Origin of the sequence: Streptomyces sp. NPDC098789 (assembly GCF_044759975.1) — a bacterium.
In the GTDB taxonomy this organism is placed as follows: domain Bacteria; phylum Actinomycetota; class Actinomycetes; order Streptomycetales; family Streptomycetaceae; genus Streptomyces.
Genome location: NZ_JBIWAJ010000007.1, coordinates 1 through 110,795, shown reverse-complemented (window position 1 = coordinate 110,795; position 110,795 = coordinate 1). Strand labels below are relative to the sequence as shown.

The window sequence follows — 110,795 nt, the reverse complement described above, 5'->3', positions numbered from 1 at the left end:
GTGCTCCACCGGCTCGTCCCCTTGCGGATTCTCGTTGCTGACCCAGGTGCCGCGCAGTCCGGAGAAGGACGAGCGGACGTGGATCGGAATGTTGTAACGGCGCGCGTACTCCACGCAGCGGTGCAGCAGCACCTTGGAGCCGGACGCGGCCAGCTCCAGCATGTCCTCGGAGGAGATCCAGTCGATCTTCTGGGCCTTCTTCACGACGCGGGGGTCCGCGGTGAAGACGCCGTCGACGTCGGTGTAGATCTCGCAGACCTCGGCGTCGAGCGCCGCGGCCAGGGCGACGGCGGTCGTGTCCGACCCGCCGCGACCGAGGGTGGTGATGTCCTTGCTGTCCGCGGAGACGCCCTGGAACCCGGCGACGATGGCGATGTTGCCCTCGTCCAGCGCGGTACGGATCCGGCCCGGCGTGACATCGATGATGCGCGCTTTGTTGTGGACCGAGTCGGTGATCACACCGGCCTGGCTGCCGGTGAACGACTGGGCCTCGTGGCCCAGGTTTTTGATCGCCATGGCCAGCAGGGCCATGGCGATCCGCTCTCCCGCGGTCAGCAGCATGTCGAATTCACGCCCGGCAGGCATCGGAGACACCTGCTCGGCGAGATCGATCAGCTCGTCCGTCGTGTCGCCCATCGCCGACACCACGACGACGACCTGGTGGCCGTCCTTCTTGGCGTCGACGATCCGCTTGGCGACCCGCTTGATGCCCTCGGCATCCGCTACGGAGGAGCCTCCGTACTTCTGCACGACTAGGCCCACGTGCGCTCCTCGATCAAGTCCGTCAGTTTGCGGGTGCAGTCTAACGAGCGGCCGCGATCCGACCGTCCCGTACCACATCATGAGACGAAAAGATCAAAGAATGGGTTCCCGCGCGAGACCGGTATCCGCCGGTCGCCGCCGGGTCCCCGCTACTGCTTGTGCAGGCCCAGCGGGCCCGCGATCTCCTGCGCCATCACCAGCCCGGCCTGCTCCGCGAGGTCCTCCTCGGCCAGGTCCTCGTCCGTGTCCAGGCCGTCCAGCTCCTGGAGGGGCTGGTCGAGGCGGACGTGGGCGACGAGCGACTGCAGGGCCCGCAGGGTGGCCGAGGCGGTCGATCCCCAGTTGGAGAAGTACGAGAACTGCCACCACCACAGCGCCTCGGTGGTGCGGCCCGCCCGGTAGTGCGCCAGGCCGTGCCGCAGGTCCGCGACCACGTCGGCCAGGTCGTCGGAGATCCGGTGCGCGACGGGCGCCTTGCGCGGCTCGTAGGGGTCGAAGACCTCGGAGTACACGTCGACGGGGTCCAGCATCAGCGCGAACCGCTCGCGCAGCTCGTCCACGCCCGGCTCGGGCCCGATGTCCGGCTCGTAGCGCTCGTCGGGCACGACGTCCTCGTACGCCCCCAGTCGGCCGCCCGCCAGCAGCAGCTGGGAGACCTCCAGGAGCAGGAACGGCACCGCGCTGTCCGGGTCCTCGCCCTTGGCCACCTCGGTGACGGCGACGATGAAGGACTCGATCTGGTCCGAGATCTGGACGGCGAAGTCGTCCGGGTCCTGGCCCAGGGCGTGCAGCGTTGCGTCAGACATCGAGAAGTCGCCTTCCTTCAAAGGCCCGCCCGAGCGTGACCTCGTCCGCGTACTCCAAGTCTCCCCCGACGGGGAGCCCGCTGGCCAGGCGGGTGACCTTGAGGCCCATGGGCTTGATCATCCGGGCGAGGTACGTCGCCGTCGCCTCGCCCTCCAGGTTCGGGTCGGTGGCGAGGATCAGCTCCGTCACCGAACCGTCCGCGAGTCGCGCCAGCAGCTCGCGGATGCTCAGGTCGTCCGGTCCGACGCCCTCGATCGGGCTGATGGCGCCGCCCAGGACGTGGTAGCGGCCCCGGAACTCACGCGTCCGCTCGATCGCGACGACGTCCTTGGACTCCTCGACCACGCAGATCACCGTCAGGTCCCGGCGCGGGTCGCGGCAGATGTTGCACCGCTGCTCCTGCGCCACGTTCCCGCACACCTCGCAGAAGCGGACCTTGTCCTTGACCTCCAGCAGCGCGTGCGCGAGGCGACGGACGTCGGTGGGCTCGGCCTGCAGGATGTGGAAGGCGATCCGCTGCGCGCTCTTGGGCCCGACGCCGGGCAGCCTGCCCAGTTCGTCGATCAGGTCCTGGACCACGCCTTCGTACAACGGACTGCCTTCTTTCGGTGTGCGCCGGGGGCTGCTGCCGCCGGAGGGTGGGGATTGCTTAGAACGGGAGGCCGGGGATGCTGCCGCCGCCCAGGCCCTGGGCCAGCGGACCCAGCTTCTGCTGCTGGAGCGCCTGCGCGTTCTCGTTGGCCGCCTGGACCGCGGCGACCACCAGGTCGGCCAGCGTCTCGGTGTCCTCTGGGTCCACGGCCTTCGGGTCGATCACCAGCGCGCGCAGTTCGCCGGAGCCGGTCACCGTGGCCTTGACCAGACCGCCGCCCGCCTGGCCGTCGACCTCGGTGCGGGTCAGCTCCTCCTGGGCCGCGGCGAGGTCCTGCTGCATCTTCTGGGCCTGCTGGAGCAGCTGCTGCATGTTGGGCTGGCCACCGCCGGGGATCACTGGTCACTCACTCCATACGTCGCGCTGTTACGGGTGAAACCGAGCCTACGTGCTCCCCGGGCACCGCGCCCTACGCCGTGAAGACCAACTCTTTCGAGTGAGGGTGGGGCGTGCACGTACCTGATCAAGGCCCCCTTGCGGGCGGAAATCCCGGGATTCGTCGCCCATCGCCCGCCGTTCGGAGGTAGGAAGGGCATGCGCACCATTGCGCACACGCGCACCACCACACGTCAGCGCAGGCAAAGGGAGTGCCGGGTGAGCCAGCCGGAGATGCAGCCCGAGGGGCCACCTCGGGATCCCCGGGAGGAGGGCGGCGGACCGATGGCCGCCGCGGGCGATCTGACCGGCCGGCCCTTCCCCCTCGGAGACTGGGGCGAGCCCGCCGAGCGGCTCGACGAGCTGTACCGACGCGTCGAGGACGATGCGCTGCGCACCGCCGCGTGGTACCTCGGCGACCGCGCCCTCAAGCGGCGCGGCGCCCGGATCCTGCGGGCCGGGGCCGCCGTCGGCGTGCTCGCCGGCGCCGCGATGCCGCTGCTGGAGCTGACCGGGTCAGCGCCGGGGCTGGCGACGTACGGCTACCTCTCGCTGCTCCTGGGCGCGGCCTGTCTGGCCTGTGACCGGTTCTTCGGGCTGACCTCGGGGTGGATGCGGGACGTGGCGACGGCGCAGGCGGTCCAGCGAAGACTCCAGACGCTCCAGTTCGACTGGGCGTCGGAGAACGTGCGCGAGGTGCTCGGGCCGACCGAGGGCACCGCCAGCGAGGCCGCGGACCGCTGCCTGTCCGTACTGCGGCGCTTCCAGGAGGACGTGACGGAGCTCGTGCGCTCCGAGACCGCGGACTGGATGGTGGAGTTCCGCTCGGGTCCGGCGCCGCTGGTCATGCAGTCCCTGGGCGTCTCCGGCGCCCGCGCGGAAGCGGGCACCGCGCCCGTACGCTTCCCGCTCCCCCCGGGCACCCGCCCGAACATGCCGCGCCAGCGACCGCCGGAGCAGCCCAGGTGAGGGCGGGCGGGGCCGGATCCGGCCCCGCCCGGTAGTCAGCTGAAGATGATCATCGACCCCTGGCCGAGGCTCCGCGTCGCCGCCGCGTGCAGCCCCAGCCACACGTGCCGCTCGCGGGCGAAGGGGCTGTCGTCGTAGGGAATCGGCCCGGCCGGTTCCTCCAGCGAGGTGGGACGTCCCGGCGGCGCGGGCGGCGCGGGCGGATTCCCCGGGTCGATCCCGATCGCGGGGCCCACGAACGCCAGCTCGCGGAGCAGGCCCTGCGCGGAGCCCAGCGGCCCGCCCCCGGCCAGCAGCTCCTCGTTCGCCAGCGGCACCGCGAAGTCCACCGGCACGTACGCCCCGGCGTGGTCGTAGTGCCACACCAGGTGCGACTGCTGGGCCGTGGACTCGAACATCTCCAGCAGCTGCTCGTAGTCGCCGCCCAGCTCGTCCACCGGGGTCACCGGCAGTCCGCAGAGCTGGAGCAGGTAGGCGCGCCGCAGGAAGTGCAGGGCGTCGTAGTCGAAGCCGGCCACCGGGGCCACGTCCCCCGACAGCCCCGGCATGTAGGCGAAGACGGGCACGGACGGCAGTCCGGCCTCGCCGAGCGCCTTGTCGTACGAGGCGATCTCTTCCGCGAAGGGGTTGTCGGGGCTGTGGCACAGCACGTCGACAAGGGGTACCAGCCAGAGGTCACAGGCCACGCGGGCTCCGTCCGGTCGTGTGTCCGCCGATCGGCCCAGCGTAGTGCGCCGGACACCCTCCGCGAAGGGGTCGGTAGAGGTTGCTCGCCGAGCGAGGACCTGCCTCGGCGCCCGTCGTCGACGTCGCGCCCGCCCCGCGACGCCTGGCACGCGCTCTCGCGCCTGTCGTCGATGACGCGACGTCGACGACAGGCGCCCTAGTTCCGACCCACCCGCCAGACCCAGGCGTCCCGCACCTTCACCGGCGGCGCCTCCAGCAGGTCCGTCAGCGTGCGCACCAGCTCCGCGGAGCGGTCCTGTTCCGGTACGACCACCGCGCCGGCCTTCCAGTACGACAGGTCGCGGCGGGCCTGCGCGCGCCACTCGGGGCCGATGGTGGGCGGCTCGGCGCCGTAGCGGACGTCCCGCAGCAGGTTCGACAGGTGGCGCGGGGGCGCGCCGTAGATCCCGGTCCGCTCCGGGCCCCAGGGCCCGTTGTAGTAGCCGCCGGCCAGCTTGAAGCCGAAGTCGGCCTCGACCTGCCAGTGCAGCGCGTCGGCCACGCCCGGGTCGGGCAGCGGCACCGCGACGAGCGCCTCGCCGTCCTTGACGTACTCCTTCCAGGCACCGGAGGTGATGAAGGCCGGCACCGGGGCCCGCTCCCGGACCGCCAGCGGCAGCGGCAGCACCGGCAGCAGGACGGCGGCCACCGCGAGCACGCCGAGCGTGCGGTGCTCGCGGGCGGGGGCGGTCGCGATCCGGTCCAGCGCGAGGGCCACCAGGATGCCGAGGACCGGGGCGCACACCATCGCCACGCGCCCCTCGATGACCGACTCGAAGAGCGGCAGCTGCGTGATCCAGCGCCACGGGCCGGGCAGCGTGAGGTCGGTGCGCGGGACGGGCACGATCGGCCCGAGCGAGAGGACCGCCGCCACGACACCGGTGATCGCGAGCGCGCGGACGAGCCTGCTCCGCCACATCCAGACGCAGACGAGCGCACCGAAGGCGAGCAGCGGCCAGCCGTAGAAGGCGTTCTGCTCGGTGGTGTTCAGGGAGAGCTTGCCCGCGGTCTGCGGGTCGCCGAAGAGCGAGCGGCCCGCGTACTCGATCAGGGCGCGCGGGCTGTTCCCGGCGTTGTCCCCGTGCAGCACCGAGTGGTAGCTCTGCGGACCGGAGAACTGCCAGTACAGCGGGAAGACCACCAGCGGCAGGCAGACGGCCAGCGCGATGACCACGCCGAGGCCCAGCGGGCGCCAGGCCGCGCGGACCCGCTCGCGGTCGACGACGAGGTAGGCGAGGGCGAAGACGACCAGGCCCAGCGCGGTGATGAGCAGCGGCTCCTCGCCGATGAAGATCTGGTACGCCGCGAAGAGGCCGAGCAGCACCCCGTCGCGCACCACCGCGCGCCCCCCGTCGGAGCCGTCGCACAGGCGCAGCGCCCGGTCGATGATCAGCGGGATCATGAACAGGACGACGAAGTTCGGGTGGCCGTTGGCGTGCGAGATCATCGGCGGCGCGAAGGCGGCCAGCGCGCCGCCCGCGGCGGCGGCCCAGCGGGTGCGCACCAGACGGCGGCGGATCAGCCAGTACCAGGTCCAGCCCGAGGCGGCCATGCCGAGCGTGAGCACGAGCACGAAGGTGACGGTCGCGCCGAAGACCAGGGTGACCGGGATCAGCGGGACGGTCAGCCCGAGCATCGTCGCGTTGGCCATCAGGTTCACGCCGTCCGGCATGCCCTGGGCGGTGGTGAAGAGCGGATTGCGCAGGTGGGTGATGTTGTCGGTGGTGACGCCGACGAACCATTCCCACTGGTTCTGGTCCTGGAGCGCGTCCCGCAGGTAGGCACCGTCGAGGTCGAGCCAGAGCCGGTGGAAGAGCAGGAAGGCGAGGGCGACGAAGAAGGCGGCGACGGCGAGGCCGCCCGCGTTCAACCGGAAGAACTCGCGGACCCGCAGGCCCAGGTGCCGCTCGCCCCGGTGGCGTTCCCCGACCGGGCGCTCCCCCGCGGGTCGCCGCACCGGCCGCTCCTCGGTGCGCCAGCCCTGCGCGCGGCACCAGCGCAGCACCTCGGCGTCGATGGCCGGGCCGTGCAGGGTCGAGGCGGCGAAGGCGGCGCGGGCCCGGGCGCCGTCGAAGAGGGCGAAGGCGAGGGTGTCGGCGCGGAAGCCGGGCGGGCCGGGGATGCCGAGGGCGCGGACCAGGGGGTTGCGGTGGCGGCCGGAGATCACCGCGGTGGTGTCCGGCGCGAGGTCCAGGCCGCTCTGGAGGTCGTCGAGCCCGTGCAGGCCGGTGGCCGCGTGGGCGGAGTCGGTGAGCAGGATCCGGCGGCCGGTGGTCGCGCGGACCGCCGCGCGCAGGCTGGGGACGGCCCGTATGCGGGGATCGTCGGGCCGAACGGGGCCGGGTTCGTCGCTGCGGTGGGTCGCGCCGTCCTCGGGTGAGTCCGGTGAGTCCGGTGCTTCCGGTGCGTCCGGTGCGTCCGGTGCGTCCGGTGCGTCCGGTGCGTCCGGTGCGTCCGGGGCGTCCGGGCCCACGACCAGTAGTTCCCAGGCGCCGCCGCCGGGCCAGGACGCGGCGCGTTCGTCGAGGTCCGCGCGCAGCCGGGCCAGGAGCGGGGCGGTGCGGGCCGCCGGGGCGCCGTGGGTCCGCAGGATCACGCTGAGGCGGACCGGTTGCGGCCAGGTGGCGCCCGTACGCGCGTCGAGGCGTTCACTCGGCGCGCTCACGCGCCCGCCGCCGTCAGTTCGGAGGCCCAGTCCAGGCCGTGCTGGTTGTAGGCCTGCACCAGGCGGCGGACCTCGTGCGCGTCGGCGCGGGTGACCGCCTCGACGAGTTCGTTGTGCCCGCTCCACAGCGCGGAGCGCAGTTTCGGCTCCCGCTGGAGGTGGGGGACGGCGAAGACCCAGCACTGCACGCGGATGCGGTGCAGGAAGTCCGCGATGTAGACGTTGCCCACCAGAGTGCTCAGCTCTCTCCAGAAGCGCAGGTCGTAGCCGATGAGCACCTCCAGCGAACCGCTCAGCGCGGCCCGCCGGGCCTCCTCCGCCCGTCGCCGCACCGACACCAGCATCTCCGCCGCGCCGGGCGCCGTACCGCGCTCGACCAGCCTGCGGAATATCCCGTCCACGATCAGGATGCGGGCCTCGACCATCCCGCGGAAGTCGTCCACGGAGAAGATCCGCACGCGGAAGCCGCGGTGCTGGACCGAGTCCAGCAGCCCCTGTGCCGCGAGGTCCACCAGCGCCTCGCGCACGGGCGTGGCCGACACCCCGTACTGCTCGGCGATCTGTTTGACCGTGAACTCGGTGCCCGGCGGCAGGCGTCCCGCGAGCACCTCGTCGCGCAGCGCGTCCGCGATCTGCTGGCGCAGCGTGTTGCGCGTGACAGCTCCGCTGCCTGGCATAAGGGTCCGTTTCTTTCGTAGAACTCCGGACACCTTAGGCCAGGCGGCGGGGCCGCGGCCGGGACGCTATGTGATCACTGTGTGTTCGTTGCACGGAGAGGAGGTGTCCTCTATGCGGAGAGGACGTGTCCCCTATGCGGATGTGGTGTGCCGGTCCGCGACCGTGAGGGCCTCGTCGAGGAGGGCCAGACCCTCCTTCGTCTCCGCTTCGGAAATGGTGCACGGCGGCACGACGTGCGTGCGGTTCATGTTCACGAAGGGCCACAGGCCGGACGCCTTGCAGGCCGCGGCGAACTCGGCCATCGGCGCGTTGTCGGCGCCCGCGGCGTTGTAGGGGACCAGCGGCTCGCGCGTCTCCTTGTCCCGTACGAGCTCCAGCGCCCAGAAGGTGCCCAGGCCGCGGACCTCGCCGACCGAGGGGTGGCGCTCGGCGATCTCGGCGAGCGCCGGGCCGATCACGTTCTCGCCGAGGTGGGCGGCGTGTTCGACGACGCCTTCCTGCGCCATCGCGTTCATGGTCGCGACGGCGGCGGCGCAGGCGAGCGGGTGGCCGGAGTACGTCAGTCCGCCCGGGTAGGGGCGCGTGGCGAAGGTGTCGGCGATCGCGCCGGAGATCGCGACGCCGCCGAGCGGTACGTAGCCGCTGTTGACGCCCTTGGCGAAGCAGAGCAGGTCGGGGGTGACGTCCCAGTGCTCGGCGGCGAACCACCGGCCGGTGCGGCCGAAGCCGGACATGACCTCGTCCAGGATGAAGACGATCCCGTAGCGGTCGCAGAGCTCGCGCACGCCCGCGAGGTAGCCGGGGGGCGGGGTCATGATCCCGGCGGTGCCCGGCACCGACTCCAGGATGATCGCGGCGATGGACTGCGGCCCCTCGAAGGCGATCGTGTCGGCGAGGTGGCGCAGCGCGCGCTCGCACTCCTGCTCCTGCGACTCGGCGTGGAAGGCCGAGCGGTAGAGGTAGGGGCCCCAGAAGTGCACGACCCCGGCCGAGGCGGTGTCGGAGGGCCAGCGGCGCGGGTCGCCGGTCAAGTTGATCGCGGCGGCGGTGGCGCCGTGGTAGGAGCGGTAGGCCGACATGACCTTCTGGCGGCCGGTGTGCAGCCGGGCCATCCGGACGGCGTTCTCGACGGCTTCGGCGCCGCCGTTGGTGAAGAAGATCTTGTCCAGGTCGCCGGGGGTGCGCTCGGCGATGAGGCGGGCGGCCTCGGAGCGGACGTCCACGGCGAAGCCGGGGGCCAGGGTGCACAGCCGGGCGGCCTGCTCCTGGATCGCGGCGACGACCTTGGGGTGCTGGTGGCCGATGTTGGTGTTCACCAGCTGGGAGGCGAAGTCGAGGTAGTGCTTGCCCTCGTAGTCCCAGAAGTACGACCCCTCGGCCCCGGCCACGGCGAGCGGGTCGATCAGGGCCTGGGCGGACCAGGAGTGGAAGACGTGGGCGCGGTCGGCGGCCTTGACGGCCGCACCGGCGCCCGGGTCGGCGGACACGGCGTGGGGAGCGGCGTGCGGGACATGAGGGGTCATGCGGTCAGGCTAGAAGTGCGCAGGTGGGAGGGGATATCGGCGGTCTGTATGGGGCTGGGGCGCGGACCTCGGCAACCTGTCCGGCGAGTGGCGCCTGATAGCGCGCCGAGGTGAGGGGTGCGGGGAGGGTGTGAAGAGGGTGAGGGAAGGGCCTGGCGGGGGCCCGACGAGGGCTGGGCGGGGGCCTGGAGGAGGGCTCGGCGAGGGCCTGGCGGGGGCGTGGGGGAGGCCCTGCGGGGGGCCGTCCGGTCGGCCGATCGGGAATGTGTCGAAGTCAATAAGCCTGTAAGTAAACCTTGTTGCCCAGGTCACAGGCGTCGCACACTGCGGCACATGGAGCCGTTGAACGTAGTTGCAGAACTGTGGGAGCGGATCGAGGCCCGCGACTGGGACGGAGTCGGCGAGCTGATCGCCCAGGACGCGGTCATCGAGTGGCCCGTCAGCGGGGAGCGGATCGTCGGGCGCGCGAACTTCATCGCCGTGAACAGCGACGGCGCCGCGGACGCGGACGCGGACGGGGACGCGCGCTCCGTGGAGGTGCTGCGGATCCTCGCCGACGGGGACTTCGTCGTCACCGAGGTCGAGATCCCGCAGGACCACGTCGTGTACCGGGCGGTGTCCCTGTGGACCGTGCGCGCCGGGGAGATCGTCGAGGCACGGGAGTACTGGACCAGCCCGGGCCAGGATCCCGCGCCGCGCTGGCGTGCGGGGTACGTGGAGCCCCTGGTGGCGGACTGAGCGGGGCGGGGCGGGGTCCTTGCCCGGGCGCGGGCCAGGTCCCGGTCCCGGCCGTGCCGTGCCGTGTCGTGTCGTGTCGTGTCGTGTCGTGTCGTGTCACCCACGTCATACCTGAGAGCTACGCGGAAACCCACCTCTCTGGCGGGACGCTGACGACAGGGCTCGGTTCATAACTTCGGTACCAGAGAGAACACCCCCCTCTGGACCGAAGGAAGACCGCCATGCCGCCCAGCGCGAACAGCCGCCCCGCTCGACTGCGCCGCACGCTGCTCGCCGGGCTGATAGCCGCCGCGGTCGTCTTCCCCGTGTCCGCCGCCACCACCCCCGACGTGCCCGCTCCGGCGGCCGCCCGCTTCGCCGAGGGCACGAGCGCCTCCGAGCGGTACGCCGCCAACCTCGCCGATCTCGGCGAGGCGGCCCGCATGGCGGCGGACGCGGGGCGCGTGGAGCGGGCGGCGAAGCTGCGGGCCATGGCGGCGGGCGGTACGGCCCGGTTCCTTTCCTTCGACGGGCACGGGACGGGGCGGGCCGTCGAGGTCCTGGGCGACCTGGCGACGGCGGACCGGATCGCGGTCCTCGTCCCCGGATCGGACACCACCCTCGACACCTATCAGAGGTTCCGTGCCGGAGCCCTCGCCCTCCAGCAGCGCCTCCAGGCCGAGCATCCGCGCTCCGCCGTGGTCGCCTGGCTCGGGTACGACACCCCCGGCACGGTCAGCACGACGGTCCTGACCACGGCCCGCGCCGATGACGGGGCACGGAAGCTGGCCCCCTTCCTGGCGGAGTTGCGGCGCCTGAGCGGCAGCGGCGCACGGCAGTCGCTGCTGTGCCACTCCTACGGTTCGGTCGTGTGCGCCCGGACCGAGACCGGGCCGCAGGTCACCGACATGGCGCTGTACGGCAGCCCGGGCACCGGCGCCGACACCGCCGGCGAGCTGCCCACCGCCGCCCGGGTGTGGGCGGGGCGCGGCGGCGACGACTGGATCGCGGACGTCCCGCACACGCGCATCGCCGGGATCGGCTTCGGCGTGGACCCCGTGGACCCGTCGTTCGGCGCCCGTTCCTTCGCCGCCGGCACCGGTGGACACAGCGACTACCTCCGCCGCGGCACGACCTCGCTCGACAGCCTGGCCCGGATCGTCCTGGGCACCACCGCTCCCACGGAGGCCTCTCATGCTTGAGCTTCGTGCCCGCCGGGCCGCCCTGGTCCGCCGGATCGACGCCGCCACCCCCGCCGACCGGGACCGGGCCGTGGACGCGCTGCGTGCCTTCGCGATCCTCGGGGTGGTCCTGGGCCACTGGCTGGTCACCTCGCTGCACCCCGCCGGGGGCGGCCTGCGCACCAGCAGCCCGCTGTCCGCCATGCCGTGGCTCGCGCCGATCTCGTGGGTGCTCCAGACGCTGGCCCTCTTCTTCCTCGTCGGGGGGCACGTGGGGGCGCTGAGCCATGCCGCGGCCCGGGCGGGCGGGGTCTCGTACGGACAGTGGGTCGGGCGACGGCTGGGGCGGCTGCTGCGTCCGGTCGCGGCGGTGCTCCTGGTGTGGACGGTCGTGGTGGGCGTGCTGCTGGGCACCGGTGTCGCGTCGGGCACGGTCCGCGGGTTGGTGACCCTGGTGCTGTCCCCGATGTGGTTCCTGCTGGTCTTCGCCGGTCTCACGGCGCTGACCCCGCTGGTCGCCCGGCTGAACCCGCTGTGGCCACTGGCCGTCGTCGCCTCGGTGGACCTGTGGCGGTTCGCCCTGGACGGGCCCGCCTGGATCGGCTGGGTCAATGTGCTGGCCGGGTGGCTCGTGCCCTACACCCTGGGCGCCGCATGGGCGCGGGGCGCCTTCGCCCGGCGCACCCCGGCGGTTCTGATGCTGGTCGGCGCGGGCGCGGCCGCGGTGGCCCTGGTGGTGTGGGGTGGGTACCCGGCGTCGATGGTGGGTGTTCCGGGGGCCGCGATCTCGAACCTGAGCCCTCCGACGCTGGCCGCGGTCGCCTTCGGCCTGGCCCAGTGCGCGCTGGCGCTGCTGGTCAGGGAGCGGCTGGCGCGGGCCATGCGGAGGCCGGCGGCCTGGGCCGCGGTGGCCCTGGTCAACCTGTCCGCGATGACGGTCTTCCTCTGGCACCAGAGCGCGATGATGTCCGTCACGGCCCTCGGCCTGCTCGGCGGGGTGGACCTGCCCGGTCTGCACACCGTCGCGGATTCCCCCTGGTGGATGGCCGCCCGGTTGGTGTGGCTGCCGGTCTTCGGGCTCGCCCTGCTCCTCCTGTGGGCCGTCTTCCGCACCGTCGAGCAGGGCGGCCGCAAGAAGCGCTCGTCGGGCGCCTCGCGCATCGTGCGCACCGGAGGCATCGCAACCGCTCCCGTGCGGGGCACCGCCCGTGCCTAGGGTGAGTGTCGTGACAGAGCAGATCGACTCCGTGGGCGAACGCCCTTCAAGGGTCCGCGCCATGCTGGTGACCCTGCCCGAGGAGTTGCTCAGCACGCGCCGGGATCCGTTGCCGAGATGGGGCCTCACCCGCTGGCTGGCCCGGCTGCCGCACGTGCTGATCGGCTACGTGGCCTACCTGCTCAGCTCGATCGTGGTCGCCCAGGTCAGCGGGGCCTACGGCATACACGACAAGACCGCTCCCCTGCTGGGTGCGCTGACCGGCGTCTCCATCCTGGTGACGATGTGGTGGCCGATGGTGGGCTGGTGGCTGGCGCTGGCCGCGGCGGTGGGCATCGCCGTCGCCATCCACCCGAACGTGCCGGTGGGGCAGCCCTGGCCGTGGATCCCCATCGGGGTGTTCGCCATGGCCCCGGTCGTGCTGCTGGTGGCGCTGCGCGTGCCGCCCCGGGTGACCGCGTCCGTCGTCGGCGCCACCCTCGCCCTCACCGTGACCGCCGAGGTGGGCTTCGGTCCGGCGCTGGCCGAGTCCACCATCGTCGAGTCGCTGCTGGTCCTCGGGTTCGCCGGGATCCTGGGGTCCCTGCTGCGCGCGCTGCGCCTGGCCCGCGGCCGCCTGGTGGAGCAGGAGACCCTCACCGAGGCGGAGCGCGCGCAGCGGACGCTGCTGGAGGAGCGCAGCCGGATCGCCCGCGAGCTGCACGACGTCGTCGCGCACCACATGTCGGTCATCTCCATCCAGGCACAGGTCGCCGTGCACCTCGCGGAGAATCCGTCCGAGGAGCTGAAGGACAACCTGGCGGGCATCCGCGGCCATGCGCTGGAGGCCCTCACCGAGCTCCGCCGGGTGCTGGGCGTGCTGCGCTCGGAGCATCCGGACGATCCGGCGAACCCGCACCACCCGCAGCCGACCCTGGTCGAACTTGACGCACTCGTCGCCAATGTTCGGGCCACCGGGATGGAGATCACCACGGAGATCGCGGGCCAGCGGCGGGCGCTGTCGCCCGGGCTCGAACTGACCGCCTACCGGTTGGTGCAGGAGGCCCTGAGCAACTGCCTGCGACATGCCCCCGGTTCCCGGGTGGAGGTCGGCCTGGCCTACGGGCCGCGCAGCCTGCACCTGTGCGTCGCCAACTCCGCGCCCACCCGGCCCGTCCCGCCCTCGCCGGGTGCGGGGCACGGATTGCTGGGCATGCGGGAGCGGGCGGGCATGCTCGGTGGTGAACTGGCCGCCGGACCACGGCCCGGTGGCGGGTACGAGGTGAGCGTGACGCTCCCGCTGGATCCCCCGCCGAACGCCTTCGCCAAGGAGAGCAGAGACCGATGACCACTCCGATCCGGGTCATGATCGCCGACGATCAGATGATGGTCAGGCAGGGCTTCAGCGTGCTGCTGGGCGCGCAGCCCGACATAGAGGTGGTCGGCCAGGCGGTCGACGGCGCCGATGCCGTCGCCCAGGCCGCCGCACTCGTGCCGGACGTGATCCTGATGGACATCCGGATGCCGGGCATGGGCGGGATCGAGGCCACGGCGGCGGTGACCGGGGCGCCGGGGTCCACCGTCAAGGTGCTCGTGCTGACCACCTTCGACCTGGACGAGTACGTGTACGAGGCGCTGCGGGCCGGGGCCTCCGGCTTCATGCTCAAGGACGCCTCGGCGGACCAGCTGGCCGAGGCGGTCCGGGTGGTCGCGGCCGGGGAAGCGCTGCTCTCGCCGAACATCACGAAGCGGCTGATCACGGAGTTCTCCCGGCTGGGGGCGCCGCGCGCCCCCACGAAGGAGCGGATCGCGGAGCTGACCGGGCGGGAGACGGAGGTCCTGTCGCTGATCGCCCAGGGCCTGTCCAACGGCGAGATCGCGGCGCACCTGATCGTGGCCGAGCAGACCGTGAAGACGCATGTGAGCCGGATCCTGGTGAAGCTGGGGTTGCGGGACCGGACCCAGGCCGCCGTCTTCGCGTACGAAACGGGTCTGGTCCGTCCGTCGGGTTACTGACGGCGCCGCGTAGTACTTGAGAGGGAGCTTTATAAGTCCCCATCAGCGGCGACGCGGACGAGGGGGGTGGCGACCTACGGTTGGTATGTGACCGAGACGACCACCGGGGCAGCCCCCCGGACCCCTGAGATCCGGCTGGCGTCGGGCTTCATACAGAGCCTGCGCCGGGACCTGTTCACCGATGCCCTCGCCTACCGGCCGCTCGCCCCGCTGCGGGTGGACGGCCCGCTGATCCGCCGGCTCCCCTCGCGGATCCGGCGGGAGGCCGCCTTCGCACCCCATCTCGTGGTGACGGTGATCGCGTTCTTCGTGCTGTTCAACGCCGGGCGCGACGTCTCCTACGAGTCGCCCCTGCGCACGTTGGTGATCGGGCTGCTGGCTGCCGCTCCGGTCGTGATGACGCTGGTGCGGCCGATCGGGGCGTTCTGGGCACAGATGGCGGTCACCGCGGTCCTGGCCGTGCTCCAGTCCGCCAGCGTGCTCTGGCCGTGGTCGCCGGGCTCCTTCTTCGCCCACATGACCGTGCTGACCGTCGTGGCGATCCGGACCGGCCCGCGGGTCGCGGCCTGGATGTGGACGGTGAGCACGGCGGCGGGGGTCGTGCTCAGCATCCTGCTCGGTCGGGGCCACAACATCGGCACCATGCCCATGGTCTTCCTCTCGGCCTTCGTCCTGCTGGCGGTCAGCGTCCGCCACATCCGTACGACGGCGGCGCAGGAGGTCACGGCGCAGCAGGAGGTCACGGCGGTCGAGCGGGACCGGCGGACCCTGCTGGAGGAGCGGACGACGATCGCCCGCGAGCTGCACGACGTGGTGGCGCACCACATGTCGGTGGTGGCGATCCAGGCCGAGGCCGCGCCGTACCGGGTGGAGAACCCGCCGCCGGAGCTGGAGGCGGCCTTCGCCACCATCCGGGAGAACGCGGTGGCGGCGCTCACCGAGCTGCGGCGGGTGCTGGGCGTGGTGCGGTCCGCGGACTACGAGGCGCCGGACGCCCCGCAGCCGACGCTGGCTTCGCTGGACGGCCTCCTGGGCAATGTGCGGGAGGCGGGGATGACCGTGGACAAGACGGTGACGGGCTCGGTCCGCGAGCTGCCCCAGGGGGTGGAGCTGTCGGCGTACCGGATCGTCCAGGAGGCGCTGAGCAACACCCTGCGGCACGCTCCGGGTGCGGCGGCCGGGGTCGAGGTGTCGTACGTCCTGGGCGGGCTGGGAGTGCGGATCGTCAATGGCCCGGCGATCGGGGACGTCAGGCCGTCGCCGGGCGCGGGGCACGGGATCACCGGGATGCGGGAGCGAGTGGCCATGTTGGAGGGGGAGATGACGGCCGGGCAGACACCGGGCGGCGGATACGAGGTGGCCGTGTTCATACCGGTGCGCAACCGGCCCACGGAGGAGTCGGCATGACGATCCGGGTGCTGATCGTCGACGATCAGATGATGGTCCGGGAGGGTTTCTCCGTCCTGCTCAACGCGATGCCGGGCATCGAGGTGGTGGGGGAGGCGGTCGATGGCCGTCAGGCCCTGGAGCAGGTGACCGCGCTGCGTCCGGACGTGGTGTTGATGGACATCCGGATGCCGGTGATGAACGGTCTGGAGGCGACGCGTCAGATCGTCGCGGCGGACGCCAGCGCGAAGGTGCTGGTACTGACGACCTTCGACCTCGACGAGTACGTGTACCAGGCGCTGCGGGCCGGGGCCTCGGGGTTCCTCCTCAAGGACGCGTCCGCCCGGCAACTGGCGGACGGGGTGCGGGTGGTCGCGGCCGGTGAGGCGCTGCTCGCACCCTCGGTGACCAAGCGGTTGATCGTGGAGTTCGCGAAGCTCGCGCAGACGCCCCGGGTGGCGGATCCGGGGATGGTGGAGGAACTGACGGAGCGGGAGACGGAGGTGCTGATCCTGATCGCCCAGGGTCTGTCCAATGCCGAGATAGCCGACCGCCTGGTGGTCGCGGAGTCCACGATCAAGACCCATGTCAGTCGGGTCCTGGTCAAGTTGGGGCTGCGGGACCGCACCCAGGCCGCCGTCTACGCCTACGAGACCCGCCTGGTCTCCCCCGCGTAGGGGGTGGCGCTGCCTAAGGTACGGGGGTGGACTTCGATCCGTGGGACGCCGCTTTCGTCGCCGACCCCTACCCCGCCTACCGGACGTTGCGCGAGCGGGGGCGGGCGGTGTGGTGCGAGGCCACCGGGCAGTGGCTGATCCCGCACTACGCCGACGTGAGTGCGCTGCTGCGGGACCGGCGGTTGGGGCGGACGTACCTGCACCGGTTCAGCCACGAGGAGTTCGGGCGCAGCGCGCCACCGCCGGAGCACGAACCGTTCCACGTCCTCAACGGCAACGGCCTGCTGGATCTGGAGGACCCCGCGCACGCACGGGTGCGGCGGCTCGTGGCGAAGGCGTTCACCCCGCGCACGGTGGAGCGGCTCGCGCCCGCCGTGGAGCGGCTCGCCCGGGAGCTGACCGCCCGGTTCGTCGCCGCGGGCGGCGGGGACCTGCTCAGCGCCGTCGCCGAGCCGCTGCCGGTGGCGGTGATCGCCGAGCTGCTCGGGATCCCGGAGGCGGACCGCGGGCCGCTGCGGCCGTGGTCGGCGGACATCTGCGGGATGTACGAGCTGAATCCGGGCCCCGAGAGCGCCGCGCGGGCGGTCCGGGCGAGCCTGGAGTTCAGCGCGTACCTGCGCGACCTGATCTCCGAGCGCCGCAAGGCCCCCGGCCCGGACCTGATCTCCGCGCTGATCTCCGCACACGACGACGAGGAGGGCGGTCGGCTCAGCGAACAGGAGATGATCTCCACCTGTGTCCTGCTGCTGAACGCCGGCCACGAGGCCACCGTCAACACCACCGCGAACGGCTGGTGGACCCTGTTGCGCCATCCGGCCGCCCTCGCACGGCTGCGCGACGACGTCGCCGCCACCCACGGCCCCGGCATCGGCGGCCGCGGAATCGGCGGCCCCGAAAGGTTGTCCACAGCTGTGGACGAACTCATGCGGTACGACACACCGCTCCAGATGTTCGAGCGCTGGGTGCTCGACGACATCCAGGTCGGCGACACCCTCATCCCGCGCGGCGCGGAGGTCGCGCTGCTCTTCGGCTCCGCCAACCGCGACCCGGCGCGCTTCGCGCACCCCGACGAGCTGGACCTCGGGCGGACCGACAATCCGCACCTGACCTTCGGGGCCGGGATCCACTACTGCCTGGGCGCAGCGCTCGCCCGGCGGGAACTCACCGCCTCCTTCAGGGCCCTGCTCGACCCCGCGGTCCCGCCGTTGCGGCTCGTGCGCGAGCCGCGATGGCGCGAGGGCTACGTGATCCGAGGGCTCCGGGAGCTACTCGTCGAGTGCTGACGGGCTCGCGGTCCCGCGCGGCGGCCTACGCCCCGAAGGGGCCCTCGTCCACGAACCTGCGCAGGTGGCGGGCGAACGAGCGCGCCTCGTCCTGCGGCCACGAACTCAGCGTGGCCCCGATCCGGTCGGCGAGGCGCCGGCGCATGATCTCCACCGTGCGCTCCCCCTCCTCCGTCAGGGCCAGGAGCACGGCCCGCCGGTCGGAGGGGTCCGGCTCGCGCCGCACCAGGCCGGCGGCTTCGAGCCGGGAGGCCCGCCGGCTGACGCCGGAGCGGTCCAGGCCCACGGCGACCGCCAGGTCGGCGGCGCTGCGCGGGCCGGTCCGGGCCAGGCCGCTGAGCACCGGGTAGGTGACCTCGTCGACGGCTTCGCCGAGGTTGTCCGTCAGGGCTTGGTACAGGCCGGCCCGGAGGGTGCGCTTGAGCAGCTCCCCCAGGGCGTCGGCGACCGCGTGACCCGTCGCGTCGTCCTGCGCGTCGTCTCGCGCGCCGTCCCGCGCGTCGTCCCGGGCGTCGCCTCTCGCGCTGTCCGTCGTGTTGCCCGTCTCGTGCTCCGGCTCGTTGTCCACACTCAAAGAATAGCGTGCGTTGCGCACGCAGTCCGTGTTATGTTCCTCTTCATAAGCGTGCGCAACGCACGCAACGCTCGTCTTCGGACCTGCCCCGTGGAGGACACCATGAGCAGCATCGACACCAGCGCCCCCCAGAACACCGACATCACCACGGCCCTCGCCGACCTCCTCTTCGCCCCGGAGCTCGACCTCCAGATCGCCGTCGACCGGCACTTCGCCCCCGACTACCGCCAGCGCACCGACGGCAGCTGGGCCGACCGCGCCGAATTCACCGCGCACATAGCCCACCTGCGCACGGTGCTCGTCGGGGGCAGCGTCGAGGTCCACGAGGAGCTGACCAACGGGACCCTGTACGCCGACCGCCACACCGTCCGCGCCACCAAGAAGGACGGCTCCACCGTCCACATGGAGGTCTACCTCTTCGGGGAGTTCGCCGCCGACGGCCGCTTCCGCCGCATCGAGGAGACCACCCTGATGCTGAGCGGCAGCGAGGCCGACCGGGACCTCGGCAGCGCCCGCTGAGCCCCGCCCGCCCCCGCGGGGCCGGGCCCGGGCCCGGCGCCGCCGTCAGGCGAGCACGTCGCGGCGGCGCAGTGCGGCCAGGCCCGCCACCGCCAGCAGGGCCGCCACCGCGGTCAGGGTGAGCACCGGTATCCACTCGAAGGCCCCGGCCCCGGCCCCGGGCAGCCGGGGCAGGTGCGCGAAGGGCGAGAGTTCCAGGGCCGCCCGCGGGAGGTTCAGCGCCGGACCGACCCAGCCGAGGGCCAGCACCGCCCCGGCCACCGCCCAGGCGGCCACCGCGAACCGCGGGAGCGCGCCGTACAGCAGCACCGCCAGCGCTCCGAGCACCCAGACCGCCGGCAGCTGCGCGAGGCAGGCCCCCACCGCGGCGCCCACGTCCTGACCGTGCCCGAGGCCGAGCCCGAGCCCGCCCAAGGCCAGGACCAGCACCGATCCGCCGAAGGCGATCACCAGGTGGCCGCCCGCCCAGGCGAGCCTGCCGACAGCGCCCGCGAGGAGCGGTTCGGCGCGCTGGGCGCTCTCCTCGCCGCCGAGCCGCAGCACCGACGACACGATGTACAGCGCGGCCACCATCGCCAGCAGCGCGGCCATCGCCGCGAGGAAGGAGTCGGCCATCGCACCCTGACCGCCCATCCGCTCGATGATCTCGCGGGTCCGCTCGTTGTCCCCGACCAGTTGGGCCACGCCGTCCGTCATCGCGCCGAAGCTCGCACCGGCCACGAGGAAGGCGGCGCCCCACCCCAGCACGCTCCCCCGCTGGAGCCGCCACGCCAACGCCCAGACCCCGCCGAGCCGTCCGCGCGCGTGCCCCGGCCGGGCCGCGAGGAAGCTCATCCCCAGGTCCCGGCGCCCGGCCAACACGTACGCGAGGACCATCAGCACCGCGCAGGCCGGGGCGAACAGGCCCAGGACCCACCAGCGTTCGCCGGCGAAGGGCCGCACGTTCTCCAACCAGCCCAGTGGCGAGGCCCAGGTCAGCGCCGACCCCCCGGCGACCCGACCCGCGTCGCCGGCCGCGCGCAGCAGGAAGGCCGCGCCGAGCAGCGCGCCCGTGAGCCCCTTGGCCGACCGCGCGCTCTCGGTGAGCTGCGCGGCGATCGCCGCGAGCGCCGCGAAGAGCGACCCGGTCGCGCCGAGCCCGACCCCCAGCGCCAGCGCCCCGCCCGCGCCCCGGCTCGACAGCCCGGCCGTCACCAGCACCGCGACGAGCGCATTGGCGACGAGGGCGGCCAGCAGCGCGGCGGTCAGCGGCGCCCGGCGCCCCACCATGGCGGCGCAGAGCATTTCCTGACGGCCGCTCTCCTCCTCCTCGCGGGTGTGCCGGACCACGATGACCAGGCTCATCACGGCCGCGCACAGCCCGGCGAAGACCCCGCCCTTCCAGGCGCTGAGCGCGCCGATCGAATCACCGAAGACCGGCCCGTACAGGGCGCGCAGGGACCCGTTGGCGTTCGCGGTGACGAGCAGCCCGGCCCGCTCGGCGGCCGTCGCGTACGTCGCTTCCAGCGAGGCGGGCATGCTGAGGACCAGCAGCGAGACGACCCCGATCCACACCGGCATCAGCACGCGGTCGCGGCGCAGGGCCAGGCTCAGCAGGCTGCCGGTGCCGGCGAGTTGATTCCTCATCGCACGCCTCCGACCACCGCGCCGACGCCCGCAGAGCCCCCAGCACCCGCAGCACCCCCGGCGCCCGCTTCCGCGTAGTGGCGCAGGAAGAGCTCCTCCAGCGTCGGCGGCGAGGCGGTCAGCGAGCGGACCCCCGATGCGGCGAGGGCGCGCACCACCGCGTCCAGCTCGTCCGTATCGACCTGGAGCCGGACCTTGAGGCCCTGCCCCGGCCCACGCCCCTGCCCCGCCCCCTCAACCTCGTACCCCGCAGCCTCGTGCACCCCGACCTCGTACCCCTCGACCTCGCGCACCCCGACCTCGTGCCCCGCGGCCTCGTGCCCCCCGACCTCGCGCACCTCGACCTCGTGCACCCCGGGCAGCTGCGCGAGTCCGCTCGGGGCGGTGGTCAGTTCGGCGGTGATCGAGGTGCGGGTGAGGTGGCGCAGCTCGGCGAGGGTGCCGCTCTCCACCGCGCGCCCCTTGCGGATGATGCTGACCCGGTCGCAGAGGGTCTCGACCTCGCTGAGGACGTGTGAGCTGAGCAGCACCGTCCGCCCGGCGGCGCGCGCATCGGTGACGCAGTCCTGGAAGACCTCCTCCATCAGCGGGTCGAGGCCGGAGGTGGGCTCGTCGAGGATCAACAGGTCGACGTCGGCGGCGAAGGCGGCGACGAGCGCGACCTTCTGCCGGTTGCCCTTGGAGTACGTACGCCCCTTCTTGGTCGGGTCGAGCTCGAACCGGTCGAGCAGCTCGGCCCGACGACCCTCGTCGAGGCCGCCGCGCAGTCGCCCGTACAGGTCTATGACCTCGCCGCCGGAGAGGTTGCGCCACAGGGTCACGTCGCCGGGCACATAGGCGACGCGGCGGTGGAGGGCGACCGCGTCGGCCCAGGGATCGCCCCCGAGGAGCTCGGCCGTGCCCGAGTCCGCGCGCAGCAGACCCAGCAGGACCCGGATGGCGGTGGACTTCCCGGCGCCGTTGGGCCCGAGGAAGCCGTGTACCTCACCGGTCTCGACCGCGAGGTCGAGACCGTCCAGTGCGCGGGTGCGGCCGAACGACTTGTGGAGCCCGGCGACGCTGATGGCCTTCGTCATGTTCCGAAGGTACGCTACTTTCATAAATTTGTGAAGATTGGAAATCGCGTAAAGTCGGGAGCGTGGCGGACATGGGAACGACGACGGACACGGGCGCGCGCGACGAGGAAGCGGTCTCCCGCTTCGTGGAGCGCTTCGCCTCCCAGCTGACCGAGGCGGGCATGCAGCGCATGGCCTCGCGGGTCTTCGCCGCGCTGCTGGCCAGCGACGGCGGCGCGATGACCTCGGCCGAGCTGAGCCTGGCCCTGCAGATCAGCCCGGCGGCGGTATCGGGCGCGGTCGGCTACCTCACCCAGGTCAACATGGTCAGCCGGGAGCGCGAGCCGGGCTCCCGGCGCGACCGCTACGTCCTGCACAACGAGCTCTGGTACGAGACCTTCACCCGCCGCGACCAGGTCCTGACCCTCTGGGAGCGGACCCTGCGCGAGGGCGCGGCCGGCCTGGGTACGGACACCCCCGCCGGGACCCGCATCGCCGAGACGGCGGCCTTCTTCGAGTTCCTCCAGGGCGAGATGCTGGCCATGATGGACCGGTGGCGCGTGCACCGGTCCACCCTGGACCTGTAGACGCTCCCAGACCCCCACCGATCCACCCGGAGGACGGCGCGCCATGGCCTCGATGCCGCAGAAGATCACCACGTTCCTGATGTTCGAGGGCCGGGCGGAGGAGGCCCTGACCTTCTACACCTCGCTGTTCGAGGACTCCGAGGTCGTCGACATCCGCCGCTACGGCGCCGAGGGCCCGGGCGCGGAGGGCACGGTGCTGCGCGCCACCTTCGCGCTCGCCGGGCAGCGCTTCACCTGCATCGACAGCCACGTGGAGCACGCCTTCGGCTTCACCCCGGCGGTGTCGCTCTTCGTCGAGTGCGACGACGGGGCCGAGCTGGAGCGCCTCTACGGGGCCCTGGCCGAGGAGGGCACGGAGCTGATGCCCCTGGGCTCGTACGGGTTCAGTGCCCGCTTCGGCTGGGTGAACGACCGCTTCGGCGTCTCCTGGCAGCTGAACCTCCAGGAGGCGTAGCCGGGCGGAGCCGCCCGCGCCCCAGCCGCCGCGCCCCCGGCGCCCACACCAGGCAGCGCGCCCCCGGCCCCGGGTCCCCCGCGCACCACAGCACCCCGTCCGCCGCCACCGCCGACCCCGGTGGCCAGGGCCGCGCCGGGACGACGCGGTGGCCGAGCGGGCCCAGCGCCACCACCACCCGTCCCTCCCCGAGGAGCAGCACCGGGGGCCGCAGCCGGCGCCGGCGCACGGTGATCCGGTACGGCCTCCAGTGGGCCGGGGCCGGCAGTGCGCTCCCGGCCCCCCGGGCGACGTACAACTCGCGCACCCCGAGCACCACCGGGCTCAGCAGTACCGCCAGCAGCAGCGCCCCCGCAGCCCGCGGCCGCACGAGCGCGCACCCGGCCACCGCGGGCCACCAGAACACCGGCAGCAGGCACAGCAGCAGCGCGTCCCGGCGCCACTCGTCCACGGCCTCGCGCAGCGCCGCCTCGTCCGGCGCCGGGCCGTCACCCACCGTCACCCGCTCCCCCTCCGGCCCGGCCGCCCTCACCGGGGCAGCGTGAGCCCCCACGCCGCCGGTCGCAGGGTCCACGTGCGGCGCCGCACCGGGCCGGTGTCGGCGTGGTCGGCGCGGTAGCGGAAGTCCGCCCCCGACACCGTGACGGACAGTCCCCGCCCGATCACCGCGGGCCCGGCGTCCACCATCCGGACAACGACTTCGACCAATCCGTCGCGCGCGGCCACGGCAACGTCCGCGACTGCCTGGTCCACATCGCTGACCAGCACTCCGTCCGCCTCAACCCGCAGCCGCAGCCGCTGGACGGGGGCGGCACCGCGCCCCACGGGCGGCCGCACCAGGGTCCGCACCAGCGACCGGCACGCGCTCCACACGGACGGCGCTCCGGGCCGCCCGGGCGCCCGCGGCGCGGCCGCCCGCGCCACCGCGAGCCCCGCCACGGCACCCGAAGCGGAAGCGGAACCAGGCGGTCCTGCGCGCCCCGCCGCACCGACGGACGCAGCGCCCGCCCCGGCGATCCGCAGACCCCCCAGCACCACCCCGTCGCTGTCGTCAACCAGCAGGTCACGGGTGCGCACGACCCCGTCGAGCACGGCCCGCGCCCCGGCCACCGCACCCACCGGCACGCCCAGGGAGCGCGCCAGCGACAGCGACGGGGCGGCGCCCACGGGCACCAGCGCGAGCGACGCGTCGGCCAGCTCGCGGCGCCGGTGCAACAGCCCCACGGCGCGCACCAGCGCCTGGTCGTCACCCACGATCACGGGCTGCCGATGACCTCGGCGGGCAAGGGCCCGCGCGAACTCCTCAAGACTCTCGGGGAGGCAGATCTTCGCTGCCGCCCCGGCCGACAAGACATCCTTCGCGATCCGTACGGACTCGCCGTCGAGGCGGCGGGCGACCGGGTCGACGAGCACGAGCAGGCCGCCTACCGGCGCGCCCGCATGGCTCATGGTGGGCTCTGGAGCCGACACCTCGGTCCTTCCTCGGGTAGCATCTTTGTGCAAGAGGCCCTTGCGCTATTGCGCCAGGGCCTTCGTCTATTCCGGGGTACCGGTCCGACGGCTCAGCCTGCGGTGTACATCGTCGTACGCCCCCTGACCTTGGACATGCCCCATCCGGAAGAGGTGTACGCCTGTGCCCGCTCTTGTGCTGCTCGGAGCTCAGTGGGGTGACGAGGGCAAGGGAAAGGCCACCGACCTGCTCGGTGGATCCGTTGACTATGTAGTGCGTTACCAGGGTGGCAACAACGCCGGCCACACGGTCGTCGTGGGCGACCAGAAGTATGCACTGCACCTTCTCCCTTCCGGCATCCTCTCGCCCGGATGCACCCCGGTCATCGGCAACGGTGTCGTCGTCGACCCGGCCGTCCTGCTCTCCGAGCTGCGCGGCCTGAACGAGCGCGGCATCGACACCTCCAAGCTGCTCCTCAGCGGCAACGCGCACCTCATCACGCCGTACAACGTCACCCTCGACAAGGTCGGCGAGCGCTTCCTCGGCAAGCGGAAGATCGGCACGACCGGCCGTGGCATCGGCCCGACGTACGCGGACAAGATCAACCGCGTCGGCATCCGCGTCCAGGACCTCTACGACGAGTCGATCCTCACCCAGAAGGTCGAAGCGGCGCTCGAGGGCAAGAACCAGCTCCTGGCGAAGCTGTACAACCGTCGCGCGATCGACGCCGCCCAGATCGTCGAGGAGATGCTCGGGTACGCGGAGCTGATCAAGCCCTACGTCGCCGACACCACCCTCATCATCAACAACGCGCTCGACGAGGACAAGGTCGTGCTCTTCGAGGGCGGCCAGGGCACGCTGCTCGACGTCGACCACGGCACGTACCCCTTCGTCACCTCCTCGAACCCGACCGCGGGCGGCGCCTGCACGGGTGCGGGTGTCGGCCCGACGAAGATCTCGCGCGTCATCGGCATCCTGAAGGCGTACACGACCCGCGTCGGCGCCGGCCCGTTCCCGACCGAGCTGTTCGACGCGGACGGCGAGGCCCTGCGCCGCATCGGCGGCGAGCGCGGTGTCACCACCGGCCGTGACCGCCGCTGCGGCTGGTTCGACGCCCCGATCGCCCGCTACGCGACCCGCGTGAACGGTCTGACGGACTTCTTCCTCACGAAGCTCGACGTCCTGACCGGCTGGGAAGAGATCCCGGTCTGCGTGGCGTACGAGATCGACGGCAAGCGCGTCGAGGAGCTGCCCTACTCGCAGAGCGACTTCCACCACGCGAAGCCGATCTACGAAAACTTCCCGGGCTGGTCCGAGGACATCACCAAGGCCAAGACCTTCGACGAGCTGCCGAAGAACGCCAAGGCGTACGTCAAGGCCCTGGAGGAGATGTCGGGCGCCCCGATCTCCGCGATCGGCGTCGGCCCCGGCCGCACCGAGACGATCGAGATCAACTCGTTCCTGTAGCCGGACCGGTGGCCCGACCCGGCCGCCACCCTGTACGACGCCCGAGGGGCGGACCGCTGCGTGCGGTCCGCCCCTCGGCGCGTGGGGGCACCATCGTCGCTCGGCGGTCAGAGACCGATGATCCGGACCCGGTCGCCGCAGAGCTTCGTCATGTCGTCGACGTCCGAGGTCAGCAGGATCACGGGGCCGGGCTGTCGCAGCGCCATCTCGGCGACCGTCGCGTCGATCGCGTACTTGTGGCCGTGCAGACCGGTCGCCTTAAGCAGCAGCGTGGCGGCCTTGGCGGACGCCTCGGTGACGGGCTCGACCCTCGTACGCGACAGCGCCCAATTGAGTTTCGCCTCGTTCAGGCGGTCATGGCCGACCTCGACGATCGTGTTGGCACAGACGACCATCTGTGCACCCAACGAGTGGTACAGGGCGAATCGCGCCCACATCCTGCGGTCTTGGGTGATCCACGCCGACAGGCCCTGGGAGTCGAGAACGACCGTCCCGACGGACTCGGTCATGCTGCCTGCGCCGACACCTGAGTCTCGGGCTGGTCGAACAGCTCCGCTCTCGCGGCAGCCAGCTCTTCCTCCGTGAAGGCCCCGTGCTCCTCCTGGTAGCTCCTCAGATCATCGCCGAGCAGGTGGTGCCGGATCTGCCGGGCTACGGCCTCGGCCACATACCCGGAGATGTTGTCCGTGAGCCCCTTGAGGGCGTCCACCTGCTCGGTCGGCAGCGTGACGGTGATGCGCGTGGTTCCCGACATGGTTCGAGCATACGACGGTATGCACCCCATGGGGAGGGGGATGCCCAGGGATCACCCAAGCGGGCGATCATCAGAACAAGCGGCCTACCGCGCCGCCGGGCCGTCCAGCCGGTTGCGGTCGATGGTGAGGGTCTCGCCGCCCCAGGTCTCCTGGACGTTGCCCGCGAACTGGTGGATGCGGGCGTCCTTCGGCCACAGGTCGGCGGTCAGCGGGCCCTGGTCGGCCGTCGAGTCCTGCTTGTCCCAGCGCGCGTACCAGAGGGCCTCCGGGAGCGGGGAGCGGCCCGCGCGGGCCGCTTCGGCCAGGTCGCGGACGCCGGAGCCGAGGCTGGAGTAGAAGCCGGCGCGGTAGCCCGAGGCGTGCAGCTCCCGCGTCCAGCCGACCACCGCGTCGACGACGGCCCGGCCGCATTCCGCGGGGGCGTCCTTCACGGCGTACGACTCGATGTCCAGGTAGACCGGGCTGTCCTTGCCGATGCCGAGCGCGGTGAGCGCCCGTACGGCCTCCTGGGCCTGGGCCCGGCCCTGGTCGGCGGCGCGGGCCGGGGCGAAGCGCTCGGTCTTGTGCGGGTAGTCGTTGCAGGGCGCCTGCATGCCGACGTGCGCGGGGATCAGCCGCCAGCCCATGGCCCGGACCCGACGGACCCACTCGGCGGTCAGTTCCGGCTGCGCGCAGTGCCGTTGGCCGCCGCTGACGTAGATGCCGACGGCCCGGTAGGGGGACGTCCCGTACCAGGCCTTCATGGCCTTCAAGGGGGGCGCGGCGCAGGCGTCGAAGCCGAGGCCGTGGACGACCTCGGTCGGCGGCGGGGCGGCCGCGGGGGTGGTCATGCCCAGCAGGGCGAGGGAGGCGGCGCTCAGGCCGAGGTTCCGCAGAAGGGTGCGCACCGACCGGGACCCTGCCGCCCCGGTGCCGCCAAGTGGGGGACCGTCACGGCGTGTCGGCGCACGCTCACCCCTTCCGGGGACGGGGGCGCGCGCCTTGACGCGTGCACCGGGACAGCGGACCCCGGACCACAGACCGCGTTAGACCGCGTTAGACCGCGTTCTAGAACTCGTTGAAGCCGCGCGCCGCGTCGTAGACGTCCGTCTCGACGACGACCACGAACCAGCTCGTCACGACGTAGTGGACCATCACGTGCTCCTCCCACACCCCGCGCGTCACGGTGTCGTTCCGGTAGGCGAGGTGGGTGCCCTCGCCTTCGGGGTCGTCCAGGAGCCTGTCGACGATCCGCGTGAACACCTCCCGGTCCGTGGCCGGCATGTAGTGGTCGACGAACCGCGCGACCTGCTCGGTGAGTTGCAGACGTCTCTTCATCGCCGCCGAGCGTAGGCAAGGATCGGCGATCCCGTCCGGAATTTTCCGGCGGCCGCCGGGTGGCCTACGGGGTGAGGACCCCGTCGAGCATGCGGCGGGCGAGGGCCGTGAGTTCCGCGGGGTCGGGTGCGGGTCGGGTGCGGGCCGGCGCGCCGGCGAGGCGGTCGAAGAGCACGCCGTCGGTCCAGGCGACCAGCAGTTCGCCGGCCTCCTCGGGCCGGGCGGCGCCCAGCGCCGCGACGACGGCTGCCGCCCGGGCGCGGGCGGCCAGGCCCGTCCGGTGCAGGGCGGCGGCGAGTTCGGGCGTGCGCGCGGCTTCGAGGCTGAGCTCGTAGCGGGCGAGTTGGCGCGCCCGGCCCGCGGTCAGCCAGTGGTGCAGCAGCGTGCCGAGCGAGGCCGCGGCCTCGTCCCGCGAGGGCGGGCGGGGCCGCTCGGCGCCGTGGGCGGCGGCGAGTTCGTCCCCGGCGTCGAGGTCCGCCGGCTCGACGCCGGGGACGACCAGGTCGTCGAGGTCCACCAAGTCCCGCTCCTCGATGCGCGCGTAGCAGGCGCCGATCAACGCCGTGCGCGTGCGGAAGTAGTACGACGTGCTGCCCGCGGGCAGGCCCGCCGCGGTGTCGATCGCGCGGTGGGTGAGCCCCCGCAGGCCCGCCGCGGCCACGGTGGCGATCGCGGCGTCCGCGATGAGGGTGCGGCGGTCGGGGGCGGGGCCGTCGGGGGTCGCCCGGTCGGGGGTGGGGATGGACATGGGCCCACTCTACAGCTGTAGAGTGACGGCTCTACAGCTGTAGAGGGCGCTTGGACGAGGGGATGGGTGTTCCATGTCGCAACGTCACGCGGTGGTGGTCGGGGCCGGGATAGGCGGCCTCACCGCCGCCGTCGCACTGCACCGCCGGGGCTGGCACGTCACCGTCTGCGAACGCGCCCCCGAACCCCCCGTCACGGGCGCGGGCATCGGCCTCGCCCCCAACGCCCTGCGCGCGCTCGACGCCATCGGCGTCGACGCCGCCCGCGCCGCCGGCGGCCACGTGCCGGCGACGATGGGGGCGCGCCGCTCCGACGGGCGGTGGCTCACCCGGACCGCCACCGCCGACCTGGCGGCCCGCTACGGCGTGGCCCCCCTCGCCGTTCCGCGCACGGCCCTCACCACCGCCCTGGCCGGCGCCCTGCCGCCGCGGGCCCTGCGCTTCGGGGCCGCCGTGATCGCAGTGACCGCCGTGGACGGGGACGCCGTGGACGGGGGCGCGGCGGACAGGGACGCGGGCCGGGCGATCGTCCGTACGGCGGGTGGCCCAGCCCCTTCCCCGGACCTTTCGGCGGACCTGGTCGTCGCCGCCGACGGCATCCACAGCCCGCTGCGCCGCGCGCACTTCCCCGCCCACCCCGGGCTGCACTACCTCGGCGAAACCGCCTGGCGGACCATCGTGGACGCCCCCGAGCTGCGGGTGGCGGCCATGAGCGAGACCTGGGGGCGGGGCGAACGGTTCGGCCTGACCCCGCTCTCCGACGGCCGGCTCTACCTCTACGCCACCGCGCCGGCCCCGGCCGGCACCCGGTCGGCGGACCCCCGCGCCGAACTCCGCCGGCGCTTCGGCGCGTGGCACGACCCGATTCCGGCCCTGCTGGACCACATCGACCGCCTCGAACCCGCCGACGTCCTCCAGAACGACCTCTACGACCTGGCCGCCCCGCTCCCGCGCCTGCACCACGGCCGGATCGCCTGGCTCGGCGACGCCGCCCACGCCATGGCCCCCAACCTCGGCCAGGGCGGCTGCCAGGCCATCGAGGACGCGGTGGTCCTCGCCCACCTGCTGCCCGCGGGGGACGCGCCCAGGGGGAGGGGGGCCGACCCCGTCCCGGCCGCGCTCGCCGCGTACACCGCCGCCCGGCTGGCGCGCACCGACGCCGTGCGCGTGCGGGCCCGCCGGGTCGGCCGGCTGGGCGCCCTGCGCAACCCGCTCGCGGCGGCCGCCCGCGACCTCGCGGTCCGCGCCGCCCCCGCCCGCCTGGCGCTGCGCGGCATGGACGACCTCTTCGACGGCTTCCACCTGCCCGGCGGGACGGCCTGATCCCGGGCAGGCGGCGCGGTCACCAGGCCAGTTGGGCGATCTCCTCCGAGACCACCGCGCAGGCGTCCGCGGCCGGGTCGGTGAGGGGGAAGTGACCGACGCCGTCCAGGATCGTCAGACCGACCGTCTCCCCCGCGTGCGCGGCGGCCGCCACGTACGCCTCCGACACCTCGTGCGGGACCACGATGTCGTCGCGGCCCTGGACGACGGCCGTGGCGATGCCGGTCGGCAGGAGGGCGGCCGGATCGGCGTACGGGAGGCGGGCCGCGAAGTGCTCGGGGCCGCCCAACAGCTGGGCCGAGGCGCCGCCGCAGACGCCGCGCGCCTCGGCCTCGGTGAAGTCCGCGATGGGGGCCAGCGCCACCACGCCGCGCAGCATCGGCGGCGCGGGCAGCCGCCAGGGGGAACCGGCCGGCAGGACGTGCCGGGCGGCGGCCCACAGGGCGAGGTGGCCGCCCGCCGAGTGGCCAGTGATCACCATGCGGCGCGGGTCGATCCCCGGCAGGGCGCTCGCCACCAGTGCGGGCAGGGCGTCCAGCGCGGCCGCCACGTCATCGAAGGTTTCCGGCCAACGACCCGCGACCGGGCCGTCGCCGCTGCCCGGGGAGGCGCTCTGGTGCGGCAGGGAACTGCCGCGGCGGTACTCGACGTTGGCCACCGCGAAACCCCGGCGGGCCAGGAAGTCCGCGAAGGGGGTGATGTGGTGGCGGTCGTACGGGGCGCGCCAGGCGCCGCCGTGCAGGACGACGACGAGCGGCGCGGGGCCGGGGCCCGGGGTGCGCGGGGCGTAGAAGTCGATGACCTGGTCGGGGTGTTCGCCGTACGCTGCGGTGGCGTCCGGAGCGACCGGCGGGTGGGAGAAGGCCGACTCGGCCTCGGCAGCGTCACGTTCCACTGCGGGGTCCGTCATCAGCTCAACCTCCGGTAACGCGTGGGACAGCGGGGACAGCAGAGCCGGCGGGTACATGTGTTCCGGGCAGAGCGGGACCGTATCAGGCCGGAACCTGCTGTTCCGTGCCACCCCGGGCGTACGGGGGCGCACGCGCGGGGGCGGGCGCGGCCTCAGCCCCGCCCGCCCCCTTGCCGTGACGTTTCGCCCCGACATCACCCGTATACGCGACCCGTGTGACCCGGTACGTCCGTCGGTACGTCCGTCAGCACGTCCCTCAGGACGTCCCTCAGGACGTCCCTCAGGACGTCCCTCCGTACGTCCCTCCGTACGTCCCTCCGTACGTCCCTCAGGACGTCGTCAGCACATCCCCCAGCGTCCGGGCCGCCAGCTCCGCGTCCGCGAAACCGACGTACAACGGGGTGAAGCCGAACCGCAGGACGTCGGGCGCCCTGAAGTCGCCCACGACGCCGCGCGCGATCAGCTCGGCCATGACGGCGGAGGCGTTCCCGGTGCGCAGCGACACCTGGCTGCCGCGCTCCGCGTGCGCGGCCGGCGTGACCGACTCGACGGTGCCCGCGGGCACGTACGCGGCCACGCACTCCAGGAAGAAGTCCGTCAGGGCCAGGGACTTGGCGCGCACGGCCTCGACCGTCACGCCCTCCCAGGCGTCCAGGGCCGTTTCGAGGGCCAGCATCGACAGGATGTCCGGGGTGCCGACCCGGCCGCGGACGGCGCCCTCGGCCGGGCTGAAGCCGGGGGTCATCGCGAAGGGGTCCGCGTGACCGTTCCAGCCGGGCAGCGGCGAATCGAAGTCCCGCTGGTGGCGGGCGGCGATGTACAGGTACGCGGGGGAACCCGGGCCGCCGTTCAGGTACTTGTACGTGCAGCCGACGGCGAGGTCGACCGCGTTCTCGTCGAGCTCCACCGGCAGGGAGCCCGCGCTGTGGCACAGGTCCCAGACGGTGACCGCGCCCGCGGCGCGGGCCGCCGCGGTGAGGGCCGGGAGGTCGTGCAGGCGGCCGGTGCGGTAGTCGACGTGGTTGAGCAGGACCACGGCGGTGGACGGGCCGAACGACTCCGCCGCCCGGTCGGGGTCGACGGGTACGACCCGCAGACCGGTCATCCGGGCCGCGGAGGCCGCGATGTAGCCGTCGGTCGGGAAGGTGGCCGCGTCGACCAGCAGGTCGGTGCGGCCCTCGCCCGCGAGGCGGGCGGCGCCGACCAGCGCCTTGAAGAGGTTGACGCTGGTGGAGTCGCCCACGACGGTCTGGCCGGGGGCCGCGCCGATCAGCGGGGCGATGCGGTCGCCGATGCGCTCGGGGGCGGTCCACCAGGTGCCCTCGCTCCAGGAGCGGATGAGCTCCTGGCCCCACTGCCGGGTCACGACGTCCGCCGTCGTGGCGGCGACGCCCGCCGGGAGGGCGCCGAGGCTGTTGCCGTCCAGGTAGACGAGGTCCTCGGGGAGCGCGAAGCGCTCGCGGAGCTTGGCCAGCTCGTCCTCGGCGTCCAGTCGGGCCGCGCGGGCCCGCAGGGCGGCCGCGGCCGCGGCCGCGTTCGTCGGGGTCTCAGACATGGCTGCGGGCCGTCCAGAGTTCCGGGAAGACGTTCTTCGTGGCGCGCTTCTCCAGCCAGGTCACCCCGGCCGAGCCGCCCGTGCCCGTCTTCGCGCCCATCGCGCGGCGGGTCGCGACCAGGTGGTCGTTGCGCCAGCGCCAGACCAGCTCCGCGACGTCGGTGAGGACCTCGCCGAGGCGGTGCAGGTCGCCGTGGGCGTCCGGGTCGGCGTACAGCTCGGTCCAGACGGCCTCGACGAGCGGGGAGGGCTCGTAGCGCTGGGTCAGGTCGCGGGACAGGACCGAGGCGGGGATCCGCAGGCCGCGGCGGGAGAGCAGGCGCAGCACCTCGTCGTAGAGGCTGGGTTCGGCCAGCGCCTTCTCCAGCTCCGCGTGGACGCGCGGCGCGCCGCGGTGCGGGACCAGCATCGACGCGGACTTCTCGCCGAGGAGGAACTCCATGCGGCGGTACATCGCGGACTGGAAGCCGGAGCCCTCGCCGAGGGCGGCGCGGTAGGAGTTGAACTGGCCCGGGGTCAGCTGGGCGAGGGGGCGCCAGGAGGCGTTGAGGGCCTCCAGCTCACGGAGGGAACGTTTCAGCGCGTCCATCGCCACGGGGATCTCGTCCTCGCGCAGGGCGCGGGCCGCGGTCTCCCACTCGTGGACGATGACCGTGAACCACAGCTCCATGACCTGGGTGGTGACCAGGAAGACCATCTCGCCCGGGTCGTCGGAGCGCAGGTGCTGGAGGTGGGTGAGGACGTCCGCCTGGACGTAGTCCTCGTAGGGGGTCGTGCCGGCGAAGTCGAGGTTCGGGGTTTCCGAACCGCCCACTCCGGAGGCATCAAGGGATTCCGACATCGCTGTCTCCTCGATATGAACTTCCGGGTAGCGGTCCGCCCCTTCCTGCTGGGTGAGTGGAGCTCCGGTCCCCTGTTCGCATCATAGGCCCGGGCCCCACGGGGCCCGCCAGTGGAGAGTGACCACCTTCACACCCTCCCCGGCGGGCCCAGGAGCGCCAGGAGCGCCGGGAGCCTCAGTTCAGGGTGTCGGCCGCGGTCGCCGAGGAGTCGCGCAGGAAGGTCGCGCAGCGCTCGTACTCCGCGTCCTCGCCGATGGCCTGCGCGGCGCGCGCGAGGGCGTGCAGGGCGCGCAGGAAGCCGCGGTTCGGCTCGTGCTCCCACGGCACCGGGCCGTGGCCCTTCCAGCCGGCGCGGCGCAGCGAGTCCAGACCGCGGTGGTAGCCGGTACGGGCGTAGGCGTACGACTCCACGGCGCGGCCGGCCTCGAACGCGTCGTCCGCCAGGCGCGCCCAGGCGAGCGAGGAGGTCGGGTACTTCGCGGCCACCTCGGCCGGTTCGGTGCCCGCGGCGAGCGCCTCGCGCGGCTCGGGGTCGTCGGGCAGGTGGGTCGGGGCAGGGCCGCCGAGCAGGTTCTCGTGAATCGACATGCCCCCAGTCTGCGGTACTCCCGGGCCCGTGGTGGGGGGCCCACCACACCGGGCGCCAGGTGTGTGCCCGGCACACCTCCCCGCATCCGGGTCCCTCACCGGACGGTGGGACACGAAGGTCGTCAGTCGACTTAACGGGGGAAGACAATGACCACGAGCACCATCCACAGGAGTCACCTGGCCACACGTCCGCGCAGCGGCCGCACCGGGCTGGGACGCGCCGACGGCGGCGGGCACCGCGCCCACGAGGCCGCCGAGGACCTGTGCGGGGCGGTGTTCGGATCGCTGCGGCGCCGGGACCAGCGGGAGAAGGGCCTCCAGTACGTACGGGGCCTGCTCGCGACGCCCGGCCGCAAGTCGATCCGCAACATCGCGCAGCAGATCGGCGGGCCCGCCGCCGAGCAGAGCCTGCACCACTTCATCGCCGGCTCCACCTGGGACTGGCAGCCGATCCGCACCGCCCTGTCCCAGTACCTGGAGCAGTCCTCGCCGCTGACGGCCTGGGTGGCCCAGCCGATGGCGATCCCCAAGGGCGGCGAGCACTCGGTGGGCGTGGGGCGCCAGTACGACCCGCACCGCGGGCAGATGTTCCGCGGGCAGCAGGCCTTCGGGATCTGGTTCACCTCGGCCGATGTCGTCACTCCCGTGGGGTGGCGGCTGTACCTGCCGGACGAGGAGGGCGCGGGCGGCGGGGCCGCCGAGTTCGAGGGCGGCGAGCGCTCCGGGGAGTCGTACGAGGAGTGCGCGGTCACCGGGGTCCTGGACGCGGTGCGCGAGGTCGGGGTGCCGGCGCGGCCGGTGCTGCTCGACATCCAGAACATCGGCACCCGCTCCACGATGAACCGGTTCGCCGACGCGCGGCTGCCGGTGCTCGCCCGGATCAGCCCGGCCGCCCGGCTGCTCGTGACCGACCCGGCGCTGCCCGGGCACGGCGCGGGGACCCTGGCCGCCCGGGACATCCTGCAGAACGTACGGGCGCTGCGCACGGTGGTCGAGTGGGCCGACCCGCTGTACCCGGGGCAGCGGCGCACCTCGCTGGTGGCCGCGGTGCGCGTGATGATGCCGGACCCCTCCCCGGCGCGGCGGCGCCACCTGACCCTGCTCGGCGAGTGGACCGACGCGCGCAGCCTGCCCTCGCAGCTGTGGGTGACGGACCTGGCCCGACCGGTGCCGGTGACCCCGGCCGTGCTGCTGCGGATGACGAAGCAGGCGCGGCGGGTGTCGGCGAGCTCGGCGCACAGCGTGCAGGAGGTCGGGCTGCGGGACTTCGCGGGGCGTTCGCTCCAGGGCTGGCACCGGCACGTGACGATGGCGTCGGTGGCGCACGCGGCGCGCTGCCTGTCGGAAACCGGGATGCCGGTCGGTCGTGAGCTTGTCTAGGGTCGCCCGGTAGTCGGCCGACGGCCGGGGGCGGACCCACCGGTCCGCCCCCAGCCGACGGCCCGAGAATTCGTACGGGAATCGAGCCGTACGGGAATGACGGGGGTTCGTCGTGCACAGTGCTGTGGTCACCGCGGAGGGCGACCGGATCCGGTGGGTCGAGCTGGCCGGCGAGGAGCCGGCCAGGGTGTACCTGCACGGGCTGGGTTCCACCTCGCCCGCGTACTTCGCGGCGAGCGCGACGCACCCCCGCCTCGCCGGGCGGCGCTCCCTGCTGCTGGACATGCTGGGGCACGGACACAGCGACCGCCCCGAGGAGTTCTCGTACACGCTGGAGGCGCACGCCGACGCCGTGGCGGCCGCCCTGGTCGACGCCGGGGTCGGCGGGGGCGAGGTGATCGCCCACAGCATGGGCGGGGCCGTCGCGATCGTGCTGGCCCACCGCCATCCGGAGCTGGTCTCCCGGCTCGTGCTCGTCGACGCCAACCTCGACCCGGTCCGGCCGCCCGCGCCGGGCGCCGCGGCGGCGGCCGGGAGCAGCGGGCTCGCCACCTACACGGAGGAGGAGTTCCTCGCGGGCGGGTGGGCCGAGGTCCGTGACCGGGTCGGCGCGCACTGGTGGTCGACGATGCGGATGGCGGGGCGGACCGCCCTGCACCGCAGCGCCGTCCACCTCGCCGCGGGGACCGTGCCCTCCATGCGGGAGCTGCTGCTGGAGCTGCGGATCCCGCGCGCCTTCCTCCACCCGGCCGAGGACGGCGCGCTGGAGGGAGCCGCGGAGTTGGAGGCGGCCGGGGTGTCCGTCGTGGCGGTCGAGGACTGCGGGCACAACATCATGCTGGACAATCCGGACGACTTCGCTGCGGCGGTGCGGGCGGCCCTGGACACGGCGCTCTACGTGCTCGACGGGCGGCGGATCGGGAGTCTGGAGGACTTCTGGCGCGAGGTCGGCGAGGCGGTGAACGGGCCCGAGGGGTACTTCGGGCGCAATCTCGACTCCTTCAACGACTGCCTGCGCGGGGACTACGGGACGCCCGACGACCGCGACTTCCACTTCGATTGGTACGACCACGAGCTGTCCCGGGAGCGGCTCGGGCACGCCGAGACCGCCCGCCAGTTGGAGCTGCGGCTGACGCGCTGCCACCCCACCAACCGCGAGCGGGTCGCCGAGGAGTTGGCGGCCGCGCGGCGCGGGGAGGGGCCGACGGTCTTCGACTGGCTGACGGAGATCGTGGAGGGCCGGGCACCGGGGGCGCTGCGGCTGCGCTGAGGGACGCCCCCGGGGGGCTACGTGGGCGGCCGGGTGCGGACGAGGACCTCGCGCGTGCGGCGCAGTCGCAGCGCCATCTGGATCTCCAGGGCCTGGGCCGGCTTCTGCCAGCCCTCGCCCAGGAGTTCCGCGATCCGCTCCAAGCGGCGCGAGACCGTGTTGGCGTGGACGTGCAGCGCCTCGGCGGAGTGCGTGGGGCTGCCGCCCGATTCGAAGTAGGCCTCCAGGGTGCGGGTCAGCTCGGTGAAGCGGGCCGCGTCGTACTCCAGCACCGGGCCGAGGGCCTGCGCGATGAAGGCGTCCACGTCGTGGTCCGCCGACAACAGCAGCCCGAGGAAGCCGAGTTCGCTCAGGGAGGCGGTGCCGCCGGCCCCGTCGAGCGCGGTCAGCGCGTCCAGGCAGCGCGCGGCCTCCTCGTACACCCCGGCGACCGCGGCGGCGCCCTTGGCCGGGCCGGCCGCGCCCGTGGAGACCGGGTGCCCGAGCAGCGGGGTGACCTCCATCGAGACCTGCCGGGCCGCCGCGGAGGCGTCGGCGCCGGGGAGCAGCAGCACGATGCAGCCGCGGCGGACGCCCTTGAGGCCGCCGACCCGGTACGCGTACGAACTCGCCCAGGCGACCGCACGGCCCAGCTCGCCGCCCTCCGGCCGGACCACGACCACCACGTGCGGCACGTCGAGGTCGATGCCCAGGCGTCGGGTGCGCTCGCGCAGGTGCAGGTCGGAGGAGTGGTTCGGGCGGTCCAGCAGTTCCTGGAGCAGCTCGTCGCGGACGGGTCCCTCGGCCGCGGCCGTGCCCCGCTGGATCAGCATGTGGGAGGCCACCGACAGGGCGGCCAGCTCCAGCAGCCGTACGTCCTCCTCGGTGAGGGGCTCGGCCGCGTGCAGCACCAGCACGCCGAGGTCCTCGGCCCCGGCCGTGACGGGCGCGACCCACACCTCGCCCGTGTCGCGCGCCGCGAAGTCGGCATCGGCGAAGTCGGCATCGGCGAAGTCGGCATCGTCGTCCACCGGGTCGGCGGTGCGGTCGGCGTCGGCGGCGTGCGCGAGCCGGACCGGGCGGCGGGCCGTGTGCGCGTGCAGGGCGCCGCGGGTCACGGCGGCCTCGTCGAGGTCGACCGGTCCGGGCCCCGGGGTCAGCGGGCGGCCGCCGGGGTCGCGGACCTGGAGCACGCCGTCCAGCGCGTCCGCGGTGGTCCGGGCGAGGGTGGCCAGGCCCGCCCCGTCCAGGACGAGGCGGGCGAGCCGGGCGTGGCAGTCCCACAGGTAACGGACCCGGGTCAAGGTGGTGTCGGTGACGGAGCCGAACCGCTCCAGCTCGCTGACCTCGTCGCGGGCCCGCTCCAACAGCCGCGCCTTCTCGACCGCGACGGCCGCCAGGTCGGCCAGCGACAGCAACGTGCCGACCTCGGCGGGGCCGAAGGAGCGCACGCGGCGGTCCGCTCCGTAGAGCACGCCGAGGATGCCCTCGCGGTGGCGCATCGGTACGGCGACGACGGCCCGCACGCCCTCGGCGCGCACCACGGCGTCCACGTCGGGGGCGTGCGCGAGGGTGGCGTCGTTCGGGTAGTCCGCGCTCCAGACGGGGGCGCGGCGCTCCCGCACGAGCGCCCCGAGCCCGTCGGCGGCGCCGATCCCGAGCCCGGACTCGTAGCCGGCCGTGCCGCCGTCGGACAGGTGGGGGTACGAGGTCCCGTCGGGCCGGGTGAAGGTGATGCAGACCACGTCGAGCCCGAGCAGCCGCCGGGCCCGCCGTGCGATGACGCGCAGCAGGCTGTCGAGGTCGTAGGACGAGGTCAGGTCGTGCGCGGTGTCGGCGAGCGCGACCAGCGCCTCGCCGCCCTCCGGCGCGGCGCCGGGATCCCGGGGCCGCGGGAGCGGCGCCGGGGACGTGCGGGCGCGGATCTCGCGGGCCAGCAGGACGGCCCTGGCCAGGCCGGGGTCCGCCGTGGGCAGGAGCGCGTCGAAGGCGGCCTCCGGCGCGCCCGCGGCCAGTAGCTCCAGGACGGCGAGTGCCGGCGACGAGCCCCCGGCAACGTTCCCGGCGGTGTCCGCCGTTCGTTCCATGGGCCCCGTTCCCCCGCTCCCGACGTACCGGTACGAAACTGCCATCCGAACCTAGGTTCCACCGTGATCGTGGTCAAGTGAGCTTGCGCTGGTCAGAGCGGGTGCACGGGCGGGACGACGGCCGCGCCCCGGGAGGTGAGCGGAAGGTGGAGGGGGGCCGGGCCGGACCCGCGGCACGGCCACGGCGCGGCCACAGCGCGGCCACAGCGGGCTCGCGGCGGCCTCGGGGCGGGACCGGGACGGGGCTCGCGGCGGGACCGGTACGGGGCTCACAGCGGCCTCGGGACGGGGCTCGCAGCGGGCTCAGGACGGGCTCAACGTGTCGCCCCGCAGGGCCGGCAGGGACTGGAGCGCCCGCAGGGTCAGGGCCGCCGAGGTCCCCCAGCCGATCAGACCGGGCAGGTCCTCCGCGCGGTCGCCGAGCGCCGTCCACATCAGCCGGTGCGGGCGGGCGCCCGCCGCGGCCAGGGCCCGCCAGCGCATTCCGCCGAGCTCCCGGTCGTAGCGCGCGTACAGCAGCCGCGCCGTCGGCACGGCCAGCGGTCCCAACTCGCCGACGCACAGCGACGCGAACGCCGGGAGCGCGGCCAGGTCGAGGCCGCGCTCCCTGGCCTGCTCCAGTCCGCCCAACCAGGCTCCCAGGACCCCCTCGTAAGTCCTGGGACCGGTCATCGGACCGAAGCAGACCCCGGTGCCCTCCCCCAACAGCCGCGCACCGGCGGCCGGTCCCTCCCCCGAGGCGGACAGCACCACGATCAAGTTGGGCCGGTCCACGGCCTCCACCAGCGCACGAGCCGCCTCGTACGAGGTCCCGTCCCCCAGCGGTGGCGCCGCCACCAGCCCGCCCAACGGCCCCAGCGCGTCGCACACCGCACCGATGGCCGCGGGACGCCGCTGCGTCCCGTACAGGAGGTTGTGCACCCCCAACCGGTTCGCGAACTCCCGCATCCCCACCGGACCGACGCCCGGCACGCCCTCCAGCCACGGCGTGACCCCCTCGGCCACGAGGCGGCGCACGGCATCCGCGGCGCCGGGCTCTTCCACAAACGCAGCACCCATATCCAGCGAGTGTGCTGGTCCGGAGCCCGGTGCACACCGCCGCTCCCGGCTGTGTGTCAACTCACCCCACCGGGCGCGCCCACCGGTGCCGCTCCCGCCAGTCGGGCCATCCGCGCCATCCGGGAACCCAGTCGGCGCACGGCGTCCAGCACCGGGTCCGGGCCGGGCCCGGCGAACCGCCCCGGCGGTCCGGCCGGGCCGATCCAGCACATGCCCAGCCCCTCCGCGAAGGCCGCGAGCTCGTCCAGCCGCTCGCGCGCGTCCGCCCCCGGCGCCACGAACCCGGCGGCCGGCTTCCCCAGCCAGTCACCGCGCCCGAGCGCCTGCGGCAGCGTCGTGCCGAAGAGGATGCCGTCGGCCTCGGCCAGCAGCTCCCACTGCGCGTCGCCCAGTTCCGCGGCCGCGACGAGATGGCTGCGCGCACCGGCGTCCGCGGCGCCGTCGCGCGCCACGACCGCCTGTGCACACACCCGCCCCGCCCGCCCCGCGTGGACGACCACGACCAGCGGGGGCCGGGCTACCCCCATCCCGTGTCACCCGCGAACGGGTGGCCCGGGGACGCGGCCTGGCAGGCGCGGGAGGTGGTGTGGTGGTTCATGAGGTGACACTTTCTAGGAGAAACATACCGGGAGGAATGGCGATCGCTCCCCTGGGACGAGAAAAAAGGACCGCATCGCAGGAAACGCCCAAGAGGGACCGAGTCCAGGCGAAAGCACCTGGTCAGGCGGCTACCGGCACGAGTGGGAGCGGACCGGGCAGCAGGGCCCGGCGCAGCGCGCGGGTGGTGTCGGCCGGACAGGGCCCGAGGTCCGAACCGAGCACTTCTGCGAGGGTTCGGTATGTTTCGAGCGATTTTGCCGACGTCACGGCCCGCAATTCCGTCCGCAGCTCCCGGTGCCGGCCCAGCGCGAGCTCGGCCTCCACCCACTGCTTCAGCGCCGAGAGCCGGGTCGCCTCCAGGTCCGCGACCCGCGCGGCGAGCCGCGGACCGGCCTCGATCCCCCCGAAGGCCGGGCCCCGCCACAGCCGCAGCGCACCGCGCAGCCGCCGGGCCGCGGTGGCGAACTCCCCCCGCGCCATGGCCCGGTAGCCCGCTCCCGCTTCCCGGGCGAAGACGCCCTGGTCGCTGCGGCCGCTGTCCGTGTCCAGGAGAAACCCGCCGGGCAGCGAGACCAGTACGGCCTCGGGGGTACGCCGCCCGGCGGAGTCGGCGGCGCCCGCGAGGAGTTCACGTATCTGGCGGATCGCGGTCAGCAGCATCGCGCGGGCGCGCTCGCCGTCGGGTCCGTGCGCCGACAGCTCCGCCGCCAGGACCGTGGTGGGCACCATCTGGTCGGCGTAGGCGGCGAGTACGGCGAAGACCTGACGGGCGGGCTGGTTCGTGGGGACCACGGGCACGCCGTTCTCCAGGGCGCGAAGCCCGCCGAGCACCTCGATGTCCATGAATCCCTCCCCAGGGCGCGCCGCGTGGAGGCCCGTTTACATACCGGGCCCTGGAGAAAAATAATACCCGGAAGTTTTTTTCATGGGAACGGTTCCACATCACGAATCACGTGACCCGGGGCACAAAAAAACCGGCCCTCCCCGCACTGGGCGGGAAGGGCCGGCAGGAGCGCGCCGACGGCGCCGGGCGGTCGCCTCAGGCGACGTCCTCCTCGGCGTCGTCGGGGAACTGCCGCAAACCGTCGCAGTCGCACAGGTGCGCCCCCTGCGCGCCGTGCAGCGCACGACCGCCGCGGCCGGGAGCCGTGTCGAGCCGGATCGCCACGGCCGAGACGACCAGGCTCGGCATCACGCTCGTGTAGAGGGCGGACACCTCATCGTCCAGCGTCAGGCCGAGCGTCTGCGACATCACGTTCAGCCCGGCGAACGAGCCGACGATCAGCCGGGACGGCTGCCCCGGATCCACGTGCGAGAGCAATTCACCGCGGGCCTTGGCCTCCGTCATCAGCTCGGTGTGCAGGTCGATCCACCCCTGGTAGGGCGCCGCCCGGTCCAGCGAGCGGCCGTTCTGCTCCAGCGTGAGCCGCGCGCTCCCGCGCATCAGCACGTCGTGCTGCAGGCGGTGCGAGAAGATCATTCCGACATCGACGAACTGCTGCGCTTTGAATTCCTGCGGGGTGAAGGCGGGCTCGACACTGACCTGGGCGTCGATGACCGCCTGTGCCAGGTCTTCCTTCGAGTCGAAATGGAAGTACAGGGCTCCCTTGGTGACCCTGGCGATCTTGACGATGTCCGTCAGTTTCGCCGCGTCGTAGCCCCGGTCCTCGAAGACCAGCGCGGCAGCCTCCAGGATCGCCTGGCGCGTCCGCACGGCGCGGTCCTGCTTCACCTGGGGTCGTTCAGTCCTCATCAGTCGTTCTGTCCCTCTCCATGCCCCCCGTCCGATCGGCATTACATGCCCCCGGGTACGTACCTATGAGTACAGCTTCACACCATCGTGAAGCCTCCGTCCACAGGCATCGTGACGCCTGTGACGAACGAGGCACGAGGGCTGCACAGCCACGCGGCCGCTTCCGCTATCTCCGCGGGCTCGGCCGTCCTCGGCTGCGGGGTCGCCGCGTGCAGCTGCTCCTCGACGCCAGGAACGGCGGCGAACCACTGCTCGACCACCTCGGTCCGGGTGGTGCCGGGGGCCACCGCGTTGACCCGGATGCCCTGGGCGGCGTACTCCGCGGCGGCCGCCTTGGTCAGGCCGATCACCGCGTGCTTGGCGGCGACGTAGGGGGCGGCCACCGGGGTCGCCAGCAGGCCGCCGACGCTGCTGTTGTTGACGATCGTGCCGCCACCGGTCAGCAGCATGGCCGCGATCTCGTCCCGCAGGCAGTTCCAGGTGCCCCGGACGTTCACGTCCATGATCTGGTCGTAGAGGTCGTCGCCCATCTCGTGCAGCGGCGAACGCCCCATGCCCCAGCCCGCGTTGTTGAAGGCGCAATCCAGCCGCCCGAAGCGGTCCACCGCGACGGCCACCGCCGCGGCCGTGTCCCCCGCACGGGTCACGTCGGTCACGGCGTACTCGACCTCCGCGCCCTCGGCGCGCAGCTCCCGCGCCAGCTCCTGGAGCCGGACCTCGCGGCGCGCGGCCAGCACCAGCCGGGCCCCCTCCCGCGCGAACACCCGGGCCGCGGCGGCTCCGATGCCGCTGCTCGCCCCCGTGATCAGCGCGACCTTGCCGTCGAGCAAGCGCTCTCCCGCCATGACAGTCCCCATTTCAGATGTCGTCGTCTCTTCGGTGCCCGCGGCACCCGTCCGCCCAGGTCCGCGTGGTTCCCGCGGCCCGGTCCGGAAGCTTCATGCGGCCCAGGACAGGCCCGCCGCCGCCTCGCCGTCGAGGGTACGCAGGAGCTCCTCGTCGATCTCGTCGAGGGAGCCGACGACGTGCCGCACCCCCACCTCGCGCATCAGGCTCGCCTGGAAGCCGTGGCGGAAACGACTGGGGTGACCGATGAAGGGCACCCGCAGCGCGCGGGCCGCCTCCGAGACCCGTGCGACGTCGTCGATGAAGACCGCCTCGTCGTAGGCGACGCCGAAGGTGTCGACGGCTATCTCCTGGATGCCCGGCCGGAAATCGTTGGTGCAGACGTAGCCCGGCTCGTCGAAGAGGTGCCCGTAGCGGCCGAGGTGGGTGTCGAAGTGCGCCTTGTCCAGGCCCCCGTAACAGACCGTGCGCAGACCCAGGGCGCGCAACCGGTGGAGCAGCTGTTCGGCGCCGGGGAGCACCGCGAGGGGGTGCTCGGCGAGGTAGGCGGCGCGCTCCTCGAAGTACGCCTCCAGGACCTGCTCGGGGGTCCAGTCGAGGCCGGCCGCGGCGCCGAGCGCGCGGGCCGCGACCGTGCGGGACTGCGAGAAGACCGCGCGCTCCACGTCCGCGTCGTAGGTGCCGCCGCGGCTGGTCACGAACTGGTGGATGACCGGGCTGAAGGTGTCGTTGAGCAGGACCCCGTCGATGTTGACGGCGGCGAGCCTCAAGTGCCCCAGCGGGCGGGTGGCGTGGCGGGCGGGCATCGGTGTCTCCCATCGGCGGGGGCCGCTTGGGGTGGCAGGTCGTGCGGGTGCGGGGCGCTGCGGGTGGCGGCGGGACCGCTGCCGAACAGTTGCAGCCACCGGCCCACCGGGGGACCCCCAGAAAAATACTCCCAAGTACGCAGGCGCTGCAGAATAAAAGATACCCGATCTATGTCTAGATCTGGCTGGTAGGCCGAAAATCGACGCAGGGTGACGGAATGAGTCGCTCCTAGTCATTGACCTGCGGAAACCTTGCTCGCGTTGGCCGATTCCGCTACCCCTTCCCATGTGGAGTGTGTCACTTCTGATCCCCAAACTGAGTGATCATCGGGTAATCCTCTGTCTGTCAACCAAACCCGGAAGTACGTACCCGGCGACGGCAACCCGGTGCGACTTCCGGCCATGATCCAAAGGGGCATCATGATCACGACCTTGGAACCGACGACCGACCTCACCCCGCGCTCGCCCGCGCTCCCGGTGGACTGCGTCTGCCCGGACGGCTCCGGAACCGCGTTGACCAGCACGGTTCCGCGTGAACTCGTGCACCGCGCGGCCGTCGCCGAGGTGTTCCTCACCGGCATGTGCCGCCCGGGCCCCGACCGCTTCCACGTGCGCGCCCAACTCCCGCGCGGGCACAGCTTCTTCAGCCCGATCGCCGGTACGCACTACGACCCGATGATGATCTGCGAAACCATTCGCCAGGTCGGTTCCTACGTCGCCCACGAGGCGTACGGCGTACCGCTGGGCCACCAGTTCCTGCTCTGGGGCCTCGACTACTCGACGATGCCCGAGAACCTCGTGATCGGGGACGCCCCGGCCGACCTCGACCTGGAGGTCACCTGCTCCGACATCCGGATGCGCGGCACGCAGCTCCAGGCCCTGCGGTACGAGGTGACCATGCTCCTGAACGGAGTGGTGATCGCCACCGGCGACGTCGGGTACACCGTGACCTCCCCCGCCGTCTACCGGCGGCTGCGCGCCGCGCAGTTGGACCGCCGTCCGATGCCCTCGTTGCCCTCGGCGCCCCTCCAGCCCGCACAGGTGGGCCGGATCTCGCCCTTCGACGTGGTCCTCGCGGCCACCGCGCAGACCACCACGGCCGTCACCTGGCAGCTGCGGTACGACACCCGGCACCCGGTGCTCTTCGACCACCCCGGGGACCACCTGCCGGGCATGGTCCTGTTGGAGGCCGCCCGCCAGGCCGCGGTGGCCCTGACGCCCGCACCCGCCGTCATGCCCGTCTCGGTCGTCAGCACCTACCAGCGGTACGCGGAGTTCGGCATACCGCTGTGGGTCACCGCGGAGCGCACCGGCCCCACCACGGTCCGGGTCACCGGGACGCAGGAGGACGAGCAGGTCTTCCTCGCCCTCGTGGGTACCGGCCAGGTACAGCCAATGCCGTTCGGGATGACGCCCTGATCACTGCGGCCACGGGGGACGCAGCACGGGGCACCGGAACACGGAGCACCAGAGCACGACACACGGATACGCCGAAGGGCCCTGCCCCACCGCTGACGAAGCGATGGAACAGGGCCCTTTCGTGCTGTGGCGACTACTTCAGCTTGGTGCCGGTGGAGCGCAGGTTCGCGCACGCCTCGGTGACGCGCACGGCCATGCCCGCCTCGGCGGCCTTGCCCCAGGTGCGGGGGTCGTACTTGGACTTGGTGCCGACCTCGCCGTCGACCTTCAGGACCGCGTCGTAGTTGCGGAACATGTGCTCCACGACCGGACGCGTGAAGGCGTACTGGGTGTCGGTGTCGAGGTTCATCTTCACGACGCCGTTCTCCAGCGCGGTGGCGATCTCCTCGGCGGTGGAGCCGGAGCCGCCGTGGAAGACGAAGTCGAACGGCGAAGCCTTGCCGTACTTCTCGCCGACACCGGCCTGCAGGTCCTTGAGCAGCTCGGGACGCAGGACGACGTTGCCCGGCTTGTAGACGCCGTGGACGTTGCCGAAGGAAGCGGCCAGCAGGTAGCGGCCCTTCTCGCCCAGGCCCAGGGCCTCGGCGGTGCGCAGCGCGTCGTCGACGGTCGTGTACAGCTCGTCGTTGATCTCGTGGCTGACGCCGTCCTCCTCGCCGCCGGTCGGGGTGATCTCGACCTCAAGGATGATCTTGGCGGCCGCGGCCTTGGCCAGCAGCTCCTGGCCGATGGCCAGGTTGTCGGCGAGGGTCTCGGCGGAACCGTCCCACATGTGCGACTGGAACAGCGGGTTCAAGCCACGGGCCACGCGCTCGGCGGACACCTCGAGCAGCGGACGGACGTAGCCGTCCAGCTTGTCCTTCGGGCAGTGGTCCGTGTGCAGGGCGACGGTGATGTCGTACTTCGCGGCCACGATGTGGGCGAACTCGGCCAGCGCGACGGCGCCGGTCACCATGTCCTTGTTGTACTGGCCACCCAGGAACTCCGCACCACCGGTGGAGATCTGGATGATGCCGTCGCTCTCGGCCTCCGCGAAGCCGCGCAGTGCAGCGTGCAGGGTCTGGGTCGAGGTCACGTTGATCGCCGGGTAGGCAAACTTGCCTGCCTTCGCCCGGTCGAGCATCTCGTTGTAGACCTCGGGGGTTGCGATGGGCATCTGTCCGCTCCTTGGATGTGCGGGGAGTGTGCTTATTGCGGGCCCTGACCTGGGGGCGACGTTGCCGTCGGGGCTATCTTTCCAGACTCCGCACGACACTCCACCTCGGTGGCGGACCCGCCCGGGCCCAGCCGGGCGGAGTGTTTCACGTGAAACACCCCACCCGGTGCGAAAGTCGCAGGTCAGGACCGCCTCGGGGAAATTTGGGGACCTAAGTCACCAGTTCCCGACGCACCCGTTCGCGTCAGGAGAGGCCGAGGTCCCCGAGCTGGTAACCGGTGAGGTAGGGCACTCCGGCGGCGGCGATGGCGTCGGCGGCGCCGCGGTCGACGATCGTGGCGACGGCCACGACCTCGCCACCGGCCTCACGGACGGCCTCGACGGCGGTCAGCGGGGAACCACCGGTGGTCGAGGTGTCCTCGACCACCAGGCAGCGACGGCCCTTGACCTCGGTGCCCTCGATGCGGCGCTGCATGCCGTGGGCCTTCTGCACCTTGCGCACGACGAAGGCGTCCAGACGCTGACCGCGCGCGGCGGAGGCGTGCAGCATCGAAGTCGCGACCGGGTCGGCGCCCAGGGTCAGACCGCCGACGCAGTCGAAGTCCAGGTCGGCGGTGAGGTCGAGCATGACCTGGCCGACCAGCGGGGCGGCCTCGCCGTCCAGGGTGATCCGGCGCAGGTCGATGTAGTAGTCGGCCTCCCGCCCGGAGGAAAGCGTCACCTTGCCGTGCACAACGGCCTTGTCCTTGATCTGCTGGAGCAGCTCACCACGTACGTCACTCATGCCCATGAGCTTAGAGGCCGTCGTGCGCGTCGGACGCCCGGAGACGGCGCCAGGTCCACGTCGTGGACAGCTCCAGCGGGTCGATGGGCGTGACCAGCTGCGGCAGGGTGTTCAGGCCGTTGGGCGGTCCGGACTGCGGCTCGACGCAGACGAACTCCTCGGGCTGGTCGTAGACCACCAGCCATTCGGCCCTGCTGGTCAGGCGCAGCTCCAGGGCGCCGGGCCAGGTCAGCGTGACGTCGACGCCGTACGGCATGCCGAAGCAGTCGTCCCAGGGGCCGGGCAGCGGCTCGATCCGCCGGCCGGTCGGGAGGTAGTCCGCACCGCGCTCCTCCTGCCAGACCGGCTCGAAGGACAGCTGTACGTCCTCCCCCACCCCGAGGTTGCGGCGGAACCAGGGGTGCCAGCCGACCTGGGCCGGGAAGGAGTCGTCGTACGTCTCCACGCCCATGGCCAGGGTGAGCGCTTCCGGTGCGAGGGCGAAGGTCTGGGTCACCCGGCCCCGGAAGGGCCACGGGTCGGCGAGGTCGTAGGTGAAGGAGGCCTCGGCCGTCCGCTCGGCCGTCGCGGTTCCGGCGGGGGTCCAGGCGGCGTGCCGGCCGAAGCCGTGGATGGCGTGCGGCGGGTGGTCCAGCGGCATCTGGTGGAGCACGCCGGCGTCCCGGAAGCGCCCCTCGCCCAGCCGTCCGCACCACGGGACCATCGGGAAGGACCCGAAGTCGTCCCCCTGGCGCAGCAGCTCCAGTCCGTCGACGCGCAGACTGCTGATCCGGCAGCCGTTCTTCTGGTCGACGGTCAGTTCGGCGCCACCGGCGCTCAGTCGCGTACTCATGCCCCGACCCTAGGGCACCCCCCACGGCTCAGCGTCGGCGCCGCAGGGCACGTCCGACGACGACCGCCGAGGCGAGGGCGATCGCCGCGGCGGGGGCCAGCCAGCGCAGGTTCAGGGCCTGGGCCCCGGAGTCCGGCGCGGGGACCGGGGCGTAACGGCCGCGCGGGGGTGCGTGGTCGACCTCTTCGGCGCTGCGGCCGATCATCGTGCGGCGGGCGTGGGCGGCTTCGGCGGGCGGGCGCGGGGTGTCCCCGAGATCGCCGAACTCCCCGAACCGGCCGAAGTCGTGGTCGAGGAAGGGGTCCAGCGACGGCGGCGGCACCTCGGTGTCGAACACCGTGGCGGACACCTCGATGACCTCGGGTCCGTCGGGTCCGTCGGGCCCCTCGGGCTCCTCCGGCTCCTCCGTGTCCCGCGGCTCCCGCTGCTCGTCCAGGTCGTCCGCGGTAGCCGCGGGCGCCGCGTCCGCCGCGTCCGCATCCACGTCCGTGGCGGGCGGAGCCGTGGCGGCGGTCGTCAGGTTGACGCAGGTGCGGTCCAGCAGCCGGTGCACCGCGGTGGCGGTGGCCTCCGGGGCGAATCCCGCGGCCCGGCCGTCGGCGCTGCCCGCGGCGGTGAAGACCAGCCGGGTACCGCCGTCCTCGGGCACGAGCCGCAAGGAGAGGGTGGTCTTCACGGAGCCCGGGCCCCGGACCTCCGTGCCCCGGCCCTCGGCCTCGAAGGTGTCCTCGTCCCGTTCGGTGACGGCCCACGCACCCCGGTAGGTCACGGTGTGCCCGCCGACCCGCAGCTTCAGCCGACCGGCCAGCGGCCCGGAGGCGTCGTCGGCGTCCTGTTGGAAGCCGGGTACGCACCGGGCCAGGCGGGCGGGGTCCCGCAGCACCGCTCGGAGGTCGGCTACCGGTACCGGAACGAACACCTGATGCTCCATGCCGCCGAGCCTACCGAGGGCGCGGCCCCACCGTGCGCTTTCCGACCCCCGGGCCGCACGGGACGACTGTGATGACAGGCCCTAGTGCTGTGGCCGGAAAGGTTTGCCGGGTCGCGGTGTCCGGTGCGGTGCATCGCAAGACGGAGGGCCACGGCTCGTACTGGACGTACCGTCGTGGTCCGACAACGCAGGGGGCACCTCCCAGCGGTAGCTGGGGGAGAGGTGCCGTGCCGGGCGCCGCGACACGGTGAACCTTTCCGGTCACAGCACTAGAAGGAGTAGCGCGGGTGGGGGAGGGTCGAGGGGGGCAGCCCGCGCATGCGGACGCGTTCGGTGTCGCGGGCCGCGTCCTGGAGCGCGCGGGTGGACAGGGAGCGCAGCACCGGGGCGTCGCCGTCGACCCGCAGTTCGGGGACCGCTTCCCGGGCGGACAGGACGAAGCCCCAGTCCTGGGGCGGGGCGACGGAGCCGCCCTGCGCCCGGTCGGGGCCCGCCGCGAATCCCGTGAGCCGCCCGCCCGCGCTGTACGGGGCGGTCCGCAGTCCGGCGGCGCGCAAGGTGGCCTCCACGGTCCAGTAGGTCCGCGGCCGGGAGGCCAAGGGGCCCGCGGACACCGCGAGCCGGCCGCCCGGCCCCAGCGCTCGCGCGGCCAGCCCGTAGAACTCCTGGGAGTACAGCTTGGTGCTGGGCGTGATCCCGGGGTCGGGCAGGTCGGACACGATGACGTCGTAGCGTCCGGACGCCCCGGGTCCGCGCAGCCAGTGGAAGGCGTCCGAGGTCACCACGGCGACCCGCGGGTCGGCGTACACGTGCCCGTTGAGCTGCGACAGCATCGGGTCGGTGCGGGCGAGCCGGACCACGCCGGGGTCGAGCTCGACGACGGTGACGGAGGCGACGTCCGGGTAGCGCGCCACCTCGCGCGCGGCCAGTCCGTCGCCGCCGCCCAGGACGAGCACGCGGGCGTGCGGGCCCGCCATCGCGGGGTGCACGAGGGCCTCGTGGTAGCGGTACTCGTCGTAGCCGCTGACCCGCAGCCGCCCGTCGAGGTACAGGTCGAGGGAGCGCGGCGAGCCGGTGGGCGGGCCGGTGACGACCAGTTCCTGGACGCCGGTCTGGAGGGCGACCCGCACCTCGTCGCCGTAGACCGCGCGCCGGGCCATGCGTTCGAAGTCGCCGGCCAGCACGGTCGCCGCCGCCAGGACGAGCAGCACGCCGATGTTGGCGGCGAGCAGCAGCCAGCGCCCGCGCCGGCTCAGGTCGCGGCGGAACAGCCACAGGACGAGCGCCCCGCCCGCGACCGCGTTGACGGTGCCGGTGAGCATCGCCCCGGTGAGCTGGCCGAGCAGCGGCAGGAGCAGGAAGGGGAAGGCCAGGCCCCCGACGAGCGCGCCGACGTAGTCCGCGGCGAAGAGGTCGGCGACGGCGCCGCCCGCGTCCTGCCGCCGGATCCGCTGGATGAGGGTCATCAACAGCGGGATCTCGGCCCCCATGAGGATGCCGATGGCGAGCGAGAAGCCGACGAGCGCCGGTCTGGACTCGCCGAACCAGGCGAAGCTCGCGTACAGCGCCATGGCGGACAGGCCCCCGACCAGGGCGAGCAGCGCCTCGACGGCGCCGAAGCCGAGGGCGGGGCGTTCGCGCAGGCGCTTGGCCAGCAGGGAGCCGACGCCCATGGCGAAGACCATGACGGAGAGCACCACGGACGCCTGGGTGACGGAGTCACCGATCAGGTACGAGCCGAGGGCGAGCAATTCCAGCTCGTACACGAGCCCGCAGGCGGCGCAGACGAACACGGTGGCCAGGACGAGGAGCCGGCCGGTCCGGGGCCGTACGGGGAGGGCGGCCGGGGTGGTGGCCCTGCCCCTGGGCTCCGCTGCCGGGAGCACTCCGCCGGGGGCGGAACGGTCGATCATGAAGCGAACCGTACGTCACTGCTCGGCTGCACCCCGTCACCCACATGGGTGCAAGTGACGCACTGCCCGGGCCACTTGGCGTAACCGGGGAGCGACCCCCGAGCGACCCCGCACGCCGGGACGCGGCGCCGCCCGACCCCGGGCACGGCGGACCCGGGGCCGCGGGCCCGGTGCGGAAACGGTGCGGAGACCGGCGCCGAAACCGGGGCCGAAACCGGGGCGGAACCGGCGCGGAACCGGGGCCGAAACCAGTGCGGAACCTGCGCGGAAACCGGTGCGGAACCGGTGCGACGCGCGTACGACCCCGCCCTACTGCGCCGCGGCCGCCATCCGTACGCCCACCCGGGTCCGGGTCGCGACCAGCTGCCCCTCCTGCGGGTAGGCGTGCCAGGTGCGCCACCTCACCTGCCCCTCGCAGCGCTGCGCGAGCAGCGCGGTGAAGGCGTACGGGCTGCCGGGAAAGGTTCCGGCGAGCCCGTTCGGGTGATCCGCGACCAGGGCGAGCAGCTCCTGTGCCCGTCCCGCGAAGGAACCCTCGGAGAGGATCTCGACGCGCGCGGCGAACTCGTACTCCCAGTCCCCCACCCGCTTGGCCACGCCGAGCGGCAGCGGGGTGCTGCTGCCGGGCATGCAGGCGACCGTCTCCGAGCAGAGCACTTCGCCCTCTTCCAACAAGACCTGGTGGGAGGCGCCGAGCAGGCGCAGCTCCACCTTCGCGCCCTGCAGCTCGAGGTTCAGTACGGCGAGGGCGGGCAGCCGCTCCCGACCCAGGGCCCAGGCGAGGTCGGCGGCACGCGTGTCGGTATAGGTGGTCTGGAGGGTCGTGAGCATGAGTCGGCTCCGCAAACGCGCGAGGGGAGATGGGCCGGGACCCGCCAGCGGTGATCAACGGGTGGGGGGGCACCGGCTCTGGTCCACAGGAAGTCCAGCGAGGTCCGAGGACTGGTCTACTCAACCGAGGGAATCATGAAAGGCACGGCACTCACAGCGTTTTTACCCAACTTGACGGGGTTTACATCCCCCCGGGGGCTCCACAGTTCAGGTGTTCAACCACGGGTCCCGCGCGGCGGTCCCACAAGCCGCCCAACCAGGCGTTCCACGGAAATGCGCCCGGCGAAACCCACCCCCGCCGGGCACCTTCCCACCGCATATTCCGCACGCCTACTCCGCGCCGCGCCCCCGGTCAGCTGCTGCCGCACCCGCCGCCGCCCCCGCAGGACGACGAGGACGAGCCGCAGGAGCTGCTCGAACACGAGGACGAAGAGGATGAGCACGACGAGCCGCCGTGCGACGACGAACCGCTGTCGCCCGCCCACCAGCTGCCGGAGCCGGAGTCGGAAGAGGAACCGGAGGACCGCGAGGACTTCCGCGATCCGCCCCGGGACCCGCCGTACGCCAGCCACAAGAAGAACCCCACCAGCGCGGCTGCGATCACTGCGAAAAAGGCCAGGAACATGATCCTCGCCCCCCTCCTGTACGCCTCGGTCCCCCGAGGGGCGGGATCCCCGCGTCCCGCGTGTCAGGGGGATTCCCGCGGCCCGTTCCGGCCAAAGCACACTTGAGCAACTCCAGAGGTTGACCAAGGATGACGCCCATGAGCGCACCCGTGGGCGGCAGCCGCCCCTTCCTGAACCGCCGTCTCGCCTCCTTCGGAACGACGATCTTCGCGGAGATGTCCGCGCTGGCCACGAGCACGGGATCGATCAACCTGGGCCAGGGGTTCCCCGACACCGACGGGCCCGCCGAGATCGCCGAGGCGGCGTCCCGCGCGGTGCTCTCCGGCCGCGGCAACCAGTACCCGCCCGGCCCCGGCGTCCCCGAACTGCGCGCCGCCGTCGCCCGCCACCAGCAGCGCTTCTACGGCCTGTCCTACGACCCCGACACCGAGGTCCTGGTCACGGCGGGCGCCACCGAGGCCATCGCGGCCGCCCTCCTCGCCCTCCTCGAACCGGGTGACGAGGTCATCGCCCTCGAACCCTTCTACGACTCCTACGCCGCCTGCATCGCCATGGCGGGCGCCACCCGCGTCCCGGTCACCCTGCGCCCGCACGCCGGCGCCTTCGCCCTCGACCTCGACGAGCTGCGCGCCGCCGTCACCCCGCGCACCCGGCTGCTGCTCCTGAACACCCCGCACAACCCGACGGGCACCGTGCTCACCCCGGCCGAGCTGGCCGGGATCGCCGCCCTCGCCGTCGAGCGGGACCTCCTCGTCGTCACCGACGAGGTGTACGAGCACCTGGTCTTCGAGGGCGCGCACACCCCGCTCGCCGCGCTGCCCGGCATGCGCGAGCGCACGGTGACGATCTCCTCCGCGGGCAAGACCTTCTCCTTCACCGGCTGGAAGGTCGGCTGGGTGACGGCCCCGCCGGAGCTGGTCACGGCGGTCCGCTCGGCCAAGCAGTTCCTGACCTACGTCTCCTCGGGCCCGTTCCAGTACGCGATCGCCGAGGCCCTGGACCTGCCGGACTCCTACTACGAGGGCTTCCGCGCCGACATGGCCCGCAAGCGCGACATCCTCTCCGCGGGCCTGACGGCGGCCGGCTTCGAGGTCTACGCCCCGGCCGGCACCTACTTCATCACCACCGACATCGCCGCCTTCGGGGAGCGCGACGGCCTGGACTTCTGCCGCCGCCTGCCCGCCCTGTGCGGGGTCGTGGCCATCCCCAACCAGGTCTTCTACGACGACAAGGCCGCGGGCGCCACCCAGGTCCGCTTCGCCTTCTGCAAGAGGGACTCCGTCCTCCAGGAGGCCGCCACCCGCCTGGGCCGGCTCTCCCGGCTCTGAGGGACCGGGCGGCCCCGGTCGGCCGGCGGCTCGTAGGGTCTCCCCTGACGGCCTTCCACCCGCGGACGGACGCACGCGCTCGCACGCAGGAACCGGAAGGCCGCAGACATGACCACGGGCACGAGCACGGTGAAGGTCCCGACGCGTCCGCGAACGGCGGCCCTCTCGGCCGGGACCACCGCGCTGGCGGTGTTCGCCGCGGTCCGCGTCGTCGGGGTGCTCGTGATCGCCCTCGGCGCCTGGGCGACGGACCGCGATCCGCTCACCGTCCTCGGCACCTCCTTCGACTCCGGCTGGTACGTCGCGATCACCGAGCACGGGTACGGGCGCAGCCTCGCCTGGCCGCACAGCGGGGCCGTACAGAGCGATCTGGCCTTCTTCCCGCTCTACCCCTCACTGATGCGGCTCACGACCCTCCTGCTGCCCGTGGGGGCCGCCGGGGCGGGTCTCCTGGTCGCCTGGGGGGCGGCCGCGACGGCGGCCGTCGGGATCTACCGGGTCGGCGAGCGGGTCGCCGGGGCCCGGACCGGGGTGCTGCTGGTGGCGCTGTGGGGGGTGCAGCCGCACGCCGTGGTGTTCACCGCCGGGTACACGGAGGCGCTGCTGGCCGCGCTGGCCGCCTGGTCGCTGTACGCGCTGCTGCGCGAGCGGTGGCTGTGGGCGGCGGGCCTCGCGATCCTGGCCGGCCTGACCCGGCCGACCGGCATCGCGGTGGCCGCGGCGGTGTCGGTGAGCGCCCTGTGCGCGCTGCTGGCGCGCGGGGGGCACCGGCGGCCCGAGGTGTGGGCGGCCGGGCTGCTGGCCCCGGCGGGCTGGGCCGCGTACCTGCTCGCCGTGGGAGCGCAGCGCGACGACCTCCTGCACGGCTACTTCGCCGTGCAGGACTCCTGGGGCTCGCGCTTCGACTTCGGGGCCGGGGCGGTGCGCACGGCCTCGCAGGTGCTGATGGGCCAGAGCGGGCCCAATGCCGTGATGACGCTCGTCGTGCTGGCCGTGGCGACGGGCCTGGCGGTGCTGCTCCTGCTGGACCGGGCGCCGCTGCCGCTGCTCGTGTACACGGCCGTGCTGCTGGTGATAACCCTCGGCGGCGCGGGCTTCTTCGATTCGAAGCCGCGGTTCCTGCTGCCGGCCTTCCCGCTGCTGCTGCCGCTGGCGGCCGCCATGGCGAGAGCCCGGCCGCGGACGGCGGTCGTGGTGACCGGGGTCCTGGCCGGGCTCTCGTGCGGCTACGGGGCGTACCTGATGCTCGTGTCCCACGTGCCGCTGTAGCGGCGCGGGGTCGGGGCACCGGGTGGGCGGGCCCGCCGACTCAGTTCTTCGAGTCGTCGCCCTCGGTGTCGTCCTTCTCGTCCGCCGAGTCGACGTCCTTCTCCAGGCCGAACTGCTCCAGGAGCCACTTGTCGAACTCGATGGACGCGCGGACCCAGCTGACCGTGGAGGACACGAAGTGCTCCAGGGAGACGCCGGTGCCGATCAGCATCTGCGCCTCGCCGATCAGGCGGACCGAGCCGTCGTCGTGGGTGTGGCTGTAGACCTTCGGCCACAGGGTGCGGCGGTTCCAGTCGTCGATCGCTTCGAGGAGCTGGTGCTTGTCCTCGATGGCGTGCGGGCGGTCGTAGAACGTCCGCACCGAGAAGACCTGCTGCTCGTCCTCGCCACGGAACATGAAGTACGTGCGGAAGTCCTCCCACGGCGCCGCGAGGTCACCCTCGTCGTCGACGACGTACTTCAGCTCCATCTGCTCCAGGAGCTGCTTGACCAGGTCCTGGTCGGGGACGACGGGGCCCGCCGGTCCTGTGGCCTGCGGTTCGGGCTGGCCCCCGAAATTCGGAATCGAGGCCGGGTCGATGCTCACCGTGTACTTCCCTTCGTGCGGATTGCTTCATCCTCCCCCATCGCGCCCACCCCGTGTCCACCCCCGGACACCCGATCCGCTCCGGGCGGACACGCATAAGAGCTGGTTAAGCGCCTGTATGGCCGGACTGGTCCGGTCGCACGGGGCGACCGGACCGGCTTGATCAGAGCGCTTTGCCGACCAGCAGGCCGTCGCCCGCCACGTCCACGCGGACGGTGTCGCCGTCCTTGACCTCGCCCGCGAGGATCTCCTTGGCGAGCCGGTCGCCGATCGAGGTCTGGATCAGCCGGCGCAGCGGGCGGGCCCCGTAGGCCGGATCGTTGCCCTGGTCCGCGAGCCAGGCCAGCGCCCCGGGCGTCACGTCCAAGGTCAGGCGCCGCTCGGCGAGACGGGCCGCCAGCCGGGCGATCTGGAGCTCGGCGATGTGCGCGAGCTCGTCCCGGTCCAGCGCGGAGAACACCACGAGGTCGTCGAGGCGGTTGATGAACTCCGGCTTGAAGCTCGCCCGCACCACCTCCAGGACCTGCGCCTTCTTCACCTCCGCCGAGGTCAGCGGGTCCATCAGGTACTGACTGCCGAGATTCGAGGTCAACACCAGGATGGTGTTGCGGAAGTCGACCGTCCGCCCCTGCCCGTCGGTCAGCCGCCCGTCGTCCAGGACCTGCAGGAGCACGTCGAAGACCTCCGGATGCGCCTTCTCCACCTCGTCCAGCAACACCACGCTGTACGGGCGCCGGCGCACCGCCTCGGTCAGCTGACCGCCCTCCTCGTACCCCACGTACCCGGGCGGCGCACCCACCAGCCTGGCCACGCTGTGCTTCTCCCCGTACTCCGACATGTCGATGCGGATCATGGCCCGCTCGTCATCGAAGAGGAAGTCGGCCAGGGCCTTGGCCAGCTCGGTCTTGCCGACGCCGGTCGGCCCCAGGAAGAGGAACGAGCCCGTCGGCCGGTCCGGGTCCGCGACCCCCGCCCGCGTGCGTCGCACCGCGTCCGAGACCGCCGCCACCGCCTCCTTCTGCCCGATCAGCCGCCGCCCCAGCTCCTCCTCCATCCGCAGCAGCTTCCGCGTCTCGCCCTCCAGCAGCCGCCCGGCCGGAATCCCCGTCCACGCACCCACCACGTCCGCGATGTCGTCCGGACCGACCTCGTCCTTGACCATCGTGTCCAGGGAGACCTCCGCCTCCGCCTCGGTGGCCTCGGCGAGCTCCCGCTCCAGCGCCGGGATCTCCCCGTAGAGCAGCTGCGAGGCCGCGTCGAAGTCGCCGTCGCGCTGAGCGCGCTCGGCCTGGCCGCGCAGGTCGTCGAGGCGCTCCTTCAGCTCGCCGACCCGGTTCAGGGACCGCTTCTCCTTCTCCCACCGCGCGGTCAGCCCGCGCAGTTCCTCGTCCTTGTCCGCGAGGTCCTTGCGCAGCCGCTCCAGGCGCTCGACGGAGGCCGGGTCGGACTCGTTCTTCAGCGCCAGCTCCTCCATCCGCAAGCGGTCCACGGAGCGCTGGAGCTCGTCGATCTCGACCGGCGAGGAGTCGATCTCCATCCGCAGCCGCGACGCCGCCTCGTCCACCAGGTCGATCGCCTTGTCCGGCAGGAACCGCGAGGTGATGTACCGGTCCGAGAGCGTGGCCGCCGCCACCAGCGCGCTGTCGTTGATGACCACCTTGTGGTGCGCCTCGTAGCGGCCCTTGAGCCCGCGCAGGATCGCGATGGTGTCCTCGACGCTCGGCTCGGCGACCAGCACCTGCTGGAAGCGCCGCTCCAGCGCCGGGTCCTTCTCGATCCGCTCGCGGTACTCGTCCAGCGTGGTCGCGCCGACCATCCGCAGCTCGCCGCGGGCCAGCATCGGCTTGAGCATGTTGCCCGCGTCCATCGCCGAGTCCCCGCCGGCGCCGGCGCCGACCACGGTGTGCAGCTCGTCGATGAAGGTGATGATCTGCCCGTCGCTGGACTTGATCTCCGCCAGGACCGTCTTGAGCCGTTCCTCGAACTCGCCGCGGTACTTCGCCCCGGCCACCATGGCGCCGAGGTCCAGTGAGACGAGCCGCTTGCCCTTCAAGGACTCGGGGACGTCGCCCTTGACGATCCGCTGGGCCAGGCCCTCGACCACGGCCGTCTTGCCCACGCCCGGCTCGCCGATCAGCACCGGATTGTTCTTCGTGCGGCGCGAGAGCACCTGCACCACCCGGCGGATCTCCTGGTCCCGGCCGATCACCGGGTCGAGCTTGCCCTCACGGGCCGCCGCCGTGAAGTCGGTGCCGAACTTCTCCAGGGCCTTGTACTGGCCCTCGGGGTCGGGGGAGGTCACCCGGCGCCCTCCTCGTGAGGTCTCGAAAGCGGACAGCAGCTTCTTCGCGGTGGCGCCCTGTGCGGTGAGGACCTCGCCCGCCGGACCGCCCTTGGCGGCGATGGCGATGAGGAGGTGCTCGGTGGAGAGGTACTCGTCGCCCAGGCGCCCGGCCTCGCGGGCGGCCTCGGCGAGTACGGCGAGCAGGTCGCGGCTGGGCTGCGGCGGCGCGACCGTGGACCCGGTGACGCTGGGCAGCGCGGCGAGCAGGCGCTCGGCGCCCGCCCGTACGACGGCCTGGTCGGCTTCGGTGGCCGCGAGCAGGTCGGTGACGTTCTCGTTGTCCGCGCCCGTGAGCAGGGCCAGCAGCAGGTGCGCGGGGGTCAGGTCGGCGTGGCCGCCCTGCACCGCCCTGCTGGTGGCGGCGTTCAGGGCGGCCCGGCTCTTGTTGGTCAGCTCGGCGTCCACGTACGGCTCCTCTCCGTTCCTTCTCGTGTTGCTTCTCTGCTAGGGGAAGCGTGCACAAAGTTGAGTCTATTCCACTCAAGAAGAAGCTCGTACGCTTCGGCGCATGTCCCATGACGTACTCAACCCGACGGCCGACTACCTCGCCTTCTGGCAGGAACGGCACGTCTGCACGCTGACCACCCCGCGCCCCGACGGAAGTCCGCACGTCGTGCCCGTGGGCGTGACGTACGACCCGGAGGCCGGGGTGGCGCGGGTGATCAGCAACAAGCACAGCAAGAAGATCCGCAACGTCCTGGCGGCGGGGCCGGAGGGCGTCCGGGCCGCGGTGTGCCAGATGGCGGGGCGCCGCTGGGCGACGCTGGAGGGGCGCGCCAGGATCCTCGACGACGAGGCGTCGGTGGCCGAGGCGGTGGAGCGCTACGCGCAGCGGTACGGACGCGTCCCGTCGCCCAATCCGGACCGGGTCGTCCTGGTGATCACGCTGGAGCGCGCGATGGGCCGCGCCTGAGGGGCGGAGCAGGGGTGTGCCCCTCGGGCGGGCGCGGGCGCCACTGATTTATTCGGGCCAATTCCGGAACGTTTCCGGTTCAAGCACTGGACGCGAGCAGCACAGCGGCGCCATCGTGTTCAGGTTCACGATGGCGCCGCTGTGTGGGGGAAGCGCCTGAGCGATCTGCGACGACGGGGGAATCGCTTCAGGCACTGCGGGGGGTGGCGGTAGTGACATCGGGTTCGAAGAGCTGGTGATCGCGCTGATCAAGGTTGACGAAGACCATTCCGTACCGCACCTCGCAGCGGACGGGCTGCGGCGCGCCGCGCGGGCGGCGCAGGCAGCGGTAGGCGCGGACGTCCTCGTCCTCCTCGCGCACGACAACGATCGGCTGGCCGAAGAGGGTGACCATCAACGAATCGCCAGTGTGGGGGATGGCCGTGACGAGATCGATGAACTGCCATCCGGACCGGTACGCAGATGCCATTTCGCGACGGAAGTCGCGGTCGTCGGGGGTCATGAGGACACCGCCTCGGGGTGAGAGGTCCAACCGGTGTCACCTTCGGATCCGGAACCTTGCGGTGAGTCGGTCCAGCCCGTGTCGTCCTTCAGAGCCACCGGTGCGTTGGTCCAGCCGGTGTCGAACGATGTTCCTGCCGGCGCCATGGTCCAGCCTGTGTCATAGCTGGCCCTAGCGCTCCCCGCGTCTGTGTCGACGGCGCTGAGTGCACCAAAAACCGCAACGGCGGAGAAAACAACGGCAAGCGCCGAGCGAAGCATTCTTTTGTACATGGTCGGCTTCGTCCTCACTTGATGGAATCCTCTCCCCCGCGTGTCCGACGATGGCTCATTCAGGCACGTCACTGCCACAGGGACGATGCATCATGTTCTTGCATGTTCAGGACCCTGGGGGGTGGAGATTTGCCCAGAAGCGGCACAAACGAGACACATCCCCACCCCGTCACGTCTCTGTGCGACGAGGGAGCACGGCTCTACGCGGCAGCGCTCAGCACGGGCCGTATCGCAAGGGGAGAAGTTGAAAATGCTCCCTGCCTGCTTGAATTCGCTCTTCTGCAGCCCGATCCGGACGACGCGAACCAGCTGCGTCCGGTTCCCCCATCCGTCGCATTGGCCCAACGTCTCCACCCGATTGAACGTGAGATCCAGGACCGCCGACGCAGCGCTGTAGATCTCACCGACGCTTTCGAGCCGTTCCTTACCATCAGTGCCCAGAGTCCCGCCAACACTCACGCCATCACCGTGCTGGAGGGATTCGAGCGGATCAACGCGGCGCTGAACCTGGCGACGGCCGAATGTCACACCGAAGTGCTGACCGTCCAGCCCGGCGGCGCCCGGCCCTCGCTGGCCCTGACCCAGGCACTGGAGCGCGACGCCCCGCTGATCGACCGCGGGGTCAGCATACGGACGCTCTACCAACACACCGCGCGGCACAGCCAGGGCACGCTGGCCTACGTGGACCGGATCTCCGCGGGCAAGGTGGAGATCCGTACGCTCGAAGAACTGATAGAGCGCCTGATCATCTTCGACCGCACCGTGGCCTTCATCCCCGCCAGCGACGACCGGCGGGTGGCGCTGGAGCTGCGGCACCCGGGTCTGGTCGAGTACCTCATCAAGGTCTTCGAGCAGCTCTGGCGGCGCGCTGTGCCCCTGCGCCAGGAAGTGACGTACCGGCACACCCCCGAGGGGATCTCCGGCGTCCAGCGCTCCATCGCGCAGCTCCTCGTCGAGGGGTACGTCGACGAGGCCATCGCCCGGCGGCTCGGCATGAACGTACGGACCGCCCGCGCGCACATCGCGAAGCTGGCCACCGTCCTGGGCAGCGGGAGCCGCGCGCAGCTCGGCTTCCTCATCGCGCAGTCGGGGATCCTCGACGGACCGGGCGCCCTGCCGGGCGGCGGCGGGCTCACCGCCGAACACGACCCGGACCCGGACCTCGACCCCGACCACCTGGTCTGACCGGACCGGCCGGTCCGGCCGACCTGACGGACCGGCCGACCTGACGGAAAACGCGTGCGGGCCCCGCCCCCTGGTGGGGGGCGGGGCCCGCGACGGTCCCTGCGTGCGCGGATCAGTCCAGCGGCCGCTTGGGCCGCCAGACGACCAGGGCGCTGCCCGGCTGCGGCGGCTGGTACGGGACCAGGTCGCGCCGGTACGAGGCGTGCACCTGGGCCTCGCGCTGGCGCAGCACCGCCGCCGCACCGTCCACAGCTGTGGACAGCTCGGCGACGCGCTGCTGGAGCGCGGCGACCTGGTTCTCCAGCTCGATGATCCGCTTGATGCCCGCCAGGTTGATGCCCTCGTCCTGGGACAGCGCCTGCACCGTGCGGAGCAGCTCGATGTCCCGGGCCGAATAGCGGCGCCCGCGCCCGGCCGTCCGGTCCGGGGAGACCAGGCCGAGGCGGTCGTACTGGCGGAGGGTCTGCGGATGCAGGCCCGAGAGCTGGGCGGCCACCGAGATGACGTAGACCGGGGTCTCGTCGGTCAGCTGATAGGGATTGCGTCGGCGGCCGTCCATGTCATGCTCCCTTCGCGGACTCGAACAGGATGGAGCGCGGGTCCTCCGAGGCCGTGGCGTCGCGGAACGACTCCAGTGCCTCGCGGGCCTTGTCCGACAGCTCTGTCGGGACGGTCACTTCGACCGTCACCAGCAGATCGCCGCGGGTGCCGTCCTTGCGGACCGCGCCCTTGCCACGGGCGCGCATCGTGCGCCCGTTGGGGGTGCCCGGCGGCAGCTTCAGCGTCACCGCGGGGCCGTTCAGCGTCGGCACCTTGATGTCGGCGCCCAGGGTCGCCTCGGCGAAGGTGACGGGGACGGTGACCGTGAGGTTGTCGTCCCTGCGCCCGAACACCGGGTGGCTGTCCACGTGCACGACGACGTACAGGTCGCCGCCGGGACCACCGCGCTCGCCCGGAGCGCCCTTGCCGCGCAGCCGGATCCGCTGGCCGTCGGAGACGCCCGCCGGGATCCGGACCTGCATGGTGCGTGAGGAACGGGCCCGGCCGCTGCCCTTGCAGACGTCGCAGGGGGTCTCGGCGATCAGGCCGCGGCCCTTGCAGTCCGCGCAGGGGTCGGTCAGCGAGAAGCCGCCGCCGCTGCCGCGCGAGACCTGCCCGGTGCCGACGCAGGTCGGACACACGCGGGGCGTGCCGTTCTTGTCGCCGGTGCCCGAACACGCCTTGCAGGGAGCCTGCGAGGACATCCGCAGCGGCACCGTGGCCCCGTCCACCGCCTCCGTGAAGGAGAGGGTGACCTCGGACTCGATGTCCTGGCCGCGGCGCGGCTGGGTGCGGGTGCCCGCACCGGGGCCCGCGCCACCGCGGTTGAACAGGCCGCCGAACACGTCGCCCAGACCGCCGCCGAAGCCCCCGGCGCCCGCTCCGCCGCCGCCCTGGGCGCCTCCGAAGAGGTCGCCCAGGTCGAAGTTGGAGAAGCCGCCGCCACCGCCGGGACCGGGGCGGAAGCCACCGTTCCCGAACAGCGCGCGGGCCTCGTCGTACTCCTTGCGCTTCTTGCTGTCACCGAGGACGTCGTGCGCCTCGGAGATCTCCTTGAAGCGCTCCTCGGCCGCGGAGTCACCCTTGTTGGCGTCCGGGTGGAACTCGCGGGCGAGCTTCCGGTACGCCTTCTTGATCTCGGCCTCGGTGGCGTCCTTCGGGACACCGAGGACCTTGTAGTAGTCCTTCTCGACGAAGTCCTTAGTGCTCATCCTCGGTGGCCCTCCTCTCGTGACGTGCTGACATCAGACCTTCAGCCCTTGTCGGGCCCGTCCGTGTCCGTGCCCTGCTCGGCCGCGTCCTCGGACTTGGCCGGAGCGGCCGCGCCCGGCTGGGGCTCGGCCACCGCGACGCGCGCGGGACGGATCGTACGCTCGCCGATCCGGTACCCCGGCTGCAGGATCGCCACGCAGGTCGTCTCGGTGACGTCCGGCGCGTACGAGTGCATCAGGGCCTCGTGGATCGTCGGGTCGAAGGGCTCGCCCTCCTTGCCGAACTGCTGCAGGCCCATCTTGGCGGCGGCCGTCTCCAGCGATTCGGCCACCGACTTGAAGCCACCGAGCAGTTCGCCATGCTCCCGCGCCCGACCGATGTCGTCCAGCGTCGGGAGCAGTTCGGTCAGGAGGGACGCGACCGCGATCTCCTTGACCGCGATCCGGTCCCGCTCGACCCGGCGGCGGTAGTTCTGGTACTCGGCCTGGAGCCGCTGGAGGTCCGCGGTGCGCTCGCCGAGCGCGGTGCGGGCCTGGTCCAGCTGGGCCAGGAGGGCGGTTTCCTTGCCGAGCGAGTCGGCTGCTCCTGCGTCCCCGGCCGGGGCCGCCTTCTCCTCCTTGGAGGAGTCGGCGGCCTTCGGCTCGGCTGCGGCGTCGTCCGCCCTGTCGCCGGTGGGGACTTCGGGCTTCTCGTCGAAGCCCGGGGTCTCCTCCGACATCAGGCAGCGCCACCCTTCGGCTTCTCGTCGTCGACGATCTCGGCGTCGACGACGTCGTCGTCGGCCTTGGCCTGACCCGCGTCACCGGTCGGCGCGCCACCGGCGGCCTGGGCGCCCTGGGCGTCGGCGTAGATCGCCTGGCCGAGCTTCTGGCTGACGGCGCCCAGCTTCTCGGTCGCGGTGCGGATCTCGGCGGAGTCCTCGCCCTTGAGCTTTTCCTTCAGCTCGGCGATGGAGGCCTCGACCTCGGCCTTGACGTCGGCCGGGACCTTGTCCTCGTTGTCCTTGACGAACTTCTCCGTCTGGTAGACGAGCTGCTCGCCCTGGTTGCGGGACTCGGCCGCCTCCTTGCGGCGGGAGTCCTCGTCCGCGTACTGCTCCGCCTCCTGGCGCATGCGGTCGACCTCGTCCTTGGCGAGCGAGGAGCCGCCGGTGACGGTCATCTTCTGCTCCTTGCCCGTGCCGAGGTCCTTGGCCGTCACGTGCATGATGCCGTTCGCGTCGATGTCGAAGGCGACCTCGACCTGCGGGACGCCGCGCGGGGCCGGGGGCAGACCGGTCAGCTCGAACATGCCGAGCTTCTTGTTGTACGCCGCGATCTCGCGCTCGCCCTGGTAGACCTGGATCTGCACGGACGGCTGGTTGTCCTCGGCCGTCGTGAAGATCTCGGACCGCTTGGTCGGGATCGTGGTGTTGCGCTCGATGAGCTTGGTCATGATGCCGCCCTTGGTTTCGATACCGAGGGACAGCGGGGTGACGTCGAGGAGCAGGACGTCCTTGACCTCACCCTTGAGGACACCGGCCTGGAGGGTCGCGCCGAGGGCGACGACCTCGTCCGGGTTGACGCCCTTGTTGGCGTCCTGACCGCCGGTGAGCTCCTTGACGAGCTCGGCGACGGCCGGCATGCGGGTGGAGCCGCCGACGAGGACGACGTGGTCGATCTCGGACAGGTTGATGCCCGCGTCCTTGATGACGTTGTGGAACGGCGCCTTGCAACGGTCCAGCAGGTCCGCGGTCAGCTGCTGGAACTGGGCGCGCGTGAGCTTCTCGTCCAGGTGCAGCGGGCCCTCGGCGGAGGCCGTGATGTAGGGCAGGTTGATCGAGGTCTCCGTGGAGGAGGACAGCTCGATCTTCGCCTTCTCGGCGGCCTCGCGCAGACGCTGGAGCGCCATCTTGTCCTTGGCGAGGTCGACGCCGTGGCCGTTCTGGAACTGCTTCACGAGGTACTCGACGACGCGCTGGTCCCAGTCGTCACCACCGAGGTGGTTGTCACCGTTGGTGGCCTTGACCTCGACGACGCCGTCACCGATCTCCAGGAGCGACACGTCGAAGGTGCCGCCACCGAGGTCGAAGACGAGAATGGTCTGGTCGTCCTTGTCGAGACCGTAGGCCAGGGCGGCGGCGGTCGGCTCGTTGACGATGCGCAGGACGTTCAGACCCGCGATCTCACCGGCCTCCTTCGTCGCCTGACGCTCGGAGTCGTTGAAGTAGGCCGGGACGGTGATGACCGCGTCCGTGACCTTCTCACCCAGGTACGCCTCGGCGTCGCGCTTCAGCTTCTGCAGGATGAATGCGCTCATCTGCTGCGGGTTGAAGTCCTTGCCGTCCAGGTTGATCTTCCAGTCGGTGCCCATGTGGCGCTTGACCGACCGGATGGTCCTGTCGACGTTGGTGACCGCCTGGCGCTTGGCCACCTCGCCGACGAGGACCTCGCCGTTCTTGGCGAAGGCGACGACGGACGGCGTGGTCCTGGCGCCCTCGGCGTTGGTGATGACGGTGGGCTCGCCGCCTTCCAGAACGCTGACGACCGAGTTGGTGGTGCCCAGGTCGATGCCGACCGCACGTGCCATTTTGATTCCTCCAGCAACACTGACTTGAGTGGAACAGACTCAAGGATGCACCACCCGCCCCGCATCGTCAACAGACCTGAGTCGCCCCCACTCAACTTTTAGGCGGCCCTTACGCTCAGCGGGGGGGGCAGTGGGGGATCCCGGACCACATCCAGCCCCGCCGCGCCACATCCAGCTCCCCCGCGCCACATCCAGCCCCGCCGGCGTTTGAGGCGCGGGGTCCGGGGCGGAGCCCCGTGGGGTGCGGGGCGCAGGCCCGCGTGGGCGAAGCGGGCCCCGCCGCGCCACATCCAGCCCCGCCGGCGATTGAGGCGCGGGGTCCGGGGCGGAGCCCCGTGGGGGTGCGGGGCGCAGGCCTTCGGCGGCGGCAGGGCCGAGCGGGGGACCCGACGGGGACCCCCCGCGCGCCCCCACCCCCCGCCGGGAGCCGTACGGCACGGTGCCCCCATGCCGCTGCTGCCACGCCTCCCCCTCCCCGCCGCCCCACCGGCGAAACGGGTCGTCGACCTCCTCGGCGCGCTGCTCCTGCTGGCCCTGCTGGCCCTCCCCCTGGGCGCGGTGGCCGCACTGCTGTACGCCGCCACCCCGCGCGCGGGCGCCTTCGTACGGGAGACCCGCGCCGGCCTCGGCGGCCGGACCTTCCGCACCTGGCGCTTCCGCACGGACGGCCCCCGGCTCGGGGCCGCCCTGGACCGCTGGGCCCTGGACGGGCTCCCGCAGCTGCTGAACGTGGTCCGCGGCGAGATGTCCCTGGTCGGCCCCCGCCCCCTCGCCCACGCGGAGCACCCCGAGCGGCTGCTCGTACGGCCCGGCATGACCGGCCTGTGGCAGGTGAGCGCGCGCTCGGACCTGCCCTGGGAGGAGATGGACCTGCTGGACCGGCACTACGTGGAGAACCACTGGCTCGGGATGGACCTGGCGATCCTGGCACAGACCCCCCGCGCGGTGGTCCGCACGGCCGGCCCGAGGCCCCCGGCGGTCCCCCCGCCCGCACCCGCCGCCGCACCCACCACCGCGCCCGCCACCGACCCCCGGACGGAGCACGCGCCGCAAAGGGTGGCCTGAGCGACACAGATCACCGCACGCTCGGCTACATTGCGGCTCGGGGAATGGGTAATCTCAAGGCTTGACTGACTAAGTTACTGCTTAGTAAGTGCCCGAGTGCCCGCCCTGGCCCGCCCGAGGAGCCTTCCCATGCAACTCGCCGCGATCATCGTGTCGCTGGTCCTGACCGTGGTCGGCGTCGCGCTGCTCGCCCGAGCCGTGGCGCAGATCTACCGGTTCGTCAAGCTCGGCCAACCCCTACCGGCAGGCAGCCGCACGGACCGGCCGAAGGACCGCACGATCACCCTGATCAAGGAGTTCCTCGGCCACAGCCGGATGAACCGCTGGGGCATCGTCGGCTTCGCGCACTGGTTCGTCGCGATCGGCTTCCTGACCCTGCCCCCGACGCTCGCGCAGGCCTACGGCCAGCTCTTCCAGGCGGACTGGACGCTGCCGATCATCGGCGAGTTCCTGCCGTTCGAGCTGTACATCGAGTTCATCGGCGTGATGACGATCCTCGGCATCCTCGTGCTGATGGCCATCCGACTGCTCAGCCTGCCCTCCCGGGCCGGCCGCAAGTCGCGCTTCACGGGCTCGAAGGCCTGGCAGGCGTACTTCGTCGAGTACATCATCCTCACCATCGGCCTCGCGATCCTGACCCTGCGCGGGCTCGAAGGCGCGATCCACCAGGTCGACCACTACGAGCCGGCGTACTTCCTCTCGTACCCCCTGGTGCTGGCCTTCAAGGGCCTCTCGGTCGGCACGCTGCAGACGCTCATCTACCTCACCGCGATGATCAAGATCGGCACCTCGCTGATCTGGATGATCGTCGTCTCCCTCAACACCAACATGGGTGTCGCCTGGCACCGCTTCCTCGGCTTCCCGAACATCTGGTTCAAGCGGAACGCCGACGGCTCCACGGCGCTCGGCGCCCTCCAGCCGATGACGAGCGGCGGCAAGGAGATCGACTTCGAGGAGCCGGGCGAGGACGACGTCTTCGGCGTCTCCCAGGTCGAGCAGTTCTCCTGGAAGGGCATCCTCGACTTCTCCACCTGCACCGAGTGCGGCCGCTGCCAGTCGCAGTGCCCGGCCTGGAACACGGGCAAGCCCCTGTCCCCCAAGCTCCTGATCATGTCCCTGCGCGACCACGCGCACGCCAAGGCGCCGTACCTGCTCGCGGGCGGCGGCAAGGACATGGAGGGCAACGAGAAGGCGACCCCGGAGCAGCTGAAGGACGTACCGGCGGCCGCCCTGGCCGAGGCCGAGCGCCCGCTCATCGGCACCGCCGAGGAGAACGGCGTCATCGACCCGGACGTGCTGTGGTCCTGCACCAGCTGCGGCGCGTGCGTGGAGCAGTGCCCGGTCGACATCGAGCACATCGACCACATCGTGGACATGCGCCGCTACCAGGTGATGATCGAGAGCGCCTTCCCGAGCGAGGCCGGGACGATGCTCAAGAACCTGGAGAAGAAGGGCAACCCCTGGGGGCTGGCCAAGAAGCAGCGCGTCGAGTGGACGAAGGAGGTGGACTTCGACGTCCCGATCATCGGCAAGGACGCGGAGGACCTCTCCGAGTACGACTACCTCTACTGGGTCGGCTGCGCCGGCGCCCTGGAGGACCGGGCCAAGAAGACCACGAAGGCCTTCGCGGAGCTGCTGAACATGGCGGGCGTCAAGTTCGCGATCATGGGCGGCGACGAGAAGTGCACGGGTGACTCCCCGCGCCGTCTGGGCAACGAGCCGCTGTTCCAGCAGCTCGCCCAGGAGAACGTGGCCATGCTCAACATGGCCTTCGGCGAGGACGACGACGACCCGGCGACGAAGAAGCCGAAGTCGGCGAAGCGCATCGTCTCCACCTGCCCGCACTGCTTCAACACCATCGCGAACGAGTACCCGCAGCTGGGCGGCGAGTACGAGGTCATCCACCACACGCAGCTGCTCCAGCACCTGATCGACGAGGGCCGCCTCACCCCGGTCACCCCGGTCGACGGCCTGATCACCTACCACGACCCCTGCTACCTGGGCCGCCACAACAAGGTCTACACGCCGCCGCGCGAGATCATGTCGGCCGTGCCGGGCCTGCGCCAGCAGGAGATGCACCGCCACAAGGAGCGGGGCTTCTGCTGCGGCGCCGGTGGCGCGCGGATGTGGATGGAGGAGCGGATCGGCAAGCGCATCAACAACGAGCGCGTCGACGAGGCCCTGTCCCTCAACCCCGACATCGTCTCGACCGCGTGCCCGTTCTGCCTGGTCATGCTGACCGACTCGGTCAACGGCAAGAAGAACGACGGCCAGGCGAAGGAGTCGGTGCAGGTCGTCGACGTGGCACAGCTGCTGCTGGAGTCCGTACGGATCCCCGCGGCGCCGGAGCCCGAGCCGGCGCCGGAGGCCGAGCCCGCGAGCTGACGCGCGGACGCACACGCACACGCACACGGCGGCGGCCGGTACCCCTCGCGAGGGGTACCGGCCGCCGCCGTACGTGCGCTCGCCCGGGCGGGCTCAGCGCTGCCGGTCGGCGCGGCCCCGGCGGAACATCGCGAAGCCGAGGCCCGCGGCGCCGATGGCGGCCATGCCACCGCCCGCGGCGACCAGGGCCGGGCCGCCCGCGTCGGCCCGCGAGGTGACGCCCTCGGCGCCCGCCTTCACGCCGCCCTTGGGCACGACCCGGTCGGACGTGGCCGGGTGCTTCTCCTGCTTCTCCTGCTTCTGCGGCTTCTGCGACTTCTGCTCCGCCGTGTACTTCTCGATGAGCTTGCCGCCGAAGTCGTAGACCCAGCTGCTGCCACCGTTCTTGCCGTCGATGACGACGAACTTCACGCGGTGGCCGTCCCGGACCAGCTTGTAGGTCCAGCCGTCCTTGACCTCGCTGGGGTTCTTGAGGTCGATGGAGCCGAGGAAGACGCCGTGCGGCGTGAACAGCTCGACGCGCTTGCCGTGCGGACCGTCGATCAGCTTCGCGATCCGCCCGTCGGGCATCGTGACCCGGACGGAGGTCTCCTTGCGGACCTCCTTCTGCTCGTCCTTCTTCTCGTCCTTCTTCTCGTCCTTCTTCTTGCCCTGGTCCTTGTCCTGATCCTTGCCCTGGTCCTTGTCCTTGCCCTCGATCCAGGAGGTCACGGTGCCGTTCGGCTGGAGGACGACGTGCATGCCGTTGTGCTGGCCGTGGGCGGGCTTGCCGTCCTTGCTGACCAGCGTGGCCAGCTTGGTGGACCCGGCGAAGACGTCCGCCTCGAAGTGCTGGTCGCCGATCTTGTAGACCTTGGCGACCGAGCCGTCGGCGAGCTTGACCGTGGTCACGAACGCGCGCAGCCCGACCTTGTCGGTGTTCTTGTCCGGGGTCGGCGTGACGGGCTTGTCGGGGGTCGGCGTGACCGGCTTGTCAGGAGTCGGCGTGACCGGCTTGTCCGGGGTCGGGTCGGTGACCGGCTGCTCGACGCCGGGCAGGACCTCCGCGTCCGGGGCGGCCGGGGAGTCGGCGAAGGCCGCGCCCACCGGCAGGGCCAGGACGGCGACCGCCCCGGCGGTGACAGCGGCGGCGCGGAGGGTGTTGCGACGGGGGCTTCGGCGGGTGCTGCGCATGGGTCGGCTCTTCCTCGTGGACTTCGGGCGTCGGGCTACATCCGAAGCTACGGGGGACATATGTGCGTATTAGGTAGGCAATGTAACGAGCGCCCACAGAGTGCGACGCAGCCGTGTAAACCGGTCCTGGGGACAGCCCCCCGGGGTTCCCCTAGGGGATGTCACAGGTCAGCCGCAAAGGCCCCCGGTTCCGGCCGGCCGCACACCGCCGGTCGCCGGACCAGGTACGTTCGGTCACGTGGCAGGATTCAGGATGGGACGCGGCCGGGACAACAACCGCGCTCCCCAACAACCCCCGCAGCAACAACAACAGCCGTACGGGCAGCAGCAACAGCCGCCGTACGGTCGGCAGCCGCATCCCCCGGCAGGACCGCCGCCACAGCAGCAGTGGCCGCAGCCGTCGCCCGGGGGCCACGGCGAGCCGGAGTACTTCGACCCCCGCTCGGGCGCCCCGGGCGGGCCTCCGTACGCGGGCGGCCAGGGCGGTCAGGGGCACGACGGCTACGGCGGTCAGGGCTACGGCGGCCAAGGCGGTCAGGGCGGTCAGGGCGGGGGCTCGTACGCGGACAACCCCGGGTACACGCAGGCCTTCGCCATCGGCGAGGACCCGTACAACCAGGGCGGGACCTACCACGCGGGCGCGGCCCAGGCCCCCCTCGGGCCGACCGGTCCGCGACTGGGGTGGAAGGACCTGCTGCGGGGCATCGTCATGCGGCCCGGCCCGACCTTCCTCCAGATGCGGGACTACCCCGTCTGGGGTCCGGCGCTGATCGTGACCTTCCTCTACGGCCTGCTCGCGGTCTTCGGCTTCGACAAGGCCCGCAAGGACGTCATCAACGCGACGCTGGCCAACGCCGTCCCGATCGTCCTCACCTCGGCCGTGGCCTTCGTCATCTGCGGCCTGATCCTGGGCGCGGTCACGCACACCCTGGCCCGCCAGCTCGGCGGCGACGGCGCGTGGCAGCCGACGATCGGCCTGTCGATGCTGGTCATGTCCGTCACGGACGCCCCGCGCCTGCTGTTCGCCCTGTTCCTGGGCGGCGACAACATCCTCGTGCAGGTGCTCGGCTGGGCCACCTGGGTGATCGCCGGAGCCCTCTTCACCTCGATGATCAGCAAGTCGCACGACCTGCCGTGGCCCAAGGCCCTCGGCGCGTCCGCGATCCAGCTGATCGCCCTGCTCTCGATCATCAAGCTGGGCACCATCTAGGCGGCCCGGCACCCGCGACAACCCAGGAGGGGCCCGTACGCAGTGCGTACGGGCCCCTCCTGTCTGGGCGGCGCCTAGGCGTCGAGGACCTGGCCCTCGCGCTTCACGACGGGCGGTTCGACCGACCAGGGGAAGTTGATCCACTCGTCGGTCTTCTTCCACACGTACTCGCACTTCACGAGCGAGTGCGACTTCTCGTAGATGACCGCGGAGCGGACCTCGGCGACGTGGTCGAGGCAGAAGTCGTGCACCAGCTTGAGCGTCTTGCCGGTGTCGGCGACGTCGTCGGTGATCAGCACCTTCTTGTTCGTGAAGTCGATCGCCTCGGGCACGGGCGCCAGCATGACGGGCATTTCCAGCGTGGTGCCGACGCCGGTGTAGAACTCGACGTTCACGAGGTGGATGTTCTTGCAGTCCAGCGCGTACGCCAGCCCGCCCGCCACGAAGACGCCGCCGCGCGCGATGCTCAGGATGACGTCCGGCTCGTAACCGTCGTCGGCGATGGTCTGCGCCAGCTCGCGGACGGCGCGGCCGAACCGCTCGTAGTCGAGGTTCTCGCGTACTTCGCTCATGCCTGGTGCCTCACCTGGGTGCGGTGGAAGTTCTGGAAGGACCGCGACGCCGTCGGTCCGCGCTGCCCCTGGTAGCGCGAGCCGTAGCGCTCGCTGCCGTACGGGAACTCGGCGGGCGAGCTGAGCCGGAACAGGCACAGCTGCCCGATCTTCATGCCGGGCCAGAGCTTGATGGGCAGGGTGGCGAGGTTCGACAGCTCCAGCGTGACGTGCCCGGAGAACCCGGGGTCGATGAAGCCGGCGGTCGAATGCGTCACCAGCCCCAGGCGGCCCAGGCTGGACTTCCCCTCCAGTCGGGAGGCGATGTCATCGGGGAGCGAGATGACCTCGTACGTCGAGGCGAGCACGAACTCGCCCGGGTGGAGGATGAACGCCTCGTCGCCGTCGGGCTCGACCATCCGGGTCAGGTCCGACTGCTCGGTGGCGGGGTCGATGTGCGCGTAGCGGTGGTTCTCGAACACCCGGAAGAACCGGTCGAGCCGCACGTCGATGCTGGAGGGCTGCACCATCGAATCCTCGAACGGGTCGATGCGAACCCGTCCGCTGTCGATCTCGGCACGGATGTCTTTGTCGGAGAGAAGCACGTCCCGAGGATACGCAGAGCGCGCGGGCCACCCCCAATCGAGTGCGCCCGCGCGCGTCCGTCCGCTCCTACCGCTCCCGCTACCGCTTCGGCGAACCGACGGGCACCGCGTGCCGCAGTCGCGCGCACCGCGGACACCGGATGAGCCGTCCCGGACCGATCCGCCCGGCCCCGAGATGCTGCATCGGGAACGTAGCGGTGCTGAATACATGCCCTTCGGCACAACGGACGACGGTGTGCTCCATCGAGTCCCTTTCCCCAACGAGCCGTGCTGCGACGAATCGCCACATTAGGGGATGAACAAGACCCACTCCAGTCGCCGCTCCGCACCCCTAAGGTACGCCCCAACTCCCGCCCCCACAGCCGCCGGTACCCCCGACGCGCCCCACCCCCACCGGGCTGAATTCACCGACAAGGGATCATGGGGTACAGTGTGCAACGATGCGGAACCCAGTAATCGGCCCGCTGTGCGGATGTAGTTTAATGGTAGAACATGAGCTTCCCAAGCTTATAGCGCGGGTTCGATTCCCGTCATCCGCTCTTGAGAGAAGGCCCAGGTCAACGACCTGGGCCTTCTTCGTTGTCTAGACCTTTCAGGCCCTTCCGCGCCCTCCGCGTGCCCTAACTCGCAGAAACGCCCTGCCCGGAGGGCCTTTCGCGCACCACGTGCACCGCTCGGACGCGAAGTCGCCTCGGATCGCGAGACACATTTCATGTGACCCACGCCACACGGTCGCCTAGATTCGCCTGTTCGCAACCCTGAAGGCAGCCCTCAACCACACCGCCCGCACGGCGAAGTTGGCGACGGCGCAACGCTCCCTCCGCCCCTCCGACTGCCACCGAAGGCACTCCCCGTCGAAGCGTCGGCGGGCTCGCCCCGATTCGACAGATGATCACGAGTGGTGACAAGCAAGTGACGCGTTGTCAGTGGCGAGTGCTTTCATGGATCCGGTGCGCAGGGAGGCGCATCGCGACTGGTGGGGGGATACAGCTGTGCCCTGGATCAATGACTACTTCCGAGCAGACGGCACCCGGGTCAAAGGCCACGTCCGGCTACCTGCCGGGGCACGGCGGGAGACCGCGACGCTCGGCCTGATCGTCGCCGGAGTGATCGTCTTCGGGAACGGAACAACATCCGCGGGGGCCGGAACAGGCTCGGGTCAGGAGTTACCCAGGCCGCAGTCGACGGTGGTCTACCCGATCAAGTGGCCGGCCTGGGAGAACCAGCAGGCGCCGCTACCGCAGCCGCAGCCGCAGCCGCAGCCCACGGTCTCGTATCCGATTGTCTTCCCCAGCGCAGGGAGCGGCCGGTGACTCGCCGTCCCGCTCGACGTCGGCCAAACCGAGGCAGTCGGCCACGTAGGCAGAAGCGTTCCGACTTCCATTTCTTCTTAGTGCTCGGCCTGGTCGGTGTTTGGGCATCCGGGTTCCTCTTGGCGGTGCAGGCCTGGTTGGCCGATCACCTCTGGGTCCTCGCACTCCCGGTCGCAGCTCTAGCGAGCGCGATTGCCGTGGGGATGTACCTGCAGAAGGAGCGTGCCCGTCGGGAGGCCACTCGAGCCCAGGGGCTCCGGTATGTAGTGGAACACCTGGACGGCCTTCAATACACCCAGTTTGAATACGCCGTGCGAGACCTGCTGCGCCGGGACGGGTGTCAGGACGCGCAGCAGGTTGGCAGGGGTGGCGACAAGGGGGCCGACGTGAAGGCCACCGACCCTCAAGGCAGGCGCTGGGTCATCCAGTGCAAGCACCGGAAGGACGGCTGGTCCGGATCCGCGGTTGGTGCACCCGACCTCTACGTCCTGAACGGCACCGGCCGCCAGGTGCACAACGGTGACGTGCTGGTCATGCTCACCAACGGCCGCTTCTCCCGGCCCGCCCTCGACTTCGCCAAGTCCCAGCGCCTCCACCTCGTCGACCGCCACCTCCTCGCCCAATGGGCCAGCGGCTCCCGCCCACTGTGGGAACTCCTTCGCGCCGTCCCACCACCCCGGAGACCGAGTTCGCTCTCGTGATGCGCCTGAACCACCTCACAGGAGGCTCCGGCCCGTGCCCGAGGTAGGCCAGACAGCTCCCTGCAACACCGCATCAGCCAGTCCGGCACCGCAGGGTGCGCAGCGCGTCGTCACGGGCGTTCGAACGTGCCTTGGTGAACGGAACCGGCGGCCCAGACGCTGGCGTGTCCTGAGTGACCCCGAGAGAGGACCACGACCTTGACCGTGCCGACCGTAACCGCGGCCCCGTCGACGCTTCCGTTACCGCCGGCAACCGCAACCCGGCCCGGCTACCGCGACCGCGTTCGTGCCCGCTATACCGCAGCCGCCGAAGAACGCATCGACAGAGGACGGAACGCTGCCGCCGAACTTGGGTGCAGCAATTCCGTGCCGTGGGATGACATTCGGGCGGTCTACATCCGGCCACTCCGTTCGCCCTGGAAGTCATTTACGACCGTGATCGGCAGCATCGTGAGTGGGGCGATCGTGGCAGCGGTCGTTATCGGATACGTGGGGATCGTGCTGGTGGCTGCCCTGCTGTACTTCGGCAAGGAGAATCGGGCCGAGGCCGCGAAGACCACCCCCACAGCGCAGGAGGCTGCAGCGGTTGCGGCCACGGACGATGGATTCACGCGCGAGGAGAAGAAGCAGCTCGAGTTCTTCGGCGTTGGTGTTGTGTGTGCGGTCGTCGTGGCTGCGAGCCTGCGCGGCTCCAGAGACCGCTGGGACATGATGTCGAAGGGGTACGTCAGAGAAGGCGAAGAGGTCGTGACGGAAGCACTCGAAGTGTTGCCTGCACTTGCCGCCGTCGTGGGAGCTCCGGCCGGGAGGCAGCGGTCCGAGGCCCTTGCCTCCGCCCACGAAAAGACCTCCGCACTCATGACGGCTGTGACGGACAGCTCCAAGTCGGCGGCCGGAATCCCCGGGTACGCAGGGGACCGGAGCCGTCTCAAGGAGCATGGTCAGAAGGTCCGGACGGCGTTCGCGGACAAGCTTGACGGCCTGGTCGAGGACCGGGAGGCTACGGCACGTGCCCTCGGTGCGATGGCGTTGAGCGTGGCCGTGCGGCAGGCCCAGTCTGCGTACGGAGCATTGCTGGACGCAGAAGCACTGCCAGCAGAGCCGGGACCGGAGGTGCCGGACCTCCGCGGGGTACGGAAGGTCTTCGTCGGCGCCGGCCTTGCTGCACTCGGGGTGTTTATGACCGGGACCCTGGGTGGAGCGGATCTCATGGCCGCCATCCCCCTCGCCCTCGCAGTCTTCGGACTCGGCTCATTCCTCGGAGCTCTGTTTACCGGAAAGCTCCACGCGATCGGCCGGGCATACGCGGCCTTCAGGCAGCACGGCAGCGGAGCCCCATAGCCACGATCCCGTCCTTTGGCACTCAGCCCTCTTCAGAACCGCTCGGCGAACGCAGCCCGGCAGGCCGAGAAACCCACATGCCCGCCCGGTCGCCGGGCGGGCATCCGAAGGCCATGGAGCAACCGTCGCCCTCCCTGCGCGTCGTAAGAAGCGGACGGCGGCGGAAGGGATGGAAATCCACACTGCCCGCCTACGGGAGCAACCCCATTCACGCCCAGGCTTCGACGCCAGGCTTGCAGGCGGACGGTGGGGGTCAGGTGGCCTTCCGGGACGCGATCAGCTGGTTGGTCAGTTCCACCGTGCCGAGATACCACCAGAAGATCCAGTCGAGGAACGCCTCGTCGTACTCGCCTCGCTGGTCGGCACGTCGGTGACGCAGGTCGAAACGGTTGGCGATCTCGAAGAGAGCACCTTCATCCTTGCCGAGCTGGTCCTTGATCAAGGCTCGGCGCTCTTCGAGGATGCGAGCAAGGTTAAAGATCGCTGATCGCTTGCTGTCTGGCGACGCGTCTCGGCTCCGGTAGAGAGCGATAGCGTGTCGAACCCCGGAGAGGATCTCGGACGGGCTGCCATTGAGGACCCGGTGAACCATCTCGCCTCTGGCGTCATCGGTGATGGCTACCAGGCGCCCGAGATCTTCGCCCTCGGCAGCCAGCTCGTACTCGATGCCAGCCTCCCGCAGCAGCTCGTTGACCTTCGCGCGGTAGAGGAGGCGAGCCGGACCGTTGTGGAACTCGGAGTAGTGCCAGCCGCAGCTGCCGTACGAGTGGAAGTGGCGCCTACGAGGCCGGCTGAGAAGGTCGTGGAAGACCTCGACCAAGCCGTAGAAGGTGTCCTCGTCCCAGGACTCTGGGGCCAGGGGCCACAGGTCAGGAATGCCGAGCAGTCGCTCGATCAGAACGGAAGCATCGGGCAGCTCGTTCGGTGCGTCAACGCACTCCGCGCCGAACCGCTCGACCAGATAGCCGTTGTCGGCGAAGTCGTGAACTATTCGGGCGAAATCACGACGGCTGTCACGGGCAGTACTCCCGTCGATGGACGGTCCCCGGCCCAGCCGCTGGGGCCAGTACGGCCTCGGCGCAGTGGCGGGCCGGATCTCCGAAGCTCGGCGGATGAGCTCGGAGAACCAGTCCTGCTGGGTCACGACGGCGGATTGGCCACCCCACCTGGAGGCTGTGGCGCCCCAGGGGTCATCGATGACATTGGGGACCTCTTCGAAGTCCGCCACGGCTGTCGACCCCACCAAGGCCTCGGTCATGAGCCATGCCGCACGGTCCACCCACGAGGTACCCGTCGTTCGCAGGATGCGCTCCCCCTCGGCCACGAACACTGATGGGGGCCAGGTCAGTTCGTAGTTGCTCAGGTCCAGACTCACGACAACATCTTCGCCTACGGAAGCCGGTGACAATCCCTCCAGCTTGAAGCCCAGGCCCGCACGACACTGCTTGAGTCGCGGCCTGTGGCGCCCTCACGGTCTGCTCCCGGCCCCTGGCTCGCTCAGCAGCATGCAGCCGCCTACCCCCGTACCTGGCTGGTACGGGGGCAGCGGATTAGCAGCGGCGCAACGGCAATCAGGCGGGGCGGACGGACCGCAGCTGGGGTGCCTCCTTCTGGCGGGCCGCACGGACGCGTGCGTCGATGCCGTCCGCGACCTCGACCTGGCGTTCGTCATCGGAGTGCTGGTAGATCATCGCGGCCTTCTCCGAGGACTGGCCGGCGCGGACCATCGTGTCCTTGAGGGTCGCGCCGGACTGCGTGGAGAGGGTGTGGCCCGTGTGGCGCAGGTCGTAGAAGCGGAAATCCCTCGGCAGGCCGACCTTCGCGCGGGCCCTGGCCCACTTGCGGCCGAAGGACGTGCGCCGGAACGGTGCTCCCTTCTCCCCCACGAACAGCAGGCCGTCGGGCGCCTTCTCCGCGAACCAGTCCAGGTGCCGCTTGACCTCCATGTAGAGGAAGGCCGGCAGGTGGATCGTCCGGACACCCGCCGCGGACTTGGTGTCGCCCTCGACGCGGCGGCCTGTGTTCAGCTCCGGGGCCGCCTCCGTGATCCGTACGGCGAGGGGATCCAGGGTGACCGAGGTCCTGCGCAGGGCCGCCTGCTCCTCCGGGCGCATCGGGCCGTAGGCGCAGAAGTAGACCATCAGCCGCCAGCGCGGGCCCATCGCCTCTGCGAGGGCGTCGACCTGGGCAACGGTCGCGGTCGCGCGCTCCTTGGCCTGCTCGCTTCCCGCACCCCTGATGCGGCACGGGTTGCGGCGGATCAGCTCGTCGTCGGTCGCCGTCTCCATGATGGCCTTCAGAAGCCGGTAGGACTTGGCGACGGTCGTGTTGCCAGTGGCGACCAGGCGCTCGGCGCGCCAGGTCCGGACGACCGGCGGGGTGATCTCTTCCAGGTCGAGGTCACCGAAACCGGGGAGGACGTGCAGTCGCAGGAGGCGGCGGTACAACTCGTCAGTGGTGGCGGCGAGGCCCCGCTCGTCGACCCACCTCAGCGCGTACTCCTCGAAGTTGACCTTGCCCACGTCGGGGTCGGTCCAGTGGTTGCGCTGGATGTCCGCCTTGGTGAGGGTGAGCCAGTCCTGCGCGTCCGTCTTCGTCGCAAAGGTCTCCGGGGCCGTGCGGCGGCTGCCGTCGGGGGCCCAGTAGCGCGCCTGCCAACGGCCGGACGGGAGCTGGCGGGTGGTGCCGAATTCGCGCCGCCGCTGCGGCTTGCGGGCCACCATCAGGCCGCCTTCCCGAAGCGGGAACGCGCTTCGCGGAGGGTGGGGACGGTGTTAGCGACGATGTACGCGGCCAAGACGCTCTCGGCGATGCGGACGTGCTTGCCCACCTTCACGTAGCGGATGCGCCGCTCGGAGATCAGCCGGCGGATGAAGCGCACGCCGGTACCAAGGCGTTCCGCGACCTCATCGACGGAAAGGAGACGATCCCCAGAATTCACCGCCTTCCCAGCGGAGGCCTCACCGGAGATTCCATTTCCAATCTTCGCGCTTGCCCCATCAGGGATGGAGGTTTTCTGAGCAGGGGTTATCGGCGATCGGCGCAAGTGTGTCCTCTCGTGTAATGGACATGGGTGTGGCAGGGACGGGACGGCTGGCGTACCGGGAACACCAATGGTCTGGAGAATCCCCGGTTTGGGAAACCGGGGATCGTCGCCTATATTGCGCCCAGCCCGCCCGCCTGGAGGTGTGCCGACGGGCCCCCGAGGAGCATCTGAGGAGGCGTTTCGAGGGCTGCCGCGATGGCGACGAGATCATCGACATCGCAGCGGCGGACGGTGCGCTCGATGCGGGAGAGCGCGGTGAAGGTCATGGGTCGGCCGAGGGCGCGGACGCGGGCGGCGAGCTGGCGCTGGGAGTAGCCGCGGGCGACGCGGGTGCGCTGGATGGCGCGGGCGGCAGACCGGCCCGCTGGGCCGATTTCAAGAGATCGCGGTGGCATTGGTGTGTTGTAGCTTCCGCTGCGACCCGATGGGAACCCTTTTCCCGTCTGCCGTGAGCGATGCACGGGCCATCAGCGGTGATTTCGGCGACCGGGATTCTGGGCCTACCGTAATGGGGCCGAAAAGCTTTTAGGAGTCTTAGAGCAAACTCTGGACTTCTGGGCCTGGGGTGTGGCTTTGTTTTCCACGCACCCCGGCCACGCCGGATTTCCCTGCCCAGTTTCCGAGAGGTGACCGCTGACGCGGCACCAGCGAAGGAGCCGCCCCCTTGATGCCCCATACCCCCGACCCCGCCACGGCCCCGCCGAAGGCGGTATGGCCGACGGTGGCCGTCCCCGGTCAGCCCGGCGCCCACCGGGCCGCCCCGGAGGCCGAAGCACCCGAGCCGAAGACCCCACCTGCTCCTCCCAGTTCCGGTCCCACCGGTCCCCGTACGCAGGGCGATCAGGTGCTGGCCGACCTGGCGGCGCAAATCGAGCGGTACGTGGTGCTGCCCAGCGCGGAGGCGCTCACGGCGGTGACGCTGTGGGTGGCGGCCACGCACCTGCAGACGGTCTGGCAGCACGCGCCGCGCCTGGCGGTGGTCGGTCCGGCGAAGCGGTGCGGGAAGTCCCGCCTCCTCGACGTGATCACCGAAACGGTCCACGACCCGCTGATCACCGTGAACGCTTCGGCGGCGGCGATCTTCCGGTCGATCGGTGAGGCGGATCCGCCGACCCTGCTGGTGGACGAGGTCGACACGATCTTCGGCTCGGCGAAGGTCGCGGAGAAGAACGAGGAGCTTCGGGGCCTGCTCAACGCGGGTTTCCAGAAGAGCCGTTACACGCTGCGCGTCGCCGGGCCGAACCACGAGGTGGTCCGCTTCCACACCTTCGCGATGGCCGCGCTCGCTGGCATCGGCGATCTGCCCGACACGATCATGGACCGGTCCGTGGTCATGCGGATGCGCCGGCGCCGGAACGGCGAGAAGGTCTCGGAGTTCCGAGCCTTCCGCGACACCCCCGCCCTGCACGCCGTACGCGACCAGCTCGCCGCGTGGCTACGCCCGCGCGCCAAGGAAGCGATCGGGCTGATGCCCGTCTCCATACCGGTGGAGGACCGGGCCGCGGACACCTGGGAGCCGCTGGTCATCGTCGCCGACCTCGCCGGAGGCGACTGGCCCGAGCGGGCCCGCACCGCGTGCCGGGCGATGACCGCACACGAGGCCGCACTCGACCAAGACAACTCGCTGCACACCCGGATCCTGGTCGACATCCGGCGCGTCTTTGCCGCCTGCGACAACGCGGCGGCCCTGCCCACCAGGACGATCCTCGCCATGCTCAACCGCGACGAGGAAGCACCGTGGGCCGGCCTCGGCACCCAGGGCGTGTGCCCGCGTCGCCTGCAGCTTCTGCTGAAGCCCTACGACCTCAACTCCTCCACGCGCCGCTTCCCCGACGGGACCCAGGCCAAGGGCTTCACCCGCGCCCAGTTCATGGACGCCTGGGACCGGTATTGCCCGCCCGAAGCCCCACCCGAGCCGTCCAGGGCCTGACCCGCCCCGACCCGTCCCACCCGTCCCACGGGCTGGCCGATCCGCACGTACGACGCCGCACGCACCGGCCGCAGTACGGCCCCGAGGCCCCAACCGCGCCCTGGGCCCTGCCCCCCACCGACCCGTACCACTCGTATCAGCGCAGGTCAGAGCTGGGACGAGTCGTAAGGGCGGGACGGGTCTACCCGTACCTGCGCCCGCGCACAGGCCTTCGCCCCCGCCGGGACTCCCGCTGCCTCACCCGACCCTCCTGCACCCGTCCCACCCGTACCGGACGAGGTCAGCGCAGGGACACCTCTGGAGAGCCGGGACGAGTCCGACCCGTACCACTCGGCTACCCGTACCTGCCCTGACCAGGCACGGGACGAGTGGGACGAGTCCCGGCCCACCACGGCCACCCCCACCCATCGCCGCCGCACCACCCTGGGAGCACCACGCTTGACCTCGCCCGCCTTCTCCTTCTCCCCCGCCTCCTCCCCGGCTCGGCCCAGCCTGGCCGTGGCGATCCGTACCGGGGTCGCACTCATGGCGCTCGGCGCGTTCGCCCTGTCATACGACGCCCTACGTCAGATGGCCGCCGCCAGCCATGTCCACCCAGCCCTCACGTACGTCTTCCCGCTCCTCGTCGACGGCTTCATCGCCCTGGGAATCGGCGCACTCCTCGTCCTGCACGCCGGACCTCTCCGTGCTCGCCTGTACGTGGCCTCGCTGGTCGCACTCGCCACCGCCACGAGCATCTGGGCCAACGTGCTCCACGCCATCCGCCTCAACCAGCAGGCCCGCCACACCGGACTCCCGCTGGACGACATCACCGTGGGCGCCATCTCCGCCATCGCTCCACTCGCACTGGCAGGCGCCGTCCACTTCTATCTCCTCGTCCAGCGCCAACCCGCCACCCGCCACAACACCGCAGTCTCCGAAGCCGCCACGCGCCACAAGCCTCAGGCCGTGCCCGAACCTCACCGGGAGCCGGTGGCCGAGGCTACTGCGCCAAATCCCGTCGAAGCCGGCCAAGACATGGCCGAGCCCACGCGGAAACAAGAGGCGGAAATCGACACCCCGCCCAACGGCATGGCCCGCAAGCCCAGCGTCACCTTGGAGCAGGCCGTCGAGATAGGCCGCACCGCGCAGCGCGGACGCGGCGGCCACGCCTCCCGCCGGCACATCGAGGACGCCATCCGCAGCAAGGGCTTCACCGTCAACAAAGACCTTGCCGATGAGGCCAAGGACATCCTCCAGTCCGAACTGGACGGGCCCCCCGCCTCCATGCAGTGAGCCGCCTCAGCCCGCCCACACCGGCAACTCGGGAGGGCCGGTACCCCCTCCCCTTCACTCCGCCAGCTGAAGCCCCCACCCACCCGTAACGAGAGGCCCCGCATGCCCGACCCGCACACGCCCGACCGCACCCTCCACCAGCCGCCCAACACCCGGACCACAAACCCAGACCAGGCAGCAAGGTATGGCGTTGGACCGTCCAAGGGCCGGTCCAACGCAGCCCCCGCCCCAGGGGTGGCGGAGGCAGGGCTCCGACGCGAGGGCGCGCCGGAGGGGGAAGCACGCACCGCCGTGCCCGTACGCGCTGCCGACGAAGCCGCGCTGTACCGCGTTGCCCGCCGTCGTGCCCGAGACACCGAGCAGCGCAAGATGCGCGTCGACGTCCGCTACAGCCTCGACGAGCACACCGCAGTCACCGCCGAGGCCCGCCGGCTGAACCTGGCCGGCGCACACTACGTCGGAGCCGTCGTCATGGCCCACCTCGGCGGCGACCTCGCCCTGCCCGGCCAGCGCACCAGCCACGACGACCTGATCGACGAGCTGGCCGCCCTGCGCACCGAGGTGGCGAGGATCGGCACGAACGTCAACCAGATCGCCCACAAGCTCAACGCAGGCGGCCATCCACACCCTGGGGACACCGCCGTCCTCGCCGAAGCAGGACGCGTCCTCGGCCTGGCCCGCGAGGCCGCCACATCGATCGACGTGATGGCCGACAAGGCCGCCACGTCCAAGAAGGCGGCCTGATTGATCGCGAAGATCGGAAAGGGCGGCGCCAACACTCACGGGGTCCTGCGCTACCTCTACGGGGCCGGCCGCGCCAACGAGCACACCGACCCCCACCTGGTGGCCTCCTGGGACGGCTTCGCCCCAGACCCAGGCCGCGACGAGGCCGCCACACTCACCCAGCTCGCCACCGTCCTGGACCTACGGGTGAAGCAGGCCGGCGACCGTGCCCCCGACAAGCACGTCTGGCACTGCTCGGTCCGGGCCGCCCCCGAGGACCGCACCCTGTCGGACGATGACTGGGCCGTGATCGCCCGCCGCGTCCTGAACGCCACCGGCATCGCCCCCGCCGGCGACCCCGACGCCTGCCGCTGGGTCGCCGTTCGCCACGCCGACGACCACATACACATCGTCGCCACCAAGGTCCGCGGCGACCTCACCCCGCCCCGCAACTGGAACGACTACACGCGCGCCGAGAAGGAACTCGGCGCCATCGAAAAGGAGTACGGCCTGCGGCAGGTCCCACGCGGTGACCGCACCGCAGCCCGGCGTCCCACCCGCGCCGAGCAGGAGAAGGCCCGCCGCACCGGCCACGCGACCACGCCGGCGGAGAGGCTGCGCACCACCGTCCGCACGGCCGTGGCAGCTGCCACCGACACCGACGAGTTCTTCACCATCCTCCGCGGCACAGGCGTCCTGGTGAACCTCCTGCACTTCCCATCCGGCGACATCCGCGGCTACAAGGTCGCCCTCCCCGACGACACCAACGCCAAGGGCGAGCCGATCTGGTTCTCCGGCTCCACCCTCGCCCCCGACCTCTCCTACCCCAAGCTCAGCGAACGCCTCGCACCCACCCGATCCACCACCGCGGACCAGCCCTCCCGCCGTCGTCGTACAGCGTGGCATCAGGTCACCGACGCAGCCACACGGATCCCCGAGATTCTCGCCCAGGCCGACGACGCCACAGCACAGGCCCACATCACCGTGCTCGCCGAAACCCTCGACGCACTACCCCTGATCGCCCCCGCCGACTACAAGCACCAACTGGCCCAGGCCGCCAGCACCTTCGAGCGCGCCAGCCGCTCCCGCATCCGAGCCCACCACCAGCAGGCACAAGCCACACGGAGGGCAGTGAAGGCGATCGTCCGGGAAGCCGCGCCCAAGGACGGAGCCCTCCTCGCGATCCTCCTCGACGCCCTCCTCCTGGCCGTCGTCGCAACACAGCACTGGCACCACACCCGCCACCACAACCAGCAGGTCGAAGCCGCCCGCCAGACAGCCGAGCACCTGCGCAACGCCTACCTGGCGGCTAACGTCCAGCCCCTGGCGGTCATCCACGAGTGCGGCCTCCGCCTCGCCGTCTCGGTCGTGCAGCGGCAGTGCGCCATCGTCCGTCATGCCCTCCCTGACTTGGCCGACCAGATCCTTGCCGAGCCGGCCTGGCCTGCCCTCGCCGCGACGCTTACCGACGCAGAGATCGCCGGCCTCGACCCCGCAGCCCTGCTCGTCCGGGCCTCCCGGCACCGCGAGCTCGACACCGTCACCTCGATCAGCGACGTCCTGACCTGGCGCCTGCACCGCCTTGTCGACGCAACGGGTGAAGGGCCCGCTCTCCCGGACTCGGGAAGGGACGGCCACCGGGGCCCGAGTGCAGCTGTCCCCGGGCGCTCTCGGCAGCAACCGCCCCGCCGAGGCGGCAGGTAACCCCGAAGGCCGCCACGATCCTGGGCGGCCTCCACGTTCCTTTGGGGAACACTGCGGTTGTTCCCCAAAGGAACGCCCGGGTTGTTCCCTAAAGGAACGCCCGGGTTGTTCCCTAAAGGAACAGGGCGCATCCCACTGTCCGCTCCGGCGAAGGGCTAGACAGAGATGTCCTCCGCCAGGGTGCCGTCACTGATGGCGCCCCGGAGGACGTGGGCGATCTCCTCGGGCTTGAGGTCGATGACGTCGAGCCCCACCGCGGTCAGCGGGATCTCCTCCAGCGCGTACTCGCCCCGGCCCTCGGCGCTGAACTCGGGGCCGGTCCGGTCCTCGAAGTTCCACGTCTCGATCCGAGCGAGGTAGAAGAGCTAGCGCTCGTCATCGGACTCCATCGTGTGGAGGAGGCGGACGATGTCGGCCTTCCCCGCGATCTCCTCGTGGATCTCCCGGTGGAGAGCGGCCTCCCGGGACTCATCGCCCTCCTCGACCCCACCGCCGGGGAGCACCCAGTACACGGGGATTCCGGGCTTGGTGCGGCGAATGACCAGCATCGTCTCGTCCGCGGTGACGAGGACGGCTCGGACTCGTTCGATCATGTCGGTCTGCCTCCTTACTTGTTGGCGGTATCAGTGCAGCAGCCAGCCATCATCGACGTGGACGGACTGCCCAGCTATGAGCGACGTTCAGCGACGCGGGGTACGTCAGGCAGAGCTCGCCCGACGATGAGCCCCTGAGGTCGAACACGCCGAACACGGAAGCAGTTGTGCAAAAAGTTCGACATCAACTAAAGTCAGAGCCGCACTGGAATGCTTCGATGCGTAGTCCGATCCTAGGAGTCGTCCGCATGAGTGTGCCTCCGTCGCCGTGGGCGACCGACGTGTTCGGCGATCAGGCCGCAGCTGTACGCCTCGGCGTCGGACAGGGCCTTCGCAACATGCAGGCCAACGCACAGGCCGCACAGGAACAAGGCGCAGCCCGCACCACTCGCGCCTATGGCACCAGCCGGTATGAGAACCAGTACGAGCGGCTGCAGGACGAGCTCAAGGACCTGCCGGGCGCCCGGGCGGTCCAGCCCTTCGGGTTCCCCTACGAGTTGATGCTCATCGGCAACGGACTGCTCTACCCGTTCCGGTACGCCAAGACCAAGTCCGACGTACGCAGCGCGCGCATCCCCAACGAGACGCGGCTGGTGAAGGAACTCTTCACCTTCGCGCCGACGCCGAAACACACCCAGGACCCGTTCGACCTCGACTTCGGGGTGGCTGTCACAGTCGCTGAACCGCGTGGCGCCCTGGCCACGATCCCGCCGGACACTCAGCTAATCCTGGTGCCCTTCGCCTGCAACGCCTCCGAACTGCTGGAGGCGTACTGGGGCATCGCCTCTCTCGGAGTTAACCAGCAGCTGGAGTGGACCACCGATCCCGAGGCACTCCACCTGCCGCAGGCGGTCACCTCGTACGCGTCGCGGCCGATCATCATCCCGGGCCAGATCACGGCGCACACCAGCTTCGCCGACGGAACCGAACCCACCCTTACGCTGTCCTCTCGAACCGCCTCGGACCGGGCCCTGCACCTGCCCGCTCAGACCGAGGCAGAACCCGTCGAGGACCAGACCAGCGAAGACGATGCGACTCACTAAGCAAGACCTGATTCCCGGTACGGAAGAACGAGGCGCCACGCCGCGTGCCATCTCCGACGGCTTCGATCCCACCCGGCTGACTCAAGCGCGCCGGTTGGCGGAGATGACGAAGAAGGACGTGGCGGCGCAGCTCGGAGTGACGCCTGCTGCGGTGGGTCAGTACGAGACGGGGGTCTCCAAGCCACGGCCTGACCTGATTCCCCGTCTCGCGGAGATCCTCGGGGTTCCCGTGACGTTCTTCCTGTTGGGACGGCCGGCCAACCGGCTCGACGCCTCCATGGCGCACTTCCGAAGCCTCCGCAGTACGCCGAAGTCCCAGCGAGAGCGCGCTCTTGCCTTCGCCGAACAGGTCTGGGAGCTCACCTACGCACTGGAACAGCGGATCCAGTTGCCCCTCGTGGATCTGCCCGGCTTCGCCGGCGGGGAGGTCCACCCCGGCGAGGAACTGTCCACCGACCCCGCGTCCGCCGCCCGAGAGCTGCGCAGGCGCTGGGGTCTCGGCGACGGCCCCGTCACGCACCTGGTGAGGCGTATGGAGTCGCACGGCATCGTGGTGGTGATGCCGCCTGCCAGTGATCCTTCCGCTGCGAGCGTGGACGCGTTCTCCACCCGGGCAGCGCGGCCGCTCGTCGTTCTGACCGCCAACCGGGCGGACGACATCTACCGCCACCGGTTCACCGCCGCGCACGAATTGGGCCACCTCGTCCTTCACGGCGACGCCACCGGTGACAGCCGCCAGGAGAAGGAGGCCGATGCCTTCGCGGCCGAGTTCCTGACACCGCAGTCCAGCATCCTGCCCCTGTTGCCCAGGCGGATGGATATCGCTCGGCTGGCTGAGCTGCGAGGTGTCTGGGGGGTCTCGCTCCAGTCGCTCGTCTACCGATGCCGTGAGCTGGGACTGATTTCCGACGCCACCGCCAGCAGGACGTACCAGCGCCTGCGCGCGCTCGATGGCCAGCCCGGCTTCACGTCGGAATCGGTCTCGAACTTCTCTGGTGAGCAGCCCTCGCTGCTCGGTCAGGCCTTCGACCTGGCGGCCAAGGAAACGAATCTCTCGGTGTCCGAGCTGGCACATGAACTGGCCTGGACGAACAAGCGGGTTCGAGATCTCCTCGGCGTCCAAGAGCAACGGCCCGTGCTCCACCTCGTTCAGTAGCCCGAAGCCTCAGAGAATCGGCATGTTCTCCCCGACGTCGTCGCACTTCAAGGACGTTCGACTTCGGCATGCATTGCTGGGGCCAGGAGTTCGACCGCCTCCAGCCAGGGGAAGCGGTCGGCGCCTCCGCCGGACTTCGGAGGGTGGGGCTGGTAGCTGCTGACCAGGACGCCCATCTCGCGAAGCTCGGCCAGGCTTCTCTGGTACGCCCGATGAGCGGCGAGAGCACTGTTCACGTACGGAAGGACCACGGTCGGGACTCCCATGCCAGTGGCCTCACACAGGATGCCGAGGGCGAGGTTGTCCGCGAAGCCGGCCGCCCACTTGTTGACGGTGTTGAAGGTGGCCGGTGCGACGGCGATGGCGTCGGCCGGCGGGAACGGCCGCGCCTCACCGGGTGAGCGCCACGCCGAGCGGATCGGGTACTCAGTCTGCGCCTCGACAGCCGCGGCGTCCAGGAAGCCGAGACCCTGGGGTGTTGCAACCACACCCACGTTCCAGCCCCGCTCCTGTGCGGCACTGATCAGTCTGCCGACATCGTCAGCCACCCCGGCCGCGCACACGACGACGTACAGGAAGGGCTTGCGCTGCGACTCGGTCACGCGGGTACTCCCAGTCGGCGGTTGAAGTGGTGGAGCTCTGGCAGCGTACGACGGCGGTCCCGGGCGGCCATGTCGGCGACCAGTTCGCGGACGGCCGGACGGCGCACGTCCTGGGCGGCGCAGGTCTCGGCGATCCGCAGGGCCTGATAGCCGTCGGCGAGACGACCCTGCTGGGCGTAGGCCCGGGCGGTCTCGATCCAGAGGGCAGCTCGGCGCTCGGGTACCGGGATGTGGCGGCGCATGAGCGGGCGGGCCGCGTCGAGGGCGATGCCTGCGTCACCGAAGGACACGGCGGCGCTGATCTGGTGCAGCGTGACGTTGGTCGGGCTGAAGTTGGCCCACACGTCCGGCTGGTCCAGAGCGACGTATTGCGCGACCTCTTTCGCTTCGGCGACGAACTCGCTGGTCGCGGCTCGGTCGCCGGCGCGGCTCGCGGCCGTGACTCCGCGAAGCAGGAGCAGGCCGAGGACGGCGAGATGGTGCGGAGAGCGGCGGTCGTACGAGCCGGTGAGCTGGGAAGCGGTGTGCTGGATCAGCCTGACCGCCTGGCGAGCGTGCCGCTCACGCACCAGGACGTGCGCCTGGAGCCGAACGCTGGCGGCGAGGACGAGCGGGTCACCGAAGCGCTCCGCTTCGGCCATGGCCCGGCCGACGGCGAGCCACGCCGTGCCCGCGTCTCCCCGCTTGAGGAAGAGGCTGGCCGAGGTCTGGTAGGCGGTGGCCAGGAAGCGGGACACCTCCTCCGGCTGCCGAGAGCTGCGGGCCGCTTGGCGCAGATCCGTGATCAGGCTGGGAAGCGTTCGCTCCAGCTCCGCGTAGTCGCATGTGGTCAGCAGCCGCCGCACGTTCATGGCTCGCTGCCGAAGCTGTTCCGCGGAGGGTGACTCGGTCGTCGAAGCCGGCAGTGCGCCGGGAAGCAGAGCCTGGACCAGGGCCGGATGCGCTGCCGCGGGTACGGGGGTGGCGAGCATGGTGACACTGGCGGCAAGCAGGGTACGGCGGCGCAGCATGTCCTCGGTCTCCGGATAGTCGGGCTCGGCTTCCAAGGCGGTCTCCGCCAGCCCGAGGTGGGCCGGCGGGATCCGCAGGACGCGGGCGACTTCACGGAGGACTCGGATGTCCTCGGTTCCGCGCCCGCCCTCCAGGCGGCTGATCTTCGACTGGTGGTAGCCGAGATCGGCGGCCACGTCCGCTTGTGAACGGCCCAGTAAGACCCGCGCTTGGCGGAGCAGCTCACCGATTCGGTGTGCCTCGCCCTGTGTGTCGGCCATCTGCGCCACGGCCCCTTCTGCCGAGACCGATCCTGCCTGCTCAACAGAGCCTAACGGCAGAGAACTTGCGCGCCATGCACAACGTGCATAAGCGATGCAGCGCCCGCACAGGACATCGCGGAGCCCGTCCACGAACCGGTTGCCTGGTGGAACCGCACCCCTCCAGGAGGAGTTGATCGTGGCACTCACCCAAGCCTCTGCATCGAACCCTGAGGTGATCGCAGTACGCCCGGGGAGCCCTCTGTCCGGCTCCGTCACCGTCGACGGTTCCAAGAACGCCGCCCTGCCGATGCTGGCCGCCGCGACAGCCGTGCGACGAACGGTCCAGCTGGACAACGTCCCGGCCAGCGCAGACGTCCAGTCCATGCTGGCGCTGATCCAAGGGGCCGGCTGGCATGTCGCCCAGGCCGTCGGACAGCAGGGCAGCCTCCTGGTCATGTCACCGGAGACCGCGCCCACTGCTCCCGATCTGGGCCGTGCCGCGGGCATCCGAGCCTCCTACTACCTGGTGCCCGCCCTCCTCGCCCTACAGGGCAGCGCCCGACTGCCCTGGCCCGGTGGCTGCCGGATCGGGGAGCGCGGGATGGAGCTGCACTTCAAGGTGTACGAGGCGTTCGGTGACCGGGTGACCGTCCAGGACGCCGGTTACATCGTCGAGGCCGGTGAACGGCGTACCGGCGTGGTCTCCCTCGCGCTGCCTTTCCGGTCGCGCGGCGCGACGATCGCCGCCGTGCTCCGTGCGGTCGTCGCCGGCCGGGCCTTGCGCCTGGGTCTACCGAACCTGTCGCCGGAAGTCCTCGCGGTGTTGGACGCCCTCGGCTCGGCGGGTTGGGAGGCCCGGGTCAGTGAGCAGGTCCTCGACCTCACGACCGCGGTGGTCCCCGCTGAGATCCCCGCCTGGCGAGTACCGGGCGACAAGATCGAGGCGGGGACCCTGGCCTGTGCCGTGGCCGCCACCGGGGGCAACGCTCAGATCGAGGGCATCCGCGGGCGCGACCTCGTGCCGTTGCAGGCCGCGCTCCAGCGTCTGGGCATCCCTACCTCAGTCCGAGACGAGGCCCTCCTCGTTGACGGCGGAAACGCCCGGCCGACAGGTCAGCCCTTGCGGGCCATCGCCACGCTGTCGCCGGGCGGTCTGGACGCGGACTTCGAGCCCCCGCTGATGGCCCTGGCCTTGAGCCAGCCCGGCACACACCTGTTCGCCGACTCGATCAATCCCGGCCGACACGGCAACCTGCTTCCGCAGCTGGCCAGGCTCGGCGCCAAGATCGACGAGATCTCGTCCACCGAGTGCCGGCTGACCGGGCCGCAGCGCCTGACCGGCGCCGGTGTCGAGGCCACGGACATCCGCACCGGATCCGCCCTGATGGTCGCCGCCCTGACCGCCCGCGGGATCACCACCCTTGGCGGCGTCGACCAGCTCCGCCGAGGCCACGCCGACCTGCCCGGCAAGCTCCTCCACCTCGGCGCTGACATCTGCGAGGTCACCCCATGACCGCGAGCCGTTCGGTACACCAGATCATGGCCACCACCGACGTCCACTCCGCCCTCGGCGCGGGCGACCTGCTGCTCGGCCACCTTCACCAGTCGCGAGCGGACAATCTCCTGGTCGACTGCGGTGACTTCTTCGAGGGCACCGGCTACTACCGGCTTGGCCAAGGTGCCCTGGAACGGGAGATCTTGCTCGGTCTGTACGACGTCATCGCGCCGGGGAACCATGGCTGGCCGCATTACTTCGAGCCGGTGCTCCGCCGAAGGACCGTGTGCGCGAACACGGTCGACGCCGCGAGCGGCAACGCCCTCTTCCAGCACCTTCGCATCGTGGAGGTCGCAGGTCGGCGTACGGCCGTCACCGGGGTGATCGGTCTCCAGGCGTTCGACTCGATCCCCGTCGGCCAGCGGGCCGGACACCGGGCGACCGACCCGGTGCAAGCGCTGCGCGAACTGATGCTCGCGCACCACCACGAGGTCGACTCCTGGGTGCTTCTCAGTCACTCCGGTTTCGAGGAGGACCTCAGGCTCGCCGAAGCCTGCCCCTTCCTGGACGTGATCTTCGCGGGCCACTGCCACAGCCCGCACACGGGTCCTGCCCGCGTCGGCAACACCATCGTCCTCAAGGGTCGTGAGCTCACCGTCGGCTACGCCATCGCGGCGCCCGGTCCCGTCGGCTGGGGCGGACGTACGGCTCTGTTCCCGGACTCCGCCGAGGCCTTGGGACCGGACCTGCCACTCGAGCTGGCCTCCTTGCGGGACCGAATGGCCACGGTCGAGGCCCAGCTGGCAGAACCCCTCGGACGGATCGCGAAGCCCTACCGGAACCACCAGCTCGACCGCCGTGCCCTCCTCCGAGACGTCGCCGACCGGCTCCGCAGCGGACTGGGGAGGGAGGCGGTCGTCCTGAACGAGACCACCGTTCGCACGACACTGCTGGGCGAGGTCCTGACTACGGGCGACCTGCTGGCCATCGAGCCGTTCGCGAACACCCTGGTCGAGGCCCGCGTCGCGCCGGCCCACCGCCACGACCCTGAGGCCCTCGCCGCCCACCTCACCGAACGGGTCGGCCCGCTCGTCACCTCCCCCGACCCCCTTCCGGCCAGGCTTACGAGCGTCCTGACCACCGACTACCTGGCCGACAGCTGCCTCGGCGGCCGCACCCACCCCGCCGGCCTCGGTCTCGGCTCGGCGATCCGGAGCACACTGACAGACGGAGACGACCAATGATCCTGACGGGCCCCGAGATCACCTCCGCGGCACAGGACGGGCGGTTGCGCATCGATCCGTTCCTGCCCTCCCAGGTCAACCCGAACAGCTACAACGTCCGCCTCGGACCGGTCCTTCTCACCTACGCGGAGGGGGTCCTGGACTCGCATCGCCCCAACCCCACGCGCCGCATCCAGATCGGTGACGACGGGTACACCCTGCAACCCAGCGAGCTGTACCTGGGGCACACCCAGGAGGAGGTGGGCTCCGACTGCTTCGTCCCGCTGCTGTTCGGCCGTTCCTCCGTGGGCCGCCTCGGCCTCTTCGTCGAGATCACCGCACCGATCGGGGACATCGGGTTCCACGGGCAGTGGACGCTGATGCTCACCCCGACCCGCCCCGTCCGCGTCTACGCCGGGATGAAGATCGGGCAGATCATGTTCTTCGTCTCCGAAGGCACGGTGGACCTGTACGCGGGCAAGTACCAGGCGGCCTCCGGTCCCCAGTCCTCCGCCTACTGGCGCGACCTCGACGCATCGGAGGCGGCGTCGTGATCCTGACCGGACCGGCCATAGCCGCCGCCCACGCAGCGGGCCACCTCGCCATCGACCCGTACGACCCGAGCCGCCTGTCCCCCAACGCGTACGACTGGCGGCTGGGAAGCACCCTCCGCGTCTGCGAGGGGGACCTCGACGCCGCCGCTCCTACCGCCTTCCGCGAGCTCGCCCTCCCCGACGACGGATACGTACTGGAGCCCGGCCACCTCTACCTCGGCCACACCCTGGAGCGCACAGGCTCCGAGACCTATGCCCAGCTCCTCAACGGCGACCGGACCACCGGATCCCTCGGCATCTGGGTCCACGTATCGGCGCCGCTCGGTCACCAGGGCCACGCGATCCGCTGGACCCTGGAGATCCGAGCCACCCGGCCCGTACGCGTCCGGCCCGGCATGACCTTCGGCAAGCTCGTCTTCCTACGCACCCATGGCTCCCCGGCCAGCTACCAGCAACACGGTCTCAAGTACCGCTCCAGCGAAGGCATCGAGACGTCGCGCCTCTACGAGGAGAACCCCGGAGGCCGTCGATGAACGCCCCCTCGCCTGGACCCTCCGGGCCTGCACACGGCCCGCTGCCGCTCTCAAAATAGTAGCCATGGACATAGTAGCCATGTACTCTATTTGCCATGAGCAAGGTTCCGCTGGGCCCCACGCCCGGTTTTCTGGTCTGGCGGCTCGCCAACAAGTGGCGCGTCGCGGTCGATCGCGCGGTGGCTCCGCTGGGCCTCACCCACGCGCAGTACTCGCTGGTCGCGTCGCTGCACGGCATGCAGGGCGCCGGCGAGCGGCCCAGTCAGCGCCGGCTCGCCGACCACACCGGCCTGGAGGCGCTGTACGTCTCGAAGCTGGCGCGCGCCCTGGAGTCGGCCGGCCTGATCGAGCGCACCCGCGATCCCCGCGACCCGCGCGCCGTGCAGCTCGCCCTCACCGAACAGGGCCGGGCCGTCACGGGGCGAGCCATCGTGGTGGTCCAGGAATTGCTCCAGCAGTTGCTGGAGCCGCTCGGCGGCCTCGACGCCCCGCGGACGCTCGCGTTCACCGACGAGCTGACGACCCTGCTCGACGTGCCTTTCGCTCCCTCCGTACCGAACGACGAGAGCACCAACGAGAGCACCAAGGGGACACCATCATGACCACCACCGCACCCCTCGCCGACGCCCGCGCCCTCGGCCTGGCCCACTACGCCGCCCGCGGCGTCCTGGAGCACGTCCTGGCCCGGCACGGCGTCACCTTCCAGCAGCAGGTCGCCCTGCGCGCCGCCGTCACCGCCGATGCCCCGCAGACTCCGGACGATCTCGTCGACCAGGTCCGGAGCTCCCTCAAGGCCGATCCGGCCGACATCCGCGCCGCTCTCGACGAACTGCTGGCCAAGCGACTGCTCGTGGCGGACGGCGCACACCTTCGCCCCACGGACGCGGGGCGCGAGCTGCTCGCCGCCGCCGCCGCGGAGACCGCCCCCATCGGCGCCCGCGTCTGGGGCGCGATACCCACCGAGGACCTGGCCGCCGCCGGCCGCGTCCTCGCCCTGGTCACCGAGCGCGCCAACGCGGAGCTCGCGGCCCTGACGGCCTGACGCCCGACCGACGCGCGGCCGGATCCTCGGCGCGGAGCTGGAGGGCGGCCCCATGCCGCCCGAGGCGTACGAGAGCGAGATCCGCAAGGAGTTCAAGGAGTCCGAGGAGCAGGCCGACGCCGTCCTGGCGCGATACCCGCTGAGCGGCTTCGGCTCGGCCGGCGAGGCCCTCGCCACCGTACGGACCGACCACAGCTGGTCGGTCCCGACGCTGGACACCGCCCGGCTGATGTCGCGGTGGACGCCTACCCGCATGTTCGAGTTCGGCGAGCGCGACACGGCCTCATGGGCCGGCTTCCCGGAGCTCAGCTTCGAGCCCCGCGCCTCGCACATGTCGGAGCTGCCCTTCCTCTTCGACCTCAAGCCGCCCCTGTACGAGAAGCTCACGGAGAAGCAGCAGCGCCTCGGGACGCGGATGACGCGGACCTGGGTGGACTTCGCCGGGTCCGGCACGACGGATCGGCCGGACTTTCGCAGCGGCGGCCACGTGCAGTCGCTGACCTCGGGGCCGTGGAAGCGCACGGAGTTCGCGAAGGACCACGACTACGCGTTCTGGAAGAACCTCCACTGACGCCGCGCCCTCCCCCGTGCCACACGTCGGCGCTCGCCGGATCGAGTTCGCCCGGGCCGCCGCACCCGGTCCTACCGGAAGGCCGGCAGGTTGCGCGCGACCCAGTCACCGAAGGATCCGGCCGGGCGGTGCAGGACGCTCTCCACGTCGGGGCTGATCTCCCGCTCGGCCGGCAGCGGGACGCCGAGGACGTCCAGCGTGCCGCCGATGACGTCCTCGGGCATGAACCGCGCCATGTGAGCGTGCGCGTCCTCGCGGGACAGTTCCACGAAGGCCACGTCCTCGCCCAAGGCCCTGGATATCGCCGCGGCCTGCCGCCGGGGGCTGATCGCCTCGGGGCCGGTCAGGTCGTACGTACGGCCCGCGTGGCCGTCCTCGCGCAGCGCGGCGGCAGCGACCCCGGCGATGTCCGCCGGGTCGATGACGGGCAGCGCCACCTCTGCGAACGGGGCGAAGACCGCGCGCTTCGTGCGGACCGACTCGGCCCAGGCGAAGGCGTTGGAGGCGAAGGCCCCCGGGCGCAGGATGGTGAAGTCCGGTCCGGACGCGCGCACGGCAGCCTCGAACTCGCGCAGGCGGGTGTGCGAGAGGGCCTCGGGGCGGGTGGAGTTGATCTGGGAGGAAGGCAGGACGACCCGCTTGACCCCGGCCGCCCCGGCCGCGTCCAACAGGGCCGTCGGGCTCTCGCCGTGGCCGTTGAGCTCGCCGCCCAGCAGGATGAAGAAGGCGTCGGCGCCATCGAGGACCGGCCGCATGCTCTCGGCATCCCCGACGTCGGCCCGGGCGTGACGAACGCCGGCCTGGAGCCGGGCGGGCCGCGGCTGCCGCGAAACGGCCACGACCTCCTCGCCGGCCTCGGCCAGCAGCGGCACCAACGTCCGCCCGATGTTGCCCGTCGTACCGGTCACCACGATCATCGGAATCCCCCGAGGTAGTCAGCTGGTCAGTCGGTCGGTCAGCTACTTAGTTAGTTGGCTGACTTGGATGGACCCTAACACGGTCGCCCCGGGCGCTGTCTATAGTTGGTCAGGTGACTGACTCAGTGAAGCCCCGGGCGCGAGCGACCGACAAGCGCCGACGGCTCACGGCCGCGGCGGCTCGGGTCCTGCACGAGCAGGGGGTCGAACGGACCACCCTCGCCGACATCGCGCGCGTGGCCGACGTCCCCGTCGGGAACGTCTACTACTACTTCAAGACCAAGGACGAGCTGGTCCGGGCCGCACTGTCCGAGCACAGCGCACACCTGGACGGACTCACCGGTCGGCTGGACCGGCTGCCCGACCCGCTCGACCGCCTCAAGGCCCTGATCGAAGCCTGGGTCGGCGGGCGCGACACCGCCGCCCGCTACGGCTGCCCCACCGGCACCCTGGCCGTCGAACTCGACAAGCGCGCGGACGGGACCCTCGACGCCGAGGCCGGCGCAGTGATCCGACGCCTGCTCGACTGGGCCGGACAGCAGTTCCGCGCCCTGGGCCTGCCCGACCCGGACGACCTCGCCGTCACCCTCGTCTCCGGCTACCAGGGCATGTCGCTCCTGGCCAACGCCCTGCGCGACCCGGACATCATGACCCGCGAGGGAGCCCGCCTCATCAGCTGGCTCGACTCCCTGAAGGTTCCCCGCCAGCCCCTCTGACCGACGAGCGGCACGGACACGTCCCGGTCCACCACCCCGGCGCACCACACCAGTGCGCGCGGGCGCGCGGCGCCTCGCCGAGCACGCAAAAACACTGCGCTCGGGGCGAATCAATATCTGTCACCGCGGCCTAAGGATTTAATGCACCCAGTGGGGAGAGTTTCTACCGCAGCACCGCCGACGGAAGTATTCAACACGCACGAGCCACCGCGGCGTGCTACTGTCGATCTCGGTTGCAGTTTTGGTACCCAAGAACTTCAAGCGCCTCCAGCCGGAATTCGTTCCGCCTGGAAGCGCTTTGTATTTCCCGGTCACTTTCCGGGCGGGGCATCATCGCGGCGACACGGTGTCCGCACAGTGCAGACGCTGCGTATTGCCCCAAAGGAGATTTGACATGGCTGCTGGTACCGTGAAGTGGTTCAACGCGGAAAAGGGTTTTGGCTTCATCGAGCAGGACGGTGGCGGCCCTGACGTGTTCGCCCACTACTCGAACATCGCCGCCCAGGGCTTCCGCGAGCTCCAGGAAGGCCAGAAGGTCACCTTCGACATCGCGCAGGGCCAGAAGGGCCCGACGGCCGAGAACATCGTTCCCGCCTAAGCGCTGACACGCGTTCTGCAGCTGGGGCCCGCATCCCTCGGGGTGTGGGTCCCAGCTGCATGCATTTCCCGCGGTGCGTCCACCCGCGGCATTGAGCATGAGAACACTCGACCGACCGGCCCGTTCCGGGTCGCATCCGCGTCGATTTCTTTGTTTTTCGCGTCCACCTGACGCCACTCATTCCAGCGCCTGAGCCCGAACAGATTATCTGTCCGCCAGATCCGCTTTTGCATTCCATTTCGGCCCGTTCTCGCAATTCCCTGCGCTGCTCCTACGCTGCGGGAATTCCTTGATACGTGCCGTATCAAGGAAGGTTCCGCATGAACCCCACGCGTTCGAACAACCGCTCCTCCCGCGGCCGCACCGGCGGCCCCGCTTTCGGTAACAGCGCCGGTTCGGGCCGGGGCAGCCGCTTCGGCTCCTCGCCCCAGAGCCGCTCCGGAGCCCCGAGCCGCTCGGGCGGATACGGCCGCCGGCCCGCCGCGATCCAGGGCGAGTTCGCACCGCCGAAGACGATCACCCCCGCGCTGCCCGCCGTCGAGGCCTTCGCCGACCTCGCCATGCCGGCCCAGCTGCTCGCCACGCTCACCCGTGAGGGCGTGGCCACGCCGTTCCCGATCCAGGCCGCCACGCTGCCGAACACCCTCGCGGGCCGTGACGTCCTCGGCCGTGGCCGCACCGGCTCGGGCAAGACCCTCGCTTTCGGCCTCGCCCTGCTGGCCCGTACGGCCGGCCAGAGCGCCGAGTCGGGTCAGCCGCTCGCGCTGATCCTCGTACCGACGCGTGAGCTCGCCCAGCAGGTCACCGCCGCCCTCACCCCCTACGCCCGGGCGGTCAAGCTGCGCCTGGCCACCGTGGTCGGCGGCATGCCCATCTACCGCCAGGCCGCCGCGCTGCGCGCCGGTGCCGAAGTGGTCGTGGCCACGCCCGGCCGCCTCAAGGACCTCATCGACCGTGGTGACTGCCGGTTGAACCAGGTCGCGATCAGCGTCCTGGACGAGGCCGACCAGATGGCCGACATGGGCTTCATGCCGCAGGTCACCGCCCTGCTCGACCAGGTGCGTCCCGAGGGCCAGCGGATGCTGTTCTCCGCCACCCTCGACCGCAACGTCGACCTGCTGGTCCGCCGCTACCTGACCGACCCCGTCGTGCACTCGGTCGACCCCTCGGCCGGCGCCGTCACCACGATGGAACACCACGTCCTGCACGTCCACGGCGCCGACAAGCAGCGGACGACGACGGAGATCGCGGCCCGCGACGGCCGGGTGATCATGTTCCTGGACACCAAGCACGCCGTGGACCGCCTCACCCAGGACCTTCTCGACAACGGGGTCCGCGCCGCGGCCCTGCACGGCGGGAAGTCCCAGCCGCAGCGCACCCGGACCCTGGCCCAGTTCAAGACCGGCCACGTCACCGTCTTGGTCGCCACCAACGTCGCGGCCCGCGGCATCCACGTCGACAACCTGGACCTCGTCGTGAACGTCGACCCGCCGACCGACCCGAAGGACTACCTGCACCGCGGCGGCCGCACCGCCCGCGCCGGTGAGTCCGGCAGCGTCGTCACCCTCGTCACCCCCAACCAGCGCCGCGAGATGGCCCGCCTGATGGCGGCCGCGGGCATCACCCCGCAGACCACCCAGGTCCGCTCGGGCGACGAGGCCCTGAACCGCATCACCGGCGCCCAGGCACCGTCCGGCATCCCCGTCACCATCACCGCACCGGTGTCCGAGCGGCCCAAGCGCAGCACGGCCTCCCGCGGCCGGCGCGGCCCCGCCTCGGCCGCCCGGCGCGCGAACGCACGACGGTCCGCCTTCGACGCGGCGGCCTGAGTTCCCCCTCGCGGGCCCAATCGCCGCACCGCCGCACCGCCGCACGATCGTCCCCTACGTCTCCCTGTGAGGAACCATGCGCTGCGTCATCGCCCGTTTCCCCTTCGACCTCACCAAGAACGGTGTCCTGGAGTCGATGAAGGGGGTCAAGCCCGAGCCGGTCATCGGTGAGTCCGTGATCATCGGCCGCCGTACCTACCCGGTCAAGCAGGTCGGCCAGGTCGTCACCCGCCAGGACCGACGGGACTTCAGCGCTGCTGAAGTCGTCCGGGCGATGACCCAGCTCGGGTTCACCTGCCGCGACCTCCCCCCGGCCGCCGCGCCCTCGCGCGCCCTCAGCCCGATCGAGCAGGCTTCCGCGGCGCTCGGTGCCCCGATGACCGCCTGACCGACAGGACCGGCGCGAGCCGACGTACGAACAGCGAGAGGGCCCGACCGGCACATGCCGGTCGGGCCCTCTCGCGTACCCGCCTCCGCACGGCCTCGGGAGCCGATTCCCACGCGATCCCGACGCGATCCGCTCGTGCCCTCCCGAGCGCCTGACCTGCGGCGCAGGGCGCTTACAGATGCTGGGCCGACCGTAGAGGTCTAGCTGCCCTCGGCGAGCGCGAAAATCTATCCCGGCTGGAGTAGACATTGGCCTGCGCCGTGGTTATGGTTTCTCTCGTAGCCCAGAGAGACAGCAGGGCCCGGCAGAGACGAACTGCCGGGCGGCAGCATCCGCAGTTGCAGTGCGCAGGACGGTGCGGTGGTGGAGTTCCGAAGCCAGGGTTGTCGCAGGACGGCGACGGGGCTGACGACCGGACCGGGTGGCCCGCAGTGGTCAGGGGCCGCCATCAGCAGTACCAGTGGTTCGCCACACCCGTTTGACACGTAGTTGATCAGCGAGGGAAGAACGGAGGAGCCGAGCGCCATCAGGATCGCCCGGGCGGAAGTCTGAGCCCGGGTACCGCAGGACATCGATAGTGAGGTGGTCTCCGGTCAAGCAACCGCGATCCCCGCACCCCCGACAGCAGCTCGGTCGGGTCGGCGGAATCAGAAGGCCGGTGCAGTATCAGGGCCGGCAGATGGTGTAGTAGTTCCTTCGGGGCCTTGGTGCCATATGGCACCAAGGCCCCTCCACGCGTTCCACGAGAGAGGTGCAATGACAGCAGACGACTCGTTCGGCCGTCTCGACGACGACGATTACCCCGCGTACACGATGGGCCGGGCCGCCGAGATGATCGGCACCACCCAAGGGTTCCTCAGAGCCCTGGGCGAAGCCCGCCTCATCACCCCGCTGCGCTCCGGGGGCGGACACCGCCGCTACTCCCGCTACCAGCTGCGCATCGCCGCCCGCGCCCGCGAACTCGTCGATCAGGGCACCCCCATCGAGTCCGCCTGCCGCATCATCATCCTCGAGGACCAACTCGAAGAAGCTCAGCGCATCAACGCCGAATACCGCCGCGCCGCCGAATCGTCCGACCCGCCGGCCTCGGCCTGAGGCGAGCGGCGGTCACACGCGGCGCCCCGCTCGTGCGCCGCGTTCCCTGCCCCCTCGGACGGGGCGGACGGGCTCACGGCGCCCGGTCCCCCGGCACCACGAGTCCTGATTCGTACGCCACGATCACGAGTTGGGCCCGGTCGCGTATCCCCAATTTCCCCATGATCCGGCTCACATGGGTCTTCGCGGTGAGGGGACTCAGGGCCAGTGCGTCGGCGATCTCCGTGTTGTTGAGGCCCTTGGCCACGAGGGTGAGGACTTCCCGTTCCCGGTCGGAGAGCGGGTCGAGGGCTGCGGGGGCCGGGGCGGAGCGCGGGGTGCGCAGGACCCGGGCGATCAGTCGGGCCGTCGGGCCCGGCGAAAGCAGTGCCTCGCCCCCGGCGACGGTGCGGATGGCGGCCAGCAGTTCGGCCGGCCTGGTGTCCTTCACGAGGAAGCCGGAGGCCCCGGACCGCAGCGCTTCGACCACGTTCTCGTCGGTGTCGTACGTCGTGAGGACCAGGACCTTCACCCCGGCCAGGTCCTCGGTGGCGGCGATCAGGCGCGTCGCCTCGATGCCGTCGGTGCCCGGCATCCTGATGTCCATCACGACGACGTCGGCCCGCTCGGTGCGGGCCAGTTCCACCGCTTCCCGCCCGTTCGCGGCCTGTCCGACGACCGCCATGTCGGGAGCCGATTCGATGAGCATCGCGAAGGCCGCCCGTACGAGCGTCTGGTCGTCGGCGAGCAGCACCCGGATGGCGCGGCCGGGACCGTCGGGCGGTGTGCTCACGCGGAGGCCTCCGGGGAACGGGCCGGGAGCGGCAGGCTCGCCGCGACTTCGAAGCCACCTCCGGAGCGGGGGCCCGTCCGGACGGTGCCGCCCACGCTGCGGGCCCGCTCGCCCATGCCGACGATGCCGAAGCCCGGGGTGGTGGAACCCGCTCCCGGACCCCGACCGTCGTCGCTGACGGTGAGCCGCAGGGCCCCGTCCGCCGCCGCCACGCGGACCCGGACGGTGGCGGCCGGCCCCGCGTGGCGCACCGCGTTGGTCAGCGACTCCTGGACGATGCGGTAGGCGGCGGCCCCCACGGCCGGCGGGACGTGGACTCCGTCGGTGTCCATGGTCAGTTCCGCCTCGGCCGTGCGGACCAGATCGGACAGCCCCGCCAGGTCCGGCAGCGGCCCGCGCTCGTCGGCGCGCAGGACGGTCAGGGTGGTGCGGAGCTCCGTACGGGCCTCGCGGCAGGTGTCGGCGATGGAGTCCAGCGCCTCGGCGATCGCCGCCCGGTCGAGCCGGTCCGGATCCACGGCCAGGACGTGGGCGGCGATCGACGTACGGACACCGATCAGCGTGATGCTGTGGGCCAGCAGGTCGTGCAGGTCACGGGCGATCCGCAGGCGCTCCTCCCCGATCCTGCGGTCGTTGGCCTGTTCGGCCCGGCTGCTCTCCTCGGCGAGGTACGCGCGGTAGTTGCGGACGGCGACGCCGAGCACGAGGGCCGCCACCAGCCAGCCGGAGGTGCGCAGCACGTCCAGGACGCGGTGGACGCCGTTGGACGACATGGCGCTCGCCGCGAAGCCCACGACGCACACGCCGACCGCCGCCGTCCGGCGGACCGTACCGGTGGCGGCCACGGTGTACAGGGCGAGGATCGCGGCCGGTACGGGGGCGGCGTGGGCGTTGTCGAGCAGTTGGTACGAGGCGACGCAGGCGACGACCGCGACCACCACCCCGAGCGGGTGGCGCCGCCGCCACACCAGGAGCAGGACGGAGCAGGCGAGCAGGGCCCACCCGAGCGCGTCCGGTCGCATCGCGGTGTCGGCGTACGCGAGGGCCCCGCAGAGCAGGGCGACACCGGCCGCGATCGCCGCGTCGTTCCGCGTGGGGTGCGCGGCCGACAGGGGGTCCTGGTGCAGTACGCGCAGGACGTGCTCGGCCGCGCTCGGGGGGTCGGTCACTTCTGCCACCCGGCCATCCTCGCTCCCGTCATCGGTCGCCGACCAGCTCCAGGGCGGGTCCCGCGACGGGGACCGGGGCGACGGGGGGCCGGCCCAGCCACCACATCCGGCGGCCGAGCAGGACGCCGGCGCTGGTCACCAGGTACGTGCGGACGAGGAAGGTGTCCAGGACCACCCCGACCGCGACGACCGTGCCCATCTCCACGAACATCACCAGCGGCAGCGAGGCGAGCACCGCGAAGGTCGCCGCCAGGACGATGCCGGCCGAGGCGATGACCCCGCCGGTGGTGCGGAGCGCGGTCAGCGCGGCCTGCCCCGGTTCGGCGCCGCCCCGGGTCTCCTCGCGGGTGCGGTGCATCAGGAAGATGCCGTAGTCGACGCCGAGGGCGACCAGGAAGACGAAGGTCAGCAGGGGCAGCCCGGGATCGACGCCGGCGAATCCGAAGACCGGGCCGAAGAGCAGTCCGCCGATCCCCAGCGCCGCCCCCCACACCAGCACGACGGCGGTGACCAGGAGCAGCGGGGCGACGAGGCTGCGCAGCAACAGGACGAGGACGAGCAGCACCGAAGCGAGAACGAGGGGGATGACGATCAGCCGGTCGTCGGCGTTGGCCGCGGCCAGGTCGAGTTGCCGGGCGCTCGCGCCGCCCACGTGCGCGCCGTCGAGTGCGGCCCGCAGCCGATCGATGGCGGCGCTCTCCCCGGCGGACTCCGGCGCGGCCTCGGTGGTGACGGCGATCTCGGTCCAGCCGCCGCCTTCGCGGCCCTTCGCCGCGCTCGCGACGCCTTCGACGGACCTGGCTTCGGCGAGGATCCGGTCGGCCGCTCCGGTGGGCGCCATGACCTCGATGGGCCGGCTGCTGCGATCGGGGAAGGCCTCGGCCAGTGTTCCCATGGCGGCGATCGACTCGGGCCTGTCGGTGAAGGCGTCCTCCCGCTTGAGCGCCCCGGGCAGGTTGAACACACCGAGCGCCAGCGCGCCGAGCAGCACCACCCCCGTCACGAGCACGGCGACCGGCCGCTCGCCCGCCGAACTCCCCATCGCGGCGAAGACGCCCCGGCCGCGCTGCTCGGCCTCGCCGCCGTACGCGGGGATCAGCGGCCAGAACACCCGCCGCCCGAGCAGCACCAGGATCGCCGGCAACAGCGTCATCATCGCGACCAGCGCGCACAGCACGCCCACCGCGCCGACCGGGCCGAGGCCGCGGATGTTGTTGAGGTCCGCGGCGAGCAGACAGCCCAGCCCCGCCACGACCGTCCCGCAGGAGGCCAGCACCGCCGGCCCGCACCCGCGCAGCGCGGTGCGCATCGCCTCGTAGGGGCGGGGGGTACGGCGCAGTTCGTCGCGGTAGCGGGCGACGAGCAGCAGTGCGTAGTCGGTGCCCGCGCCGAAGACCAGGACCGTCATGATCCCGGCGCTCTGGCTGGTCACGGTGAGCCCGAAGCCGGAGGCGAGCCCGTAGACGACGGCCCGCGCGCAGAGCGCACCCACCGCGACCACCACCAGCGGCACCAGCCAGAGGACCGGGCTCCGGTAGGTGAGGACGAGGAGCAGGGCCACCACCAGGCCGGTCGCCAGCATCAGCGTCCCGTCGATGGAGCCGAACACCTCCTTGGCGTCGACGTCCACGGCGCCTTCGCCGCCGACGGACACGGTCAGCCCGCCGGTCCCGTGCGCGTGGTCCCGTACGGCCTCGACGAAGGCCTTCTTCGCCGCGTCGTCCGTGCCGGGCGCGGTCGTGGACACCGCGTACATGAGGGTGGTGCCGTCCGCGGACGGCACACCGGGTCCGCGGAGGATCGCGCCGAAGTCCCGGGGATCCTTCGACCCGGCGAGCGCCGCACGGTGCTCGGCGGACCCTCCGTCGGTCGTGCCCGTCGTGCCTGTCGTGCTCGTCGTGCCCGCCGGGACCGCCGGGACCGCCGGGACCGCCGGGACCGCCGGGACCGCCGGGACCGTGACCGCCTCGACCTGGCGTTCGGCGGTGGTCCGGTCGGCGGCGGTCAGCCCGCCGTCGCGGTGGTAGACGAGCAGCAGCCCGGTCACCTCGCCGCCGGGCAGCTTCTCCTGGAGCCTGGCCACCTGGGTCGAGTCGGCTCCCGACGGCAGGTAGTCCGCCGTCCCGTCACGCTGTACGTCCGCCAGCTTGCCGGCGAACGGCCCGGCGACGGCGATCGCGATCACCCACAGCACCAGAACGCCCCACGGAACCACCCTGCGGTGTGCACCTGTTCGCGCTGTCCGCCCCATCACGGACCCTCCCCCTGGACTCTGCCCGGTGGCCCCGATGGCCCGCCCGGTCTCCTCCAGCGTCCCGCCCCGGAAGGGCCGTTCCCTCACGCCGGCGCAGGAGATCGCCCGTACTCCCCCGGGCGTCCCGGACCCTCCCGTACTCCCCCGGGAGTAGCGCCGCCACCGCCTCGAAATCAACTACCGCGCCTTGGATTCGAGTTGGAAGGTCGACCGGATGGTGGCTCTACCGTGCGCGGGCGCCGGAGCTCCATAATGGGGCCCTGGTTTCCGGGTGGGGGAGGCTTGGGTGTCGTCGGAGCGTGGTGCCGCACGGGTCCCGGACGCGTTACGCGTCACAGCGCAGGAACACGGGCTGGGAGCCCGGAGGGGGTTGGTGCGGAACGACCCGAAGTCCTTCCCGTGGGGCGCCGTGCTGCCGGTGGGCGCGCTGGGCGCGTTGCTGGGCTGGATAGCCGTGTCGTACGCGATCGAGGACCAACGGACGGATGGCGCCTGGTACCACTCGCTTCCGCTGCTCCTTCTCGCCGCGATCCCGCTGGGGTTCGTCGGGTTCGTCCTCTTCACCTGGCTGTTCCACCCGGCGCCGCAGGTCTGGGTGGCCTGGTACGTGAACGGCGTCCTCCGGCACGTCGACGGCAGGGGAACGTGGGCGTACCGCTGGGACGAGATCGCCTCGGTCACCCGGCACGACGTCAAGGTGACCAACGGGGTCACCAGCGCCACCACGCGCCGGCTGATCATCAAGCCCGAGCAGGACGCCGAGTTCGTGGTGGGGGAAGAGTTCAGCGACATGGTCCACTTCGCCGACGGCCTCGGCAGTGCGTTCAGCCACGCACGGGTGCAGCGGGACGCCGCCCGGCTGGCAGCCGGTGAACGGATCGACTTCGGCCTGGTCGACATCGACACCTCCGGCGTCGGGCACGCCGGCAACCGCATCGGCTGGCAGGAGGTGGAGCGGGTCGACGTGAAGCTGGGCCGGGTGGCGATCCGCCGCCGGGGCGACCGCAAGCCGTGGTTGACGCTCGCGGCTCCCGGCTTCCCCAACCTGTCCGTCTTCCTGACCCTCGCCGACGAGCTGCGGCGCCGGCGCGATTCCTGAGGAACCTCCGTGCGGGGGCTCCGGGTTCGGCCGGGGTGATGAAGATCATCCGGGCCGTGGCCCTCGGGCTGTCGCGCCCGGGCCGCTCATGTTGTCCTCTGGTCGTACCCGCGGGGCCACGAGGCCGCGGGTACGACTTCAGGAGGTAGACGATGAGAGTCCTGCTCGCCGGGGCGACCGGCGCCATCGGCCGTCCGCTGACCCGCGCGCTGATCCGCGACGGGCACGAGGTGCTGGCGCTCGCCCGCACGGAGGGCTCCGCCTCGGCCGTACGGGCCCTCGGCGCCGAACCCGTGTCCGCGGACGCGCTCGACCGGGACGGCCTGTTGCGCGCCCTGGACGGCCTCTCGGCCGACGCCGTGATCCACCAGCTGACCGCGCTCAAGGCGCCCAAGCGGACGCTGACCGCGGACGACCCCAGCAACCTGCTGCGCGAACGCGGCACGGCGAACCTGCTGGAGGCCGCCGGGGTGCTAGGAGCGGGCAGGTTCCTCACCCAGTCCCTCGTCCTCGGCTACGGCTACCGCGACCACGGCGACCGGTTCCTCACCGAGGAGGACCCGTTCGGCGTCCGCGGCGGCACCGTCGCCGACCACGTCATCACCGGACTCGTGGAAGCCGAGGGCCGGCTCTTCGCCGCGGACCACGTGGCGGGCACCGCTCTGCGGTACGGAGTGTTCTACGGCCCGGGAACCTGGTTCGACCCCACTCCCGGCAGCCGGACCACCCCCGTCCCCATGGGCGGGGGCGGAGTGGTGCCGTGGGTCCACGTCGAGGACGCCGCGGAGGCCACCGTCGCCGCTCTGGAGAAGGGCGGGGCGGGCGAGGCGTACAACATCGTCGACGACCGGCCCTCCGACTGGAGCGAGCTCGCCACGGCGCGCGGCGGACGCCAACTCCGGCTTCCGGCCTGGGCGCTGCGCCTGATGGTCCCGTACCTCGGCGCGCTCATGCTGGACACCCGGCTGCGGGTCTCGCACGCGAAGGCGACCCGGGAGCTCGGCTGGAGCCCCCGCCACCAGGACCACCGGGCCGGCATGGCCTAGGGGGCGGCCTCGACCACCTCGACCACCTCGACCACCGCGGTGCCTTCGCGGCGCACCCGGTCGGCTCCCCAGGCGCCGAGGGGGCCGAGCGCTCGGTGGAGCGTGCGTCCGTGCTCGGTCAGGGTGTACTCCACCCGGGGCGGCACCTCGGCGTAGACCTTCCGGTGCACCAGGCCGTCTTCCTCCATCTCCCGCAGGTGTTGCGTCAGCATCTTCTCGCTCACGCCGGGCAGACCGCGGCGGAGCTGGGCGAAGCGGCGTACGGAATGGGTGTCGAGTTCCCAGAGGATCAGCCCCTTCCACTTGCCGCTCACCACGTCGAGCGCGGCGTCGATGCCACAGATGTAGGGCCCGCGCCTCGGTGCCTTGGCCACCGCTGATCCCCTTACTGAAAGGTAAGTACCGAAGTAATTAGTGGGTACTTCCGAGAATAGTGGCGCTCTCCGAGCATGGAGGAGTGAACGAACAACAGCAGCGACACCAGCAGCACGCCACCACCACCGCCACCACCAGGCAGAACAGCGCCGCCACCGTCACCGTCCTTGGACTCGGGCCCATGGGCCAGGCCATGACCCGCGTCCTACTCGCCGCCGGCCACCCGGTCACCGTCTGGAACCGCACCGCCGGCCGGGCCGACGGCGTCGTCGCCGACGGGGCGACGCTCGCGGCGACACCGGGCGAGGCGGTCGAGGCGAGCGACCTCGTGCTCCTCAGCCTCACGGACTACCCGGCGATGTACGACGTCCTCGACGGCGCCACCGCGTCGCTCGCCGGCCGGACCCTGGTCAACCTGAGCTCCGACACCCCCGACCGCACCCGCGAGGCGGCGGCCTGGGCCGCGGGCCACGGCGCCGCCTTCCTCACCGGTGGGGTCATGGTGCCGGCGCCGATGGTGGGGACGGAGGCGGGCTTCGTCTACTACAGCGGCCCCGCCGAGGTGTTGGAGAGCCACCGGGCGACGTTGGCGCTGCTCGGCGCGCCGAAGCACCTGGGCGAGGATCCCGGCCTCGCCCAGATGATGTACCAGGCCCAACTCACGGTGTTCCTCACCACCTTGTCCGCGTTGATGCACGCCACCGCGATGCTGGGCACCGCGGGGCTGAAGGCCGCGGAGACGTTGCCGGAGCTGCTCTCCTTCACGGACTCGATCGGCGCCATCCTCAGGGCCAATGAAGAGACTCCCGGCGCCGCCCTGGACGCCGGAGAGCATCCCGGCGCCCTCAGCACGGTCACCATGATGGGCGCGACGTCCGACCACATCGTCGAGACCAGCGCGTCGATCGGCCTCGACCTCGCGCTCCCCCTGGCCGTCCAGGCCCACTACCGGCACGCGATCGAGAACGGACACGGCAGCGACAACTGGACCCGCATCATCGACAGCGTCCGAAAGGCCGGATGACGTCGAGCATGCGGGTGCCGACGTCGCCGCCGGTGCTGAGGAGGGCCGGGGTGTTCATCAGCGGGGGGTGAGGGCGCGGTGTACCGGTCCGGCGCGGGCACGGGGGTGCCGCGCAGGGCCGGGCACGGTCAGGCGGCTGTTCCCTCCATCCGGTCGATGGCGGCTCGTACGGCCGTGTCGGCGGCGCCGGGGTGGTCGAGGAGGGTGTCGTGCAGGTCGGCCAGGAGCCAGAGCACGAAGTGGTGGTGCAGCCCCTCCGCCGGGCCGATCCCTCCGAACCCGTCCCGCCACGCCACGGCGTCCAGGTCCATCACGGCCGCGGCGAGCACGCCCACGACCATGGGCACCTGCGCCGGGTCGACCAGTTCCAGGCCGGACAGCCTGCGCACCACGGGAGGCAGCAGAACGACCAGCCGGTCGAGGCGTTCGGCCCGCTCCTCGCGGCCCAGTTCGGCCACCAGTCGGCCGATGAGGAGGTCGGTCAGGAAGACCGTGGCCCGGCGGAGCTCCTGCCTGCCGTGGACGTGCGTCATCAGCCGGACTTCCTGCCGCGCCAGCCGAAGCTCCTCTTCGGAGGTCTCCTCGTCCAGGGCCCGGCAGGACTCCCAGGCCGCGCGGACGCACTCGTGCTCGACCTCGCCCTTGTCCACCACGGGTCAGCCCCCTGCCCCTGGCGCCCGCTCGACGCGGGACCGGATCCAGGTGACCGCCCCGGTCGCGAGGAGGACGCTCAGGAGTTGCGCCCAGTACGGCATCTCCAGCAGCCGACGCGGCAGTACCAGGGCGACGACGGCCAGCGCGTAGGAGGCCACCTTCGCCGCCCCGCGGTACGCGGGGCTCAGGCCGGTCCGCTGAGGCATCCCGTCACCCCTCCCGCTACGACGTGGGTGGCGATCTTCTCGGCGACGTCCTTGTCCACGCGGCCGACGATCAGGGCGGTGGTGATGTGTCTGTGCTTCATGGTTCCCGAGGTGTGCGGTCGTACGGATGGTCGTGCGGCGCCGGCCGGCAGCGAGATCATCGAACGGGCGGGGTGGCCGGCGGCACCCGCCGATCGGCGGGGATTGCCGGGCACGGTTCCCGGGCAGGGGACGGACGGAAGGGTTTCCCAGGGGGCTCCGGTCAGGAGCTGAGATGATCAAGGTTGTGCTCGCCGACGACGAAGCGCGGGTCAGGGCATGTCTCGCCGAGGTCCTGGGGTCCGCCGCCGACATCGAGGTCGCCGCGTCCGTACCCGCCGCCGGGGCGGCGCAGGCCGTCCGCCTCCAGGCACCGGACGTCGTCCTGCTCGACATCTGCCCGCACGACACACCCGCCCTCAAGGCCGGCCTCGACACCCTGGACGTGCGGCCACCGGTCTGCGTGCTCAGCGCCCGCGACGACGAGGAGTACGTCGGGTTCGCCCTGGACGCCGGGGCGCGCGGCTACGTCCTCAAGGGCGACGCACCCGCGCGGGCCGTCGAGCTGGTCCGGATGCTCGGGGCCGGCTGGACCATGCTCTCGGCGCCGGTCCACGACCCGGTCATCGACCACTACCTGGCCGCACGGCACCGCGAGCGCCGCGAGCACGACGACTGCGGCGCCGCTGCCGCCCTCGGCACGCTCACGCCCCGTGAGCGCGACGTCCTGGTGCTCGTCGCCGAGGGCCTGACCAACCACGCGATCGCCGGACGCCTCCACCTGGCCCCGGCACCGTCAAGGACCACGTCCAGGTCATCCTGCGCAAATTCGGCGTGACGGGCCGCGTCGAGGCAGCCCTCCTCGCCGAACGCGGCGGCCTGCTGGCGGGCCCGTACCGCCGTGCGCCGAGGTTCGGCGCAGGACCCGTCAGGTGACCCGGGCCCCCCACGGGGAGGGAGGATAAGGGCCATGCTGATCCGGATCGACGCCACTGATCTGCCGGGGCGGGACTTCGCCGCCGGGCCCGGCTTTCCCGGCTACGGCGACGTGCACGTCGCCGTCCAACGGCGCGGGCGCGCGGACGAGCTGCTCGATCCGCAGCCCGGCGACGCCCCGTCGGCCACGTGGGTGGTGGAGTGCACCGCGACCCCGACCGGATCCGGCGTCGTCGACATCACGGGGCCGTACGTGCAGGGGCGGCCGGCCGAGCGGTTCGTCTACTTGTCCTGGGGCACGGTGGACGCGGCCGGAGGCTTCACGATGTTCCGCCGGGCCAAGCTGATGCTCGGCGACGTCCCGCCGGAGACCGTCGGGGCCGCGCTGCGTTCCGGGGTGCTGCGCGCCCGCCTCGGGCTCACCGACGGCAGGGGGCTGCCGCTCTGCGCCCGGGTGTCGCCCCCGCTCGTGGAGTGGTCCGCCGGCCCGGTGGGATGACCTCGCCGGTGGCGGACCGTATGGCCAGACGGGCGGTTCTCCGTCACGGTCGCGCGGGGCCGTCGTTGCACCTATATGACTGATTCCATGGTGCAGATCCCGGCCGACTGGCTCTCCCGGGTGTTCCTCTCCCTGCGTCGCGGGACGTCCGAGGACGCCCACTCGCTCGCCGGAGAACTGCGGCCCTTCACCGAGCGGCCCGGACAGCGGGTGCCGGTGCCGAGGGCGACGGTGCTGCGCACCGAGCGCGCCCTGCGCAAGGAGATCGAGCACTCCACCGAACACGCCCGCCGCACCGAGCTCTCGGAGCAGGCCGAACAGGCCGAGCATCTGGGCAGGACGCGACTGGTGGGCTCGTAAGTCCTTCGACCACCTCGCCCCTTCCTTTCCCCTCCTTGACAGAGGCAGTAGTTAGGCTCCATATTATTTCTATGGACGCACAGAGGGACCCGGCCGAGGAGACCCCGACACTGGATCAGGCACGGCGCCAGATCCAGCACTACGGCCTCGATTCCGACCCCCAGGCCGTACTGGTCGCCGTACGCCTCATGGCGGCCGGCGCCCGGCTCGGCCAGGCCAGCGAGGTGCACTTCTCCCGGTTCGGGCTGTCCACCGGCCGCTACCGGCTCCTCGCCGACCTGGAGGACAGCGAGGGCGAGAAGTCGCCCTCGCTCCTGGCCGCCAGCCTCGGCGTCTCCCGTGCGACGGTCAGCGGACTCGTCGACTCCCTGGAGAAGGACGGGCTCGTCCTGCGGCGCCCGTCCGCCGAGGACGGCCGCGGCGCGGTGGTCGTACTGACCGCGCGCGGTGCGCAGAAGCTGCGCGACCTGGCCCCGGACCACTTCCGTCGACTCCAGGCGATGGTGGCCGACCTGAGCATCGAGGAGCGGACCGTCTTCCTCGACCTGCTCTCCCGGATCACCCGGGGCATCGGCGCCCTGACCGACCAGTAGCCCGAGTCCAGCGCAGCCCAGCGCAGCTCGACCCGGCTCGACCCGACTCGACCCAGCCCATCCGCACGTCCCAGCGGACGCGTAGGTTCGCATGTCCATATAGTTAGGCACCTAATTATGAGGGATCGAAGAAGCCTTACGACCGCCACGCCCGCCACGCCCGCCCTCTGGCCCGATGTTCTGATCGCCTACGCCGCCCCCGCACTGAGCGCCGGGGCCGGCGGGCTGCTCACGGGCCGGCCCGACCTGACCGTCGCCGCCCTCACCTCCATCGCGGGCACCTCGGCGCTCGTCGCCGCCCTCACCGGGAGCCGGCTCCGGCGCCGCGGCGTCCGCGCCCCCCGGGCCGTCGCCCCACCGAAGGCCGTACGGGCGGTGGCGGCCGGGCTGGTGGGGGGCGGCCCTCGCGGCCGCGGTCGCGTACCTCGCCGTCCGGGGCCTGGACGCATGGCCCGCGCCGTTCCCGTCGGGCTCGGCGTGGCCCGGACGCCTGCGGCTGGACCTGCCGCTGTCCGCGGCGCTCGCCGCCACCATCACCACCTGGCGCTGGTACGGATCCCAGCCCACATCGACCAGGAAGGACACCGCATGATCGTCGTCATGGGAGCCACCGGAGCCACCGGGAGCGCACTCCTGCACCGCCTCAGCGCACTCGGTGAACCCACCCGGGCACTGAGCATTTTCAGCTTGGCCACCGATCGGGTGACGGCGGAGTGACCGTGGAACGGGCAGAGCCCCAGGGCTGTTGAGCAAGGTGTCTACGCTCAA

General features: G+C 71.6%; 112 protein-coding genes, 1 tRNA gene and 2 pseudogenes (1 of these 115 running past the window's edge). 55 read left to right on the top strand and 60 right to left on the bottom strand.

What is annotated here, in order from left to right; all coding sequences use genetic code 11:
• From ACIQWR_RS16900 to ACIQWR_RS16885, 4 genes are all read right to left on the bottom strand, one after another.
• Window positions 1-762 carry the 5' portion of an aspartate kinase gene (locus ACIQWR_RS16900; protein ID WP_404009662.1) on the bottom strand. The gene continues 513 nt to the left of window position 1, outside the view, so only the first 762 of its 1,275 coding nucleotides appear in the window; the start codon lies at window positions 760-762; its stop codon lies beyond the left edge, outside the window.
• A 149-nt stretch (window positions 763-911) separates the two neighbouring features.
• Window positions 912-1,568 carry a DUF5063 domain-containing protein gene (locus tag ACIQWR_RS16895; protein WP_404009660.1) on the bottom strand — a complete coding sequence of 219 codons (657 nt, stop codon included), beginning with the start codon at window positions 1,566-1,568 and terminating at the stop codon, window positions 912-914.
• A complete protein-coding gene (recR, locus tag ACIQWR_RS16890) occupies window positions 1,561-2,160 on the bottom strand; it encodes a recombination mediator RecR (RefSeq protein ID WP_385780247.1) in 600 nt (199 codons plus the stop codon). Before recR ends, ACIQWR_RS16895 begins: the two co-directional genes overlap by 8 nt.
• A 58-nt stretch (window positions 2,161-2,218) precedes the next feature.
• Window positions 2,219-2,560: a YbaB/EbfC family nucleoid-associated protein gene (locus tag ACIQWR_RS16885; RefSeq protein ID WP_404009658.1), complete on the bottom strand. Its 342-nt coding sequence runs from the start codon at window positions 2,558-2,560 to the stop codon at window positions 2,219-2,221.
• A gap of 255 nt (window positions 2,561-2,815) precedes the next feature.
• Here ACIQWR_RS16885 and ACIQWR_RS16880 point away from each other — a divergent pair, with 255 nt between their 5' ends.
• Entirely contained in the window at window positions 2,816-3,565 is a 750-nt protein-coding gene (locus ACIQWR_RS16880; protein WP_404009655.1) for an SLATT domain-containing protein, read from the top strand.
• A 35-nt stretch (window positions 3,566-3,600) separates the two neighbouring features.
• Here ACIQWR_RS16880 and ACIQWR_RS16875 read toward each other — a convergent pair whose 3' ends face one another.
• The 4 genes from ACIQWR_RS16875 to ACIQWR_RS16860 form a co-directional block, all read right to left on the bottom strand.
• The gene (locus ACIQWR_RS16875) at window positions 3,601-4,251 is read right to left on the bottom strand and encodes a hypothetical protein (RefSeq protein WP_330331247.1); all 651 of its coding nucleotides are present in this window, start codon (window positions 4,249-4,251) and stop codon (window positions 3,601-3,603) included.
• 197 nt (window positions 4,252-4,448) lie between these two features.
• Window positions 4,449-6,956: a glycosyltransferase family 2 protein gene (locus tag ACIQWR_RS16870; protein WP_404009652.1), complete on the bottom strand. Its 2,508-nt coding sequence runs from the start codon at window positions 6,954-6,956 to the stop codon at window positions 4,449-4,451.
• A complete protein-coding gene (locus tag ACIQWR_RS16865) occupies window positions 6,953-7,633 on the bottom strand; it encodes a GntR family transcriptional regulator (RefSeq protein ID WP_404009649.1) in 681 nt (226 codons plus the stop codon). The genes ACIQWR_RS16870 and ACIQWR_RS16865 overlap by 4 nt, the downstream gene beginning before the upstream one ends.
• 132 nt (window positions 7,634-7,765) lie before the next feature.
• Window positions 7,766-9,157 carry an aspartate aminotransferase family protein gene (locus ACIQWR_RS16860; RefSeq protein ID WP_404009646.1) on the bottom strand — a complete coding sequence of 464 codons (1,392 nt, stop codon included), beginning with the start codon at window positions 9,155-9,157 and terminating at the stop codon, window positions 7,766-7,768.
• 333 nt (window positions 9,158-9,490) lie between these two features.
• Here ACIQWR_RS16860 and ACIQWR_RS16855 point away from each other — a divergent pair, with 333 nt between their 5' ends.
• From ACIQWR_RS16855 to ACIQWR_RS16820, 8 genes are all read left to right on the top strand, one after another.
• Window positions 9,491-9,895 (top strand): nuclear transport factor 2 family protein, encoded by a 405-nt coding sequence (locus ACIQWR_RS16855; protein ID WP_354380745.1) that lies wholly within the window; start codon window positions 9,491-9,493, stop codon window positions 9,893-9,895.
• 221 nt (window positions 9,896-10,116) lie between these two features.
• Window positions 10,117-11,076, top strand: a complete 960-nt coding sequence (locus ACIQWR_RS16850) for an alpha/beta hydrolase (RefSeq protein WP_404009642.1) — start codon at window positions 10,117-10,119, stop codon at window positions 11,074-11,076.
• Window positions 11,069-12,271: an acyltransferase gene (locus tag ACIQWR_RS16845; protein ID WP_404009640.1), complete on the top strand. Its 1,203-nt coding sequence runs from the start codon at window positions 11,069-11,071 to the stop codon at window positions 12,269-12,271. Before ACIQWR_RS16850 ends, ACIQWR_RS16845 begins: the two co-directional genes overlap by 8 nt.
• Before the next feature lie 10 nt (window positions 12,272-12,281).
• Complete coding sequence (locus ACIQWR_RS16840; RefSeq protein ID WP_404009637.1) at window positions 12,282-13,598, top strand: sensor histidine kinase; 1,317 nt, start codon at window positions 12,282-12,284, stop codon at window positions 13,596-13,598.
• Window positions 13,595-14,266: a response regulator gene (locus ACIQWR_RS16835; RefSeq protein WP_404009634.1), complete on the top strand. Its 672-nt coding sequence runs from the start codon at window positions 13,595-13,597 to the stop codon at window positions 14,264-14,266. Before ACIQWR_RS16840 ends, ACIQWR_RS16835 begins: the two co-directional genes overlap by 4 nt.
• Before the next feature lie 87 nt (window positions 14,267-14,353).
• On the top strand, window positions 14,354-15,673 hold the full coding sequence (locus ACIQWR_RS16830; protein WP_404009631.1) for a sensor histidine kinase: 1,320 nt from the start codon (window positions 14,354-14,356) through the stop codon (window positions 15,671-15,673).
• Entirely contained in the window at window positions 15,670-16,329 is a 660-nt protein-coding gene (locus ACIQWR_RS16825; RefSeq protein WP_404009628.1) for a response regulator, read from the top strand. The genes ACIQWR_RS16830 and ACIQWR_RS16825 overlap by 4 nt, the downstream gene beginning before the upstream one ends.
• A gap of 26 nt (window positions 16,330-16,355) precedes the next feature.
• Complete coding sequence (locus tag ACIQWR_RS16820; RefSeq protein WP_404009625.1) at window positions 16,356-17,612, top strand: cytochrome P450; 1,257 nt, start codon at window positions 16,356-16,358, stop codon at window positions 17,610-17,612.
• 25 nt (window positions 17,613-17,637) lie between these two features.
• On the opposite strand, the gene ACIQWR_RS16815 is transcribed toward ACIQWR_RS16820, so the two are convergent.
• Complete coding sequence (locus tag ACIQWR_RS16815) at window positions 17,638-18,048, bottom strand: MarR family winged helix-turn-helix transcriptional regulator (protein WP_404010119.1); 411 nt, start codon at window positions 18,046-18,048, stop codon at window positions 17,638-17,640.
• 240 nt (window positions 18,049-18,288) lie between these two features.
• Here ACIQWR_RS16815 and ACIQWR_RS16810 point away from each other — a divergent pair, with 240 nt between their 5' ends.
• On the top strand, window positions 18,289-18,705 hold the full coding sequence (locus tag ACIQWR_RS16810; RefSeq protein ID WP_404009622.1) for a nuclear transport factor 2 family protein: 417 nt from the start codon (window positions 18,289-18,291) through the stop codon (window positions 18,703-18,705).
• A 45-nt stretch (window positions 18,706-18,750) separates the two neighbouring features.
• On the opposite strand, the gene ACIQWR_RS16805 is transcribed toward ACIQWR_RS16810, so the two are convergent.
• Together ACIQWR_RS16805 and ACIQWR_RS16800 are read right to left on the bottom strand one after the other, a co-directional pair.
• Window positions 18,751-20,331 (bottom strand): ABC transporter permease, encoded by a 1,581-nt coding sequence (locus ACIQWR_RS16805; protein WP_404009619.1) that lies wholly within the window; start codon window positions 20,329-20,331, stop codon window positions 18,751-18,753.
• A complete protein-coding gene (locus ACIQWR_RS16800) occupies window positions 20,328-21,407 on the bottom strand; it encodes an ABC transporter ATP-binding protein (protein WP_404009616.1) in 1,080 nt (359 codons plus the stop codon). Before ACIQWR_RS16800 ends, ACIQWR_RS16805 begins: the two co-directional genes overlap by 4 nt.
• Before the next feature lie 71 nt (window positions 21,408-21,478).
• Here ACIQWR_RS16800 and ACIQWR_RS16795 point away from each other — a divergent pair, with 71 nt between their 5' ends.
• Both ACIQWR_RS16795 and ACIQWR_RS16790 read left to right on the top strand, forming a co-directional pair.
• Window positions 21,479-21,973, top strand: coding sequence for a GbsR/MarR family transcriptional regulator (locus ACIQWR_RS16795; protein ID WP_404010117.1), 495 nt, complete (start codon window positions 21,479-21,481; stop codon window positions 21,971-21,973).
• Between the two features lie 43 nt (window positions 21,974-22,016).
• Window positions 22,017-22,427, top strand: coding sequence for a VOC family protein (locus ACIQWR_RS16790; RefSeq protein WP_404009613.1), 411 nt, complete (start codon window positions 22,017-22,019; stop codon window positions 22,425-22,427).
• Here the strand turns inward: ACIQWR_RS16790 and ACIQWR_RS16785 are convergent.
• Window positions 22,357-22,959: a hypothetical protein gene (locus ACIQWR_RS16785; protein WP_404009609.1), complete on the bottom strand. Its 603-nt coding sequence runs from the start codon at window positions 22,957-22,959 to the stop codon at window positions 22,357-22,359. The genes ACIQWR_RS16790 and ACIQWR_RS16785 overlap by 71 nt on opposite strands.
• Window positions 22,956-23,876 (bottom strand): diacylglycerol kinase, encoded by a 921-nt coding sequence (locus ACIQWR_RS16780; protein WP_404010115.1) that lies wholly within the window; start codon window positions 23,874-23,876, stop codon window positions 22,956-22,958. Before ACIQWR_RS16780 ends, ACIQWR_RS16785 begins: the two co-directional genes overlap by 4 nt.
• 184 nt (window positions 23,877-24,060) lie before the next feature.
• Between ACIQWR_RS16780 and ACIQWR_RS16775 the strand changes: the two genes are divergently transcribed.
• A complete protein-coding gene (locus tag ACIQWR_RS16775; RefSeq protein WP_404009607.1) occupies window positions 24,061-25,344 on the top strand; it encodes an adenylosuccinate synthase in 1,284 nt (427 codons plus the stop codon).
• A gap of 107 nt (window positions 25,345-25,451) precedes the next feature.
• Here ACIQWR_RS16775 and ACIQWR_RS16770 read toward each other — a convergent pair whose 3' ends face one another.
• The 5 genes from ACIQWR_RS16770 to ACIQWR_RS16750 all read right to left on the bottom strand — a co-directional run bounded on the left by ACIQWR_RS16770 (window position 25,452) and on the right by ACIQWR_RS16750 (window position 28,164).
• Window positions 25,452-25,853, bottom strand: a complete 402-nt coding sequence (locus ACIQWR_RS16770; protein WP_404009604.1) for a DNA-binding protein — start codon at window positions 25,851-25,853, stop codon at window positions 25,452-25,454.
• On the bottom strand, window positions 25,850-26,098 hold the full coding sequence (locus ACIQWR_RS16765) for a hypothetical protein (RefSeq protein ID WP_404009601.1): 249 nt from the start codon (window positions 26,096-26,098) through the stop codon (window positions 25,850-25,852). The genes ACIQWR_RS16770 and ACIQWR_RS16765 overlap by 4 nt, the downstream gene beginning before the upstream one ends.
• A gap of 84 nt (window positions 26,099-26,182) precedes the next feature.
• A complete protein-coding gene (locus ACIQWR_RS16760) occupies window positions 26,183-26,986 on the bottom strand; it encodes a DUF1906 domain-containing protein (protein ID WP_404009598.1) in 804 nt (267 codons plus the stop codon).
• 160 nt (window positions 26,987-27,146) lie between these two features.
• Window positions 27,147-27,416: a hypothetical protein gene (locus ACIQWR_RS16755; protein ID WP_404009596.1), complete on the bottom strand. Its 270-nt coding sequence runs from the start codon at window positions 27,414-27,416 to the stop codon at window positions 27,147-27,149.
• A gap of 64 nt (window positions 27,417-27,480) precedes the next feature.
• The gene (locus ACIQWR_RS16750; protein ID WP_404009593.1) at window positions 27,481-28,164 is read right to left on the bottom strand and encodes a TetR/AcrR family transcriptional regulator; all 684 of its coding nucleotides are present in this window, start codon (window positions 28,162-28,164) and stop codon (window positions 27,481-27,483) included.
• A 73-nt stretch (window positions 28,165-28,237) separates the two neighbouring features.
• On the opposite strand from ACIQWR_RS16750, the gene ACIQWR_RS16745 reads away from it, so the two are divergent.
• Entirely contained in the window at window positions 28,238-29,485 is a 1,248-nt protein-coding gene (locus ACIQWR_RS16745) for an FAD-dependent monooxygenase (RefSeq protein ID WP_404009590.1), read from the top strand.
• Window positions 29,486-29,504: 19 nt separating this feature from the next.
• Here ACIQWR_RS16745 and ACIQWR_RS16740 read toward each other — a convergent pair whose 3' ends face one another.
• The 4 genes from ACIQWR_RS16740 to ACIQWR_RS16725 form a co-directional block, all read right to left on the bottom strand.
• Window positions 29,505-30,395, bottom strand: a complete 891-nt coding sequence (locus ACIQWR_RS16740; protein WP_404009588.1) for an alpha/beta hydrolase family protein — start codon at window positions 30,393-30,395, stop codon at window positions 29,505-29,507.
• Window positions 30,396-30,723: 328 nt separating this feature from the next.
• The gene (kynU, locus tag ACIQWR_RS16735) at window positions 30,724-31,950 is read right to left on the bottom strand and encodes a kynureninase (protein ID WP_404009586.1); all 1,227 of its coding nucleotides are present in this window, start codon (window positions 31,948-31,950) and stop codon (window positions 30,724-30,726) included.
• Window positions 31,943-32,791 (bottom strand): tryptophan 2,3-dioxygenase family protein, encoded by an 849-nt coding sequence (locus tag ACIQWR_RS16730; RefSeq protein WP_399265147.1) that lies wholly within the window; start codon window positions 32,789-32,791, stop codon window positions 31,943-31,945. Before ACIQWR_RS16730 ends, kynU begins: the two co-directional genes overlap by 8 nt.
• Before the next feature lie 175 nt (window positions 32,792-32,966).
• Window positions 32,967-33,380 (bottom strand): DUF3151 domain-containing protein, encoded by a 414-nt coding sequence (locus ACIQWR_RS16725; RefSeq protein WP_399265149.1) that lies wholly within the window; start codon window positions 33,378-33,380, stop codon window positions 32,967-32,969.
• Window positions 33,381-33,527: 147 nt separating this feature from the next.
• On the opposite strand from ACIQWR_RS16725, the gene ACIQWR_RS16720 reads away from it, so the two are divergent.
• The 3 genes and pseudogenes from ACIQWR_RS16720 (at window position 33,528) to ACIQWR_RS16710 (ending at window position 36,030) form a co-directional block, all read left to right on the top strand.
• The gene (locus tag ACIQWR_RS16720; protein ID WP_404009581.1) at window positions 33,528-34,760 is read left to right on the top strand and encodes an IS701 family transposase; all 1,233 of its coding nucleotides are present in this window, start codon (window positions 33,528-33,530) and stop codon (window positions 34,758-34,760) included.
• Between the two features lie 112 nt (window positions 34,761-34,872).
• A pseudogene (locus tag ACIQWR_RS16715) lies at window positions 34,873-35,643 on the top strand (alpha/beta fold hydrolase); the annotation flags it as partial.
• Between the two features lie 15 nt (window positions 35,644-35,658).
• Window positions 35,659-36,030, top strand: coding sequence for a barstar family protein (locus tag ACIQWR_RS16710; protein ID WP_404010111.1), 372 nt, complete (start codon window positions 35,659-35,661; stop codon window positions 36,028-36,030).
• Between the two features lie 17 nt (window positions 36,031-36,047).
• Here ACIQWR_RS16710 and ACIQWR_RS16705 read toward each other — a convergent pair whose 3' ends face one another.
• From ACIQWR_RS16705 to ACIQWR_RS16675, 7 genes are all read right to left on the bottom strand, one after another.
• Window positions 36,048-38,096, bottom strand: coding sequence for a helix-turn-helix domain-containing protein (locus ACIQWR_RS16705; RefSeq protein ID WP_404009579.1), 2,049 nt, complete (start codon window positions 38,094-38,096; stop codon window positions 36,048-36,050).
• 303 nt (window positions 38,097-38,399) lie between these two features.
• Complete coding sequence (locus ACIQWR_RS16700; protein ID WP_404009576.1) at window positions 38,400-39,155, bottom strand: hypothetical protein; 756 nt, start codon at window positions 39,153-39,155, stop codon at window positions 38,400-38,402.
• 56 nt (window positions 39,156-39,211) lie between these two features.
• Window positions 39,212-39,682, bottom strand: coding sequence for a hypothetical protein (locus tag ACIQWR_RS16695; RefSeq protein ID WP_404009573.1), 471 nt, complete (start codon window positions 39,680-39,682; stop codon window positions 39,212-39,214).
• A 193-nt stretch (window positions 39,683-39,875) separates the two neighbouring features.
• Complete coding sequence (locus ACIQWR_RS16690) at window positions 39,876-40,598, bottom strand: BTAD domain-containing putative transcriptional regulator (protein ID WP_404009571.1); 723 nt, start codon at window positions 40,596-40,598, stop codon at window positions 39,876-39,878.
• A gap of 196 nt (window positions 40,599-40,794) precedes the next feature.
• A complete protein-coding gene (locus tag ACIQWR_RS16685; RefSeq protein ID WP_404009568.1) occupies window positions 40,795-41,508 on the bottom strand; it encodes a ScbR family autoregulator-binding transcription factor in 714 nt (237 codons plus the stop codon).
• Between the two features lie 77 nt (window positions 41,509-41,585).
• A complete protein-coding gene (locus ACIQWR_RS16680; RefSeq protein WP_404009566.1) occupies window positions 41,586-42,353 on the bottom strand; it encodes a glucose 1-dehydrogenase in 768 nt (255 codons plus the stop codon).
• 93 nt (window positions 42,354-42,446) lie between these two features.
• Window positions 42,447-43,160 carry an HAD family hydrolase gene (locus ACIQWR_RS16675; RefSeq protein WP_404009563.1) on the bottom strand — a complete coding sequence of 238 codons (714 nt, stop codon included), beginning with the start codon at window positions 43,158-43,160 and terminating at the stop codon, window positions 42,447-42,449.
• Window positions 43,161-43,580: 420 nt separating this feature from the next.
• Here ACIQWR_RS16675 and ACIQWR_RS16670 point away from each other — a divergent pair, with 420 nt between their 5' ends.
• On the top strand, window positions 43,581-44,579 hold the full coding sequence (locus tag ACIQWR_RS16670) for a ScbA/BarX family gamma-butyrolactone biosynthesis protein (protein WP_404009560.1): 999 nt from the start codon (window positions 43,581-43,583) through the stop codon (window positions 44,577-44,579).
• 133 nt (window positions 44,580-44,712) lie between these two features.
• On the opposite strand, the gene fbaA is transcribed toward ACIQWR_RS16670, so the two are convergent.
• From fbaA to ACIQWR_RS16640, 6 genes are all read right to left on the bottom strand, one after another.
• On the bottom strand, window positions 44,713-45,735 hold the full coding sequence (gene fbaA, locus ACIQWR_RS16665; RefSeq protein ID WP_385785508.1) for a class II fructose-bisphosphate aldolase: 1,023 nt from the start codon (window positions 45,733-45,735) through the stop codon (window positions 44,713-44,715).
• 244 nt (window positions 45,736-45,979) lie between these two features.
• Complete coding sequence (pyrE, locus tag ACIQWR_RS16660) at window positions 45,980-46,519, bottom strand: orotate phosphoribosyltransferase (RefSeq protein WP_404009558.1); 540 nt, start codon at window positions 46,517-46,519, stop codon at window positions 45,980-45,982.
• Between the two features lie 10 nt (window positions 46,520-46,529).
• Window positions 46,530-47,351, bottom strand: a complete 822-nt coding sequence (locus ACIQWR_RS16655; RefSeq protein ID WP_404009555.1) for an aldose 1-epimerase — start codon at window positions 47,349-47,351, stop codon at window positions 46,530-46,532.
• Between the two features lie 28 nt (window positions 47,352-47,379).
• On the bottom strand, window positions 47,380-48,282 hold the full coding sequence (locus ACIQWR_RS16650) for an SRPBCC domain-containing protein (protein WP_404009552.1): 903 nt from the start codon (window positions 48,280-48,282) through the stop codon (window positions 47,380-47,382).
• Between the two features lie 269 nt (window positions 48,283-48,551).
• On the bottom strand, window positions 48,552-50,195 hold the full coding sequence (locus ACIQWR_RS16645; RefSeq protein ID WP_404009549.1) for a polyamine aminopropyltransferase: 1,644 nt from the start codon (window positions 50,193-50,195) through the stop codon (window positions 48,552-48,554).
• Window positions 50,196-50,504: 309 nt separating this feature from the next.
• Window positions 50,505-51,026 (bottom strand): DUF2617 family protein, encoded by a 522-nt coding sequence (locus ACIQWR_RS16640; RefSeq protein ID WP_404009547.1) that lies wholly within the window; start codon window positions 51,024-51,026, stop codon window positions 50,505-50,507.
• Between the two features lie 754 nt (window positions 51,027-51,780).
• Here ACIQWR_RS16640 and ACIQWR_RS16635 point away from each other — a divergent pair.
• Together ACIQWR_RS16635 and ACIQWR_RS16630 are read left to right on the top strand one after the other, a co-directional pair.
• Window positions 51,781-52,980, top strand: a complete 1,200-nt coding sequence (locus ACIQWR_RS16635; RefSeq protein ID WP_404009544.1) for a pyridoxal phosphate-dependent aminotransferase — start codon at window positions 51,781-51,783, stop codon at window positions 52,978-52,980.
• Window positions 52,981-53,088: 108 nt separating this feature from the next.
• A complete protein-coding gene (locus tag ACIQWR_RS16630; protein ID WP_404009542.1) occupies window positions 53,089-54,249 on the top strand; it encodes a hypothetical protein in 1,161 nt (386 codons plus the stop codon).
• 40 nt (window positions 54,250-54,289) lie between these two features.
• Here ACIQWR_RS16630 and ACIQWR_RS16625 read toward each other — a convergent pair whose 3' ends face one another.
• Window positions 54,290-54,835: a YbjN domain-containing protein gene (locus ACIQWR_RS16625; RefSeq protein ID WP_399265191.1), complete on the bottom strand. Its 546-nt coding sequence runs from the start codon at window positions 54,833-54,835 to the stop codon at window positions 54,290-54,292.
• Window positions 54,836-54,998: 163 nt separating this feature from the next.
• Complete coding sequence (gene clpB / locus ACIQWR_RS16620) at window positions 54,999-57,584, bottom strand: ATP-dependent chaperone ClpB (protein WP_404009539.1); 2,586 nt, start codon at window positions 57,582-57,584, stop codon at window positions 54,999-55,001.
• Between the two features lie 103 nt (window positions 57,585-57,687).
• Here clpB and ACIQWR_RS16615 point away from each other — a divergent pair, with 103 nt between their 5' ends.
• Window positions 57,688-58,092: a pyridoxamine 5'-phosphate oxidase family protein gene (locus ACIQWR_RS16615; RefSeq protein WP_404009536.1), complete on the top strand. Its 405-nt coding sequence runs from the start codon at window positions 57,688-57,690 to the stop codon at window positions 58,090-58,092.
• A 187-nt stretch (window positions 58,093-58,279) separates the two neighbouring features.
• On the opposite strand, the gene ACIQWR_RS16610 is transcribed toward ACIQWR_RS16615, so the two are convergent.
• The gene (locus ACIQWR_RS16610; protein WP_354383388.1) at window positions 58,280-58,594 is read right to left on the bottom strand and encodes a (2Fe-2S)-binding protein; all 315 of its coding nucleotides are present in this window, start codon (window positions 58,592-58,594) and stop codon (window positions 58,280-58,282) included.
• Window positions 58,595-58,968: 374 nt separating this feature from the next.
• Between ACIQWR_RS16610 and ACIQWR_RS16605 the strand changes: the two genes are divergently transcribed.
• Entirely contained in the window at window positions 58,969-60,051 is a 1,083-nt protein-coding gene (locus tag ACIQWR_RS16605; protein ID WP_385785545.1) for a helix-turn-helix transcriptional regulator, read from the top strand.
• 112 nt (window positions 60,052-60,163) lie between these two features.
• Here the strand turns inward: ACIQWR_RS16605 and ACIQWR_RS16600 are convergent, their stop codons facing one another.
• Genes ACIQWR_RS16600 through dnaK form a run of 4 tightly spaced genes read right to left on the bottom strand, consistent with a single transcriptional unit; the run spans window position 60,164 to window position 64,371 of the window.
• Window positions 60,164-60,610: a heat shock protein transcriptional repressor HspR gene (locus ACIQWR_RS16600; RefSeq protein WP_399265197.1), complete on the bottom strand. Its 447-nt coding sequence runs from the start codon at window positions 60,608-60,610 to the stop codon at window positions 60,164-60,166.
• A 1-nt stretch (window position 60,611) separates the two neighbouring features.
• Window positions 60,612-61,802, bottom strand: a complete 1,191-nt coding sequence (gene dnaJ, locus ACIQWR_RS16595; RefSeq protein WP_404009532.1) for a molecular chaperone DnaJ — start codon at window positions 61,800-61,802, stop codon at window positions 60,612-60,614.
• A 41-nt stretch (window positions 61,803-61,843) separates the two neighbouring features.
• A complete protein-coding gene (gene grpE / locus ACIQWR_RS16590; RefSeq protein WP_404009529.1) occupies window positions 61,844-62,521 on the bottom strand; it encodes a nucleotide exchange factor GrpE in 678 nt (225 codons plus the stop codon).
• A complete protein-coding gene (gene dnaK, locus ACIQWR_RS16585) occupies window positions 62,521-64,371 on the bottom strand; it encodes a molecular chaperone DnaK (protein WP_404009526.1) in 1,851 nt (616 codons plus the stop codon). Before dnaK ends, grpE begins: the two co-directional genes overlap by 1 nt.
• A gap of 447 nt (window positions 64,372-64,818) precedes the next feature.
• Between dnaK and ACIQWR_RS16580 the strand changes: the two genes are divergently transcribed.
• Window positions 64,819-65,436, top strand: coding sequence for a sugar transferase (locus ACIQWR_RS16580; protein ID WP_404009523.1), 618 nt, complete (start codon window positions 64,819-64,821; stop codon window positions 65,434-65,436).
• 129 nt (window positions 65,437-65,565) lie between these two features.
• Window positions 65,566-67,821, top strand: coding sequence for a (Fe-S)-binding protein (locus ACIQWR_RS16575; protein WP_404009521.1), 2,256 nt, complete (start codon window positions 65,566-65,568; stop codon window positions 67,819-67,821).
• A 93-nt stretch (window positions 67,822-67,914) separates the two neighbouring features.
• On the opposite strand, the gene ACIQWR_RS16570 is transcribed toward ACIQWR_RS16575, so the two are convergent.
• Window positions 67,915-68,994 (bottom strand): hypothetical protein, encoded by a 1,080-nt coding sequence (locus ACIQWR_RS16570; RefSeq protein WP_404009519.1) that lies wholly within the window; start codon window positions 68,992-68,994, stop codon window positions 67,915-67,917.
• A gap of 238 nt (window positions 68,995-69,232) precedes the next feature.
• On the opposite strand from ACIQWR_RS16570, the gene ACIQWR_RS16565 reads away from it, so the two are divergent.
• Entirely contained in the window at window positions 69,233-70,204 is a 972-nt protein-coding gene (locus tag ACIQWR_RS16565) for a Yip1 family protein (protein WP_404009516.1), read from the top strand.
• 74 nt (window positions 70,205-70,278) lie between these two features.
• Here ACIQWR_RS16565 and ACIQWR_RS16560 read toward each other — a convergent pair whose 3' ends face one another.
• Entirely contained in the window at window positions 70,279-70,776 is a 498-nt protein-coding gene (locus ACIQWR_RS16560) for a phosphoribosyltransferase (RefSeq protein ID WP_354383399.1), read from the bottom strand.
• Window positions 70,773-71,360, bottom strand: coding sequence for a dCTP deaminase (gene dcd / locus ACIQWR_RS16555; RefSeq protein ID WP_399265237.1), 588 nt, complete (start codon window positions 71,358-71,360; stop codon window positions 70,773-70,775). Before dcd ends, ACIQWR_RS16560 begins: the two co-directional genes overlap by 4 nt.
• 468 nt (window positions 71,361-71,828) lie before the next feature.
• On the opposite strand from dcd, the gene ACIQWR_RS16550 reads away from it, so the two are divergent.
• From ACIQWR_RS16550 to ACIQWR_RS16535, 4 genes are all read left to right on the top strand, one after another.
• A tRNA-Gly gene (locus ACIQWR_RS16550) sits at window positions 71,829-71,899 on the top strand.
• A 453-nt stretch (window positions 71,900-72,352) separates the two neighbouring features.
• On the top strand, window positions 72,353-72,673 hold the full coding sequence (locus ACIQWR_RS16545) for a hypothetical protein (protein WP_404009513.1): 321 nt from the start codon (window positions 72,353-72,355) through the stop codon (window positions 72,671-72,673).
• Window positions 72,674-72,876: 203 nt separating this feature from the next.
• Window positions 72,877-73,374 (top strand): restriction endonuclease, encoded by a 498-nt coding sequence (locus tag ACIQWR_RS16540; protein WP_404009510.1) that lies wholly within the window; start codon window positions 72,877-72,879, stop codon window positions 73,372-73,374.
• Between the two features lie 435 nt (window positions 73,375-73,809).
• On the top strand, window positions 73,810-74,715 hold the full coding sequence (locus tag ACIQWR_RS16535; protein ID WP_404009508.1) for a hypothetical protein: 906 nt from the start codon (window positions 73,810-73,812) through the stop codon (window positions 74,713-74,715).
• 253 nt (window positions 74,716-74,968) lie between these two features.
• Here the strand turns inward: ACIQWR_RS16535 and ACIQWR_RS16530 are convergent, their stop codons facing one another.
• The 4 genes from ACIQWR_RS16530 to ACIQWR_RS16515 all read right to left on the bottom strand — a co-directional run bounded on the left by ACIQWR_RS16530 (window position 74,969) and on the right by ACIQWR_RS16515 (window position 78,156).
• On the bottom strand, window positions 74,969-76,090 hold the full coding sequence (locus ACIQWR_RS16530; RefSeq protein ID WP_404009506.1) for a hypothetical protein: 1,122 nt from the start codon (window positions 76,088-76,090) through the stop codon (window positions 74,969-74,971).
• A gap of 196 nt (window positions 76,091-76,286) precedes the next feature.
• Window positions 76,287-77,438 (bottom strand): tyrosine-type recombinase/integrase, encoded by a 1,152-nt coding sequence (locus tag ACIQWR_RS16525; protein ID WP_404009503.1) that lies wholly within the window; start codon window positions 77,436-77,438, stop codon window positions 76,287-76,289.
• Window positions 77,438-77,656: an excisionase family DNA-binding protein gene (locus ACIQWR_RS16520; RefSeq protein ID WP_404010110.1), complete on the bottom strand. Its 219-nt coding sequence runs from the start codon at window positions 77,654-77,656 to the stop codon at window positions 77,438-77,440. The genes ACIQWR_RS16525 and ACIQWR_RS16520 overlap by 1 nt, the downstream gene beginning before the upstream one ends.
• Window positions 77,657-77,871: 215 nt before the next feature.
• Entirely contained in the window at window positions 77,872-78,156 is a 285-nt protein-coding gene (locus ACIQWR_RS16515) for a helix-turn-helix domain-containing protein (protein ID WP_404009500.1), read from the bottom strand.
• 272 nt (window positions 78,157-78,428) lie between these two features.
• Here ACIQWR_RS16515 and ACIQWR_RS16510 point away from each other — a divergent pair, with 272 nt between their 5' ends.
• From ACIQWR_RS16510 to ACIQWR_RS16495, 4 genes are all read left to right on the top strand, one after another.
• Window positions 78,429-79,691 carry a DUF3631 domain-containing protein gene (locus ACIQWR_RS16510; RefSeq protein ID WP_404009497.1) on the top strand — a complete coding sequence of 421 codons (1,263 nt, stop codon included), beginning with the start codon at window positions 78,429-78,431 and terminating at the stop codon, window positions 79,689-79,691.
• 438 nt (window positions 79,692-80,129) lie between these two features.
• The gene (locus ACIQWR_RS16505; protein ID WP_404009494.1) at window positions 80,130-80,966 is read left to right on the top strand and encodes a DUF2637 domain-containing protein; all 837 of its coding nucleotides are present in this window, start codon (window positions 80,130-80,132) and stop codon (window positions 80,964-80,966) included.
• A gap of 291 nt (window positions 80,967-81,257) precedes the next feature.
• Window positions 81,258-81,710 carry a plasmid mobilization relaxosome protein MobC gene (mobC, locus tag ACIQWR_RS16500; RefSeq protein ID WP_404009492.1) on the top strand — a complete coding sequence of 151 codons (453 nt, stop codon included), beginning with the start codon at window positions 81,258-81,260 and terminating at the stop codon, window positions 81,708-81,710.
• The gene (locus tag ACIQWR_RS16495) at window positions 81,711-83,393 is read left to right on the top strand and encodes a relaxase/mobilization nuclease domain-containing protein (protein ID WP_404009489.1); all 1,683 of its coding nucleotides are present in this window, start codon (window positions 81,711-81,713) and stop codon (window positions 83,391-83,393) included.
• Between the two features lie 155 nt (window positions 83,394-83,548).
• On the opposite strand, the pseudogene ACIQWR_RS16490 reads toward ACIQWR_RS16495, so the two are convergent.
• Window positions 83,549-83,986 (bottom strand): annotated as a pseudogene (locus tag ACIQWR_RS16490) (NUDIX domain-containing protein).
• 248 nt (window positions 83,987-84,234) lie between these two features.
• On the opposite strand from ACIQWR_RS16490, the gene ACIQWR_RS16485 reads away from it, so the two are divergent.
• Entirely contained in the window at window positions 84,235-85,029 is a 795-nt protein-coding gene (locus tag ACIQWR_RS16485) for a hypothetical protein (RefSeq protein ID WP_404009486.1), read from the top strand.
• The gene (locus tag ACIQWR_RS16480; protein ID WP_404009484.1) at window positions 85,016-86,185 is read left to right on the top strand and encodes a helix-turn-helix domain-containing protein; all 1,170 of its coding nucleotides are present in this window, start codon (window positions 85,016-85,018) and stop codon (window positions 86,183-86,185) included. The genes ACIQWR_RS16485 and ACIQWR_RS16480 overlap by 14 nt, the downstream gene beginning before the upstream one ends.
• Window positions 86,186-86,232: 47 nt before the next feature.
• On the opposite strand, the gene ACIQWR_RS16475 is transcribed toward ACIQWR_RS16480, so the two are convergent.
• Both ACIQWR_RS16475 and ACIQWR_RS16470 read right to left on the bottom strand, forming a co-directional pair.
• Complete coding sequence (locus tag ACIQWR_RS16475) at window positions 86,233-86,787, bottom strand: flavoprotein (protein WP_404009481.1); 555 nt, start codon at window positions 86,785-86,787, stop codon at window positions 86,233-86,235.
• On the bottom strand, window positions 86,784-88,058 hold the full coding sequence (locus tag ACIQWR_RS16470; RefSeq protein WP_404009480.1) for a helix-turn-helix domain-containing protein: 1,275 nt from the start codon (window positions 88,056-88,058) through the stop codon (window positions 86,784-86,786). Before ACIQWR_RS16470 ends, ACIQWR_RS16475 begins: the two co-directional genes overlap by 4 nt.
• 214 nt (window positions 88,059-88,272) lie before the next feature.
• Between ACIQWR_RS16470 and ACIQWR_RS16465 the strand changes: the two genes are divergently transcribed.
• The 7 genes from ACIQWR_RS16465 to ACIQWR_RS16435 all read left to right on the top strand — a co-directional run bounded on the left by ACIQWR_RS16465 (window position 88,273) and on the right by ACIQWR_RS16435 (window position 93,458).
• On the top strand, window positions 88,273-89,553 hold the full coding sequence (locus ACIQWR_RS16465; RefSeq protein ID WP_404009478.1) for a UDP-N-acetylglucosamine 1-carboxyvinyltransferase: 1,281 nt from the start codon (window positions 88,273-88,275) through the stop codon (window positions 89,551-89,553).
• Window positions 89,550-90,779, top strand: coding sequence for a metallophosphoesterase (locus ACIQWR_RS16460; protein ID WP_404009476.1), 1,230 nt, complete (start codon window positions 89,550-89,552; stop codon window positions 90,777-90,779). Before ACIQWR_RS16465 ends, ACIQWR_RS16460 begins: the two co-directional genes overlap by 4 nt.
• Window positions 90,776-91,312 (top strand): dCTP deaminase domain-containing protein, encoded by a 537-nt coding sequence (locus tag ACIQWR_RS16455; RefSeq protein ID WP_404009473.1) that lies wholly within the window; start codon window positions 90,776-90,778, stop codon window positions 91,310-91,312. Before ACIQWR_RS16460 ends, ACIQWR_RS16455 begins: the two co-directional genes overlap by 4 nt.
• Complete coding sequence (locus ACIQWR_RS16450) at window positions 91,309-91,845, top strand: dCTP deaminase domain-containing protein (protein ID WP_404009472.1); 537 nt, start codon at window positions 91,309-91,311, stop codon at window positions 91,843-91,845. Before ACIQWR_RS16455 ends, ACIQWR_RS16450 begins: the two co-directional genes overlap by 4 nt.
• Before the next feature lie 95 nt (window positions 91,846-91,940).
• Entirely contained in the window at window positions 91,941-92,447 is a 507-nt protein-coding gene (locus ACIQWR_RS16445) for a MarR family winged helix-turn-helix transcriptional regulator (protein WP_404009469.1), read from the top strand.
• On the top strand, window positions 92,444-92,887 hold the full coding sequence (locus ACIQWR_RS16440; RefSeq protein ID WP_404009466.1) for a MarR family transcriptional regulator: 444 nt from the start codon (window positions 92,444-92,446) through the stop codon (window positions 92,885-92,887). The genes ACIQWR_RS16445 and ACIQWR_RS16440 overlap by 4 nt, the downstream gene beginning before the upstream one ends.
• A gap of 52 nt (window positions 92,888-92,939) precedes the next feature.
• Window positions 92,940-93,458, top strand: coding sequence for a carboxylesterase family protein (locus ACIQWR_RS16435; protein WP_404009463.1), 519 nt, complete (start codon window positions 92,940-92,942; stop codon window positions 93,456-93,458).
• A 71-nt stretch (window positions 93,459-93,529) separates the two neighbouring features.
• On the opposite strand, the gene ACIQWR_RS16430 is transcribed toward ACIQWR_RS16435, so the two are convergent.
• Window positions 93,530-94,375, bottom strand: a complete 846-nt coding sequence (locus ACIQWR_RS16430) for an SDR family oxidoreductase (RefSeq protein WP_404009460.1) — start codon at window positions 94,373-94,375, stop codon at window positions 93,530-93,532.
• A gap of 113 nt (window positions 94,376-94,488) precedes the next feature.
• Between ACIQWR_RS16430 and ACIQWR_RS16425 the strand changes: the two genes are divergently transcribed.
• The 5 genes from ACIQWR_RS16425 to ACIQWR_RS16405 all read left to right on the top strand — a co-directional run bounded on the left by ACIQWR_RS16425 (window position 94,489) and on the right by ACIQWR_RS16405 (window position 99,001).
• Window positions 94,489-95,091, top strand: a complete 603-nt coding sequence (locus tag ACIQWR_RS16425; RefSeq protein WP_404009457.1) for a TetR/AcrR family transcriptional regulator — start codon at window positions 94,489-94,491, stop codon at window positions 95,089-95,091.
• Window positions 95,092-95,485: 394 nt separating this feature from the next.
• The gene (locus ACIQWR_RS16420) at window positions 95,486-95,689 is read left to right on the top strand and encodes a cold-shock protein (protein WP_020133169.1); all 204 of its coding nucleotides are present in this window, start codon (window positions 95,486-95,488) and stop codon (window positions 95,687-95,689) included.
• Between the two features lie 320 nt (window positions 95,690-96,009).
• Window positions 96,010-97,518 carry a DEAD/DEAH box helicase gene (locus ACIQWR_RS16415; RefSeq protein ID WP_404009454.1) on the top strand — a complete coding sequence of 503 codons (1,509 nt, stop codon included), beginning with the start codon at window positions 96,010-96,012 and terminating at the stop codon, window positions 97,516-97,518.
• Between the two features lie 76 nt (window positions 97,519-97,594).
• Entirely contained in the window at window positions 97,595-97,906 is a 312-nt protein-coding gene (locus tag ACIQWR_RS16410; RefSeq protein WP_404009451.1) for an SCO5918 family protein, read from the top strand.
• A 756-nt stretch (window positions 97,907-98,662) separates the two neighbouring features.
• The gene (locus ACIQWR_RS16405; RefSeq protein ID WP_404009448.1) at window positions 98,663-99,001 is read left to right on the top strand and encodes a MerR family transcriptional regulator; all 339 of its coding nucleotides are present in this window, start codon (window positions 98,663-98,665) and stop codon (window positions 98,999-99,001) included.
• A gap of 73 nt (window positions 99,002-99,074) precedes the next feature.
• Here ACIQWR_RS16405 and ACIQWR_RS16400 read toward each other — a convergent pair whose 3' ends face one another.
• From ACIQWR_RS16400 to ACIQWR_RS16390, 3 genes are read right to left on the bottom strand one after another with little or no spacing between them, the layout of a single operon-like run.
• Complete coding sequence (locus ACIQWR_RS16400) at window positions 99,075-99,773, bottom strand: response regulator (protein ID WP_404009445.1); 699 nt, start codon at window positions 99,771-99,773, stop codon at window positions 99,075-99,077.
• Complete coding sequence (locus tag ACIQWR_RS16395; RefSeq protein ID WP_404009442.1) at window positions 99,770-100,951, bottom strand: sensor histidine kinase; 1,182 nt, start codon at window positions 100,949-100,951, stop codon at window positions 99,770-99,772. Before ACIQWR_RS16395 ends, ACIQWR_RS16400 begins: the two co-directional genes overlap by 4 nt.
• A 19-nt stretch (window positions 100,952-100,970) precedes the next feature.
• Window positions 100,971-103,193, bottom strand: coding sequence for an MMPL family transporter (locus tag ACIQWR_RS16390; RefSeq protein ID WP_404009439.1), 2,223 nt, complete (start codon window positions 103,191-103,193; stop codon window positions 100,971-100,973).
• Window positions 103,194-103,569: 376 nt separating this feature from the next.
• Between ACIQWR_RS16390 and ACIQWR_RS16385 the strand changes: the two genes are divergently transcribed.
• Together ACIQWR_RS16385 and ACIQWR_RS16380 are read left to right on the top strand one after the other, a co-directional pair.
• Complete coding sequence (locus ACIQWR_RS16385) at window positions 103,570-104,295, top strand: DUF6585 family protein (protein WP_404009436.1); 726 nt, start codon at window positions 103,570-103,572, stop codon at window positions 104,293-104,295.
• A gap of 152 nt (window positions 104,296-104,447) precedes the next feature.
• Window positions 104,448-105,341, top strand: a complete 894-nt coding sequence (locus ACIQWR_RS16380; RefSeq protein ID WP_404009433.1) for an NAD-dependent epimerase/dehydratase family protein — start codon at window positions 104,448-104,450, stop codon at window positions 105,339-105,341.
• On the opposite strand, the gene ACIQWR_RS16375 is transcribed toward ACIQWR_RS16380, so the two are convergent.
• Window positions 105,338-105,715 (bottom strand): winged helix-turn-helix transcriptional regulator, encoded by a 378-nt coding sequence (locus ACIQWR_RS16375; RefSeq protein WP_404009430.1) that lies wholly within the window; start codon window positions 105,713-105,715, stop codon window positions 105,338-105,340. The two genes, ACIQWR_RS16380 and ACIQWR_RS16375, sit on opposite strands and share 4 nt — an antisense overlap.
• Window positions 105,716-105,798: 83 nt before the next feature.
• On the opposite strand from ACIQWR_RS16375, the gene ACIQWR_RS16370 reads away from it, so the two are divergent.
• Window positions 105,799-106,740, top strand: a complete 942-nt coding sequence (locus ACIQWR_RS16370) for an NAD(P)-dependent oxidoreductase (protein WP_404009427.1) — start codon at window positions 105,799-105,801, stop codon at window positions 106,738-106,740.
• A 128-nt stretch (window positions 106,741-106,868) separates the two neighbouring features.
• Here the strand turns inward: ACIQWR_RS16370 and ACIQWR_RS16365 are convergent, their stop codons facing one another.
• The 3 genes from ACIQWR_RS16365 to ACIQWR_RS16355 are packed head-to-tail and all read right to left on the bottom strand — an operon-like array spanning window position 106,869 to window position 107,701.
• Complete coding sequence (locus ACIQWR_RS16365; RefSeq protein WP_404009424.1) at window positions 106,869-107,393, bottom strand: hypothetical protein; 525 nt, start codon at window positions 107,391-107,393, stop codon at window positions 106,869-106,871.
• A gap of 3 nt (window positions 107,394-107,396) precedes the next feature.
• Window positions 107,397-107,600, bottom strand: a complete 204-nt coding sequence (locus ACIQWR_RS16360) for a hypothetical protein (RefSeq protein WP_404009421.1) — start codon at window positions 107,598-107,600, stop codon at window positions 107,397-107,399.
• Complete coding sequence (locus tag ACIQWR_RS16355) at window positions 107,579-107,701, bottom strand: hypothetical protein (RefSeq protein ID WP_404009418.1); 123 nt, start codon at window positions 107,699-107,701, stop codon at window positions 107,579-107,581. The genes ACIQWR_RS16360 and ACIQWR_RS16355 overlap by 22 nt, the downstream gene beginning before the upstream one ends.
• Window positions 107,702-107,874: 173 nt before the next feature.
• Between ACIQWR_RS16355 and ACIQWR_RS16350 the strand changes: the two genes are divergently transcribed.
• The 5 genes from ACIQWR_RS16350 to ACIQWR_RS16330 all read left to right on the top strand — a co-directional run bounded on the left by ACIQWR_RS16350 (window position 107,875) and on the right by ACIQWR_RS16330 (window position 110,744).
• Entirely contained in the window at window positions 107,875-108,477 is a 603-nt protein-coding gene (locus ACIQWR_RS16350; protein ID WP_404009415.1) for a response regulator, read from the top strand.
• Window positions 108,478-108,609: 132 nt separating this feature from the next.
• Window positions 108,610-109,074, top strand: a complete 465-nt coding sequence (locus tag ACIQWR_RS16345; protein WP_404009412.1) for a DUF5990 family protein — start codon at window positions 108,610-108,612, stop codon at window positions 109,072-109,074.
• 87 nt (window positions 109,075-109,161) lie between these two features.
• Window positions 109,162-109,434, top strand: coding sequence for a hypothetical protein (locus ACIQWR_RS16340; protein WP_404009409.1), 273 nt, complete (start codon window positions 109,162-109,164; stop codon window positions 109,432-109,434).
• Window positions 109,435-109,505: 71 nt separating this feature from the next.
• Complete coding sequence (locus tag ACIQWR_RS16335; protein WP_404009406.1) at window positions 109,506-110,027, top strand: MarR family winged helix-turn-helix transcriptional regulator; 522 nt, start codon at window positions 109,506-109,508, stop codon at window positions 110,025-110,027.
• A gap of 117 nt (window positions 110,028-110,144) precedes the next feature.
• Entirely contained in the window at window positions 110,145-110,744 is a 600-nt protein-coding gene (locus tag ACIQWR_RS16330; RefSeq protein WP_404009403.1) for a hypothetical protein, read from the top strand.
• Window positions 110,745-110,795: the final 51 nt, after the last annotated feature.

Bases quoted from the DNA above. Each gene is read 5' to 3' on its own strand.
- ACIQWR_RS16895 (WP_404009660.1), bottom strand. From the start codon at position 1,568: ATGTCTGACGCAACGCTGCACGCCCTGGGCCAGGACCCGGACGACTTC.
- ACIQWR_RS16865 (WP_404009649.1), bottom strand. From the start codon at position 7,633: ATGCCAGGCAGCGGAGCTGTCACGCGCAACACGCTGCGCCAGCAGATC.
- ACIQWR_RS16860 (WP_404009646.1), bottom strand. From the start codon at position 9,157: ATGACCCCTCATGTCCCGCACGCCGCTCCCCACGCCGTGTCCGCCGAC.
- ACIQWR_RS16855 (WP_354380745.1), top strand. From the start codon at position 9,491: ATGGAGCCGTTGAACGTAGTTGCAGAACTGTGGGAGCGGATCGAGGCC.
- ACIQWR_RS16850 (WP_404009642.1), top strand. From the start codon at position 10,117: ATGCCGCCCAGCGCGAACAGCCGCCCCGCTCGACTGCGCCGCACGCTG.
- ACIQWR_RS16845 (WP_404009640.1), top strand. From the start codon at position 11,069: ATGCTTGAGCTTCGTGCCCGCCGGGCCGCCCTGGTCCGCCGGATCGAC.
- ACIQWR_RS16835 (WP_404009634.1), top strand. From the start codon at position 13,595: ATGACCACTCCGATCCGGGTCATGATCGCCGACGATCAGATGATGGTC.
- ACIQWR_RS16825 (WP_404009628.1), top strand. From the start codon at position 15,670: ATGACGATCCGGGTGCTGATCGTCGACGATCAGATGATGGTCCGGGAG.
- ACIQWR_RS16810 (WP_404009622.1), top strand. From the start codon at position 18,289: ATGAGCAGCATCGACACCAGCGCCCCCCAGAACACCGACATCACCACG.
- ACIQWR_RS16805 (WP_404009619.1), bottom strand. From the start codon at position 20,331: ATGAGGAATCAACTCGCCGGCACCGGCAGCCTGCTGAGCCTGGCCCTG.
- ACIQWR_RS16800 (WP_404009616.1), bottom strand. From the start codon at position 21,407: ATGACGAAGGCCATCAGCGTCGCCGGGCTCCACAAGTCGTTCGGCCGC.
- ACIQWR_RS16795 (WP_404010117.1), top strand. From the start codon at position 21,479: ATGGGAACGACGACGGACACGGGCGCGCGCGACGAGGAAGCGGTCTCC.
- ACIQWR_RS16790 (WP_404009613.1), top strand. From the start codon at position 22,017: ATGGCCTCGATGCCGCAGAAGATCACCACGTTCCTGATGTTCGAGGGC.
- ACIQWR_RS16780 (WP_404010115.1), bottom strand. From the start codon at position 23,876: ATGAGCCATGCGGGCGCGCCGGTAGGCGGCCTGCTCGTGCTCGTCGAC.
- ACIQWR_RS16770 (WP_404009604.1), bottom strand. From the start codon at position 25,853: ATGACCGAGTCCGTCGGGACGGTCGTTCTCGACTCCCAGGGCCTGTCG.
- ACIQWR_RS16765 (WP_404009601.1), bottom strand. From the start codon at position 26,098: ATGTCGGGAACCACGCGCATCACCGTCACGCTGCCGACCGAGCAGGTG.
- ACIQWR_RS16755 (WP_404009596.1), bottom strand. From the start codon at position 27,416: ATGAAGAGACGTCTGCAACTCACCGAGCAGGTCGCGCGGTTCGTCGAC.
- ACIQWR_RS16750 (WP_404009593.1), bottom strand. From the start codon at position 28,164: ATGTCCATCCCCACCCCCGACCGGGCGACCCCCGACGGCCCCGCCCCC.
- ACIQWR_RS16745 (WP_404009590.1), top strand. From the start codon at position 28,238: ATGTCGCAACGTCACGCGGTGGTGGTCGGGGCCGGGATAGGCGGCCTC.
- ACIQWR_RS16740 (WP_404009588.1), bottom strand. From the start codon at position 30,395: ATGACGGACCCCGCAGTGGAACGTGACGCTGCCGAGGCCGAGTCGGCC.
- kynU (WP_404009586.1), bottom strand. From the start codon at position 31,950: ATGTCTGAGACCCCGACGAACGCGGCCGCGGCCGCGGCCGCCCTGCGG.
- ACIQWR_RS16730 (WP_399265147.1), bottom strand. From the start codon at position 32,791: ATGTCGGAATCCCTTGATGCCTCCGGAGTGGGCGGTTCGGAAACCCCG.
- ACIQWR_RS16725 (WP_399265149.1), bottom strand. From the start codon at position 33,380: ATGTCGATTCACGAGAACCTGCTCGGCGGCCCTGCCCCGACCCACCTG.
- ACIQWR_RS16720 (WP_404009581.1), top strand. From the start codon at position 33,528: ATGACCACGAGCACCATCCACAGGAGTCACCTGGCCACACGTCCGCGC.
- ACIQWR_RS16705 (WP_404009579.1), bottom strand. From the start codon at position 38,096: ATGGAACGAACGGCGGACACCGCCGGGAACGTTGCCGGGGGCTCGTCG.
- ACIQWR_RS16700 (WP_404009576.1), bottom strand. From the start codon at position 39,155: ATGGGTGCTGCGTTTGTGGAAGAGCCCGGCGCCGCGGATGCCGTGCGC.
- ACIQWR_RS16695 (WP_404009573.1), bottom strand. From the start codon at position 39,682: ATGGGGGTAGCCCGGCCCCCGCTGGTCGTGGTCGTCCACGCGGGGCGG.
- ACIQWR_RS16690 (WP_404009571.1), bottom strand. From the start codon at position 40,598: ATGGACATCGAGGTGCTCGGCGGGCTTCGCGCCCTGGAGAACGGCGTG.
- ACIQWR_RS16685 (WP_404009568.1), bottom strand. From the start codon at position 41,508: ATGAGGACTGAACGACCCCAGGTGAAGCAGGACCGCGCCGTGCGGACG.
- ACIQWR_RS16680 (WP_404009566.1), bottom strand. From the start codon at position 42,353: ATGGCGGGAGAGCGCTTGCTCGACGGCAAGGTCGCGCTGATCACGGGG.
- ACIQWR_RS16675 (WP_404009563.1), bottom strand. From the start codon at position 43,160: ATGCCCGCCCGCCACGCCACCCGCCCGCTGGGGCACTTGAGGCTCGCC.
- ACIQWR_RS16670 (WP_404009560.1), top strand. From the start codon at position 43,581: ATGATCACGACCTTGGAACCGACGACCGACCTCACCCCGCGCTCGCCC.
- fbaA (WP_385785508.1), bottom strand. From the start codon at position 45,735: ATGCCCATCGCAACCCCCGAGGTCTACAACGAGATGCTCGACCGGGCG.
- pyrE (WP_404009558.1), bottom strand. From the start codon at position 46,519: ATGAGTGACGTACGTGGTGAGCTGCTCCAGCAGATCAAGGACAAGGCC.
- ACIQWR_RS16655 (WP_404009555.1), bottom strand. From the start codon at position 47,351: ATGAGTACGCGACTGAGCGCCGGTGGCGCCGAACTGACCGTCGACCAG.
- ACIQWR_RS16650 (WP_404009552.1), bottom strand. From the start codon at position 48,282: ATGGAGCATCAGGTGTTCGTTCCGGTACCGGTAGCCGACCTCCGAGCG.
- ACIQWR_RS16645 (WP_404009549.1), bottom strand. From the start codon at position 50,195: ATGATCGACCGTTCCGCCCCCGGCGGAGTGCTCCCGGCAGCGGAGCCC.
- ACIQWR_RS16640 (WP_404009547.1), bottom strand. From the start codon at position 51,026: ATGCTCACGACCCTCCAGACCACCTATACCGACACGCGTGCCGCCGAC.
- ACIQWR_RS16635 (WP_404009544.1), top strand. From the start codon at position 51,781: ATGACGCCCATGAGCGCACCCGTGGGCGGCAGCCGCCCCTTCCTGAAC.
- ACIQWR_RS16630 (WP_404009542.1), top strand. From the start codon at position 53,089: ATGACCACGGGCACGAGCACGGTGAAGGTCCCGACGCGTCCGCGAACG.
- ACIQWR_RS16615 (WP_404009536.1), top strand. From the start codon at position 57,688: ATGTCCCATGACGTACTCAACCCGACGGCCGACTACCTCGCCTTCTGG.
- ACIQWR_RS16610 (WP_354383388.1), bottom strand. From the start codon at position 58,594: ATGACCCCCGACGACCGCGACTTCCGTCGCGAAATGGCATCTGCGTAC.
- ACIQWR_RS16605 (WP_385785545.1), top strand. From the start codon at position 58,969: ATGTTCAGGACCCTGGGGGGTGGAGATTTGCCCAGAAGCGGCACAAAC.
- ACIQWR_RS16600 (WP_399265197.1), bottom strand. From the start codon at position 60,610: ATGGACGGCCGCCGACGCAATCCCTATCAGCTGACCGACGAGACCCCG.
- dnaJ (WP_404009532.1), bottom strand. From the start codon at position 61,802: ATGAGCACTAAGGACTTCGTCGAGAAGGACTACTACAAGGTCCTCGGT.
- grpE (WP_404009529.1), bottom strand. From the start codon at position 62,521: ATGTCGGAGGAGACCCCGGGCTTCGACGAGAAGCCCGAAGTCCCCACC.
- dnaK (WP_404009526.1), bottom strand. From the start codon at position 64,371: ATGGCACGTGCGGTCGGCATCGACCTGGGCACCACCAACTCGGTCGTC.
- ACIQWR_RS16580 (WP_404009523.1), top strand. From the start codon at position 64,819: ATGCCGCTGCTGCCACGCCTCCCCCTCCCCGCCGCCCCACCGGCGAAA.
- ACIQWR_RS16575 (WP_404009521.1), top strand. From the start codon at position 65,566: ATGCAACTCGCCGCGATCATCGTGTCGCTGGTCCTGACCGTGGTCGGC.
- ACIQWR_RS16570 (WP_404009519.1), bottom strand. From the start codon at position 68,994: ATGCGCAGCACCCGCCGAAGCCCCCGTCGCAACACCCTCCGCGCCGCC.
- ACIQWR_RS16560 (WP_354383399.1), bottom strand. From the start codon at position 70,776: ATGAGCGAAGTACGCGAGAACCTCGACTACGAGCGGTTCGGCCGCGCC.
- ACIQWR_RS16540 (WP_404009510.1), top strand. From the start codon at position 72,877: ATGTACCTGCAGAAGGAGCGTGCCCGTCGGGAGGCCACTCGAGCCCAG.
- ACIQWR_RS16525 (WP_404009503.1), bottom strand. From the start codon at position 77,438: ATGGTGGCCCGCAAGCCGCAGCGGCGGCGCGAATTCGGCACCACCCGC.
- ACIQWR_RS16515 (WP_404009500.1), bottom strand. From the start codon at position 78,156: ATGCCACCGCGATCTCTTGAAATCGGCCCAGCGGGCCGGTCTGCCGCC.
- ACIQWR_RS16510 (WP_404009497.1), top strand. From the start codon at position 78,429: ATGCCCCATACCCCCGACCCCGCCACGGCCCCGCCGAAGGCGGTATGG.
- ACIQWR_RS16485 (WP_404009486.1), top strand. From the start codon at position 84,235: ATGAGTGTGCCTCCGTCGCCGTGGGCGACCGACGTGTTCGGCGATCAG.
- ACIQWR_RS16480 (WP_404009484.1), top strand. From the start codon at position 85,016: ATGCGACTCACTAAGCAAGACCTGATTCCCGGTACGGAAGAACGAGGC.
- ACIQWR_RS16470 (WP_404009480.1), bottom strand. From the start codon at position 88,058: ATGGCCGACACACAGGGCGAGGCACACCGAATCGGTGAGCTGCTCCGC.
- ACIQWR_RS16460 (WP_404009476.1), top strand. From the start codon at position 89,550: ATGACCGCGAGCCGTTCGGTACACCAGATCATGGCCACCACCGACGTC.
- ACIQWR_RS16455 (WP_404009473.1), top strand. From the start codon at position 90,776: ATGATCCTGACGGGCCCCGAGATCACCTCCGCGGCACAGGACGGGCGG.
- ACIQWR_RS16445 (WP_404009469.1), top strand. From the start codon at position 91,941: ATGAGCAAGGTTCCGCTGGGCCCCACGCCCGGTTTTCTGGTCTGGCGG.
- ACIQWR_RS16440 (WP_404009466.1), top strand. From the start codon at position 92,444: ATGACCACCACCGCACCCCTCGCCGACGCCCGCGCCCTCGGCCTGGCC.
- ACIQWR_RS16435 (WP_404009463.1), top strand. From the start codon at position 92,940: ATGCCGCCCGAGGCGTACGAGAGCGAGATCCGCAAGGAGTTCAAGGAG.
- ACIQWR_RS16430 (WP_404009460.1), bottom strand. From the start codon at position 94,375: ATGATCGTGGTGACCGGTACGACGGGCAACATCGGGCGGACGTTGGTG.
- ACIQWR_RS16420 (WP_020133169.1), top strand. From the start codon at position 95,486: ATGGCTGCTGGTACCGTGAAGTGGTTCAACGCGGAAAAGGGTTTTGGC.
- ACIQWR_RS16415 (WP_404009454.1), top strand. From the start codon at position 96,010: ATGAACCCCACGCGTTCGAACAACCGCTCCTCCCGCGGCCGCACCGGC.
- ACIQWR_RS16410 (WP_404009451.1), top strand. From the start codon at position 97,595: ATGCGCTGCGTCATCGCCCGTTTCCCCTTCGACCTCACCAAGAACGGT.
- ACIQWR_RS16405 (WP_404009448.1), top strand. From the start codon at position 98,663: ATGACAGCAGACGACTCGTTCGGCCGTCTCGACGACGACGATTACCCC.
- ACIQWR_RS16390 (WP_404009439.1), bottom strand. From the start codon at position 103,193: ATGGGGCGGACAGCGCGAACAGGTGCACACCGCAGGGTGGTTCCGTGG.
- ACIQWR_RS16380 (WP_404009433.1), top strand. From the start codon at position 104,448: ATGAGAGTCCTGCTCGCCGGGGCGACCGGCGCCATCGGCCGTCCGCTG.
- ACIQWR_RS16360 (WP_404009421.1), bottom strand. From the start codon at position 107,600: ATGCCTCAGCGGACCGGCCTGAGCCCCGCGTACCGCGGGGCGGCGAAG.
- ACIQWR_RS16355 (WP_404009418.1), bottom strand. From the start codon at position 107,701: ATGAAGCACAGACACATCACCACCGCCCTGATCGTCGGCCGCGTGGAC.
- ACIQWR_RS16350 (WP_404009415.1), top strand. From the start codon at position 107,875: ATGATCAAGGTTGTGCTCGCCGACGACGAAGCGCGGGTCAGGGCATGT.
- ACIQWR_RS16345 (WP_404009412.1), top strand. From the start codon at position 108,610: ATGCTGATCCGGATCGACGCCACTGATCTGCCGGGGCGGGACTTCGCC.
- ACIQWR_RS16340 (WP_404009409.1), top strand. From the start codon at position 109,162: ATGGTGCAGATCCCGGCCGACTGGCTCTCCCGGGTGTTCCTCTCCCTG.
- ACIQWR_RS16335 (WP_404009406.1), top strand. From the start codon at position 109,506: ATGGACGCACAGAGGGACCCGGCCGAGGAGACCCCGACACTGGATCAG.
- ACIQWR_RS16330 (WP_404009403.1), top strand. From the start codon at position 110,145: ATGAGGGATCGAAGAAGCCTTACGACCGCCACGCCCGCCACGCCCGCC.